This window comes from Sodalis sp. (in: enterobacteria), from assembly GCF_051710625.1.
Lineage (GTDB): Bacteria > Pseudomonadota > Gammaproteobacteria > Enterobacterales > Enterobacteriaceae > JBPESN01.
Window position 1 is genome coordinate 1 of record NZ_JBPESN010000002.1, and the last position, 107136, is coordinate 107136.

General features: G+C 57.6%; 93 protein-coding genes, 45 pseudogenes and 1 other annotated feature. Of the genes and pseudogenes, 65 read left to right on the forward strand and 73 right to left on the reverse strand.

Going from position 1 to position 107136, the window contains the following annotated elements:
• Positions 1-431: pseudogene (locus ACTBDU_RS00905) on the forward strand (DDE-type integrase/transposase/recombinase); the annotation flags it as partial.
• Between the two features lie 7 nt (positions 432-438).
• Here the strand turns inward: ACTBDU_RS00905 and ACTBDU_RS00910 are convergent.
• A pseudogene (locus ACTBDU_RS00910) lies at positions 439-1208 on the reverse strand (PEP/pyruvate-binding domain-containing protein); the annotation flags it as partial.
• 164 nt (positions 1209-1372) lie between these two features.
• On the opposite strand from ACTBDU_RS00910, the pseudogene ppsR reads away from it, so the two are divergent.
• The 4 genes and pseudogenes from ppsR to ACTBDU_RS00930 all read left to right on the forward strand — a co-directional run bounded on the left by ppsR (position 1373) and on the right by ACTBDU_RS00930 (position 4594).
• A pseudogene (gene ppsR, locus ACTBDU_RS00915) lies at positions 1373-2192 on the forward strand (posphoenolpyruvate synthetase regulatory kinase/phosphorylase PpsR).
• Positions 2193-2297: 105 nt separating this feature from the next.
• Positions 2298-3344 carry a 3-deoxy-7-phosphoheptulonate synthase gene (locus tag ACTBDU_RS00920; protein WP_438805225.1) on the forward strand — a complete coding sequence of 349 codons (1047 nt, stop codon included), beginning with the start codon at positions 2298-2300 and terminating at the stop codon, positions 3342-3344.
• 687 nt (positions 3345-4031) lie between these two features.
• Complete coding sequence (locus tag ACTBDU_RS00925; RefSeq protein WP_438805226.1) at positions 4032-4211, forward strand: hypothetical protein; 180 nt, start codon at positions 4032-4034, stop codon at positions 4209-4211.
• Entirely contained in the window at positions 4208-4594 is a 387-nt protein-coding gene (locus ACTBDU_RS00930; protein ID WP_438805227.1) for a hypothetical protein, read from the forward strand. Before ACTBDU_RS00925 ends, ACTBDU_RS00930 begins: the two co-directional genes overlap by 4 nt.
• Before the next feature lie 90 nt (positions 4595-4684).
• Here ACTBDU_RS00930 and ACTBDU_RS00935 read toward each other — a convergent pair.
• The 15 genes and pseudogenes from ACTBDU_RS00935 to ACTBDU_RS01005 form a co-directional block, all read right to left on the reverse strand.
• Positions 4685-6143 (reverse strand): annotated as a pseudogene (locus tag ACTBDU_RS00935) (protein adenylyltransferase SelO).
• A gap of 94 nt (positions 6144-6237) precedes the next feature.
• Positions 6238-7265 (reverse strand): annotated as a pseudogene (locus ACTBDU_RS00940) (lipoate--protein ligase).
• A gap of 22 nt (positions 7266-7287) precedes the next feature.
• Positions 7288-7755, reverse strand: a pseudogene (locus ACTBDU_RS00945) (C40 family peptidase).
• Positions 7752-8267, reverse strand: a complete 516-nt coding sequence (locus ACTBDU_RS00950; protein WP_438805228.1) for a hypothetical protein — start codon at positions 8265-8267, stop codon at positions 7752-7754. The pseudogene ACTBDU_RS00945 and the gene ACTBDU_RS00950 overlap by 4 nt, the downstream one beginning before the upstream one ends.
• A 3-nt stretch (positions 8268-8270) precedes the next feature.
• Positions 8271-8824, reverse strand: a pseudogene (gene btuE / locus ACTBDU_RS00955) (glutathione peroxidase).
• Between the two features lie 43 nt (positions 8825-8867).
• Positions 8868-9458 (reverse strand): annotated as a pseudogene (locus ACTBDU_RS00960) (iron chelate uptake ABC transporter family permease subunit); the annotation flags it as partial.
• Positions 9459-10405: 947 nt separating this feature from the next.
• Positions 10406-10702 carry an integration host factor subunit alpha gene (gene ihfA / locus ACTBDU_RS00965; protein WP_438805229.1) on the reverse strand — a complete coding sequence of 99 codons (297 nt, stop codon included), beginning with the start codon at positions 10700-10702 and terminating at the stop codon, positions 10406-10408.
• Positions 10703-10706: 4 nt separating this feature from the next.
• Entirely contained in the window at positions 10707-13094 is a 2388-nt protein-coding gene (gene pheT / locus ACTBDU_RS00970; protein ID WP_438805230.1) for a phenylalanine--tRNA ligase subunit beta, read from the reverse strand.
• A gap of 15 nt (positions 13095-13109) precedes the next feature.
• The gene (pheS, locus tag ACTBDU_RS00975; RefSeq protein WP_438805231.1) at positions 13110-14093 is read right to left on the reverse strand and encodes a phenylalanine--tRNA ligase subunit alpha; all 984 of its coding nucleotides are present in this window, start codon (positions 14091-14093) and stop codon (positions 13110-13112) included.
• Positions 14094-14188: 95 nt separating this feature from the next.
• Positions 14189-14312: a sequence feature (Phe leader region), on the reverse strand.
• Positions 14242-14307 carry a pheST operon leader peptide PheM gene (gene pheM, locus ACTBDU_RS00980; RefSeq protein WP_174249733.1) on the reverse strand — a complete coding sequence of 22 codons (66 nt, stop codon included), beginning with the start codon at positions 14305-14307 and terminating at the stop codon, positions 14242-14244. Its footprint overlaps the feature before it by 66 nt.
• Before the next feature lie 97 nt (positions 14313-14409).
• Positions 14410-14766, reverse strand: coding sequence for a 50S ribosomal protein L20 (gene rplT / locus ACTBDU_RS00985; protein WP_438805232.1), 357 nt, complete (start codon positions 14764-14766; stop codon positions 14410-14412).
• Positions 14767-14810: 44 nt separating this feature from the next.
• On the reverse strand, positions 14811-15008 hold the full coding sequence (gene rpmI / locus ACTBDU_RS00990; protein ID WP_011411240.1) for a 50S ribosomal protein L35: 198 nt from the start codon (positions 15006-15008) through the stop codon (positions 14811-14813).
• An 83-nt stretch (positions 15009-15091) separates the two neighbouring features.
• Entirely contained in the window at positions 15092-15634 is a 543-nt protein-coding gene (gene infC / locus ACTBDU_RS00995; RefSeq protein ID WP_438805309.1) for a translation initiation factor IF-3, read from the reverse strand.
• 3 nt (positions 15635-15637) lie between these two features.
• The gene (thrS, locus tag ACTBDU_RS01000) at positions 15638-17566 is read right to left on the reverse strand and encodes a threonine--tRNA ligase (protein ID WP_438805233.1); all 1929 of its coding nucleotides are present in this window, start codon (positions 17564-17566) and stop codon (positions 15638-15640) included.
• Between the two features lie 1208 nt (positions 17567-18774).
• On the reverse strand, positions 18775-18900 hold the full coding sequence (locus ACTBDU_RS01005; RefSeq protein WP_438805234.1) for an NAD-dependent epimerase/dehydratase family protein: 126 nt from the start codon (positions 18898-18900) through the stop codon (positions 18775-18777).
• A gap of 102 nt (positions 18901-19002) precedes the next feature.
• Between ACTBDU_RS01005 and ACTBDU_RS01010 the strand changes: the two genes are divergently transcribed.
• The 3 genes and pseudogenes from ACTBDU_RS01010 to ACTBDU_RS01020 form a co-directional block, all read left to right on the forward strand.
• Complete coding sequence (locus ACTBDU_RS01010) at positions 19003-19218, forward strand: helix-turn-helix domain-containing protein (protein WP_438805235.1); 216 nt, start codon at positions 19003-19005, stop codon at positions 19216-19218.
• A 3-nt stretch (positions 19219-19221) separates the two neighbouring features.
• Positions 19222-19482 (forward strand): hypothetical protein, encoded by a 261-nt coding sequence (locus ACTBDU_RS01015; protein WP_438805236.1) that lies wholly within the window; start codon positions 19222-19224, stop codon positions 19480-19482.
• A pseudogene (locus ACTBDU_RS01020) lies at positions 19472-19675 on the forward strand (MmyB family transcriptional regulator); the annotation flags it as partial. The gene ACTBDU_RS01015 and the pseudogene ACTBDU_RS01020, both read left to right, overlap by 11 nt.
• 31 nt (positions 19676-19706) lie before the next feature.
• On the opposite strand, the gene ACTBDU_RS01025 reads toward ACTBDU_RS01020, so the two are convergent.
• The 7 genes and pseudogenes from ACTBDU_RS01025 to ACTBDU_RS01055 all read right to left on the reverse strand — a co-directional run.
• Positions 19707-20282: a hypothetical protein gene (locus ACTBDU_RS01025; RefSeq protein WP_438805237.1), complete on the reverse strand. Its 576-nt coding sequence runs from the start codon at positions 20280-20282 to the stop codon at positions 19707-19709.
• The gene (locus tag ACTBDU_RS01030; protein WP_438805238.1) at positions 20279-20515 is read right to left on the reverse strand and encodes a hypothetical protein; all 237 of its coding nucleotides are present in this window, start codon (positions 20513-20515) and stop codon (positions 20279-20281) included. The genes ACTBDU_RS01025 and ACTBDU_RS01030 overlap by 4 nt, the downstream gene beginning before the upstream one ends.
• Positions 20512-20757 (reverse strand): hypothetical protein, encoded by a 246-nt coding sequence (locus ACTBDU_RS01035; RefSeq protein ID WP_438805239.1) that lies wholly within the window; start codon positions 20755-20757, stop codon positions 20512-20514. Before ACTBDU_RS01035 ends, ACTBDU_RS01030 begins: the two co-directional genes overlap by 4 nt.
• Before the next feature lie 156 nt (positions 20758-20913).
• The gene (locus ACTBDU_RS01040; RefSeq protein ID WP_438805240.1) at positions 20914-21156 is read right to left on the reverse strand and encodes a hypothetical protein; all 243 of its coding nucleotides are present in this window, start codon (positions 21154-21156) and stop codon (positions 20914-20916) included.
• A 512-nt stretch (positions 21157-21668) separates the two neighbouring features.
• A pseudogene (locus ACTBDU_RS01045) lies at positions 21669-22322 on the reverse strand (filamentous hemagglutinin N-terminal domain-containing protein).
• 486 nt (positions 22323-22808) lie between these two features.
• On the reverse strand, positions 22809-23519 hold the full coding sequence (locus ACTBDU_RS01050) for a ShlB/FhaC/HecB family hemolysin secretion/activation protein (RefSeq protein WP_438805241.1): 711 nt from the start codon (positions 23517-23519) through the stop codon (positions 22809-22811).
• A 49-nt stretch (positions 23520-23568) separates the two neighbouring features.
• Positions 23569-23619, reverse strand: a pseudogene (locus ACTBDU_RS01055) (hypothetical protein); the annotation flags it as partial.
• Between the two features lie 752 nt (positions 23620-24371).
• Between ACTBDU_RS01055 and ACTBDU_RS01060 the strand changes: the two are divergent.
• Positions 24372-25142 (forward strand): annotated as a pseudogene (locus ACTBDU_RS01060) (fructosamine kinase family protein).
• Here the strand turns inward: ACTBDU_RS01060 and ACTBDU_RS01065 are convergent.
• Positions 25139-25614: pseudogene (locus tag ACTBDU_RS01065) on the reverse strand (YniB family protein). The pseudogenes ACTBDU_RS01060 and ACTBDU_RS01065 sit on opposite strands and share 4 nt — an antisense overlap.
• Before the next feature lie 236 nt (positions 25615-25850).
• Between ACTBDU_RS01065 and hxpB the strand changes: the two are divergent.
• A pseudogene (gene hxpB, locus ACTBDU_RS01070) lies at positions 25851-26412 on the forward strand (hexitol phosphatase HxpB); the annotation flags it as partial.
• A 98-nt stretch (positions 26413-26510) separates the two neighbouring features.
• Here the strand turns inward: hxpB and ACTBDU_RS01075 are convergent.
• Positions 26511-26829, reverse strand: a pseudogene (locus tag ACTBDU_RS01075) (cupin domain-containing protein).
• A 291-nt stretch (positions 26830-27120) separates the two neighbouring features.
• Between ACTBDU_RS01075 and kduI the strand changes: the two are divergent.
• The 5 genes and pseudogenes from kduI to ACTBDU_RS01100 all read left to right on the forward strand — a co-directional run bounded on the left by kduI (position 27121) and on the right by ACTBDU_RS01100 (position 32644).
• A pseudogene (gene kduI / locus ACTBDU_RS01080) lies at positions 27121-27957 on the forward strand (5-dehydro-4-deoxy-D-glucuronate isomerase).
• A gap of 120 nt (positions 27958-28077) precedes the next feature.
• A pseudogene (kduD, locus tag ACTBDU_RS01085) lies at positions 28078-28807 on the forward strand (2-dehydro-3-deoxy-D-gluconate 5-dehydrogenase KduD).
• A gap of 93 nt (positions 28808-28900) precedes the next feature.
• Positions 28901-29391 (forward strand): annotated as a pseudogene (locus ACTBDU_RS01090) (metal-dependent hydrolase); the annotation flags it as partial.
• A 478-nt stretch (positions 29392-29869) separates the two neighbouring features.
• Positions 29870-31999, forward strand: a pseudogene (gene katE / locus ACTBDU_RS01095) (catalase HPII); the annotation flags it as partial.
• 219 nt (positions 32000-32218) lie between these two features.
• A complete protein-coding gene (locus tag ACTBDU_RS01100) occupies positions 32219-32644 on the forward strand; it encodes a TetR/AcrR family transcriptional regulator (RefSeq protein WP_438805242.1) in 426 nt (141 codons plus the stop codon).
• 153 nt (positions 32645-32797) lie between these two features.
• On the opposite strand, the gene ACTBDU_RS01105 is transcribed toward ACTBDU_RS01100, so the two are convergent.
• The 5 genes and pseudogenes from ACTBDU_RS01105 to osmE all read right to left on the reverse strand — a co-directional run bounded on the left by ACTBDU_RS01105 (position 32798) and on the right by osmE (position 39508).
• A complete protein-coding gene (locus ACTBDU_RS01105) occupies positions 32798-33124 on the reverse strand; it encodes a TetR/AcrR family transcriptional regulator (protein ID WP_438805243.1) in 327 nt (108 codons plus the stop codon).
• A gap of 167 nt (positions 33125-33291) precedes the next feature.
• Positions 33292-34698: pseudogene (locus ACTBDU_RS01110) on the reverse strand (efflux transporter outer membrane subunit).
• Between the two features lie 113 nt (positions 34699-34811).
• Positions 34812-37542 (reverse strand): annotated as a pseudogene (locus ACTBDU_RS01115) (efflux RND transporter permease subunit); the annotation flags it as partial.
• Position 37543: 1 nt separating this feature from the next.
• Positions 37544-38420, reverse strand: a pseudogene (locus ACTBDU_RS01120) (efflux RND transporter periplasmic adaptor subunit).
• A gap of 749 nt (positions 38421-39169) precedes the next feature.
• On the reverse strand, positions 39170-39508 hold the full coding sequence (gene osmE / locus ACTBDU_RS01125; protein ID WP_438805310.1) for an osmotically-inducible lipoprotein OsmE: 339 nt from the start codon (positions 39506-39508) through the stop codon (positions 39170-39172).
• A 235-nt stretch (positions 39509-39743) separates the two neighbouring features.
• Between osmE and nadE the strand changes: the two genes are divergently transcribed.
• Positions 39744-40568 carry an ammonia-dependent NAD(+) synthetase gene (nadE, locus tag ACTBDU_RS01130; protein ID WP_438805244.1) on the forward strand — a complete coding sequence of 275 codons (825 nt, stop codon included), beginning with the start codon at positions 39744-39746 and terminating at the stop codon, positions 40566-40568.
• Between the two features lie 58 nt (positions 40569-40626).
• On the opposite strand, the gene ACTBDU_RS01135 is transcribed toward nadE, so the two are convergent.
• The 5 genes and pseudogenes from ACTBDU_RS01135 to ACTBDU_RS01155 all read right to left on the reverse strand — a co-directional run bounded on the left by ACTBDU_RS01135 (position 40627) and on the right by ACTBDU_RS01155 (position 44094).
• On the reverse strand, positions 40627-41580 hold the full coding sequence (locus tag ACTBDU_RS01135) for a LysR substrate-binding domain-containing protein (protein ID WP_438805245.1): 954 nt from the start codon (positions 41578-41580) through the stop codon (positions 40627-40629).
• A 199-nt stretch (positions 41581-41779) separates the two neighbouring features.
• Positions 41780-42247 (reverse strand): ATP-independent periplasmic protein-refolding chaperone Spy, encoded by a 468-nt coding sequence (spy, locus tag ACTBDU_RS01140; RefSeq protein ID WP_438805246.1) that lies wholly within the window; start codon positions 42245-42247, stop codon positions 41780-41782.
• A gap of 530 nt (positions 42248-42777) precedes the next feature.
• Positions 42778-43080, reverse strand: coding sequence for a hypothetical protein (locus tag ACTBDU_RS01145; RefSeq protein WP_438805247.1), 303 nt, complete (start codon positions 43078-43080; stop codon positions 42778-42780).
• A gap of 37 nt (positions 43081-43117) precedes the next feature.
• Positions 43118-43707, reverse strand: a pseudogene (locus ACTBDU_RS01150) (inverse autotransporter beta domain-containing protein).
• A 150-nt stretch (positions 43708-43857) separates the two neighbouring features.
• The gene (locus ACTBDU_RS01155) at positions 43858-44094 is read right to left on the reverse strand and encodes a hypothetical protein (protein ID WP_438805248.1); all 237 of its coding nucleotides are present in this window, start codon (positions 44092-44094) and stop codon (positions 43858-43860) included.
• A gap of 226 nt (positions 44095-44320) precedes the next feature.
• Between ACTBDU_RS01155 and ACTBDU_RS01160 the strand changes: the two genes are divergently transcribed.
• From ACTBDU_RS01160 to ACTBDU_RS01170, 3 genes are read left to right on the forward strand one after another with little or no spacing between them, the layout of a single operon-like run.
• Positions 44321-44791 (forward strand): acyltransferase family protein, encoded by a 471-nt coding sequence (locus ACTBDU_RS01160; RefSeq protein WP_438805249.1) that lies wholly within the window; start codon positions 44321-44323, stop codon positions 44789-44791.
• Entirely contained in the window at positions 44686-45192 is a 507-nt protein-coding gene (locus ACTBDU_RS01165) for an acyltransferase family protein (RefSeq protein ID WP_438805250.1), read from the forward strand. The genes ACTBDU_RS01160 and ACTBDU_RS01165 overlap by 106 nt, the downstream gene beginning before the upstream one ends.
• 42 nt (positions 45193-45234) lie before the next feature.
• Positions 45235-45450, forward strand: a complete 216-nt coding sequence (locus tag ACTBDU_RS01170) for a hypothetical protein (protein ID WP_438805251.1) — start codon at positions 45235-45237, stop codon at positions 45448-45450.
• A 319-nt stretch (positions 45451-45769) separates the two neighbouring features.
• On the opposite strand, the pseudogene ACTBDU_RS01175 reads toward ACTBDU_RS01170, so the two are convergent.
• Positions 45770-46428, reverse strand: a pseudogene (locus ACTBDU_RS01175) (gamma-glutamylcyclotransferase).
• Positions 46429-46914: 486 nt separating this feature from the next.
• Positions 46915-47166, reverse strand: a complete 252-nt coding sequence (gene chaB / locus ACTBDU_RS01180) for a putative cation transport regulator ChaB (protein ID WP_438805252.1) — start codon at positions 47164-47166, stop codon at positions 46915-46917.
• Between the two features lie 532 nt (positions 47167-47698).
• Here chaB and chaA point away from each other — a divergent pair.
• The 3 genes and pseudogenes from chaA to ACTBDU_RS01195 all read left to right on the forward strand — a co-directional run bounded on the left by chaA (position 47699) and on the right by ACTBDU_RS01195 (position 49864).
• A pseudogene (chaA, locus tag ACTBDU_RS01185) lies at positions 47699-48747 on the forward strand (sodium-potassium/proton antiporter ChaA).
• 174 nt (positions 48748-48921) lie between these two features.
• Positions 48922-49587, forward strand: a pseudogene (locus ACTBDU_RS01190) (SulP family inorganic anion transporter); the annotation flags it as partial.
• A gap of 28 nt (positions 49588-49615) precedes the next feature.
• The gene (locus ACTBDU_RS01195; RefSeq protein WP_438805253.1) at positions 49616-49864 is read left to right on the forward strand and encodes an STAS domain-containing protein; all 249 of its coding nucleotides are present in this window, start codon (positions 49616-49618) and stop codon (positions 49862-49864) included.
• A 194-nt stretch (positions 49865-50058) separates the two neighbouring features.
• Here ACTBDU_RS01195 and kdsA read toward each other — a convergent pair whose 3' ends face one another.
• The 5 genes and pseudogenes from kdsA to hemA all read right to left on the reverse strand — a co-directional run bounded on the left by kdsA (position 50059) and on the right by hemA (position 55199).
• On the reverse strand, positions 50059-50913 hold the full coding sequence (kdsA, locus tag ACTBDU_RS01200) for a 3-deoxy-8-phosphooctulonate synthase (protein ID WP_438805254.1): 855 nt from the start codon (positions 50911-50913) through the stop codon (positions 50059-50061).
• A gap of 94 nt (positions 50914-51007) precedes the next feature.
• Positions 51008-51780 (reverse strand): annotated as a pseudogene (gene sirB1 / locus ACTBDU_RS01205) (invasion regulator SirB1).
• 204 nt (positions 51781-51984) lie between these two features.
• A complete protein-coding gene (gene prmC, locus ACTBDU_RS01210; RefSeq protein WP_438805255.1) occupies positions 51985-52833 on the reverse strand; it encodes a peptide chain release factor N(5)-glutamine methyltransferase in 849 nt (282 codons plus the stop codon).
• A complete protein-coding gene (prfA, locus tag ACTBDU_RS01215; RefSeq protein WP_438805256.1) occupies positions 52833-53912 on the reverse strand; it encodes a peptide chain release factor 1 in 1080 nt (359 codons plus the stop codon). The genes prmC and prfA overlap by 1 nt, the downstream gene beginning before the upstream one ends.
• Positions 53913-53936: 24 nt before the next feature.
• Complete coding sequence (gene hemA, locus ACTBDU_RS01220) at positions 53937-55199, reverse strand: glutamyl-tRNA reductase (RefSeq protein ID WP_438805257.1); 1263 nt, start codon at positions 55197-55199, stop codon at positions 53937-53939.
• Positions 55200-55422: 223 nt separating this feature from the next.
• On the opposite strand from hemA, the pseudogene lolB reads away from it, so the two are divergent.
• From lolB to ACTBDU_RS01235, 3 genes and pseudogenes are all read left to right on the forward strand, one after another.
• A pseudogene (gene lolB, locus ACTBDU_RS01225) lies at positions 55423-56043 on the forward strand (lipoprotein insertase outer membrane protein LolB).
• Positions 56043-56900: a 4-(cytidine 5'-diphospho)-2-C-methyl-D-erythritol kinase gene (gene ispE, locus ACTBDU_RS01230; protein WP_438805258.1), complete on the forward strand. Its 858-nt coding sequence runs from the start codon at positions 56043-56045 to the stop codon at positions 56898-56900. Before lolB ends, ispE begins: the two are co-directional and overlap by 1 nt.
• A 120-nt stretch (positions 56901-57020) precedes the next feature.
• Positions 57021-57968 (forward strand): ribose-phosphate pyrophosphokinase, encoded by a 948-nt coding sequence (locus tag ACTBDU_RS01235; protein ID WP_438805259.1) that lies wholly within the window; start codon positions 57021-57023, stop codon positions 57966-57968.
• Between the two features lie 144 nt (positions 57969-58112).
• Here ACTBDU_RS01235 and ychH read toward each other — a convergent pair whose 3' ends face one another.
• Positions 58113-58394 carry a stress-induced protein YchH gene (gene ychH / locus ACTBDU_RS01240; protein WP_438805260.1) on the reverse strand — a complete coding sequence of 94 codons (282 nt, stop codon included), beginning with the start codon at positions 58392-58394 and terminating at the stop codon, positions 58113-58115.
• A gap of 224 nt (positions 58395-58618) precedes the next feature.
• On the opposite strand from ychH, the gene pth reads away from it, so the two are divergent.
• Both pth and ychF read left to right on the forward strand, forming a co-directional pair.
• On the forward strand, positions 58619-59200 hold the full coding sequence (pth, locus tag ACTBDU_RS01245) for an aminoacyl-tRNA hydrolase (protein WP_438805261.1): 582 nt from the start codon (positions 58619-58621) through the stop codon (positions 59198-59200).
• Positions 59201-59313: 113 nt separating this feature from the next.
• Positions 59314-60405: a redox-regulated ATPase YchF gene (gene ychF, locus ACTBDU_RS01250; RefSeq protein ID WP_438805262.1), complete on the forward strand. Its 1092-nt coding sequence runs from the start codon at positions 59314-59316 to the stop codon at positions 60403-60405.
• A 424-nt stretch (positions 60406-60829) separates the two neighbouring features.
• On the opposite strand, the pseudogene ACTBDU_RS01255 reads toward ychF, so the two are convergent.
• The 8 genes and pseudogenes from ACTBDU_RS01255 to ACTBDU_RS01290 all read right to left on the reverse strand — a co-directional run bounded on the left by ACTBDU_RS01255 (position 60830) and on the right by ACTBDU_RS01290 (position 65642).
• Positions 60830-61998, reverse strand: a pseudogene (locus tag ACTBDU_RS01255) (IS3 family transposase).
• A gap of 56 nt (positions 61999-62054) precedes the next feature.
• Positions 62055-62540, reverse strand: a complete 486-nt coding sequence (locus ACTBDU_RS01260) for an alkaline phosphatase family protein (RefSeq protein ID WP_438805263.1) — start codon at positions 62538-62540, stop codon at positions 62055-62057.
• Between the two features lie 101 nt (positions 62541-62641).
• Complete coding sequence (locus tag ACTBDU_RS01265) at positions 62642-63121, reverse strand: hypothetical protein (RefSeq protein ID WP_438805264.1); 480 nt, start codon at positions 63119-63121, stop codon at positions 62642-62644.
• 4 nt (positions 63122-63125) lie between these two features.
• The gene (locus ACTBDU_RS01270) at positions 63126-63335 is read right to left on the reverse strand and encodes a hypothetical protein (protein ID WP_438805265.1); all 210 of its coding nucleotides are present in this window, start codon (positions 63333-63335) and stop codon (positions 63126-63128) included.
• 369 nt (positions 63336-63704) lie between these two features.
• Positions 63705-63830, reverse strand: coding sequence for a hypothetical protein (locus ACTBDU_RS01275; RefSeq protein ID WP_438805266.1), 126 nt, complete (start codon positions 63828-63830; stop codon positions 63705-63707).
• Positions 63827-64015 (reverse strand): FCD domain-containing protein, encoded by a 189-nt coding sequence (locus ACTBDU_RS01280; RefSeq protein ID WP_438805267.1) that lies wholly within the window; start codon positions 64013-64015, stop codon positions 63827-63829. The genes ACTBDU_RS01275 and ACTBDU_RS01280 overlap by 4 nt, the downstream gene beginning before the upstream one ends.
• Entirely contained in the window at positions 63963-64217 is a 255-nt protein-coding gene (locus tag ACTBDU_RS01285; RefSeq protein ID WP_438805268.1) for a GntR family transcriptional regulator, read from the reverse strand. Before ACTBDU_RS01285 ends, ACTBDU_RS01280 begins: the two co-directional genes overlap by 53 nt.
• 60 nt (positions 64218-64277) lie before the next feature.
• Complete coding sequence (locus ACTBDU_RS01290) at positions 64278-65642, reverse strand: MFS transporter (RefSeq protein WP_438805269.1); 1365 nt, start codon at positions 65640-65642, stop codon at positions 64278-64280.
• 561 nt (positions 65643-66203) lie between these two features.
• Here ACTBDU_RS01290 and ACTBDU_RS01295 point away from each other — a divergent pair.
• From ACTBDU_RS01295 to ACTBDU_RS01375, 17 genes and pseudogenes are all read left to right on the forward strand, one after another.
• Positions 66204-66602: pseudogene (locus ACTBDU_RS01295) on the forward strand (YfaZ family outer membrane protein); the annotation flags it as partial.
• 208 nt (positions 66603-66810) lie between these two features.
• Positions 66811-67572, forward strand: a complete 762-nt coding sequence (locus tag ACTBDU_RS01300; RefSeq protein ID WP_438805270.1) for an AI-2E family transporter — start codon at positions 66811-66813, stop codon at positions 67570-67572.
• Positions 67478-67834 carry an AI-2E family transporter gene (locus ACTBDU_RS01305; RefSeq protein ID WP_438805311.1) on the forward strand — a complete coding sequence of 119 codons (357 nt, stop codon included), beginning with the start codon at positions 67478-67480 and terminating at the stop codon, positions 67832-67834. The genes ACTBDU_RS01300 and ACTBDU_RS01305 overlap by 95 nt, the downstream gene beginning before the upstream one ends.
• Before the next feature lie 149 nt (positions 67835-67983).
• A complete protein-coding gene (ahpC, locus tag ACTBDU_RS01310; protein ID WP_438805271.1) occupies positions 67984-68547 on the forward strand; it encodes an alkyl hydroperoxide reductase subunit C in 564 nt (187 codons plus the stop codon).
• Positions 68548-68626: 79 nt separating this feature from the next.
• Positions 68627-70194 (forward strand): annotated as a pseudogene (gene ahpF, locus ACTBDU_RS01315) (alkyl hydroperoxide reductase subunit F).
• A 211-nt stretch (positions 70195-70405) separates the two neighbouring features.
• Positions 70406-70750: a TetR/AcrR family transcriptional regulator gene (locus tag ACTBDU_RS01320; RefSeq protein WP_438805272.1), complete on the forward strand. Its 345-nt coding sequence runs from the start codon at positions 70406-70408 to the stop codon at positions 70748-70750.
• Positions 70751-70826: 76 nt separating this feature from the next.
• Entirely contained in the window at positions 70827-71018 is a 192-nt protein-coding gene (locus ACTBDU_RS01325) for a TetR/AcrR family transcriptional regulator C-terminal domain-containing protein (RefSeq protein WP_438805273.1), read from the forward strand.
• Between the two features lie 487 nt (positions 71019-71505).
• Positions 71506-72174 (forward strand): annotated as a pseudogene (locus ACTBDU_RS01330) (DUF3313 domain-containing protein).
• A 634-nt stretch (positions 72175-72808) separates the two neighbouring features.
• Complete coding sequence (gene otnK / locus ACTBDU_RS01335; protein WP_438805274.1) at positions 72809-73675, forward strand: 3-oxo-tetronate kinase; 867 nt, start codon at positions 72809-72811, stop codon at positions 73673-73675.
• Between the two features lie 55 nt (positions 73676-73730).
• A complete protein-coding gene (gene otnC / locus ACTBDU_RS01340; protein ID WP_438805275.1) occupies positions 73731-74444 on the forward strand; it encodes a 3-oxo-tetronate 4-phosphate decarboxylase in 714 nt (237 codons plus the stop codon).
• A gap of 23 nt (positions 74445-74467) precedes the next feature.
• Complete coding sequence (locus tag ACTBDU_RS01345) at positions 74468-75058, forward strand: DeoR/GlpR family DNA-binding transcription regulator (RefSeq protein ID WP_438805276.1); 591 nt, start codon at positions 74468-74470, stop codon at positions 75056-75058.
• 185 nt (positions 75059-75243) lie between these two features.
• Positions 75244-75657: a GntT/GntP/DsdX family permease gene (locus ACTBDU_RS01350; RefSeq protein ID WP_438805277.1), complete on the forward strand. Its 414-nt coding sequence runs from the start codon at positions 75244-75246 to the stop codon at positions 75655-75657.
• A complete protein-coding gene (locus ACTBDU_RS01355) occupies positions 75617-76162 on the forward strand; it encodes a GntT/GntP/DsdX family permease (RefSeq protein WP_438805312.1) in 546 nt (181 codons plus the stop codon). Before ACTBDU_RS01350 ends, ACTBDU_RS01355 begins: the two co-directional genes overlap by 41 nt.
• Positions 76163-76185: 23 nt before the next feature.
• Entirely contained in the window at positions 76186-76503 is a 318-nt protein-coding gene (locus tag ACTBDU_RS01360; protein ID WP_438805278.1) for a GntT/GntP/DsdX family permease, read from the forward strand.
• A 15-nt stretch (positions 76504-76518) separates the two neighbouring features.
• A complete protein-coding gene (locus ACTBDU_RS01365; RefSeq protein WP_438805279.1) occupies positions 76519-76851 on the forward strand; it encodes a hypothetical protein in 333 nt (110 codons plus the stop codon).
• Positions 76852-76865: 14 nt separating this feature from the next.
• Positions 76866-77072: a hypothetical protein gene (locus tag ACTBDU_RS01370; RefSeq protein ID WP_438805280.1), complete on the forward strand. Its 207-nt coding sequence runs from the start codon at positions 76866-76868 to the stop codon at positions 77070-77072.
• Between the two features lie 63 nt (positions 77073-77135).
• A complete protein-coding gene (locus ACTBDU_RS01375; protein WP_438805281.1) occupies positions 77136-77891 on the forward strand; it encodes a hypothetical protein in 756 nt (251 codons plus the stop codon).
• Positions 77892-77930: 39 nt separating this feature from the next.
• On the opposite strand, the pseudogene ACTBDU_RS01380 reads toward ACTBDU_RS01375, so the two are convergent.
• The 4 genes and pseudogenes from ACTBDU_RS01380 to ACTBDU_RS01395 form a co-directional block, all read right to left on the reverse strand.
• Positions 77931-78498 (reverse strand): annotated as a pseudogene (locus tag ACTBDU_RS01380) (dienelactone hydrolase family protein); the annotation flags it as partial.
• Positions 78499-79264: 766 nt separating this feature from the next.
• A complete protein-coding gene (locus tag ACTBDU_RS01385; RefSeq protein WP_438805282.1) occupies positions 79265-79432 on the reverse strand; it encodes a hypothetical protein in 168 nt (55 codons plus the stop codon).
• Positions 79433-79439: 7 nt separating this feature from the next.
• Positions 79440-80090: pseudogene (alkB, locus tag ACTBDU_RS01390) on the reverse strand (DNA oxidative demethylase AlkB).
• A 166-nt stretch (positions 80091-80256) separates the two neighbouring features.
• Positions 80257-81216, reverse strand: a complete 960-nt coding sequence (locus ACTBDU_RS01395; RefSeq protein WP_438805283.1) for an aliphatic sulfonate ABC transporter substrate-binding protein — start codon at positions 81214-81216, stop codon at positions 80257-80259.
• 571 nt (positions 81217-81787) lie between these two features.
• On the opposite strand from ACTBDU_RS01395, the pseudogene ACTBDU_RS01400 reads away from it, so the two are divergent.
• The 9 genes and pseudogenes from ACTBDU_RS01400 to ACTBDU_RS01440 all read left to right on the forward strand — a co-directional run bounded on the left by ACTBDU_RS01400 (position 81788) and on the right by ACTBDU_RS01440 (position 94351).
• A pseudogene (locus ACTBDU_RS01400) lies at positions 81788-82243 on the forward strand (FCD domain-containing protein).
• Positions 82244-82253: 10 nt separating this feature from the next.
• A pseudogene (lldD, locus tag ACTBDU_RS01405) lies at positions 82254-83467 on the forward strand (FMN-dependent L-lactate dehydrogenase LldD).
• A gap of 279 nt (positions 83468-83746) precedes the next feature.
• A pseudogene (gene cycA / locus ACTBDU_RS01410) lies at positions 83747-85180 on the forward strand (D-serine/D-alanine/glycine transporter).
• A gap of 48 nt (positions 85181-85228) precedes the next feature.
• Positions 85229-86953, forward strand: a pseudogene (dld, locus tag ACTBDU_RS01415) (D-lactate dehydrogenase).
• 298 nt (positions 86954-87251) lie between these two features.
• Positions 87252-89230 (forward strand): annotated as a pseudogene (locus tag ACTBDU_RS01420) (TonB-dependent receptor domain-containing protein); the annotation flags it as partial.
• Between the two features lie 704 nt (positions 89231-89934).
• Positions 89935-90027, forward strand: a pseudogene (locus ACTBDU_RS01425) (hypothetical protein); the annotation flags it as partial.
• 50 nt (positions 90028-90077) lie between these two features.
• Positions 90078-91308 (forward strand): annotated as a pseudogene (locus tag ACTBDU_RS01430) (hypothetical protein); the annotation flags it as partial.
• A 293-nt stretch (positions 91309-91601) separates the two neighbouring features.
• Positions 91602-92783: a M20 aminoacylase family protein gene (locus ACTBDU_RS01435; protein ID WP_438805284.1), complete on the forward strand. Its 1182-nt coding sequence runs from the start codon at positions 91602-91604 to the stop codon at positions 92781-92783.
• Between the two features lie 110 nt (positions 92784-92893).
• Positions 92894-94351, forward strand: a complete 1458-nt coding sequence (locus ACTBDU_RS01440) for an AMP nucleosidase (protein WP_438805285.1) — start codon at positions 92894-92896, stop codon at positions 94349-94351.
• A gap of 44 nt (positions 94352-94395) precedes the next feature.
• Here ACTBDU_RS01440 and ACTBDU_RS01445 read toward each other — a convergent pair whose 3' ends face one another.
• The 3 genes from ACTBDU_RS01445 to ACTBDU_RS01455 form a co-directional block, all read right to left on the reverse strand.
• Entirely contained in the window at positions 94396-94629 is a 234-nt protein-coding gene (locus tag ACTBDU_RS01445) for a LysR substrate-binding domain-containing protein (protein WP_438805286.1), read from the reverse strand.
• A 73-nt stretch (positions 94630-94702) separates the two neighbouring features.
• Positions 94703-94849 (reverse strand): hypothetical protein, encoded by a 147-nt coding sequence (locus ACTBDU_RS01450; protein ID WP_438805287.1) that lies wholly within the window; start codon positions 94847-94849, stop codon positions 94703-94705.
• Entirely contained in the window at positions 94850-95218 is a 369-nt protein-coding gene (locus ACTBDU_RS01455; RefSeq protein ID WP_438805288.1) for a LysR family transcriptional regulator, read from the reverse strand.
• A 166-nt stretch (positions 95219-95384) separates the two neighbouring features.
• Here ACTBDU_RS01455 and ACTBDU_RS01460 point away from each other — a divergent pair.
• The 10 genes and pseudogenes from ACTBDU_RS01460 to ACTBDU_RS01505 all read left to right on the forward strand — a co-directional run bounded on the left by ACTBDU_RS01460 (position 95385) and on the right by ACTBDU_RS01505 (position 99432).
• A pseudogene (locus tag ACTBDU_RS01460) lies at positions 95385-96120 on the forward strand (zinc-binding dehydrogenase).
• A gap of 475 nt (positions 96121-96595) precedes the next feature.
• On the forward strand, positions 96596-96955 hold the full coding sequence (locus ACTBDU_RS01465) for a helix-turn-helix domain-containing protein (protein WP_438805289.1): 360 nt from the start codon (positions 96596-96598) through the stop codon (positions 96953-96955).
• Entirely contained in the window at positions 96901-97332 is a 432-nt protein-coding gene (locus ACTBDU_RS01470; protein ID WP_438805313.1) for an IclR family transcriptional regulator domain-containing protein, read from the forward strand. Before ACTBDU_RS01465 ends, ACTBDU_RS01470 begins: the two co-directional genes overlap by 55 nt.
• Entirely contained in the window at positions 97325-97594 is a 270-nt protein-coding gene (locus ACTBDU_RS01475) for a hypothetical protein (RefSeq protein ID WP_438805290.1), read from the forward strand. Before ACTBDU_RS01470 ends, ACTBDU_RS01475 begins: the two co-directional genes overlap by 8 nt.
• Before the next feature lie 60 nt (positions 97595-97654).
• The gene (locus ACTBDU_RS01480) at positions 97655-97834 is read left to right on the forward strand and encodes a hypothetical protein (protein ID WP_438805291.1); all 180 of its coding nucleotides are present in this window, start codon (positions 97655-97657) and stop codon (positions 97832-97834) included.
• A 286-nt stretch (positions 97835-98120) separates the two neighbouring features.
• Complete coding sequence (locus ACTBDU_RS01485) at positions 98121-98264, forward strand: hypothetical protein (RefSeq protein ID WP_438805292.1); 144 nt, start codon at positions 98121-98123, stop codon at positions 98262-98264.
• A complete protein-coding gene (locus tag ACTBDU_RS01490; protein ID WP_438805293.1) occupies positions 98261-98398 on the forward strand; it encodes a hypothetical protein in 138 nt (45 codons plus the stop codon). The genes ACTBDU_RS01485 and ACTBDU_RS01490 overlap by 4 nt, the downstream gene beginning before the upstream one ends.
• The gene (locus tag ACTBDU_RS01495) at positions 98398-98754 is read left to right on the forward strand and encodes an MFS transporter (RefSeq protein ID WP_438805314.1); all 357 of its coding nucleotides are present in this window, start codon (positions 98398-98400) and stop codon (positions 98752-98754) included. Before ACTBDU_RS01490 ends, ACTBDU_RS01495 begins: the two co-directional genes overlap by 1 nt.
• Before the next feature lie 60 nt (positions 98755-98814).
• Positions 98815-98985, forward strand: coding sequence for a hypothetical protein (locus tag ACTBDU_RS01500; protein WP_438805294.1), 171 nt, complete (start codon positions 98815-98817; stop codon positions 98983-98985).
• Positions 98986-99111: 126 nt separating this feature from the next.
• Positions 99112-99432, forward strand: coding sequence for a hypothetical protein (locus tag ACTBDU_RS01505; RefSeq protein ID WP_438805295.1), 321 nt, complete (start codon positions 99112-99114; stop codon positions 99430-99432).
• A gap of 34 nt (positions 99433-99466) precedes the next feature.
• Here the strand turns inward: ACTBDU_RS01505 and ACTBDU_RS01510 are convergent, their stop codons facing one another.
• The 3 genes and pseudogenes from ACTBDU_RS01510 to ssuC all read right to left on the reverse strand — a co-directional run.
• Complete coding sequence (locus ACTBDU_RS01510; protein WP_438805315.1) at positions 99467-99820, reverse strand: hypothetical protein; 354 nt, start codon at positions 99818-99820, stop codon at positions 99467-99469.
• Positions 99821-100252, reverse strand: a pseudogene (locus ACTBDU_RS01515) (ATP-binding cassette domain-containing protein); the annotation flags it as partial. It lies immediately after the preceding gene.
• A 24-nt stretch (positions 100253-100276) separates the two neighbouring features.
• Positions 100277-101015, reverse strand: a pseudogene (gene ssuC, locus ACTBDU_RS01520) (aliphatic sulfonate ABC transporter permease SsuC); the annotation flags it as partial.
• A gap of 519 nt (positions 101016-101534) precedes the next feature.
• Here ssuC and ACTBDU_RS01525 point away from each other — a divergent pair.
• Positions 101535-101732: pseudogene (locus ACTBDU_RS01525) on the forward strand (siderophore-interacting protein); the annotation flags it as partial.
• A 29-nt stretch (positions 101733-101761) separates the two neighbouring features.
• Complete coding sequence (locus ACTBDU_RS01530; protein ID WP_438805296.1) at positions 101762-102178, forward strand: siderophore-interacting protein; 417 nt, start codon at positions 101762-101764, stop codon at positions 102176-102178.
• A 71-nt stretch (positions 102179-102249) separates the two neighbouring features.
• Here the strand turns inward: ACTBDU_RS01530 and ACTBDU_RS01535 are convergent, their stop codons facing one another.
• The 12 genes from ACTBDU_RS01535 to ACTBDU_RS01590 all read right to left on the reverse strand — a co-directional run bounded on the left by ACTBDU_RS01535 (position 102250) and on the right by ACTBDU_RS01590 (position 107010).
• Positions 102250-102675 carry a hypothetical protein gene (locus ACTBDU_RS01535; RefSeq protein ID WP_438805297.1) on the reverse strand — a complete coding sequence of 142 codons (426 nt, stop codon included), beginning with the start codon at positions 102673-102675 and terminating at the stop codon, positions 102250-102252.
• Between the two features lie 31 nt (positions 102676-102706).
• Positions 102707-103099 carry a hypothetical protein gene (locus tag ACTBDU_RS01540; RefSeq protein WP_438805298.1) on the reverse strand — a complete coding sequence of 131 codons (393 nt, stop codon included), beginning with the start codon at positions 103097-103099 and terminating at the stop codon, positions 102707-102709.
• A 237-nt stretch (positions 103100-103336) separates the two neighbouring features.
• Entirely contained in the window at positions 103337-103537 is a 201-nt protein-coding gene (locus ACTBDU_RS01545; RefSeq protein WP_438805299.1) for a hypothetical protein, read from the reverse strand.
• A 14-nt stretch (positions 103538-103551) separates the two neighbouring features.
• Positions 103552-103938 carry a hypothetical protein gene (locus tag ACTBDU_RS01550; RefSeq protein ID WP_438805300.1) on the reverse strand — a complete coding sequence of 129 codons (387 nt, stop codon included), beginning with the start codon at positions 103936-103938 and terminating at the stop codon, positions 103552-103554.
• Positions 103939-104095: 157 nt separating this feature from the next.
• Positions 104096-104296, reverse strand: a complete 201-nt coding sequence (locus tag ACTBDU_RS01555) for a hypothetical protein (protein ID WP_438805301.1) — start codon at positions 104294-104296, stop codon at positions 104096-104098.
• Entirely contained in the window at positions 104259-104579 is a 321-nt protein-coding gene (locus ACTBDU_RS01560; RefSeq protein ID WP_438805302.1) for a FimD/PapC C-terminal domain-containing protein, read from the reverse strand. Before ACTBDU_RS01560 ends, ACTBDU_RS01555 begins: the two co-directional genes overlap by 38 nt.
• 45 nt (positions 104580-104624) lie before the next feature.
• Positions 104625-104795: a hypothetical protein gene (locus tag ACTBDU_RS01565; protein ID WP_438805303.1), complete on the reverse strand. Its 171-nt coding sequence runs from the start codon at positions 104793-104795 to the stop codon at positions 104625-104627.
• Positions 104792-105115 (reverse strand): hypothetical protein, encoded by a 324-nt coding sequence (locus ACTBDU_RS01570; protein WP_438805304.1) that lies wholly within the window; start codon positions 105113-105115, stop codon positions 104792-104794. The genes ACTBDU_RS01565 and ACTBDU_RS01570 overlap by 4 nt, the downstream gene beginning before the upstream one ends.
• Positions 105105-105395, reverse strand: a complete 291-nt coding sequence (locus ACTBDU_RS01575) for a hypothetical protein (protein WP_438805305.1) — start codon at positions 105393-105395, stop codon at positions 105105-105107. The genes ACTBDU_RS01570 and ACTBDU_RS01575 overlap by 11 nt, the downstream gene beginning before the upstream one ends.
• 201 nt (positions 105396-105596) lie before the next feature.
• Entirely contained in the window at positions 105597-106208 is a 612-nt protein-coding gene (locus tag ACTBDU_RS01580; protein ID WP_438805306.1) for a fimbria/pilus outer membrane usher protein, read from the reverse strand.
• On the reverse strand, positions 106181-106702 hold the full coding sequence (locus ACTBDU_RS01585; protein WP_438805307.1) for a hypothetical protein: 522 nt from the start codon (positions 106700-106702) through the stop codon (positions 106181-106183). Before ACTBDU_RS01585 ends, ACTBDU_RS01580 begins: the two co-directional genes overlap by 28 nt.
• 2 nt (positions 106703-106704) lie before the next feature.
• Entirely contained in the window at positions 106705-107010 is a 306-nt protein-coding gene (locus tag ACTBDU_RS01590) for a hypothetical protein (RefSeq protein WP_438805308.1), read from the reverse strand.
• Positions 107011-107136: the final 126 nt, after the last annotated feature.

Sequence of the window (107136 nt, forward strand, 5' to 3'; positions counted from 1 at the left end):
TCGCGAGGAAACCGGTGGGCTGGGCTATATCGTTCTCCCCGGACAGCAGACTGACCATCAAAGCACTGGAAATGGCATGGGAAACGCGTGGTAAACCAGCCGGAGTGATGTTCCACAGCGATCAGGGCAGCCACTATACGAGCAGGCAGTTCCGACAGTTGCTGTGGCGTTACCAGATCAAACAAAGCATGAGTCGGCGTGGTAACTGCTGGGATAACAGTCCGATGGAGCGCTTCTTCAGAAGTCTGAAAAACGAGTGGATACCGGTAACGGGCTAAATAAGCTTCAGCGAAGCAGCTCATGAAATTACCGACTATATCGTGGGATATTACAACGCACTCAGGCCGCATGAATATAACGGTGGGTTGCCACTAAACAAATCAGAAAATAGATACTGGAAAAACGCTAACGCGGTGGCTAGTTTTAGTTGACCACTACAATATTGCGCCGCACCACGGCAGGTCGGCCGCTGGCCAACGTCGGTTTGTAGACGTAAAACTCATCGGGATTGACCGCGCCCTGCACTACCATTTCGCCAAGCCCGTAGGCGGCCGTGATAAAGACCACCTGATGCCTGATTCAGTGAACATGACGCCCGAGGCGGCCTCGTCGGCGCGGACCATGCGCTGCACGCCCGCTGAGAGGGCCACGCCGCGGTGATCGTAGCCTTGATGCGCACGATAGGAAATGGCCCGGTCGTTGAACAGCGAGGCATAAACATGCTTGATAGCGATCATTACCGCATCAATGCCCTGCACATTGAGGAAGGTTTCCTGCTGACCGGCAAAGGACGCGTCGGGCATATCCTCCGCGGTGGCCGACGAACGTACGGCAAACGAGGCATCGGCATCATCGGCGGACAATTATTGGTAGCAGGCGGTAATGTCGGCTTCCAGGCCGGGCTGGAACGGGGTATCGATAATCCATTGGCGGATCTGGCTGCCGGCCTTACTGAGGGCAGCGACGTCATCAATATCGGTCTGGTCCAGCAGTTGGTAAATCCGTTGATTGATCCTACTTTGATTGAGAAATTCGTTGAATGCCTGGGCAGTAGTAGCAAAACCATTGGGCACCGACACGCCCACGGCGGACAAATGGGTAATCATCTCACCGAGCGAGGCGTTTTTCCCGCCTACCCGGTCCACATCATGCATACCAAGCTGGTTATACCACAGTACATTTTCGGCAACATTGTCATTTTGCGGCATCTGGGTCATCCTTTTTAAACATGGGCACGGACATCGTGTCGCTGTGGTGACGACAGGCAAAAAGCCTACTTTGACGTTAGCATAATCCTCTATGCGCTCGCCCAATATGAATCGTGCCAGCGCCCAAATTAAGACTAAGCCGTATTCCGGCAAAGGAGTCGTCGATGGAAAGATGCGTATTTTTTATTTCTGATGGTACCCCCATCACCGCCGAGGTGGTGGGGCACTCGGTTTTGTCGCAATTCTCACTCACGACCGCCCTGTACTCTCTGCCATTCGTCGAGAGTGAAACCCGCACGCGCGGTACGGGAGCAGATTAATGCGCTTTATCAACAAAGCGGCGTCCGGCCGCTGGTGTTTTATTCGATTGTCAGCCCGGCGGTCCAGCACATTATCGAGGAGAGCGCCGGCTTTTGTCAGGATGTGGTACAAGCGCTGGTGGGGCCGCTCCAGCAGGAATTGGGCATCGCGCCAGATCCGGTGGCGCACCGGACCCACGGTCTTACCGCCACTAATTTAAGCAAGTACGATGCGCGTATCGCCGCTATTAATTATACCCTCGCCCACGACGACGGTATTTCGCTGCGCAATTTGGATCAGGCGCAAATTATTTTGCTCGGCGTGTCGCGCTGCGGTAAGAAGCCCACCAGTTTGTATTTAGCGATGCAATACGGTATCCGCGCCGCCAATTACCCTTTCATCGCTGACGATATGGATAATCTTTCGCTGCCCGCGGCGCTGAAAGCCCATCAACTTAAACTGTTTGGTCTGACCATCGACCCCGAGCGCCTGGCTGCTATCCGCGACGAGCGCCTGAGCGACAGCCGCTACGCCTCGCTGCGCCAGTGCCGGATGGCAATTAATGAAGTGAAATCGCTATTTCGCAATAATAACATCCGCTATCTCAACTCCACCAATCACTCCGTGGAGAAAATCGCGGCGAAAATTATGGATGTGTTGGGGATGAGGCGGCGCATGTATTAGCAAATTTTGCCGGGCAAGGTTGAATTCAGCGCCGGTTGGGGTATCGTGAGCAGCATCGATTCCCGGTAACTCTACCGCGGTGAGTCCCCCATTTTAGAGATAAGCATGCAAAAGACAGATGAATTGCGCACGCGGCGCATCGACCGATTAGTTGCTCCCGCCGCGCTGGCCGCCGCCTTGCCGCTAAGCGCGGCGATGGCCGATAATGTATTGCGGGTGCGCCAGCGTATTGAACGTATTTTACACGGCGATGACCCCCGTTTGCTGGTGATAATCGGCCCCTGCTCCATCCACGATACCGATGCGGCGCTGGATTATGCGCGCCGGCTTAATCCGCGGCGCGTCAAGTACCAGGACCGACTGGAAATTGTCATGCGCACCTATTTTGAAAAGCCGCGCACCGTGGTGGGTTGGAAAGGGTTGATTGCCGATCCGGGGCTAGACGGCAGTTTTCGCGTGAATGACGGTTTGGAGATCGCCCGGCGGCTCTTGCTGGCTGTCAACGAATCGGGCCTACCGACCGCAACGGAATTCCTAGATATGGTCACCGGCCAATATATTGCCGATCTGATTAGCTGGGGCGCTATCGGCGCGCGCACGACCGAAAGCCAGATCCATCGCGAGATGGCCTCCGCGCTCTCCTGCCCGGTCGGCTTCAAGAACGGCACGGACGGCAATATCCAAATCGCCATTGACGCCATTCGCGCCACCCGCGCGTCCCATCTCTTTCTCTCCCCGGACAAACAAGGTCAGATGACGATATATCAGACCGGCGGCAATCCCTATGGGCATATTATTATGCGCGGCGGCAAATTGCCTAATTATCAGCCGCAGGCGATCGCCGATGCCTGTGCGCAGTTGGCATCGTTCGGGCTGCCGGCGCATTTGCTGGTGGATTTCAGCCACGGCAACAGCCAGAAACAGTATCGCCGTCAATGGGACGTCGCGCATTCTGTTGCTCAACAATTGCGTGACGGCAGCCGGCAGGTGGTAGGGGTAATGGTTGAAAGTAATCTGGTAGCGGGTAATCAGATCCTGCGTGCCGCCACGCCGTTGACCTACGGTCAATCCATTACCGATGCCTGTCTTGACTGGGAAGACAGCGAGCGCCTGCTGGCGCTGCTGAACGACGCAGTGGATTGCCGCTTCTAGTCGGCTATGGCGGCCCGGCCGGATAGGGTATAGCCTGCTGGTCTGCAGCCTCATTGTTGCCGCGACGGCGTCCGCCGTTTCATGTCTGGCCCTGGCCTCGGGTTTACCAAATTGCTGTACCACAACATTGTTTTATGGCACAAACGCCTGATTAGGCGGTGGCTCGCTGACCCGATTGTCCGTCCCCCCGCGCGCCCGTGTGCAGGCGACCATCACGCCCTCATTTCAGCACGGATAACCCCTTTTTTTAAAGGGTAAACACGCGTAGACTTTAATGTCGACCCATCAACAGGCTTTCTCACCGGCGTACCCGGGCAAACGTTTTCGCTTCTATTCCGCGAGGTTTATCCATGCAAACCAGCCTTTCCTATGGCGTTTCGCTGAACGCGCTGACGTTCCCCTTCTGCCGCCGTTACCGTCTTCATCTACGGCGCTGGCGCAACGGCTGAAGGCCGTGCAAACGCTAACGGCAGTACAGACGCTACCGCTGGTGCTTCCACCCACGGGTCTGCCGCGGTATCATCCCGCCCGCTACCGGCAAACATCTTAAGACCGTTACACTGGGCATCAGCGGCATCCCGGGCCGGGATTGTACACTATTTTTGAGTTGACATTGTCCAGCAAAGCTATCCGTCCGAGGATTGTATCAACCACTGCCTGTATCAGCTTAAGCAGCGTCGTTTGCTGATGTATACCCAAATCGCCAGCGCCCGGGAAAGAACCAACCTGCTATGCCTATATGCCAGTAATGACGGCGGATCCCGCGCGATGCTGTCGGCGAAAAAAATTACCCGCCGCAAACTCATTCTACCTATCGGCTGGATTGTGCGCTTTCCTTTCGCGGTGACGTCACTTTCTTTGCCGTGATGTACAAAAACAGCGACGGTCTCCGCCAGCCGCTATTCACCCTTACGCGCACCGCCGATAACACACTCGTCGCCTATGCCCCGGGGCAACACTCCGCAGAGTCGGCTATTATTGCCCATCGAGTGAGTCTGGCCGCATTGGGCTTATTGAAGCATCATTTCCCGCTGCTGATTGTTACGTTGGTGGGCGATACCCGCCATACGGCGGTTTTTGTGCAATGGCAAGCGGATCAACGCCGTCAGGACCTGTTTTGCCTGCCGCTGCTGCCGGGGCTAGACGGGTCCCGCTACGAATTACGTTTCAGCATTATGGATTTGACCGGCGCTGCCGGCAGCGACGCCTGGATAGTTATTCGCCACTATAGCGAAAAACACCGTCGCTGAAGTGAACGGCGGGCGCCGCCATCGTGCCGCCGTGAGAGGGACGGCCGCGTGATGCCCCTGAGGCGAAGCGGGAGTGATAATAAGACGCGCTCAACTGGAGCAGGAGATGGCCAGATGACGTCCCCAGTCGGGTGGCGGCGCGGCGAAATCATCCTGGCCGAGGCCGTCGCGGCAGGGGTCACGCAGAGCCTGATGCAGCCGCGCCAGTTCGCCTGTTTCCCCTTTTTCCGCCTCGCTAATCGCCTGCTGGGCCCAGGTAGTTACGCAGCACAACAATGCGCGGGTTGACCGCCAGCATCGCCTAGCGCCGCACGTCATCAGCGCGCCCCTCTTGCGCCAACCGCCGCCGGTAGCGGCTGAACCAATCGTCAAACGCCGCCCGATCGACGAAATCGTCCCGTAGCGGCGTGTGCGGATCCTGCCATTCTGTCAGGGGGAGCGCGCGAAAAGTCCGGGTATAATCGACCCCCTCCCGCGCCATCAGCTGTAATAAATCCGTCAACAGCGCATTATCCTGCGTGTCTGCTTGGGTTAACCCCAGTTTGGCGCGCATCTGTTCGCCAAAAGCCGCCATCAGCGCCGGTTCGTACTCTGCCAGCGCGGCCTGCAAGTCCGCCACCGGCATCAGGCCCGCAAGCGCCTGCGCCAGCCGGTTAAGATTCCAGAGTGCCACCGCCGGCTGATTATCAAACGCGTAGCGCCCCTGATAATCAGAGTGATTGCAGATAAAGTTTAGCTGCTAGGCATCGAGAAAACCATAAGGGCCATAATCGATCGTCAGAAGGAGGATCGACATATTGTCGGTGTTCATCACGCCGTGGGCAAAGCCGCAGGCCTGCCAGCGGGCGATCATCCGCGCGGTGCGCGTCACCACATCAGATAACCACAACAGCCGATAACGGCCGTCGACGCCGACCAACGCGGGCCAATGCCGTTTGATGACGTAATCCGCTAATCGGGTGACGTTGTCCTGCTGGCGCAGGTAATAAAAATGCTCAAAATAGCCAAAGCGCACATGGCTGTCGGCAATACGCATCATCATTGCGCCCGGCTCAGGCTGCTCGCGCCACACTGGCTCCTCGCTGGTAACGATGGTGAGCGCGCGGGTGGTAGCGATACCGAGATGGTGCAGCGCTTCCGAGGCGAGAAATTCGCGTACCACCGCGCGCAGTACCGCGCGACCGTCGCCCATGCACGAATAGGTCGTCAGTCCAGCCCCCTTCAAATGCCAGTCGACGCTTTTGCCCACCGCCAACGTCTGCTCGCCGAGTAGAATGCCGCGGCCATCCCCCAGTCGGCCGGCCCAGACGCCAAATTGATGCCCGCTGTACACTTGCGCCAGCGGCTGCATACCCGGCAGCAGGCGCTCGCCGGCCCAAACGCCAGCCTCCTGGCCGGTAAACAGCGCCGGATCGAGCGCCATTTCCTGCGCCAGCTCGGCATTGTGGTAAAGCAGCCGCGCGCCGGTGAGCGGCGTGGGCGCCAGTTCACTGTAAAAGCCGGGCAGGCAACGATGATAACTGCTGCTAAATTGGGGATAATGTGGTATGGGCCCTCCTGCCCTCAGTATAGCCGGGGCCTCAAGCGGCCGGTTTTCCGCCTCCGGCCGCCAAGGTTCAACGCCGGACGGCAAAGCCACGCGTTCAACGCAGGCTGGCCGCGAGCCGGTCTGCCACCGCCGTCAGCGACGCCTGCTCTTCCGGCCACAGCGCAGTCAATTGCCTGCAACACGCCGCAATAGCCGCCGGCCGGTAGCAGTCCACGCCCGGCAGCCGTTTCGCCAGAGCTTCCACAGCCGCGCGGGATTCAGACTGTCGGTAAAAATCCGGCGGCGGCTTATGGCGCCGCGCTCGACGTCAAAATGTATTCCCCCCCTCCCCAGGCAAAACGGGTGTCAAGCAGGTGACTGAAAGCCGGCGCGGCGCCAAAATTCCATTCCCAGCTGCTTTGTCGGCGAAACTGCTCGGCAAACCCGGGCAAATCAGGGATCTGCTGCGGTGAGATACGCTCCGGCACCGCCGACTCGCCATCGATGGGCAAAAAACGCCTGCTGTACGCTATGACACAGCCGCGCATGATCGATGCCCGGCACCCGTTCGGCCACGTTCGCCACCCGCGAGCGCACCGAGGTAATCCCCTTCGCCTGTAATTTTTTCAATCGGGATTCAGGTAGTGCGCCAGGCGGCTCAGATCGGCATGCAGCAATACCGTGCCACGATGAAAACCACGATCGGCGGTCTGGTGGTAGGCGAAACCGCTGATTTTGCGTTCGCCGTCGGGCGTCGCTATCACCAAATCATTGCGCCCCGAGGCGCGGGCTTCAATCCCAAGCCGCCGCAGACCGTCCAACATGATGGCGCTGGAAATGCTTCTGTCATAGCCCGGCCTGCCGGCCATAAAGGTGAAACACGTGTTGCCCAAGTCATGAAACACTGATCCGGCCACCGCCACGGCTGCTGCGACGGGCCAGACGGATGCCATCGCGTTCCATACGCCAGGTATTGCACTCTTTCCAGGGGTTTTGCGCGCGACCGATCACCACGGTTTGTGCGTTGCGCCAGAGAAACAGTACCCGCTGACTGGCCGGCATTCGACGGAAAATGCACTTTTCCAGCGCCAGATGGAACCAGGGATCGTGGGAATCCGATAACAGTAATCGCAATGAAGACATGTTTTCTCCCGGCACGGTGCCGTCAGATACGCCGCGCCTGCCAATAGGCTTTACGCCAATAGCTGTTTTCCAAGGACGAGCGGATCACCCCGCGGCTGGTGGAGGCGTGAATAAAGGTGTTGTCGGTATCATAAATACCGACATGCAGGCCATAGCAACCGCTGCCGGTTTTGAAAAACACCAGATCGCCAGGCAGCCGCTCATCGCGATCCGCCAGGCTACCGATATCGGTCTACGCCTCGGTCGTGCGCGGCAGCATAATAGCGAAACGGTCGCGGAAGGTGAGGTAGACGAAACCGGAGCAGTCAAGCCCGCTCGGGCTCAGGCCGCCGTAACGATAAGGTGTGCCGTACCATTGCTTCGGCTGGTCGTTAAGCTTGGCGATGACCATGATCGAGTCGGACAAACGCGGATCCGGCGGTGGCGCATGGTGGCTACAGCCGGTCAACAACAGCACCAGCCCCAACAGTAGAACAGCGATCCTTTTCATTGTTGTTTCACTCTCTGACGCGACACCAGCCAGCGGCGGTCGCCGGCCGACACCAGGCTGAACGCGACGTTGAACACGTTTGTCAAGTGTTCGGGCGTCATCACCTCGGCGGCGGCAGGGGCCGCCGCCAGTTCACCCTGCGCCATCAGCCAGACCTCGTCGGCATGCGCCAGGGTATGATTAAGATCGTGCGCGCACATCAGCACCTTCAGTCCCGCCGTAGTCAACAGGGCAATCAGTTGACCCAGCGCAACCTGCTGCGCGATATCCAGGCTGTCCGCAGGTTCATCCAGCAACAACAGGCGGGCGTCGGTATTGAGCGTCGGCCAGACCTGCAGCATGACCGCCGCCAGCCGTACCCGCTGCCACTCGCCGCGAAAGGGCTGCAGAGCGGCCAGACAAGCGAGCAGCGTGCTTTTCCCCGCGCTGTTGGGACAGCGATCGCAAACGCTCCGGGGCCGCGATGTCGCGGGCGCAGAGCAACCAGCGGGACGAGGGGCCGTCAACGCCATTATCTATTGCGCCAGCGCCCGTTGCAGCGCGTCCTGCAAAAGCACGTCTTCCAGCGTCACGTCAGGTGCAAATCGGGCCAGCACGCCCCCGTCGCGGCCGACGAGAAACTTCTCAAAGTTCCACAACACATCGTACTTACTAAGTCGGCGTTAATCCTTTTGTGGTTAACCGCGCATAAAGTGTCCCCTGTGGCGCCGGCCTGGTCTCAGGACAGGCCGCGATCATCTCGCGGTACAAGAGGTGGCGGCGCTTGCCGTTAACGTGAATTTTACTGAACATGGGAAATTGCACCCCGAAGTTCCCGCAACAAAAGGCCAGGATGTCCTCATCGCTACCCGGCTCTTGACCAGCAAATTCGTTCGACGGGAACCCCAACACCTCGAACCCCTGATGTCGCCAGGTTTGGTAAAGGCGTTCCAACCCCGTATACTGGTCGGTAAGACCACATTGGGAGGCGACATTGACCACCAACAACACCGAACCGCGGTAGGTTTCCAGCGTGGTGATATCCCCCCGCCAGCGACTTCAGCGGCAACGTATGAAGTGTTTTGTGCATCATTCCTCTCCTTGCTGTCGCGTCGTGTTACGCAGCCGGCGTCGGCCAGCGCGACGCTGATCCCGACCATCCAGCCGAACGCCAGCCAGCACAAAGCCGGGACGCCAGAAATAGACCGGCAATCCCAATTGCCGTGCGGCCACGTCGCCCAGCGCCAGCAGATTTATGACCCGACCGCAGGTGCACAGCCAGGCCAGAAAGGGCAGCAGCGGCAACATCAGCCATTTATCGCGCCAGTCCACCCCGCTGAATCCCAACATCCACACCGGCAACCGGCCGCCGCCTAACAGCACCGCCAGCGTTAATGTCATACCGTCGTTATTGGCGACGCAGAGCAGCCCCGGCGCCGCCAGCGGATTGTCGAAAATGCCCTGCATAACCGCCCCCGCCAGCGCCAGCGCCGCGCCGCGCCGACGACCAGAACGGCCAGCGTGCGCGGCAAGCGCAACTGCCAGATAAACAGCCGTGCCTCATCGCTCAGCCAACGATCAGGCTACAGCCAGATTTCGCCGGCGCTGAGACTAAAGGCCAACGCCACCAACAGCAGCAGCACGAGCAGGCTTACCCGGCGCCGGTCCAACCGCTGTTGCCTTTTCAGCAAACGGGGGTAGCCCGGATCGCCTGAGGCGGTCATTATACCATCACTCCTTGTCCTGATAATTACCCCGGCGCAGCATAGAACCGGCCCATTATGCACCTATCCTAACGTTATCTTATTAAAAGTGACAGCACTGTAAGCGCCCAGGGGCACGGTCCGGTTAGCGGACATAAAAAACCCGCGTGGTTCGGCCCGGGTAGCAGACATAAAAAAACCGGGCGGTGCGGCCCGGATTGGAAAGCATGGCGGAAAGCCTGTGTTGCAGTCTTAATGCGGCGGCGGTTTGCGCGGGCCGGCGGGAATAATGAACGGGCGGCGGACGGTAAAAATGTGGCGGCGGCGGTCCCGGTCTCCGACGTGCAACACCATGCCGGGGGGGGGGGATGATTTCCACGGCGACCCCCGCCAGCGCGCTCCCCGCCGGTAGCATCAGCGCCAGCATTAACAGCCGTGTTTTTTGATTCATATGAGGACCTTTCAGGACGACATTGAGGCGGTTATAACAATGGCGTGAGGCGCTCACTATCAGACAGTGTCTGATTTGCACAGCGCTTACCGTTTCTTTACCCAATTCTGACATTGTTGGCTAACCGTTGCCCGCCCTGCGGGGATTGCCGCCGCCCTAAGGCCACACCATTTTGGGGAATTCCGCTGGCGCACATGAGTAAGTTTGCCGCGACGATCCCGGCGCCGCTGGGCTGGGAGACCTTGCAATAGCGAGGGGGAAAGGGGTTCAACTGTGGGCATTGCGCTTACGGGCGCACGAGACAGGACCGCCTATGGCGGCTCGCGCCGCTATATCGACCAGCGCAAACGGAAGCAATATGCCTGCTGGTCATCGACAAGGCGATGACAAGCTGAATCCAGTCAGTCAGTCAGAATGAAATCAAAGTCCCGGCCATAAAGCCAGGACTCTGTCAGCACGCTGCTCGCCAAAGCGAGGTAGCGAAAGGAGCAGCACCCGCGCCCTTCCTGCGTCTGCCTCACTCTTTTGGTGAGGCATTCTCGACACGGCTTTTCAGCTTCTGTCCCGGGCGGAACGTCACCACCCGGCGGGCGGTAATGGGAATATCTTTGCCCGTTTTTGGATTGCGTCCTGGCCGCTGATTTTTGTCGCGCAAATCAAAATTACCGAAGCCTGATAATTTTACCTGCTCGCCATTTTCCAACGCCCGGCGCACTTCTTCAAAAAACAGTTCCACAATTTCTTTGGCATCCCGTTTGCTCAGCCCAAGCTTTTCAAACAGATATTCTGACATTTCAGCTTTAGTAAGCGCCATAAGTTTAATCCCTCAAGGATGCTTGGAATCGCTGCTTTAGTGCCGCCACGCATTTCGCAACGGTCGCGGCAATCTCCTCTTCTTCTAGTGTACGGGTGGTATCCTGTAAGATCAGGCTGATAGCCAGACTCTTAAAACCTTCCGCTACGCCCCTACCCCGGTACACGTCAAACAAGGTTACGCCAACTAACTGATTTGCGCCAACTTTTTTACACTCCGCGATAATATCTGCTGCGGCGACGCCATCAGCCACCACCACGGCGATGTCGCGGCGATTAGCGGGAAAGCGGGAAATGTCATTTACTTCAGGCACTTTACGCTCGGCAACCTTCTCCCAGAGTAGTTCAAACACCAGCGTACGGCCATTTAAATTCAGTTTCGCTTCAAGCTCGGGATAAATAACGCCAATGAATCCAATGGCTTCATTGTTAAGATAAATTGCGGCGCTCTGCCCCGGATGCAGCGCGGGATGCCGTTGTGCTCTGAACTCAATATCGTTTAATTTGCCGGTAAGCTCAAGTATTGCCTCAAGATCGCCTTTGGCGTCGTAAAAATCTACCGGCTGGCGAGGCTGATCCCAATGTTCATCGGACCGCGGACCGGCAATAACTCCGGCCAGCATAAGATCCTGACGAATTCCCAGGTCGGCTGCGTTATCAGGAACAAAGCGCAAACCGCTCTCAAACAGGCGGACTCGCTGCTGCTGTCGATTCTGATTATAGACCACGGCGCCAAGAAGTCCGGTCCAGAGTGACAAACGCATCGCGGACATATCCTGAGAAATCGGGCTGGGCAGCACCAGCGGCGCCTGCTGAGGATGCAGCAGCGCCTGGGTTTTGGGGTCGACAAAACTATAGGTGATCGCTTCTTGATAGCCGCGGTCCACCAGCAACGTTTTGACCCGCGCCAGCGGCAGCGCCGCTTCGCGGTGGTGCGGCATCACCAGATTGGCGCGCACCGGCACATTGGGAATCGCGTCGTAGCCGTACACCCGCGCGATCTCTTCTATCAAATCTTCTTCGATAGCCATATCAAAACGCCAGCTCGGCGCCACGGCCTGCCAGCCCTCCGCTGTACGGATGACCTGGCAGCCCAGACGGGTCAGAATATCGCTCACGTCCTCGTCCGAGATAACATGGCCAATCAAACGATCCAGGGTTTTGCGACGCAGCGTGATCGTGGCTGGCTGCGGTAGAGCGGATGCGGAGGTCACACCGATAACCGGGCCCGGCTGGCCGCCGCAGATGGTTACCAGCAGCGCGGTCGCCCGCTCCATGGCGCGCGGCTGCAGCGCCGGATCCACGCCGCGTTCATAGCGGTGCGATGCATCGGTGTGCAGCCCGTAGCGGCGGGCGCGGCCGGTGATGGCCAACGGATTGAAAAAGGCGCATTCCAGCACTACGTCGCGGGTGGTCAGGCTGATACCGGACGCGGCGCCGCCGAAAATCCCCGCCATTGCCAGCGCCCGGCCATGGTCGGCAATCACCAGCGTATCGGGCGAAAGCGTCACCTCGCTGCAGTCGAGCAGGGTCAACCTCTCATCCTGCCTGGCATGACGCACCACGATACCCCCTTCGATGCGCGCGCGATCGAAAGCATGCATCGGCTGCCCCAGCTCCAGCAGCACAAAGTTGGTAATATCCACCACGGCGTCCACCGAGCGCAGTCCACAGCGGCGCAGTTTCTCCTTCATCCATAGCGGCGTCGCCGCGCCGATATTGATATTTTTCACCACCCGGCCCAAATACCGCGTGCAGGCCTCGACCGCATCAACGCGGATAGGCAGCGTATCGCTAATTTTCGGCGCCACCCTCTCGATGGCCGGCATGTGCAGCGGCAGGCGATTGCGCACCGCCACATCGCGGGCGATCCCCAGTAACCCCAGGCAATCGGCGCGGTTCGGCGTCACGCTGATATCGATGGTGTTATCGTCGAGCTGCAAATAACCGCGGATATCCTGGCCGATAGGCGCGTCGACAGGCAGTTCAATGATGCCGTCATGGTCGCCGGTAATGCCTAATTCGGAGAACGAGCACAGCATGCCTTCCGACGGCTCGCCGCGCAATTTGGCGGCTTTGATTTTGAAGTCGCCCGGCAGCACAGCACCGAGCATGGCCACCGCCACCCGCAGATCGGCGAAGCAATTGGGGGCGCCGCAGACGATATCCAGCAGCCGCTCGCCGCCGACATCCACCTTGGTAATGCGCAATTTGTCGGCGTTGGGATGCTGACGGCACTCTACCACCCGACCGACCACCACGCCGGTAAACCGGCCTGCGACCGGTTCCACATCGTCCACTTCCAGGCCGGACATGGTGATCTGATCCGCCAGCGCCTTGCTGTCAATGGCCGGATTCACCCATTCACGCAGCCAAAGTTCACTGAATTTCATGTGTTAATCTCGCCCTTATTTAAATTGTTTAAGAAAACGCAGATCGTTTTCAAAGAATGCGCGCAAATCCGTGACACCGTAATGAAGCATCGTCAACCGCTCCATGCCCATGCCGAAAGCGAAGCCGGAGTAAATTTCCGGATCGATGCCGACATTGCGCAGGACATTCGGATGCACCATGCCGCAGCCCAGCACTTCCAGCCAACGACCGTTTTTCCCCATCACGTCCACTTCAGCGGAGGGTTCGGTAAACGGAAAATAAGACGGGCGGAAACGGACCTGCAGGTCTTCTTCAAAAAAATTGTGCAGAAAATCATGCAGCGTGCCCTTCAGGTTGGTAAAACTGATATCGGTATCGATAATCAGCCCCTCCATCTGATGGAACATCGGCGTATGGGTCTGGTCATAATCGTTGCGGTACACCCGCCCCGGCGCAATAATGCGAATCGGCGGCTGCTGCGCCTTCATGGTACGGATCTGTACGCCGGAGGTCTGGGTGCGCAAAAGCCGGGTGGCGTCAAACCAGAAGGTATCGTGATCGGCACGTGCAGGGTGATGGGCGGGGATATTTAGGGCGTCGAAATTATGGTAATCATCTTCGATTTCCGGCCCGGTGGCCACCGAAAAGCCCAACTCGCCGAAGAAATGTTCAATACGCGCGATGGTACGGGATACCGGATGCAGACCGCCGTTTTCCATGCGGCGCCCCGGCAGCGAGACGTCCAGCGTTTCAGCCGCCAGCAGCGCCTCCAGCGCCGCGCCCCCCAGCGTCGCTTTGCGCGCGGCCAGCGCCTGCTGCACGTCCTGTTTGGCCTGATTGATTACCGCACCCGCCGCAGGCCGCGCGTCCGGAGCCAGATCCCGCAGCGCCGTCATTTGCTGGGTAAAATGCCCTTTTTTGCCTAAATATTCGACGCGGACCAACTCCAACGCCTTTATATCCTGGGACCGTTCGATATCTGCTTTGGCCTGCACAACCAAATCTGCGAGATGTGGCATTGCTTTCCTCTTCTTCCTGCCGTAGATGGCTTAACCGTAAATGAGCGAGAGGTCTGATGACCGTATAAAACGGGCAGAGCGCCCCGCTTAGCAGCAATAAAAAAGCCTCCACTCCGGGAGGCTTTAGCGCTATTTTTCGTTTCTTGACTTACGCGCAAGCCCCCGGGATACAGGTGCTAAAGTAAAAAAAGAAACGAAAAATAGCAGCATTCATGCTTGCATTACCTTGTTGGCGCTGTGTTTTGACAACTTAAAATCCTGCCCGACGTTGATGCGAAAAAAAAGAGGGCGACCGGCTCCCTCTTCTTTAACCGGCTTACGCCAGGGTGCCTTTCGCTTTATCGGCCAGAGCGGCGAAAGCCACTTTGTCGAATACAGCGATATCCGCCAGGATTTTACGGTCGATCTCAATGGAAGCCTTTTTCAGGCCATCGATGAACCGGCTGTAAGAAATACTGTTCTGACGGGCCGCGGCGTTGATACGCGCGATCCACAGTTGACGGAACTGCCGTTTTTTCTGACGACGGTCACGGTAAGCGTACTGACCTGCTTTGATAACCGCCTGGAAGGCAACACGGTAAACGCGCGAACGGGCACCGTAGTAACCTTTCGCTTGTTTCAAGATTTTTTTGTGACGTGCATGCGCTACCACACCACGTTTTACGCGAGCCATATGCTTTCTCCTAAAGTCTTATTCAAGCCGATTAAAAATGACGCTTACGCGTAGGGCAGACAACGAACGACCAAACCCAGATCCCCTTTGGAAACCATGGATTTCGGGCGCAGGTGACGCTTACGCTTAGTGGATTTTTTGGTCAGAATATGACGCAGGTTAGCATGCTTACGCTTGAAACCGCCCGAAGCCGTTTTCTTGAAGCGCTTTGCAGCACCGCGTACTGTCTTGATTTTTGGCATGAGTTTATCTCTACTCCGCATTGTTAATAATATGAATCAGTGAGGCGAAGGCGCCGCTTCGGCGGCGCCTTACTTGTCAGGCCTTACTGTTTCTTCTTGGGTGCGAGCACCATGATCATCTGGCGGCCTTCAATTTTGAAGGGGAAAGATTCCACTACCGCCAGTTCACTCAGATCGTCGCGAACGCGATTAAGCACTTCGATGCCGATCTGCTGGTGCGCCATTTCACGTCCGCGGAACCGCAGGGTGATTTTGGCTTTATCGCCGTCTTCCAGAAAACGAACCAGGTTGCGTAGTTTTACCTGATAGTCGCCTTCATCGGTGCCAGGCCGGAATTTGATTTCTTTAACCTGAATAACTTTCTGCTTTTTCTTCTGTTCTTTGGTGGATTTGCTCTTCTCATAGAGGAACTTGCCGTAATCCATGATTCGGCAAACCGGCGGCTCGGCATTGGGGCTGATTTCGACTAAATCAACGCCCGCTTTCTCAGCTTTTTCAAGCGCTTCATCCAGGCTGACAATACCAATCTGCTCGCCGTCGATACCCGTCAGACGAACCTCTGCGGCGTGAATTTCTTGGTTAAGACGATTGGGACGCGCCGGTTGAACTCGTTTTCCGCCTTTAATACTTTATTCCTCCAGTTGATGAAGATTACGGCTGCGGATTTCGTGCTGCAGCTTGGTAATAATCTCGTTAACGTCGACGCTGCCCAAATCTTTACCGCGGCGTGTACGCACAGCGACCTTGCCTGCTTCCACTTCTTTATCTCCGCAGAGCAGCATGTAAGGCACCCGCCGCAAAGTATGTTCGCGGATTTTAAAGCCTATTTTTTCATTTCTCAAGTCTGCTTTCACCCGAATCCCTGCCGCTGACAGTTTTTCCGTCAGTTTTGCGACATATTCCGACTGATTATCGGTAATGTTCATCACGACGACCTGTGTCGGCGCCAGCCAGGTCGGGTAGAAACCCGCATACTCTTCCGTCAGGATGCCAATGAAGCGTTCCATTGACCCCAGAATAGCACGGTGGATCATGACCGGCACCACCCGTTTGTTATTTTCCCCGACATAGAAGGCATTTAAACGACCGGGTAGCGAGAAGTCGAGCTGCACCGTACCACATTGCCAGGCACGATCCAGGCAATCAAGAAGTGTAAATTCAATTTTGGGACCGTAAAAAGCCCCCTCGCCTGCCTGGTATTCAAAGGTAATACCGTTTTCCGTCAGCGCGGCGGCTAGATCCTGTTCCGCCCGGCCCCAGGCGTCATCGCTGCCGATACGCTTTTCCGGACAGGTAGACAGTTTGACCAGGATTTTCTCGAAGCCAAACGTGCCGTACATATCATACACCATTTTGATGCAATTGTTTACTTCATCACGCACCTGGTCTTCGGTACAAAAGATATGGGCATCGTCCTGGGTAAAGCCGCGCACCCGCATGAGTCCATGCAGCGAACCCGACGGCTCACTGCGGTGGCAACTGCCGAATTCGGCCATCCGCAGCGGCAGATCGCGATACGACTTCAGACCTTGATTGAAAATCTGCACGTGGCCCGGGCAATTCATCGGTTTAATACAGTATTCCCGGTTTTCTGACGACGTGGTGAACATGTGCTCGGCGTAATTGTCCCAGTGTCCGGTCTTTTCCCACAAGACGCGGTCCATCATGAACGGCCCTTTCACTTCCTGGTACTGATAAGCTTTGAGCTTCATACGCACAAAGGTTTCCAGTTCGCGGAAAAGGGTCCAACCGTCGTTGTGCCAAAACACCATACCCGGTGCTTCTTCCTGCATGTGATACAAATCAAGCTGCTTACCGATTTTACGATGATCGTGCTTTGCCGCTTCTTCCAGATGCTGCAGGTAGGTGTTGAGCTGCTTTTTATCGCCCCAGGCGGTACCGTAAATGCGCTGCAGCATTCTGTTCTTGCTGTCGCCGCGCCAGTAAGCGCCGGAGGTTTTTTGCAGGGTGAAGTGATGGCAGAAACGCATGTTGGGGACGTGCGGGCCGCGGCACATGTCGACATATTCTTCATGATGATAAAGCCCGGGACGATCATCGCGGCGGATATTTTCGTCGAGAATAGCGACTTTATAATCCTCGCCCCGCGCCACAAACGCATCGCGGGCCTGCTGCCAGCTGACTTTTTCTTTGATAACGTCGTAATCTTTTTCAGCCAGTTTGTGCATCCGCTTTTCCAGCAGGTCGAGATCGTCCTGCGTCAAGGTATGATCGAGATCGACATCATAATAGAAGCCTTTATCGATAACCGGACCGATAGCCATTTTCGTTTGCGGCCACAGTTGTTTAATGGCGTGTCCGAGCAAGTGCGCACAGGAATGGCGAATAATTTCCAGCCCCGCCTCATCTTTGGCGGTAATGATCGCAAGCTGGGCATCGTGCTCAATGACATCAACGGCATCAACCAATTCCCCGTTAACGCGGCCGGCAATGCAGGCTTTGGCCAGACCAGGATCGATATCGCGGGCAACATCAAGGGGAGAGACGGGATGGTCAAACTGACGCTGACTGCCATCAAGGAGAGTTATAACGGGCATGCGGGTTTCCTTAAATTGCAGTGGTGATCCATACGCAAGATCACTGACGTTTCATCTTTCTTGTACATGGCTTTTGATGCCGCTGCCAACTAACCAACAATCGCTAGTTTGGTACGCAACCAGATTCACTCCTCACTCACCGCAGAGACGGTAGGCCGCTTACGGCGCTATGGTATCACTTATCCGGCAAGACCACATCCTTGTGTCGCCACGCCCGCTTAATTAACCGGCGTCGCCGACAGACAAGATATTCTCCAACGCCACGATGACAGGGTTAACTACCCAAGGGGGTACGAGAGGCTTAGCAACGGGAGGGCAGATCGTGAGTGGAGCATCAGGGCTGGAATACGGGTGTTACAGGTCAGCTGGAGAAAAGGGATACTACAGGCGCTCGGCACCGTAAAGGAAAACGGCGGCACAAACGCCGTTTCCCTCCGGCATGGGTCCTGATGCCGATCCCGGGTCCGTTTTAGCCCGTGAAGTAATGCCCCTGACGCAGATCCGTTAACAAATCCGGACCGGTAGGGGTCCAGCCCAGTGCCGCACGCGTGTGTGCGCTGGATGCCGGCATATCCGCGCCGAGGAAATTGGCTAGCCAGCCGAAATGCTCAGGTTCGCGCTAGGCGACCGGCAGACCCAGCTGTTCGCCAATCAACGCCGGCGAGGGTTTTGCAGGTGATGCTTTCATCGCCCACCGCATGGTAAAGCAGCTCGGGCCGGGCTTGCTCCAGTACCTGTCGATACAGGGGCGTGGCGTCCGAACGGTGGACGGCGGCCCAGCGGTTCTGGCCGTCGCCAAGATAAGCGGATACCCCCCTTCTCGCGCGCCAGATGGATCAAAGCGGCAATGAAGCCATGATCGCCGCTACCGTGAACCGACGCCGCCAGCCGCACAATGCATGCCCGCACCCCCTGCTCCGCCAATGCAATCGCGGCGGCCTCAAATTGGCGCGGGTAGCGGGGGTCGGTGGGGGCTGCGTCTTGTTTCGTGGAAATTCGCCCCGGCGTGAGATGCGCTCCAGCCCGGCGGTCACCAACAGCGGGCGCCTCGACCCTTTCAATGCGCTACCCAGAGCCTCGATCGCCACACGGTCTTGCTACGAACTCTCAGCGAAGCGGGAAAAATCATGATTGAACGCGGTATGGATTACCGCGTCCGCCTCTTGAGCCGCGTGGCACAAATAGTGCGAGATCATCGAGCGTGCCGGTCAATGCCAGGGCGCAGCCTTGTCGCTCGAACGAACCAGTCCCGTTACCTCATGTCCCGAGTTGAGTAACTCAGCGACTACCGCTGAGCTGACCCAGCCGGTCGCCCCCGTAATAAATACTTTCATGCGTCATCTCCGCCATTACTGTCGTGAACGCATTGTAGCCAGCGTGATTATCCTGTTAAAGTAGTGACTTTATACGGGTATAATCAATAACAGGAAGCGACCATGCCCCAGGGTAATGTGCTTGGCGCCTATCTCCGCCAGCGACACACCAAACTTGATCCCGCCGCCTTCAGTTTTGACGCCGGCCGCCGGCGTAGGTTAGGGCTGCGCCGCGAAGAGATAGCGCAGCTCGCCCATATCAGTGCCACCTGGTACACTTGGCTGGAACAAGGGCGCGGCGAAAAACCCTCGGCGGCGGTGCTAGACAGGCTCGCGTAGGCGTTGCGACTGACGGAAGCGGAGCGTGAACATCTGTTTTTGCTCGGCCTCGGTCACCTGCCTGAGGTGCGCTATCGCGCTTGCGATGCCATCACGCCGCGCCTGCAGCACGTGCTGGACGTCCTTACCGACAAGCCCGGCCATCGTACGCACCGCCACCTGGGACGTCATCGCCTGAAATCAGGCCGCCGCCCCGTGGCGTTTACCGATTATGACCAACTGGCCCCCCGCCGCGCGCAATATATTGCGTTTGATGTTTTGTGAACCGCGCTTGCGCACGGTGCAAGGAGATTGGCAATCCGTGGCCCGTCTGGTAGTGGCCTCATTTCGCCTGGACGCGTCCCGTGCCGGTGCAGATGCCAAAGTAGAGCATCTGGTGGCAGAATTAAGCCAGTCCAGTCCGGAATTTGCCGCCATGTGGCGCGATGAAGACGTGCAGACAGACGGCAACGGTGTGAAACATTTGCGCCATCCGCAACTGGGGGCTCTTACCCTGGAGTTTTCCTTTTTTGCGGTGGGTGTACGCCTTGACTCGGCTCGTTGGCGCCCCCACCCGGTCTGCCGCTTGTGGGGTTCAACGAGGGCAACAGCAGAACCAGGCCCGGGCCGGAAATAAATCTGCCATCGAGATTGTTAAGCACGGCGCTGCTGACCCGGGTTTCGCCGGCAGCGGCCATAAGACCGGACGTGTTGTCTATCTCCCCCGCATTCAGCCATAAATTGCCGCCGCTCAGAATGCCCGCGTTACGGCTGTGCGCGTTGTTTAACCTCTGGCCATGAGCATTCAATTGCAGGTGATCCCCCGACTGCAGGCGTCCGCCGGCATTGAGCAGCGCGCCGCTGTTCACGCGGCACTCCCCTGCGGCGCTGATGTGACCCGCCACGTTGTTAATGTCACCGGCGTTAAGCGTCAAATTCCCCCCGGACAAAATGTCGGCGTAACTGTTATAGATATTGGTCAACCGCTGGTCGTTGGTATCGATATGCAGATCCCCGTCTGTCTGCAGGCAGCAGCCGCTATTGTTAAATTCCCGGCTGTCGATTCGGGCCATTCCCGCGGTCATGATACGACCGGTGGCATTATCCACTGCGCCGGTATTGACCAATAACAATGCGCCGGCGTGCACATTCCCCCCCCCCGATTGTCCGCTTCGCCGCTGACGAGCATCTTTATTTCACCCGTGCCGGGTTGCCACATAATGCCTTTTTGGCGCACTAAATAAATGGCCGTCAGCGAGAGCGATTGCGCGCGGGTAACGCTTTGCGACAGTTCGAGCTGTTCACCCGCAGGCGTCATAGCGCCGGCAGACCATAAGATGCCCTGATAGCCGTTAACCGCTCCGCGACCACTGTCATTTTCCCGCTCCCCAGCAACTTTATCGTACCATCTTGATTGTCCAGTATCTTGGTTTGCAGCGACAAATTGGCGCCGGGGACGATAATCCTTCCTGCACGGTTCTCAAGCCAGGCTGCCTTGATGCGCGTATCGCCGTTGTTGAGCACCAGCCCTTGATGGTTATTTATCTGCTGGACCTTCAACTGCAGCAGATGCTCCCCGCTGCTGCAGGGGTGCCTAGCCGGTTGAATATTTCATGCGCCGTCAGCGTTAACGCATTAGCGCTTAACCTGCCGTTGTTGTTAGACAAGAATGTCGCGACGTGCGCGGTAATTTTGCCGCCGCTTATCTCAGCACCTTCAGTCATGATGGCGCCCCGATTTGCCGATAACATAATATCGGTGCCAGAGGTACGGCTGCCGGCCAGATCCACCTCGCTTCCCCAGACCATCAAAGCGCCTGTCGCCTGATTGGCCCCCTGCGCTAGCAATGCTCCTTGGCTGGTCATCATCCAGATTGCCCGGACGGGTCAGTTGGACTTGTGCGTCACTGCCGGCCACCAGCAGGCTGTCGCCCGTCATGTCGATGCGTTTGGCGGTCAACGTAACGTCGCCCCCGCGCGCACGGTGCCGCTGTTAAAAAGGGTCCCGGCGGCGGAAAGCACGGCGTTGCTGCGCGTGATGAGGCGGCCTGCATTGATGACTCCCCCTCGCCGGCGAGCGCCAGGGTATCATAACTTTGCAGGCTGCCGCAGTTCTCCAGTCGCCCGGCGACGCTAAGTCTCAGCTCGCCGGCGCTGGCGCCCCATTTGCCGGCATTGCGTACGCCAACCCCTTGTTCAGTCCCCACCATGACGATTTTATGCGCATGCATCCCCCCCACAGGGCCGCCGCGTCCAGTGCATAAGCCAGCTTTTCGCTCTGCGCAGCGGCGAAAGTGCCCGTCACGTCGCCCGCGAGATTCACTCGATTGCGCCCGCTGACAATGTTAAGCGATTGGCTATGTAATCTGGCGTTGACCGCCACCGCATGGGCAATAAGCCGAGGCGCATCCGTCGTCGCTGCATGCATTCCCTTACCGGCGATATCGATCCCCCCCCGTAAACGGTAAAACCTTACAGTTGGCCCTCTTCGCTGTGGGGATGACCGGTGGTGAGCGTACCGGCACGGACATTGATGAAGCTGCAGCCGCTGCAGCTTATCCCCGCCGAATTGGCGATAATGACGTCGGCGCGCTGGCCTGCCACTTCTATGAATCAGTCCAGCAGACTGGGATGCGGTTGGGTAACTTCTTTGATAATCAACGTCGCCTCCCGCGTTAATTGCGGGTTGGCGTCTGCGTGACCGGCGAGTTCGGTCTGGCTCACCGTTCGCGCGTTATTCAGAATGACGCCACGTGCGTCGACATCGAAATAATGAAATTGATTGTAAGAAATCCCGGTCCGATCAGGGGTGCAAATATTGACCAGCGGTAGCGCGTTGGCTGTGGTAAGCACTTCCGGCTGGTGATGAGGGGGAGCGCCGCCATCAGCGATGATACCGCCGTAGAGCGGCGGCGCTAGCAGCAACCAAGCAAAACCGAGAAATCGTCGGACCGGTGGCCATCGTGGGCTAAGCCGATGGGCGGCTGGGTATGCAGGCCGTTTGAGAGCAAATCTTGCAGGCGCGGGCCGGTCAGCGTATCGCACCGCTTCAGTCTGTTCATCGATCGGTTGAGCGCGATACGCGCGCGATGCCAACGCGCCCAGAGGTTCACTCGTTTTTTGCATAGCGTGTTCCGTCCCGGTTAACTACCCCATTTGCGAGGCGATATATCGCTCAATAATGCCAAACCAGGCGAAAGCTTAGAAAGACCGGCGTCGCGCATGCCGCCGATGTCGAAAGCGGCAAGCCAGCGAAAACGTCATAGCTCAGGTTGGCCCGTGGTAACTGGCCGCGCCCCCACGGCGGCGCCAGCGAGGCTTACCGGTATCAGCACCGTCACGCATCTCGCCGTAGTCCAAGGACAGATATAAATCTTGCGCCGGCGCTGCGCGCCGCCAGGCCAGCGTATGATGCAGCATCCACCCGCGTCGGGCGAAAAGCGCTATGCCGGCATCCACGCCGCGCAGCGCCTACTCCCCGTCGGCGGCTAAGGTCTCATTGACGGACTGCGACGCGGCGCTGGTCTGATATCGGTAATCGGCAGTGAGGGTAAATGCCTGACGGGCGAAGGCAAACGCGCTGCGAGCGCTGGCGCTCAGCGCCAGCCTATCCTATCTGGCCCCTCGCCCCCACTCTCTAGCACCGTGGCGGACGTTAGCCCGGCCGTCGGCGCATTTCCTCGTCTTGCCGGCAAACCGGGGCATTCTCTGGTCCGCGGCGCCAGCGCTGCCCCAGCGGGTACCCCGCCGATAATTAACGGCCACTTCCAGCGCACCACCAGGGAGGATGCGGCGATGGGTGATCCCCAGCCGCCAGGTGTGGGTCCGGTGCGATTGCGGACGCAAAGGCCTCTGATTGAGGCGGGTGTCGCTGTCGCTTACCCACCAATCGCCGGAGACGGTGGTTTTGGCTTGGCCATCGCGATGTATAAGCCCACTCCATGAACGCTGATGGCCGCTGTAACGGTAATGCCGCCGCTGACAGGCGATCCATTGGTGGGAACGATCGTCCCGGGCGCTGAGCCCCAAAAGCCAATACCCGATGGGCACCGAGTAGTGCCCCATGATAGCGCCGGCCTGCAGCCTGTCGCGCAGACCAACCTCGTGGCTAAGCGTCACTAACAGGCGATCGCTCAGCTCGGCGAGCTTTCCCAGCGCCAGTTGCAGCACGCGGCGATAACGGCCGGCGTGGTGACTGCCCGCATTGTCAAACCAGACGCCGCATTGCCAGACGCGAGCCTGATGGCGGTAGATGAGGATGTCGCTTTCTCCCGGCGCCGGCCCCAGGCGCCAGCAGTAGCTGCCGCACGCGCCCGGGAACAAGGCGTAGCGTTAATATCCCCTGGCGCAGATCTTGTGGCGGCGCCACTACCCGCATTGTCACCCAGCCATGGCGGATGATCCTGTTTTGCAATCGCGCCATTAATCTCGTGATAGCGCGCTCATCCACACACTAACCGACGACCTCGTCCGCTAGCCGCTGCAGCGGTACCCAGGACGGCAAGGACATCGCGGCCGGCCGGCCTCACGCGCGCCAGGGTTACACAAGGGGCTTCGCGGAGCCTGGTCATGCTATCATCGGTCCCCACGTCCAACATTAGGTGGCAGTGGGGATGCGCAGAGGAGCGGCTGGTGTTGCGCATGCGCTTCTGACGGGAAATAACGTGAGGGGCCGCGCGGGGGATGAAGCCTGGATATCGTACGAGGTTATGGCGGCCAATTTAACCCGCCAATGTAGCGGCATGACCCTTTTCTGCTTTCCTTGCATAACTTATCTCCCTTTCGTTCACGCGCCAAGCCGCGCGCGGCGGACGCGGCTTGGCGCGTTGCTTGATGCCTTAGGTCAGGGGAAAATCAGGGCCTGGGAGAAAGTTTCATTACAGTGTCAAAAAATACTTGACATGTCAAGTAAAAATATTGTGTCGAACGCCAAGGACAGCAAACCCGTCGAGACAAGTTTGCGTGAAATTGGGAACTGCCGGCGAAAGAATTAGAGCATCGCGCTGATGACCGCAACCCAGAAAGCCATACTAACTAGTATGATACTTGGCAGCGTCCATTTGTAGAAGCCTTCCATAATTACCTCACATTAGATTTGCATTTTTAAGAAAAATCTTACACCTATTTCACTTCAAAGAATAGGGTCTAGATCTCCATTTGCCTTTCTCTTCGTTGGTGACTTCTAACCTGCATCACATTTTTGTCAAAAGCGACGCTCACGAACTCCTGCAAAAGTTTGCCGATGAGGCGGATCAGCTCGCGCTACTGGCGCGCAGTAACACCGTTCACGTGCCGCAGGTCTATGGCGTCGGCAGCGCCCGGGATCAGAGCTTCCTGCTGCTGGAACATTTACCGCCCCGCCCGTTTGATGCCCACGGCGCCTGGCGTTTCGGGCAACAGCTGGCCCGTTTGCACCAATGGAGCGAACAACCGCAATTTGGGCTGGATTTTGACAACGATCTTTCCACGCTGCTGTAACCCAACGCCTGGCAGCGCCGCTGGTCGCGTTTTTTTGCCGAACAGCGCATCCGGTTGGCAATTGCAGTTGGCGGCGGAAAAGGGCTGGTGTTTGGCGATATTGACACGCTAATCGACCGGGTCGAACAGCGGCTGCACGATCATCAGCCCCAACCTTTCTTGCTCCATGGCGACCTCTGGCCGGATAACTGCGCCAATAGCGATCAGGGCGGTTTTCTTTTTGATCCCGCCAGCTACTGGGGCGATCGTGAATGTGATTTGGCCACGCTGCCGTTATTTAGCCAGATGCCGCCGCAGATTTACGACGATTATCAAAGCGTGTGGCCGCTGGATAAAGGCTTCGTGCGTCGCCAACCGGTTTATCAACTTTATTACCGCTTGAAAGACGCCATTTTATTCGGTGGCGAGCATATCCCGAGGGCGGCAGCGGCGCTCGACAGCGTGCTCGTCCCCGGCGCCGGCGATTAAAGCATGCCGAGGAGTTTAAAGGCGAAATAACCCACTACTACAATAATCACTGGCAAAATGTACAGCGGGAAAATCTGCAGAAAAATAGTATGCCGCGGCATAACAATGCGCTGTTCAAGCTGGGGGGGCTGATGCCGCTGTCGCCCCGGGCCTGCTCCAGCACCATCTGATCTTCGACACCTTCGTGAATATGTTTTACCTGCCGCGACATACGCGCACCGGACGTCTGCAGCGCCAGGCCAATAAAAACCAATATACAAATCCCCCAAAACACTATATTGGGACTGGCAAAAAGACCGCGGCTGAAATCCGGCTGCGGCGAATTATGCCAAAAGGCATTCAGAAATAGCGTATTAAAGTGCATCATATCGATAATGACATGAAAAAAGTCGCTTACGACCGCATTGATGCCTTGATTAGGACTGCTATGTTGCTCAATGAATTTCAACACCGAAATAAAGGCCGAAATCACTGCCGGTATAAAGATTACCCACCCGGCAATCCGCTTAATCACCGCTAGGCGGCCGGCTTGCTGATACGTCATGTGCTCCCCTTGATAAAACGACGCAGCTCCGATTTGCTTAAGTTTATCTATAATTTAATTTTTTTGCTTTACTGTTTTCTTAAAAAGCCTTTTATACCGCCGCAATGCCGCGCCTGCGTGTAGTGACACGCCCGCTTATCGTTAGCCACAGGAAACGTTTTGTTATGGCAACGCCCCCCAAACAGCACGCCGTGATCTTTGACATAAATGGACTGATTATTGACTCCGAGCCTTTGTGGCATCAGGCGGAGCTGATGGTCTTCGCCGAATTAGGCAAAGCGAGCAGCATCGCCGCCACTCTGCCCGATACGTTGGGATCACGGATTAATGAGGTTGGGTATCAGGCATCCCCCTAGCAGGGCCCGTCGCGGCGAGAGATCAGCGAGCGCATCACTGACTGAGCGCTGGGGAAGATAGAGCAGCAGCGGCCGCTGCTGCCCGGCGTAGAGCAGGCGCTGGCAGCGGACTGCGGATTAAAAATCGGTCTGGCTTCGGCCTCGCCGCGCTTCATGCTGGAACGGGTATTGGAGATGTTCTCGCTGCGTCCGTATTTCCAAGTCATTGTCTCGGCAGAACATATTCCCTACAGCAAACCGCATCCGGAAGTGTATTTACAGGCCGCCGCCGAACTGGACGTTGCGCCGATGCGGTGCTCTACCCATGGAAGGTTCCTTCCATGGCATGATTGCGACCCGGGCGCCGCGCATGCGCTTGATTGTCGCGCCGTAAGCCAGCCTGCGCGACGACCCGCGCTGGCGTCTGGCCCAGAGGTGCAGCTCCCGTCGCTGCTGGCTCTGGAGGCAACTTATATTCTGCAAAGGCCGTCAGGACAGAAAATCGTCGCGCTTGGGACTAAAGGTATCGATAAAGACGCTGTTGTCTTCCAGCGCGACGACCCCGTGAAGCTGTTCTTTTACCGCCGGTAGGCATAGCCGACCCCGAGAGTGCACGTTTCGCCGTCGATGGTGACTCCAAAACGGCCCGCCGCTACATAGGCAATCTGATCGTGAATTTCATGCTTATGCGGCGTGCCTACCGCGCATTTGGCGAAATGCACGCAGACCATCTTCAGCTCATCACTGAAGGTCATCACCTTGCGTTTAACGCCCCGCCCAGAGCTCCCCAAGGCGTTTCATTATCCAGAAAAAGTTTTCATCAAGCTCCTCATCATTATTCTGTTACGTCACGCCCGATACAGAGAGTAGTCGGTCCAGTGTAAACCGAACGCGGCGCGTTCCCTAACCGATTTGCCAGATCCATGACCGCCATCATAAAAATAAAACATTATTTTAATATTATTGAATTGGCGTGCCGTCAGTTTTATGATGATGTTACACCCGTGGCAGAGAAAACTAACGGCGAGTCGCGCCGATGGTTCTGTCTGCGGCCGCGCTCACCGGGCTAATGCCCGCAGATTGCTATGAGCGGCTTACCATGCAGGTTCGTCAAAGTATTTACAGCGACCATGCCAAATAGCTTGACACCGAAGGGCTGCGCCGCGAATTCCTTATTGAGCGGATTTTCACCGACGATCAATACACCATGACCTATAGCCATATTGGCCGCATCATCGTCGGCGGCATCAAGCCGGTGACGCAGGCGGTGACCATCGGCGATGAGGTTGGCATACAGTTGGGCGTCAGTTATTTCCTTGAGCGGCGCGGATTGGGGATTATTAATATCGGCGGTCCCGGTGTCATCAATGTCGACGGCACACGCTATGAAATAGGCCATCAAGAAGCACTGTATATCGGCCAGGGCGCGCGCCATCTCCACTTCGAGAGCCACAGCGCCGACCAGCCCGCGTTGTGTTATTACAACAGCGCGCCGGCGCATACCGCCTACCCCAACCGTAAAATCACGCTGGCCGAGGCGACGTCGCAAACGATAGGTGACAACGTCACTAGCAATCGCCACATTATCCATAAGGTTATCGTGCCGGATGTCCTTCCCACCTGCCAGCTTAGGATGGGATTAACCCAACTGGCGGGAGGCAATCTATGGAATACCATGCCCTGTCATATCCATGAACGGCGGATGGAAGCGTACTTCTATTTCAATATGGACCCCGAAACGGCCGTTTTCCACATGATGGGCCAACCGCAGGAAACGCGCCACCTGGTGGTGCGGAATCAGCAGGCGGTCATCTCCCCCAGCTGGTCTATCCATGCCGGCGTCGGCACCAAAAATTACACCTTTATTTGGGAAATGGTCGGCGAAAACCAAGTGTTTGACGATATGGACCATCTGCGCGTCAGCGAATTACGCTAATTACCCTGCGGCCGGGCCGGCTGCAGCGACATTAACACCGGCGGCCGCCTCCGGCCGTCAACATTAAGGTGGCATTATGATTCTGGAGAGCTCTTTGCATTAGAGGGGAAAGTCGCGGTCATTACCGCGGGTGTGATACCGGACTCGGCCAAGGTATGGCTATCGGGTTGGCGGAGGCGGGCTGTGACATCGTCGGCGTCAATATCGTGGAGCCGGACGACACCGCGCGGCAGGTAGAGACGCGCGGCCGCCGTTTTCTGTCGATTAAGGTCGATTTAAGCGATACCGCGGTGACCCCCGCGGTTATCGCCCAGGCGGTGGCGGCATTTGGTCATGTAGATATTCTGGCCAATAACGCCGGTATTATTCGCCGCCAGGATGCTATCGAGTTCAGCGAGAAGAACTGGGATGATGTGATGGATCTCAATATCAAGTCGCTATTCTTTATTGCTCAGACGGCGGCCCGTCAATTTATTCAACAGGGCCGCGGCGGGAAAATTATCAATATCGCCTCGATGCTTTCCTATCAATGCGGGATTCGCGTTCCCTCTTACTACCGCCTCAAAAAGTACCATGATGGGCGTAATAACGCGTCTGATGGCCAACGAATGGGCGCAGCATGGCATTAATGTTAACGCGATGGCGCCGGGGTAAGTATGGCGACCAATAAATACCCAGCAACTGCACGAGGATGCGGCACGAAGCCAGGCGATCCTCGAGCGCATACCCGCGGGTCGCTGGGGGTTGCCCGCCGATTTGATGGGGCCGGCGGTCTTCCTGGCCTTGGCGGCGTCGGATTATGTTAACGTCTACACCCTTGGCGGTAGACGGCGGCGGGCGGGCGAGCTAACGGGCAGAAAAAAGTTACAAGGTAACCTATTCCTGACGGCACGGGATTGCTCTATGCTGGACAAATGACCAGCCATTTTGCCCCGTGCCGCCTATGACCGCCGAAGGGCATTTCATTTTTGCCTTGGTTAGCACCATTTTGGCCAAAAAAATGGCCCTCAGACCCGCCGCTTGCCGAGGGCGACTGGTGGCATATTGTCGCCGCCGGCTTGCTTACCTGTCTGCTGCCGGATATCGATCACCCCAAATCGGTACTGGGGCAGCGGTTAACCTGGCTGTCCGTCCCTATCGCCCGTCTTTGCGGCCATCGCGGCTTCACCCACAGCCTGCTGACGATCATAACCGGTATCCTGCTATTTACCCTGCGTTTTCCGCCGCAAAGCATCATCCCGCTTGATGTGTTTCACGCCATGATAATCGGTCATTTAAGCCATATCGCCGCCGACATACTGACACCCGCCGGTGTGCCGCTGCTGTGGCCCTTGTCGCTGGCGCTTCCGCGTGCCGCTTTTGCGCCCCGCAAAGGACAATCAGCTGGAGCGTTTGGTATGTATCGCAGCGTTGATTTTCGCGCTACAGCATCCGGCCGGCACGCCGCTGGTACGCCATCTGGCCGTCCCCGAGTCCGTTCAGTCGCTATGGCAGCGGGTTGCGCGCCAGCCTGTTGCCTGCCCCCTGACACCGGGCGCAGGCCCTTTTAACGGCGCTGGTTATCGTAACGATAGAGAAAGCGCTAGTTGGCCCTTAAGCCCGGACCCGGTGCGGACGGGTGCGGCTATTTCCTCTTGGTTCACCCCGTTATCAGCGCGCTGGGCGAAGGTCTTTAACCCGTCGGCCGCCCTCGTTTTTCGCGCTAACCCACGGTTTCTACTGAATAACAGGGTTTAGAGCCGACAAAAGCCCACGCCATTGTTCTTACAACGGCTAGGGAAATCTGTTCTATAGTTGATCCAACCGATCCCAAAAGGCCGTGGTAAACCGCTACTTACCCGGTTGTAAATAGTGAGAAGAGCAACTAAGCCATGTCGACACACCCAAGGATCCTTCCCGGGCCCAGCAAAGCCTGTCACATCTTGCCCCGGCGCCGGACGGCCGGTCATCCCAACCTGGTCTTGGCCATTTGGTCCCCGATGACGGTAGTCATCAGGCGCAGTTCGGCCCTTCCGAACCGGGTCAACAGCCCACGGCGTCCGGTTCTGGCAAGTTTCCCCAGACCACGAACGCCAAATTGACGGCGCTGGAGCCACACCGTAAGAACGCTGAAAAACAGCCCCTGACGACCAATCAAGGCACCAAAATTGCCGATGATCAAAATTCATTGCGTGCCGGCAAGCGGGGACCCACGCTGCTGGAAGATTTCATCATGCGTGAGAAGATCACCCATTTTGACCATGAACGCATACCGGAGCGTATCGTGCATGCCCGCGGCTCTGCCGCGCACGGCGTTTTTGAGGTGTATCGCCCGCTCACCGATATTACCAAGGCCGCTTTTCTGCGCGATCCCGCGGTGAAAACGCCGGTCTATGTGCGTTTTTCCACGGTACAAGGTTCACGCGGCTCCGCCGATACGGTGCGCGACATTCGCGGTTTTGCGGTGAAATTTTATACGGAGGAAGGCAATTTTCCCCTGGTTGGTAATAATACGCCGGTGTTTTTTATTCAGGATGCCCATAAATTCCCTGATTTTGTCCATGCGCTAAAATCAGAACCCCATAATGAAATGCCCCAGGGGGGAACCGCCCACGACAGCTTCTGGGACTATGTCTCCCTACAGCCGGAAACCCTGCATAACATGTTCTGGGCAATGTTGGACCGCGGCATACCGCGCAAGCCTGCGTACGATGGAAGGCTTTGGCATCCATACCTTCCGCCTGGTGAATGCCGCAGGTAACAGCACCTTTGTTCGTTTTCATTGGAAACCGTTGGCCGGAAAGGCGGCGCTGGTCTGGGATGAGGCGCAAAAAATCTCGGGGAAAGATCCGGATTTTCACCGCCGCGATCTCTGGGAAGGCGTTGAGGCGGGTGATCACCCGGAGTGGGAATTAAGTCTGCAGCTCATTCCCGAGGAAGACGAAGAGAAATTCGACTTCGATTTGCTTGCCCCCACCAAACTCATTCCCGAGGCGCTGGTACCTGTTGAGATCGTGGGCAAATTAACCCTCAACCGTAATCCGGATAATTTCTTCACCAAAACGGAGCAGGTCGCGTTTTATCCGGGCCATATCGTACCGGGCATTGATTTCAGCAACGATCCCTTGCTGCAGGGCTGGCTGTTTTCCTATACGGACACGCAAATCAGCCGCCGGGGCGGGCCTAATTTCCATGAAATTCCCATCAACCGCCCCGTCTGCCCCTATCATAATTTCCAGCGCGATAGCACGCACCGTCAGGATATTGATACCAACCCTGCCGCCTATGAGCCCAACTCGCTCAACGATAACTGGCCGCGTGAAACTGCGCTGGCGGCGGAAAACGGCGGTTTTGAACCCTATCATGAACGGGGTGGACGGCGAGAAAATCCGTCAGCGCAGCGAATTGTTCAATGAATATTTTGCCCATCCGCGTTTATTCTGGCTCAGCCAAATCCCAACCGAGCAGCAGCACATTATCGATGCGTTCAGCTTCGAGTTAGGTAAAGTCGCCCGTCATTTATATCCGCGAAAATGTGATAGATTTGCTTACCCGCGTCTATGTCAATTTGGCCACGCAGGTCGCCGCACGCCTCGGCTATCGCCTGTCCGACGAAGCGCAAAAAACCGCGCCGCTGCCGCCGGTAAACGGTATAACCCGCGAACCCACGCTCAGCCTGTATGCGACCTGCCCTGGGCCGCTCAAGGGCCGACAGGTGGCGCTTCTGGTCAGCGACGGGGTCGAAGCCGCCGATGTGCTGGCCGCGCTGCAGGCGCTGAAAGCAGAAGGTATCCATGCCAAGCTGATGGCATCGCACATAGGCAATCTGCAGGCGAGCGACGGCTCCACCCTGCCCATCGACGGCACCATTGAGGGCAATCCGTCTATCACGGTGGACGGCATCGTGGTGCCGAACGGTAACCTGGACGCGCTCTTGCTGGACCGGGCGTCGCGCCATTACAATCCTCGAAGCCTATAGCATCTCAAGCCGATAGCCCTCGGCGGCGACGCACGGCGCTTTAAACAGCAGTTGGGGCTGAAAGATGGCGATACTGAAGCGGGGTGCCCGCCTGACAGGCGATCGTTGTCGGGATTACAGGCGGTAAGCGCCTTTGACGCTTACCGTTTTTTTGCCCCCCGAAGACCAAGCCCGTCACCGCCATCGGTCAGACGACGGGCGATGATGGTGCCAAAAATGAATTGTTAGGCCTGCACTGCGCCCCATGTTAAACTGGGCCAGGGCCGCATACCTGTGAACCTTGCAGGTGAACAGGGCTAAACGATGAAAATAAATCGTGCCGAACAAACACTCTCTGCCACAGAAAAATGCGTCATGCAAAAAGGGTTTCACAACACCACCGTGCAAGAAATCGCGAGTATGGCGGCTATCAGTACCGGCCTGATTTACCGTTATTTTACCGGTAAAAGCGAGATAATCGCGGCGCTGGTAAGCAACGTTGTCGAGCGGCTACAGCAGAAAATACAAGCCGATAATATCCTGGAGGACGATAGCCCCCGGCTCACGCTCTTTGCCCGCGATAAAGTCAATGACGATGCATGGGACAGTATCGCTCTCATGCTGGCTATCTCGGCGGAATCCAGCCGCAACGGCCATATCCAGCATATCATTAGCCACGCTCATCTGACGTTACAGGACTATGCCTTCAGCCATTTTAGAGCGCTTAACACCAACGCCCGTGACAGCTAAATCCGCACGCGTCTGTACATTTTTCCCTTGCTCATTGACGGCTTGATCATGCGCGAAAATGTGAATATCGCGTAGCATAATGCCGCCTTCAGACCCTTGCTTGACGAGTTGATCCGGCAAATGACGCCGGGCGTAAACTCAGCCCGCACCCCCTCAGCCTGAATGGCGCCCGGACCACACCATACCCGCCACCGCTTCACCGCCGGGCGTTGCGGGCCTGGCCGCGAAATCCTCCAGGGCGGTTAATTTTTCCGTTAACAGACTATACCATTGCCGGGCGACCAGCCGCACAACCGCATCAATCAGCGCCTCTTTACTGGCAAAGTAGCGATAAAGCTGCCCCGCACTGAGGCCGGATTGTTGACCCAGTTCGACCATGGAGGCGCCGTGGAAACCAGATTGCGCAAACCGCGCTTGCGCGGCCTCGGTAATCTGCGCGCGGCGTTGCGCATGGAAATCCTCGCCAGCCCTTTTCCTCACCACTTTCCCCTTGTGACCAATGCTAACCCCTGTAAAAGGCCCTATGTTACCTTGCAGACTGCCGGAGAGAAACCGTCTGGCGCAAGAAATGGCCGCGTGGGCGAATACTGCCCGGCCGGCATGACAAGCGCCACCCTCAGCCGGGGTTAGGGCATCCTCGCGTGGTATTAAAGCGACAAGCTTGATTCCGCCAGCGCCGTCCCGCCCCCCATGATTTTATCAGGCGTGATTAAGTTTTGATAATATTCCAACTGCGTGCTCACCAATTGCGTTCTGGCGCTGTACAGTTCCCGTTGCGCATCCAGCGCATTTAAACAGGTATCGACGCCGTTTTGATAACGCAGAACGGCCAAATGATAGTAACGCCCGGCTGCGTCAACATAGTGCGTATGTCCCGCCGGTTGCGCGCCAAGGGTACCTCGCCGCGCCAGCGCATCGGTTACTTCCTGAAACGTTGTTTGCACCGCTTTTTCATAGGTGACGACGTAAAGTTCTTTCTGCGCGTGGGTATAATTCAACTGGGCAAGATTATAGCCGCCGGTAAACAACGACAGCGAGACGCTGGGGGCAAAGGACCACACGCCCGCCCCATGTTTGAACAATGACGATAGCGCGGCGCTGCCCACCCCGGCCGACGTCGTCAGAGAAATGGACGGGAAGAAATTGGCCCGCGCTGCGCCGATGCTGGCGTTAGCCGCCTTAAGATTGTGCTCCACCTGGAGCACATCCGGTCGGTTTAGCAGCACCTGCGATGAGATGGCGGCGGGAATGTCACTTAAGGCGCCGGCCAGCTGTTCGATTCCCGCAGGCAGCCAGGCGGCCGGCACGCTTTTGCCCTACCACCAGATCCAACGCATTTTTATCCTGCGCCACGCTGGTTTGGTAGCTGGCGATATTGGCCATCGCGGATTGGTAGGTTGTTTCGGCCGAGGCCACATCCACTCCGGAGACAATGCCGTGCTCTAATTTCTTCTGCGTCACCGCAAGGGTTTGCTGCGCGCTTTGCGCCGTTTGCTGCGCAATCGCCAAATTGCTTCTGCCGGCAGCCAGCACCAGCCAGTAGTAGACCGTATTGTACAGCACGGTTACCCGGGTACTGCGCAGGTTTCATATTGCTCCCGGGTCAAACTCTGGTTTTCGCCAAACAAATCAAGTTCAAAAGCGCTGACGCTGGCATTGGCTTCAGCGCTGTGGCTGATGGCCGTTTGATTGCCTTCACCGGTGAGCGCGCGGGAACGGCTCTGGGTCAGTTCCGCATTGATGGTGGGGAACAGATCCGATCGCTGTTCGCCATATTGCGCCCTGGCCGCTTTGACGTCGGCGACGGCCTCGTGCAGATCCCGGCTGCTGTCCAGCGCCAGTGCTACCGTCTGGCGCAGTTGGGCGTCCAGAATATAGCCCCACCAGCCAATGTCCCGGTAATTGCTGCCCGGCCCGTGGCCGAGCGAGGCATAGGCGCCGCCTTCTGCCAAGCTCGCGGGCACTAGCGCCGCCGGACGCGTATAGTGAGGATCCAGCGACAGGCAGCCGGCCAGCAAAAAGGGTACCACCATGACAATGTGCCTTGCTAACATATTCATGCCCCCCTGTTCACATCGGTGGCGTTGACGGCGGGATGCGCGGGCGGGATGCCCGGGAAAATCCTCCTGACGATGACAAAGAACAGCGGCACCAGGAATATCGCCAGCAGCGTGACGGCCAGCAGCGATCCTACCACGCCAAGCGGCACGACCATCATCACCGCAAAGGGCACCGACCAGCTTTCATACAGTGCCGCCAGACACAAGAACACCACCAGCAGCGAAATGGCGTAGAGCGACATCGCCTGATTGCCCGACAGACGTTCCTAGTACGACAACGCCGACCAGACATGGGTACTGCCCGCGGGTAAGTGCGTGGCCAGTGCTTCCAGTTGGTTCATCGCGGCGCCCGAGCTGCTGCCGGCGGGCCGCCTCACCCTGAATTTCATACGACGCCAGACCGTTGTAGCGGGATAAGGTATCCGCACCATAGAGCCAATGGGAGGTGGAGAAGGAGGAAAACGGTACCATGGTGTCATTACCGTCGCTGTCCGAACCTTTCACAAACCAGCGATTGATGTCCTCGGGTTTACCTCGAAGATCGGCATCGCCTTGTATATACACTTTTTTAACCCGTCCGCGGTCGGAAAAGTCGTTCACATATATAGGCCCCCCAGCGCACTGCCGAGGGCAGCGTTAATATTGCTGACCGATAATCCCAGCGGTTCGGCCTTATTATCATCGATATTGACCTGTAACTGGGGCAAATCCGGCAGCGTATTGGCGCGCACCCTGGCAAGCGTGGCGTCTTTGGCTGCGTTGGCGATAAGCTGGTCGCGCAGGGTCAAGAGTTAACTGCGATCGGTGCCGGCGCGGGCCTGAAGTTCAAAAGTAAAACCATTGGATTGACCCAGGCCGGAAATAGCAGGCGGCGTTAAGACATACACTTGTGCGTCGCGCGGGCTGGCAAATTGTTTCATCGCCCGCTGGGCGATGGCGTCCGCCGCGTTTGCCGATCCCTGACGATCGCTCCAATTTTTCAGGGCAATAAAACCCACCCCGGCGTGCTGACCGCTGCCGGCAAAGCTAAAACCGTTCACCAACATGCCAACGTTGATGTTGTCTTTTTCTTTGGTCAGGAAGTATTGCTGGATCTCGCGGCGCACCTGTTGCGTTCGCTATCCGTCGCGCCGGACGGCAGTTGGTATTGCACTATGATATACCCTTGATCCTCCGTCGGTAGAAAGCCGGCGGGCAAACGCAGATACATCACGGCGCGGGCCAAAAGCAAAACCGCATACAACAGCAAATAACAGACCGGGCCGTAAATGACATGCCCGACGCGATTTTCGTAGCGTGCTTGCAGCGCGTTATAGTAACGGTCAAACTCGTTGAAAAACCCCTTTTTGCTATGCTCGTTATCATGCGGCTTGAGAAAGCTGGCGCACAGTGCGGGCGTCAGGGTCAGCGCCGCCACCACCGACAGGATCATGGAAGACACAATGGTGATGGAAAACTGGCGGTAAATGACCCCGGTCGACCCGCTGAAAAACAACATGGGCAAGAATATTGCCGACAGGACCAAGGCGATACCGATAAGCGCGCCGGTAATTTCCCCCATGGATTTCGCCGTCGCGTGCCGGGGCGAGAGTTTTTCCTCACGCATCACCCGTTCGACGTTTTCTACCGCCACAATGGCATCGTCCAGCAGCAGACCGATAGCCAGGACCATGCCGAACATCTTCAGCGTGTTGATGGAACAGCCAAACAGCGCCAGCACGGCAATAGCGGGGATAAGGGTAGTGCGCCAGTTTTGTAAAAAGACGAACATGACCACAACCACCAGCGCAATGGCCTCTCCCAGCGTCTTCACCACCTCTTCTATAGACACTTTGATGAACTCGGTACTGTCCAGCGGATAGGCCACGGTATATCCCGACGGCATACCCTGTTGCAGCTCGCTGATGGTGCTTTTCACCTTCTCCGCCGTGGACAGCGCATTGGCGCCAGGCGCCAGTTTCACCGCCATAGCGGCGGCGGAGTGGCCGTTGGCCAGTACATTGATACTGTAGTCCTCATCGCCCATCTCAACGCGGTCCACATCGGACAAGCGCACAATGTAACCCCCGCTGTTGGTTTTCAACACGATGCGGCGAAATTGCTCCGACGTCTGCAGGCGCGAACGGGAGCGTACCGTTGCCACCAGTTGTTGTTCTTTACCGGCGGGCTGCCCCGATTTGCCCCGAGGAGACCTGAGTATCTTGGTTTCCAAACGCGGTTTCCACATCGGACGGCATGAGGGAATACGCCGCCAGTTTCGCCGGGTCAAGCCAGATGCGCATCGCATATTCAGAGCCGAATACCTGCACATCCCCGACCCGCTGCACGCGCGCCAGGGTGTCTTGCATGTTGCTTATCAGGTAATCCGCCACGTCCGAGGAGGTGCTTTTGTTGGCGTTATCATAAAGCGTCATAATAAGCAGAAAGTCGGACTACGCTTTCGCCACCGTGACCCCCTGCGCCGTGACCGAATCCGGCAGCCGGCTTTCCGCCTGCTGTACTTTATTTTGCACCTGGACCTGCGCAATATCCGAATCGGATGCCCTGTTCAAAGGTGACGGTAATTTTAGACTGGCCGGTGGAGGCCGTGCTGGTGGATGAAAAATACAACAGCCCGTCAAGGCCGGTAAGTTGCTGCTCGATAACCTGCGTAACACTGCTTTCCAGCGTCTCTGCCGAGGCGCCGGTATAGGCCGCTTCAATGGTAATTTGCGGCGGCGCCATGTCCGGATATTGGGTCACCGACAGGGTGTTGATGCTTAACAGACCAAACAGCACGATAATAATGGCAATCACCCAGGCAAAAACCGGGCGGCGGATGAAAAAACCAGCTAACATGTCACTCTCCTCCGCGATCGTCGGTCGCTTGCGCGGCGCTAGACGACGTGTCCGTTTCAACCGCCTTTACCGTCATCTCGACCTGGACTTTACTGGTATTTTCCACGATCATTCGATCGCCCGCCTGCAATCTCGCACTAACCAGCCAGCGGCTGCCGATAACCCGATCGACGGTCACTTGACGGCTGGCCACTTTGTTATCGTTGCCGACCACCAGCGCGGTCGCATTGCCTTTGGCATCGCGGGTTATGCCCTGCTGAGGCGCTAGAATAGCCTGGGCCTTCACGCCCTGACTGACGTTGGCGCGGACATACATCCCCGGCAACAGGTCATGCTGAGGATTAGGTACAATAGCGCGCAGCGTGACGGTGCCCGTTGCCTCATCCACTGCCACCTCGGTCAATTCCAGTTTACCGGTATGCGGGTAGCGCGAGCCGTCTTCCAGCGTGACCGTCACCGGTACCGTGTCGCCCCTGCTTCAGCGACGCCTGCTGGCGGCGCAGTTGCAACAACTGACTGCTGGACTGGGTAAGATCGACATGGATAGGATCCAGCGCGCGGATCGTGGCCAGCGCCTCATCATAGCTGGCCTGGTAGCTGGCGGGGCCGATTTGATACAGCGCCTGCCCTTCCTTGACCTCATCGCCTTCGGTAAATAGCCGCTTTTGAATGATACCGTCCACTTGTTGGGGGCGAACCTCGGAGACCAGCCTGTCTTTTACCCGACCGGTCAAGTCGCTGGTCAACGTAACCGGCTGAGCCTGCAACATTTTCACACCCACCTCGGTTACCACATCGTCGGGACTGGCTTCCGGTTGCCGATCGCAGGCCACGACGAAAAATATCAGACCTACCGCCAAAAATCTTAAGAGAGACATCACACTTAATCCTATAATGAATGTTCATTTTTATTATACCTACGGGCGCTAACGTGCCGAGAGGGCCGATTAAAAAAAACGAAAATACCTGTTACGTTGACATGTTTCTTAACATCCCGGCCAACGTCGAGGGGGGAACGCCATGCGCGTCTGTCCGCGGTGGCGGCCTTGCGATACAAGAGACTACGGAAGATGTTGATAACGACGCGCTCAGCGTGAAGCGATGGCGCTCGCCGATGACGACCAGGAATCAGCGTGGGAGTAACGGCTACTGCCAAGGGCCGTTAACCGTCGTTCAGGTGCGAAAGTAGTTAACCGTCGCAAGAGAGTGATAAACCGTCGCGAGGGAGTGGTTAATCGTCGAAGGCGTTAAGGTGATAGCGCGTCCCGCCGCTGAGCGACGAAACGTACCCTGATTGCCACGGGGCAGCTCCGCGTTTGGATCTTGCCGGGGATAATGCGCTAACGCGTACAGTGCGGGTGTGCGGGTGCAGCGCCCACCCCCCCCCGGGGGCACGGACTAAATCCCCTGTTGCAAGACGTCGACCCGATCCAGCAGCCAACGTTATCGTTATGCGTGAGTACGTCAGTACGTCAGTACGTCCGCGTTACAGCTTCAGTTAAATTAATCCATTCTCAATTAAATTACCCCGTCGCTGTTACGCCGCCTCGGGGCAAAGCGGAAGATAGCTCTGCGCACTCAGATCCGTCAGGACGTCAGCCGATCATCCCTGCTACAGTGGGCAGGCTTATTGGCCCTGCTGAGGATTGGTGTCGTATTCCTGGCAGCTCTGGAGCCCTTTATTCAGGACTTTACCGGTTTTATCATAGCTGACGAAATAATTAATGAGTTTGCCGTTACGGTTGCCCCGTACGTAAGAATCACAGGTCCCACGCGCGTTAATCATAGTCGAAGACGTCGCCGGCACACCACCGATGGCCCGCGCCTGCTCTTTGGTCATGCCTTTTTTTACATCGCTGACGACAGGCTTATTCACATAGCTGTCGGCGCGATCGTAAGCGGTACAGCCGGAAAGGAAAAAAATCGCCGCAGCGGCGGAAAAAGCCAGAACCATTTTATTATTTATCAAGGTCACCTCATTCATTGTGTGTATCAGTAAGCCTAGATGCCAAAACGCATTTTTACAAATAGGCCGTTCATTTTTGGTGCTTGTTTTTGATAAAGGCCAAGGGTGGGAACGGATAATGTCATCGTAGACGGGTAACGCTTTCTCTTCTAAGCGTTAGGCTTTACACTTTTGGCATCACCCTCATCATGACGTTTGCGATATCCGCAGCTTTACGTTTCAGGAGACAAAGCCAATGGCAATACAGCAAGAAATAATAGCGGCGCTGGGCGTGAAACCCACGATTGACCCGGCGGCCGAATTTCGGGTCAGCGTGGAGTTTCTCAAAGCTTACCTAAAAAAGCATACTTTTGTGCGCACCCTGGTGCTGGGCATCAGCGGCGGCCAGGATTCGACGCTGACCGGCAAGATCTGTCAACAGGCCATTAGCGAACTGCGTCAGGAAACCGGCGTTGCCGATTACCAATTCATCGCCGTTCGCCTGCCCCACGGCGAGCAGAAGGACGAAGCGGACTGCCAGGACGCGATTGCGTTTATCGAGCCTGACCGGGTGATCACGGTCAATATCAAAAGCGCCATTCAGGCCAGCGAAGCGCTCCTGCGCGAGGCGGGTATCGTATTAAGCGATTATGTCAAAGGGAATGAAAAAGCCCGCGAACGCATGAAAGCGCAATACAGCATTGCCGGCATGACCGCCGGTCTGGTGGTGGGTACCGATCATGCCGCGGAGGCAGTGACCGGTTTTTTCACCAAGTACGGTGATGGCGGTACCGATATTAACCCCCTCTTTCGGCTGAATAAACGGCAGGGTCGCGCCCTATTGCAGAACCTCGGCTGCCCTGAGCATCTTTATCTGAAAGCACCGACTGCCGATCTGGAGGAGGAGCGCCCCGCGCTGCCGGATGAAACGGCGCAGGGCGTCACTTACGAAATGGTCGATGATTATCTGGAAGGCAAAACCATCAATGCTGCCGCAGCGCGGGTGATTGAAAATTGGTATCTGCGCACCGAGCACAAGCGCCACCCGCCGGTGACGGTCTTTGACGATTTCTGGAAATAGCCCGCAGCCGCGCGCCGGCACATTGCCGCGATACCTTGCCTGTGCCTCATGCCGGGCCTTACCTCCTCCGGGAAGGCTGCAACCAGTCTGCTCTTATGTCCCGTGTCCGAGCGCAATGTGACGTATCACGCCACGGTTCTCGCTGCCGGCAAATGATGCTGCGCATCAGCAACACCGCCGGTTCGGCGGCCTGAGACGCGGTTGTCAGCCACTGCACCTTAAACGGCAGCGCCTCCTGGATTGCGACCACCTGCAACTGCGCGGCGTAGCAGCTGGCGATAAACGTATCGACAATCCCCACACCGCTGACGGTCAGCACCATATCGGCAATGACGGAATAGGTCTTGATTTGCAGCGTGCCGCGAGAGCGCAGGCCCTGTGCCTGCAGCGCCCGGTATACTACCCGGCCCAAAGGATCCTGCGGCTGCATCATTAGCAAATAATGTTCACATATCTGGGCCAGGCTTACTGGCGTCGCGACCGTCAGCGACGACGGAATCAGCGCCACCATATCGGCACGATAAAGCACTTCCGTCGTCAGTCCTGGCGCCACCGATTGACCAAACGCCAGCGCTAGATCCAGCCGATCAGCCAACAGATCCTGGCATAGGGTATCCTGGTGGCCGGTCACCAATTTTACCTCTGCCGACAGCGGCGGCGCCAGACGACGGTAGTCCATCAGTACCTGCACCATGAAAACTTGACCCATCGCATGCGCGGCGCCGATGCGCAACTGCTGCGTCTGCGTTTCGCGCAAACGCTGAGCAAGCTGGTCGATGCGCTGCAAATGCAGATAAAGCTGGTCGATTTCCGGCATTAGCCGCGGTGCCCGCGGCGTGGGCGGCACAGGCCGGAAGGCCGCCTGTCGAACAAGGCGAAACCGAGTTGCTGTTCGGCATGGGCGAGCACGCGGCTGATGTTGGGCTGCGAGGCGCTTAAGCCGGCGCGCCGCGCCGCTAATACTGCCGGACGCCATGATGGCGTGAATGATTTCGATATGACGTAACCGCATGGTGGGCGCTCCGGGCCGACGGTCTGAGACCAATGCCGGTATCGATTTTCTCTCCCGCATCTTAAGAAAATTTATGGCCCTTGAACAGTGCCCCCGTAGGACTACCGCCAGAAACATATCCGTTGGGCCAGCACCCAGGATTTTCAGGTAAAAAAATCGCAGCCTGAGGCTGCGATGGAACAACGACACCTTAGCGGAACTAGTTATTTCCGTGTTCCGCCATCTTTTCTTGACGTTCTTCAAATTTCTTATTGAATTCCTGTTTCTGCGTCGGCGTCAGGACATTATACATTTTATTCTGCATTTCCAGACGGGCCAGCATTCTCTCATTTTGCGCCTGCGTCATGCTGGTGACCAGTGCCTGCGCTTTACTACTGTCAAAATCATCGGCAGCGATCACACCATGGAGCTGTTTATGTTCATCCGCCGACGGCTTCTTCATATTTTTCATTGCATCACGTGCGATATCACGCATCTGTTCCCGCTGTGCGGTCGTCAAATCCAAGCCTTTGAACATTTGTTCCATCATCGGTCCGTGCTTAAAATGATGATGCATTTTTGCGCTCTCCGATGCGGCCGGCGCCGCGGCTGTATCGGCGCCGGAAGCAAGCTGAACGGTACCTAACATCATTGTAGTGGCCAGAGCGAAAGCGGTTAATTTACACATAATATCTCCTCATTATTTTTAACTGTATCCCTCGGCAAGAATCAAACACCGTGGCGTGCATTACAAGAATAACTTTACGCGAGTTAACTTCAAACAGTACGAGCCTAAGTAAATATGTTAAAGTTTATCACTCAATTCATGCACAATAATGGTGAAAAAATGGAGAATAGGCGAGAAAACCGTTGTGATATTTAATGAAGCGCTTCGCATTGTGCCTTGAGATAAAATAGCGCTATTTTCAGACGTCGCCAACAATATTCAGTTCTCCTGCCGTTTCGTCCGTGTTATTTCACCACCGCGAGGAAAGGAATAGGCGCCATCGCCTTTTACCCCAACCGCTATTTCTCACGCCAGTAGCAACGCTCGCCTGCATGCTATAGCGACGATGCCGAAGGGTGCATTAACTCATGTCGCGTCTCCGGCAGGAAACGTTAACACCTCGTCAGGATGAGCGGCCGCCTGCAGTGGTGCGCTAAATTTTAACACTATCCAGTTGGAGGTGGCCCGTTGTTGCTTCTCATCTTCCACCGTCACCGATAGGCGGTACTCGTTATGTGCGTCTGGCGCATCCTCCCAGGGCGCAGAATAATGGACCAGACGTCGGGCTGACGACTATCCGCCGGCAGCGTCAGGCTTAACGCCCGGGTATCACCCTGCCAGCTCACCACGGTCAGACGGTAACGTGCCGAAACCTGGACTTCGAGCGCCAATGAGCTTCCCGGCTGTAGCGACCAGGGCGGCGTCGCCAGAAATACCGACAGGGTTTTGCGCTGTTTAAATTCCAGCACCGGCACCGCAGTGCGCGGCGCCAGGTCATAGCGGTTTCCCCGCAACGAGTGCGCCTCTGCGACGTAATCCGCCGACAGTTACCTACGGGTAATTGAGGGTGAGTTGATACTGTTCCGCGCTTTCGCCGGCGTCCCTCAACTTATGTTTAGCGGACAACGTCATGAGCGGCGCGGGGGTATAGCTTACGCCGAGCTCCACCGCGGCCGGATTTGCGCGATAATTACCGCTATCGAAAAAATCTACCCGCTGGCCGAAATAGTGTTCGTATTTTACCGACGCGCCCAGCTGGCGATAAAACGGCAGATATCCCTGGGTGGTGATAGCGTAGCCGCTGGTCATGCGTAGGAGCTCATCGTCGTCGTCATTGGCGACGTGCATACCGAACAGAGGGTAATAACAGTTGGAGGACAGCGTCAGATAATCGCTGCGCGCTTCCGTACCGATGCTGCCGCAACGCAACCCATCCTGGCTAAGGTATTGATCATAAAATACGTTGTAGCCCAGTAGCCAGCGCACGGCGTTCCAGCGTTGGCCGAGGCCCATATTGCCGACAACGCCGTCATCGACGCCCTGCAACCCAATTGTCTGTAGGTCAGACCGCGCGTTTTCTGATCGACCAGCGGCAGCAATAACTGACCAGAACTGCCAGTAAAGCGACCGCGTTCATCCACGTCCAGGGTGACGGTCGTGTAGCCCAGAGGGGACAGCAACGCTTCGCTCTTCTGCTGCAATCAGTCCAGCACGCGTTCCTTCGCCTCCCCCAGCAGATAACTGCGCCAGGTCTGATCGGTATTTTCATACTGGTTGACTTCCGCCATTTGTCACGCGAACGTCGCCAACTTCTTTTTCGTACCGCTTTCGTTTACACTTGCGCTCCCGAGATTGGGCAGCGATTGCTGCTGGCTTAGCAACGCAGCGTCATTGTCCGGCTGGGTTACCCACGCGGCGGCGGGGAGCGAATAGAAGTAGGCATTACCCGCCAGGGTGCCTAAGAAAACTCTCATAATGACAGGGGACATGACGGCGCGAAGCCGCCGGTTTGGTATAAAGACGTTCATGGCCCTCTCTGTTCGCCGCTGTGCCGCTGCGGCCGTTGCTTTGATAACCGGCAAGTTGCCGGACTGCCCACAAAGTAACCCGAGAACGCTTACTCTAACACATTTGAAATGGGCATAGACAGCAAGATGACTTACCATTATAAACTATAATAAATATACTGCTAAATATCTATATGTTTAGCCTGTCCGTTACCGTGTCTGATGCTTACAGCCCGGAGAAGGAAAAATGACGCAACTGGAAAAGGAACGGTTTATCGGCCTGGAGTGGCTGCGCTTCCTGTTTGGCTGTTACGTTATGATTTATCATACCGCCCATCACTATCCGCAATTCAAGGCGGTGTTCGGGCTGAGCGGGCTGACCAATATAGGCTTTTTCGCCACCAACGCCTTTTTTGCCCTGTCCGGCTTTTTATTGGCTCACCTGTATGTACGCGGCCGCGGACTGCGCGAACCGGCCAGCAATTTCTGGCGTAAACGGTTGTTCAATCTTTATCCCATTCACATTGTGGCGCTGCTGTCGTTCATGCTGGTCGTCACCCTCATGAATGGCTGGCAATACCGCCCGAAGGCCCCGGTGCGACAATCTGATTTATGGTTTATGACACCAATGAAGTGCTGGGCCAGACCCACCCGGAACTGTTACGCCATTACATGGATAATGTCCAGTTGGCGTTCAACAGCGTGCTGCAGCTCTTGATGCTGCAGGCGTGGAATCCCTATTTTCTGACGTTCAATGCGCCGCTTTGGTCGCTGTCGGCGCTATTTTTCTTTTACTTATTGTTCCCCTGGGCCGCGCCGCGGCTGATGAATGTGCGTAACCCCTGGCTCGGGATCTGCATGCTGGCCTATCTGCTGCCGCCGGTGTGGGTTATATCTGGCAGCAACAGTATGGCGTGCCGTATAACCGGACTGCTGCAGCGCCTGCCGCTGTTTCGCGTGCCGGAGTTTTTCGGCGGCATCCTGGCTTACGTTGTCTTTAAACGGGCACATCAGGCAGGGCAAATGCTATTGGCTAACGCGCGCCGTGCCATGGTTCTGTTTATCGTGGCGTGTTTCCTGACGGCCACCGTGCTGTTTACCCACGTACCCAAATATTAATACTTCCTGTTGCATAACGGTCTGTTGCTGCCGTCGCAGTTCATGCTTCTCTATCTGTGCGCGCTGGCACGTAACCCGGACAGTGCCTGGCTGCGCCACTGGTCACCCCGTCTTGGCGCGGCCTCGTTGTCCATGTTCGCCCTGCATGTGCCGCTGTACAATTTGTTCATGACAGTGAAACAGTTGGTGCGGGGCGCTCCCGGACAGTGCCTTAACCAGTGGAGCGACTGCGTGGCGACCGCCGCCGCCAATGTGTAGCTGTCGTTGACCGGCTATGCCTTGTTTGACTGTGTGTGTGCTGTTTTAGCAGCAATTTGTGGTGCGGGTCAGAAAACAGTTGGTGGCCCGCTTTATCACCCCCGCTACGGCGCCAGCCGGCAAAACAGCGATAAAAATCAGCGGATCCTGATTGCGCACGCAAAGACGCCCAATGGCAGCCCGAGAACCCTACCGGAAGCAGAGGACGCGCGAGGGCGGCGGCGAAGACACGGCAGGGTCGCACGACAATGTCTGCGTTTGCGGCATGGACACCTGGGGCCGCTGCCCTGTGCGGCGGCATCTCTTATTTGGCGCGGAGCTATACCGCCAGCGGCGGTTCCTCTCGCGGCGTTTGGTTCACCGCAGCCCGCCCCTGAATCAGCTGGTGCACCTGCTTAACCAATTCCACCATACACTCATCCTGCATGCTGTAATTGTTAAGCTCTTGCTCCAGAGCGAAGAGATATTGGGCGTTGGTGCCAGGGGGGCCGCTGGCGCAGGCAATGAGCGGCGCGATAATCTGCGAGCGGGTATCCGCCTCGAAAAAGGGGTGGCAAGGATCTATGACGAAGACCAGTGCAGTGACACTGTCACCACTATCGAGCGTTAATTCACTCCAGGTGGGAATATATAGCAGCTGGTCAGCATTTCCCGCTTCCACAACAGCTCCAGCTCTTCATGCAGCCGCGCTTCGGGCAGCCGAAACGCCAGTCCCGTGGTCTGACCGCCCTCTTTTAACGCTAACATGCGTCCCGGCTGCGCCGTAGTACCGCGACCGGAGATAAGACGCAAACAGAATGCGCGATGCCAGCCCGCGAGCCTGGCCTGACGCACTTCCTCCGCTTCAAAGATGGGGTTCCACATCAGCGACCCGTAGCCGAAAACCCACACCGGGCTATTATCCGGCCGACGCCTCAGCGTACACGCCAACGATGCCCGCCGTTGTTCCGGCGTCAACAGCAGCGATTCATCGATAATGCCGAAGGCCGTTTTACAATCCGCTTTCTGTAAAAAGTCTCGCGTTAATACTCGCTTACTTTCTCCTGTCCACCACTCTCAAACGCGGCGGCAAAGTTTTGCCGCCAATGCGCAACGATATTCTTAAGTTCTATTGCTTATAATTAAATCACCAACAATATGACCATATGCGTTTCTAGCGCCGCAATCAAGTTTGAAGCGAGTCACATTTAGAATAAAAATCGATAATGGCGCCCTTGTTGCCGCTGAGGACAGCCTAACAACGCCAACAGGAGCGAATAGCGCTGTCGCGCCAGGGGATCATCGCGCAGGCGGCTCATCCTGATGGCCCTAAGCGGTCGTCGTGGGCGGGCGGGTAAGCCATTTTCTTGCGGCTTGCTCATACCGCCGAGGCCTAAGACCGGGGCAAAACCACGGTCAGCCGCGGGATGTCGTAAGCGACAATTTGCGAGAGCTGGCCAAGCCCCTCTCCGCAGAGTCTATGCGTTATTGTTTCGCCCCTGAAGCGGCTTTTTTGGGGTGCCAGCGATCGTCATCCCCTTTCTGGTATTTATGTTTCACGGCCGCCCAGGCCACTTTGTGCGCTGCTTCCTCGCGCGATTCGTGGCCGCAGCGCTCGGCGGCGTCCTTATACTGATCCCAGGAGCTGTTGAAGGCTTCGCGATAAATATCTTGCGCGTGCTTGGGCAAGACACCGGGAACGCTGTCCGGCAAAGACGAATTGGATTGATAGGGCATACAGCCTCCTTGATATACATTGGCATCATTCAGTATAGGCGCCGAGTCTCCGTTTGTCGGCGGGTACAACGCTATTGATGCCTCAGTCAGTGCTCCCTCATTGACGCCCTGCGCTGTCGCCGAGCAGTGCATTGCGCGTTTTGCCCCGCAAGCAAATTTTTTTAATTGCCCCACCTTTATTTCATTTATCAGATGTTAAAACGCGTCTTATCTGGCGAGATAGTGCCAGTATTTATCACTAATAAAGAAAAAATTGGAAAATCACCTTGCAATCAATGGTATGCCAACGGCTATTCTTTTATAATAAAAGTTATGGCCATCTTACGCATTTTATGAGTCTAAACGTTAATTTATGCAAATATCACTCTGACCCGATTGGCTTTATGTTAAACTTATTGCGGCCGGTAATGGTCACCGGTACGCGCTCGTGGCGGCATCGCGGGCAGGACAACCCGCGTTTTATCCAGGAGAGAGCGTCAACCATGACGTCTGCCAACTCCCGCGGTTAAGAACCCGCCATAAAGAATATAGCCTGCTTTTTCCTCTGGCCGCGCGCGGCGTGCTCAGCCTCTGGGGCACCGCTACAGGATTAGGTGCACTGGTGGTGGTCAATCTGCTGGCGTTGCTCGGTATTCTGATCAGCACCTTCAACGTGGTGCACCACGCCGACGTGCTGGCGCATCGCCTGGGCAAACCCCTCGTTTCGTTGATACTTACCCTGTCCGTGGTCATTCTAGAGTCAGCCTCATCTCGGTGCTGATGGCCACCGGCACTGCCGCGCCGGCGCTGACGCGCGACACGCTGTATTCGGTCATCATGATCGTGACGAAGGGCCTGGTGAGTTTCTCGTTGCTGCTGGGCGGCAGTAAATTTGCTACCCAGTCGCTCAATCTGGCGGGTATCAAACAATATCTGATGGCGATCATGCCGCTGGCGGTTATCGTGCTGGTTTTTCCCGCCGCGCTGCCGGGGGGGGGGGGGATTTTACCGTCGCGCAAATGTTAATTGCTGACGCTGTCTCCGCCGCCATGTACTGAGTTTTTTTGCTGATCCAGACGCGCACGCACCAGAAATGGTTTATCTATGAGCATGAGGACGAAGACGGTGAGGATCCGCACGGCAAACCCTCTGCCCATGGGTCGTTGTGGCACGACGCGTGGCTCATCATTCACCTTATCGCGGTGGTCGCGCTAATCAAAGTTAATGCCGCTCCGCTCGATCATTTGCTGACCGCTATCAATGCGCCGAAGCAGGTGACTGGCTTCCTGGTAACGCTGCTGATCCTGTCTCCCGAAGGCCTGGGCACCATTCGCGCCGTGTTGGCCAATCAGGTCCAGCGGGCGATGAATCTATTTTTTGGTTCGATTCTGGCGACCATTTCCCTGACGGTGCCGACGGTGACGCTTATCGCCATTTTCACCGGCAATCAGCTGACGTTCGGTTTGTCGCTGCCGCAAATCGTGGTCATGTTAAGCGCGCTGATAGTGTGCCAGGTCTCTCTCCACTGGCCGCACCAATGTGCTGAACGGTGCCGCCCATCTGGCGCTGTTTGTCGCTTATTTGATGACCATTATGCTGTAAGCCACGCTCACCGCCCTCGTTTGCGACGCTTTCAGCGTCGCCCTAATGCGGTGCTGGTTTACTTTTCTCCTCTTGCTTTGATTTGGCGCTGGTTTTTTTACTGCCGCTCGGGGTATGGTAGGAGTTCATCTCAACGGCCGGCCGCCGTTTTTCCTGCTTTGGTTTAGTGAGTTAATGAGGACGCATTTTTTCTCCGGCGTACGCCCTTTCAGCGCGCTTGATGCGTGCTGGAAGCAGCGATACACCTCGCAACGCCTGCTCAAAGATATCATCGCCGGCATCACCGTCGGCATTATCGCCATCCCGCTGGCAATCGCCAGTGCCATCGCCAGCGGGATGGCGCCGCAATACGGTCTGTATACCTCCGCCGGCGCGGGGATCGCGATCGCACTTTGCGGCGGCTCGCGGTTCAGCGGGTCGGGTCCGACCGCTGCTTTTGTGGTAATCCTCTACCCGGTATCGCAGCAATTCAGGTTGGCGGGGCTGCTGATTGCCACACTCATGTCCGGATTACTGCTGATTATCATGGGGCTGGCGCGTCTTAACCGCTTGATTGAATTTATTCCGCTGCCGGTCACGCTGGGCTTTGCCTCAGGTATCGCCATTACTATCGGCACCATGCAGATCAAAGATTTCTTTGATCTGCATACCGCCCCGCTGCCGGAACATTATCTTGGCAAAGTGGCGGGCCTCCTCTCGGCGCTGCCCACGTTTACTGTTGCCGATACGCTGGTGGGTATTGTGACGCTTGGGGTACTGATTTACTGGCCGCGGCTGGGCATCCGCCTGCCGCCGCATTTGCCGGCATTGCTGGCGGGCGTTGCGGTGATGGGCGTACTGTGGGGCGCTGGGTTTGCCGGCGACGCGGGTGGTACGCGTCAACGGGCCGCTGTTCTTTGCTGCCGCCGAGCGTATCTTTGCCGAGCTCAGTGCGCTAACGCCCGAGGATAAATACCTCATCTTGCAATGGGATGCAGTGCCGATGCTGGATGCCGGCGGACTGCAGGCCTTTATGCAGTTCTGCGACAGGCTGCTCGCGGGCCAGCATGTGCTGGTGACCGATATTCCGTTTCAGCCGTTAAAAACGCTGGCTGCCCGGCTCGGCAAGGGCCAATAATGCCGCCCTTAGACGGGCACGGGGGTAAAGGAGGGCATCACGTGGGACTCACACGCCATAGTGGACGCGGGATTAAAGAAGGCAGCCGCAATGCACGCGCCCTAACGGGCGCGTGCATTGAGCGGCTGCGTACGGAGGTTTTACTGGCCCGATGACCGGCAGGGGACTTTCCCTGCCGATGCGTTCTGCCGGCGTTAGTGGCCGGTATCAAGTTCGGGGAAGGATTTCACCAATTCATCAATCGCTTTCATCTGGCGCAAGAACGGCTCCAGTTTGGCAAGCGGCAAGGCCGCAGGGCCATCGCATTTGGCATTCGCCGGGTCCGGATGCGCTTCAATGAACAGGCCGGCGATACCGACCGCCATACCGGCGCGGGCCAATTCGCTCACCTGTGCGCGGCGCCCGCCGGAGGCGGCGCCAAACGGGTCACGAGTCTGCAGGGAATGCGTCACATCAAAAATCACCGGACAGCCGCTGGAAACCTGTTTCATCACATTAAAGCCGAGCATGTCCACGACCAGATTGTCATAGCCGAAATTGCTGCCGCGATCGCATAAGATCACCTGATGGTTGCCGGCTTCCCGGAACTTGTCGACGATATTACCGACCTGCCCCGGGCTGATGAACTGCGGTTTTTTTACGTTGATCACCGCGCCGGTGCGGGCCATGGCCTCCACCAGATCGGTCTGGCGGGCAAGGAATGCCGGCAATTGAATCACATCCACCACGTTCGCCACGCTTTGCGCCTCGTCGGCTTCGTGCACATCGGTTATTACCTTCACGCCAAACTGCGCTTTCAGCTCGGCGAAGATCTTCATCCCCTCGTCCAGACCCGGTCCACGATAGGAATGGATAGAGGAACGGTTGGCTTTATCAAACGAGGCCTTGAACACGTAGGGAATGCCCAGTTTCTCCGTCACGGTGACATAGTGTTCGCAGATGCGCATCGCCAAATCGCGCGACTCCAACACATTCATGCCGCCAAACAGCACGAAGGGCAGATCGTTCGCTACCTGGATGTCGCCAATATTGACCACCAAATGTCTCATGCTTCACCTTTTTGATTAAAATTGTCCGGCAACCGGCGGCAAACACCGCCGCCGGTCAATGTAGGGTAACCGATTTTTGCTCGATGGAGCGAATCTAAACCTTAATCATTTCGCTGACCGGATCTTCCGGGCATTGCTCGACAAAGTAATTTAAATCGTTGAGCGCCACGTGGTCCCACTCCAGCTCGACATAAATCAGGCCGCGATCGCGGATTTCGTAGGGATGCGCAGGGTCAAATTCCAGCATAGCCGCGCTGGCGCGCAACGCCAGCTCCATTTGCTTTTCGGCCATCAGCGCGCCTTTCAGGGTATCGAGCAATTTGCGCACCACGGTATTATTATCCGCTTCTTCCAGATCGTCTTCAGCAAGCTGCACCCCCTCGCCGACATTACCCCGCAGTCAGATATCCATTGTATGCGCATTTAGCGGGTCACCATTGATGGGATTTATCAGCCACATATCGCCGTCCAGCCAGTCGGCTCGCAGGATCATCTGCGTCGGGAAAATCACCGGCATCAAGGGGATCCCCAGCACCTGGGCGATATGCAGCAAAATAATCCCCAGTGATGCGAGCAGCCCCTGACGGCGGTCCAATACCGTATCCAGCCAAAGTGCATCCGGACAGACGGTAAACGCCGCCGACGCCGTTAAAGCCCCCAGGTGCGGTAAAACAGCTCGATCAGCAGGTCGAGCTGATCATCCTGCGCCAGGTCGGCGGGAATACGGCGCCGTGCTTCTTCCGTCAGGCTTTGTAACCGGGCGCGGACGCTTTCGACGGCAAAATTGGGCCGAATGGCCTGGGTAACGCGCGGCATTCCCTCGCTTAACGGATGCTGGTTATATTCAAAATCGGCAATCGTACTCATAATGGTCCTGTTAACAGGGTGAGTCTGATAAGCGCCGGCGATGCAGCCGGCGTGACAAACAAATGGCACCCGGGAACAAGCTGCGGTAAAACATGGCCCGGACGGGCAGACCGCGGGGAAACTGCTGGCAGATGCGACCATTCCTGGTCCTCAATCATCCCGTTGTCGCTCATCGCGCACGCATTTCCTCTCCCTTGACGTCGGTCACGTTTGCGCGGGCGACCATTGTCCGTGGCTGACGCGCTCATTGTCGCCATAATCGCGCAGCGTGGCTATCTGACCAAAACCGGCATCCGCGAGCAGGCCGCGCACGGCTGCCCCCTGGCGCCAGCCGTGCTCTAACACCAGCCAACCGCCAGGTTCCAAATAGGCCTGCGCCCCGCGGCACATTGCCGCCAGATCCTGGAGCCCATCCTCCCCCGCCACCAGGGCGCTGCGTGGCTCGAAGCGTACGTCGCCCTGCGTGAGATGGGGATCATCCGCCTCAATATAAGGCGGATTACTCACAATAAGACGATAGCGTTGCGCCTGCAATGGTTTAAACCAGGCACCTTCGAGGAACTGCACATTTTCCAGCCCTAGGCGCGCGGCGTTAGCGCGGGCGAGCGCCACGGCGCCGGGCAGGCGATCGATACCGGTTATCCGCCACTCGGGCCGCTCCGAGGCTAGCGCCAGCGCGATGGCGCCGCTGCCGGTACCCAAATCCAGCACCTCGGCGTGGCAGGGCGACAGCAGACCCAGGGCGCGCTGAACCAGACATTCGGTGTCGGGGCGCGGAATCAGCGTGTCAGCCGACACGCGCAGCGGCAAAGACCAGAACTCACGCTCGCCGGTCAAATAGGCCACGGGTTCGCCCCGTTCCCGCCGCACTAATAGCGCCTCAAGCGTAGCCTGCTGCGCATCCGTCAGCGGGGTCTCCCCGAAAGCTAGCAGACGGGTGCGCGGCGCGCCGGTCACCTGCGCCAGCAGAATTTCGGCATCGCGCCTGGCGCTGGGACTCAGAGCCGCGCGCAGCCGGGACACGGCCTGAGCCAGCCATTGCTGCCAGGTCATCAGGGCGTCTCGGACAACGCGGCGAGCTGATCGGCCTGATACTCCTGCATAATGGGCTGGATCAGCATGTCGAGCTTGCCTTCGATAACTTCATCCAGCCTGTAAAGCGTCAGGCCGATACGGTGATCAGTCACCCTCCCCTGGGGAAAATTGTAGGTGCGGATGCGATCGGTCCGATCGCCGCTGCCCAGGAGATTACGGCGCGTGGAGGACTCTTCCTGTTGCCGGCGCTGGACTTCGGCGGCGCGCAGACGCGCGCCCAATACCGCCAGGGCCTTGGCTTTATTCTTGTGCTGGGAGCGTTCGTCCTGGCATTCCACCACCAGTCCGGTGGGCAGATGGGTAATGCGGATAGCCGAGTCAGTGGTATTGACATGCTGGCCGCCCGCGCCGGAAGAGCGGAAAGTGTCGACGCATAGATCGCCGGCGTTGATTTCCGGCAGCTCTGCCTCCGGGATTTCCGGCATCACCGCCACGGTGCAGGCAGAGGTATGGATACGGCCCTGGGATTCGGTTTCCGGTACGCGCTGCACGCGATGGCCGCCGGATTCAAATTTCAGTAGTCCGTAGGCGCCCTCATGGGACACCTTGGCGATGACCTCTTTGAAGCCACCGTGCTCGCCGTCGCTAGCGCTGACGATTTCCACCTTCCAGCGCCGGGTCTCGGCGTAACGGCTGTACATGCGAAATAGGTCGCCCGCGAACAGGGCCGCCTCATCGCCGCCGGTGCCGGCACGCACTTCCAGGAAACAGCCGCGTTCGTCATCAGGATCCCGCGGCAGCAGCACCTGCAATTGCTGCTCAAGCTGTTTCAGACTGGCGCGGGACGCCAGCAGCTCCTCCTGCGCCATGTCGCGCATTTTCGGATCCTGCAGCAGGTGCTCCGCGGTGTGGATATCTTCTTGTACCTGCCGCCAATGCTGAAAACAGCGTGTGACATCGGACAGCTGCGCGTACTCCTTCGACAGGGCGCGAAAACGAACCTGATCGGATATGACGCCGGGATCGCCGAGCAGAACTTCCACTTCTTCACGGCGCTCTTGCAACGCCTCCAATTTGGCGACTATCGAGGACTTCATGCGTGCTGGTTTACCTTATGTGTATCAGTGCGTGTCCAGTCCGAGACCGTCGCGCAAAATTTGTAGTCGCTCGGCGTCGCCTTCGCGGGCGGCCTGCTGCAGTGATTTGGTCGGCGTATGGATAAGACAGTTGGTCAGCTTGTACGCCATGTCTTTCACCACCTGTTCCGGGTCGGCGCCAAGGCGCAGTGCGGCCAGCGCGCGGGCTTCAAACTCCCCCCGCAGGCTATCGGCCTGCGTGCGGTAATCGCGAATCGCCTCCACTGCCGACTGGCTGCGCAGCCAACCCATAAAATCCATACTTTCCTGCGCAACGATGGTTTCCGCCAGTACCGCGGCATGTTTACGCTGCGCCAGATTTTTTTCAATGATGGCCTGGAGATCGTCCACCGTATACAGATAGGCATCTGCCAACTTTGCCACCTCCGGTTCGATATCGCGCGGTACGGCGATATCCACCAATAACATGGGCTGATAACGGCGCTGTTTCAGCGATCGCTCCACCATCCCTTTACCGATAATCGGCAGCGTGCTGGCGGTAGAGGTGATAATAATGTCGGCCTCACCCAATTGGTTATCAATTTCCGCCAGATTGATGACATCAGCGCCAACGTCTTCCGCCAGCCGCTGCGCCCGCTCGCGGGTGCGGTTAGCGATGAGCAGGCGCTTGACTCTATGCTCGCGCAGGTGGCGCGCCACCAGCTCAATCGTTTCGCCGGCGCCCACTAGCAGCACCGTCACGTCGGCCAGGGATTCAAATATCTGCCGCGCCAGCGTGCAGGCGGCGAACGCCACCGACATCGCGTGGGAGCCGATCTCGGTTTCGGTGCGGACCCGTTTGGCAACCGAAAAGGATTTCTGAAACAATCGCTCCAGGTCCACCGACAGGCCGTGCCCCCGGCGGGATTCAGCGAAGGCTTTTTTTACCTGTCCCAAAATTTGCGGCTCGCCGAGCACCAAAGAGTCCAGGCCGCTGGCAACGCGCATCAAATGGCTGACGGCTTCGTCGCCCAGATACCAGTAAAGACTCTGGCGCACCTCGTTTGGCTCCAGCTGGTGATAATCGCACAGCCAGCGTACCAGCGCCTCTTGCAAACCAGCCTGTTGCTCAACACTCAAATACAGCTCGGTGCGGTTACAGGTAGACAGCACGACGCCGCCCTGCACCAGCGGTTGCGCAAGCAAGCTGCCCAGCGCCTGGTCGAGGGTCTCGGGTGAGAACGCCACCCTTTCGCGCAAAGCGACCAACGCTGTTTTGTGATTGATACCGAGTGCGAGCAATGTCATGGATTAAGGTTACAGAGTAGTACAAGCGTTAGTATGGTTATCGTCTGCGCGCATTCTACTTGATGCACAGGTGCAAGAAAAGCCGCACCGCATTTTCCTCCCCTTAAGGTGTACAACTTATAAGAGTATAAAATCAAACTATTAAAACCATTGACGCCAACGATGCCCTCCGCTAGCGTGAAAGAAAGCCAATCATCCCGCGATATTGAAGGAAGTTGAAGTCATGCCTGAGCGTAATTACGCCGTTTCCCGTTTGCTGCCGCTGGCCAGTCTGCTGCTGGCCGCCTGTAGTGTCCATACGCCTTCCGGCCTGGCCAAAAGCCAGACATCGCCGGAATGGCGCGCCCACCAGCAGTCCGTCTCCGCGCTCAGCCGTTACCAGACCCGCGGCGCCTTCGCCTATCTTTCCAGCCAGCAGAAAGTTTACACCCGCTTCAATTGGCAGCAGACCAGCGCCGATCGCTACCGGCTGATTCTGACCAACCCGCTCGGCAGCACCGAGATGGATCTAAATGTTCAGCCGGGCGTGGCCCAGCTTGTCAATAATCAGGGCAAACGCTATGTCAGCGATGATCCCGAGGTGATGATCTAGAAGCTGGCCGGCATGTCTATCCCGCTCAACGAGCTGCGGCAGTGGATGCTCGGCCTGCCCGGCGACGCCACCGATTTTACCCTGGATTCCCGCGGCTATCTGCATACCCTGAACTATAGCCACAACGGGCAGCGCTGGACTGTGACCTATCAAGGCTATCGCGACGATACCGTCCCGGCGCTGCCGTCGAATCTGGAGTTGCGCCAGGGCGACAATCGTATCAAATTGAAAATGGATAGCTGGAGCCTGTAATGACACGCCAGTGGCCGGCCCCGGCCAAGCTTAATCTGTTTTTATATATCACCGGCCGCCGCGCCGATGGCTATCATTTGCTGCAAACGCTTTTCCAGTTTCTGGATTATGGCGACAGGCTGACCATTACGCCCACCGCCGACGGCCGCATTCGCCTGCTGAACCCGATAGCGGGCGTAGCGGAACAGGACAACCTTATCGTGCGCACCGCAAGTCTGTTGCAGCGCCATTGCTGGGCAGCGGGTGACTCCGCGGCGCCGGGAGCGGATATTCAGTTGGAGAAAGTCCTGCCGATGGGCGGGGGGCTCGGCGGAGGATCTTCCGACGCCGCCACCGTGCTGGTAGCGCTTAATGCCCAGTGGCGCTGCGGGCTGGATGTGGCCACTCTGGCGCAGTTAGGACTGTCGCTCGGCGCCGATGTACCGGTATTTGTGCGCGGCGATGCGGCGTTTGCCGAAGGCATCGGCGAGCGCCTCACGCCGGCTGCCCCGGCGGAAAAATGGTATCTGGTCGCCGTGCCGCCGGGCAGTATTGCCACGCCACGCATTTTCGGCGATCCTGAGCTTAAAAGAGACACGCCGCGGCGCTCGCTCGCCCAGCTCATGACCGTGCCTTTTCATAATGATTGTGAGCCGATCGCAAGAAAACGTTTTTCCGCGGTTGAACAGCATCTTTCATGGCTGTTAGAATACGCGCCGTCGCGACTAACTGGCACAGGCGCTTGTGTATTTGCCGAATTCGATACCGAGGCCGCCGCCCGTCAGGTTTTATCGCAGGCCCCGGCATGGATGCTCGGTTTTGTAGCCCGAGGCGTTAACGTTTCCCCTCTGCACTGCGCGTTGTCAGGGGCACAATGAGCCGCCTGACGGTGGCCATGATGCATTACCCGCATGGCATTGCCCCGTATGGCGCCGCCGCCTTCCCTGGCGTCATGCAGGCGCAATACCTTCTCTGGACGCAAACCTAAGGTTCTTCTCGTGCCCGATATGAAGCTTTTTGCTGGAAACGCCACCCCGGAACTGGCGAAACGTATTGCCAACCGTTTATATACCAGTCTCGGCAATGCCACCGTCGGCCGTTTCAGCGACGGCGAAGTCAGTGTGCAAATCAATGAAAACGTTCGCGGTGGCGATATTTTCATTATCCAATCCACCTGCGCGCCCACCAATGACAACCTGATGGAACTGGTGGTCATGGTTGATGCGCTGCGCCGGGCTTCCGCCGGTCGTATCACCGCCGTTATCCCCTACTTTGGCTATGCGCGTCAGGATCGCCGCGTCCGTTCCGCCCGCGTTCCGATTACCGCCAAAATCGTGGCCGATTTTCTGTCAAGCGTCGGCGTCGACCGCGTGCTGACGGTCGACCTGCATGCTGAACAGATTCAGGGCTTCTTCGACGTGCCAGTGGACAACGTGTTTGGCAGCCCGATCCTGCTGGAAGATATGCTGCAACAAGATTTGGAGAATCCGATCGTCGTTTCCCCCGATATCGGCGGCGTCGTGCGGGCGCGCGCAATAGCCAAGCTGCTTAACGATACCGACATGGCGATTATCGACAAGCGCCGCCCGCGCGCCAACGTGTCACAGGTTATGCATATTATCGGCGACGTGGCGGGTCGCGACTGCGTGCTGGTGGATGATATGATCGATACCGGCGGTACCTTGTGCAAAGCCGCCGAAGCGCTGAAGAAGCGCGGCGCCGAGCGGGTATTTGCCTACGCCACGCACCCGATCTTTTCGGGCAAAGCCTATGAAAACATCGAGAATTCGGTCATAGATGAGGTGATCGTCTGCGATACCATTCCGCTGGATCCGGACATCAAGGCGCTCCACAACGTGCGTACGCTGACGCTGTCCGGGATGCTGGCGGAGGCGATTCGCCGCATTAGCAACGAAGAATCCATCTCGGCCATGTTTGAGCACTGATCACACATGGGTCGCCCGGCAATGTCACCGTGGTTGGCCCAAAAAGCACAGTCTGTTTATCTCTCATTGTGGGTTCCTTTCCCCGCTCGCCGCACGTCTTATGTCAGCCTCGTATTGCCCGGCTGGGCGGGATCGGGCTACGCGTTAAAAACGGTAGCGGGCGTTCTGGTTTTTCTGGCAACGCGCGTCAAAACGGCGATGCCACCAGTAGCGATCCGAGATTTCCTCGTGACCGCTCATACGTGCGCCCGCGAGCCGCAACAGTGCGCCGACAAAAATGCCCATAATACCGGTGTTGGCCATCAGAGCAGGCATAGCGATCTGGGGCAACTGGTTCAGTACCAATACGGCGATACTGGCAACCATCAGTACCATGCCTGCGCTCATGAGGCCATTGCCGACCAGCATTGCTGATTTACGTTTCATGCTACATTTCCTGAATGTTTCTTCTGACGCCCTGCCCGGCGGCACTCCTTTTACTGCTTAAAGTATGGCCAGAGTAAGTTTGTCACCTTGTGGTGACGATCACAGACCTTTCAATAAATCACACAAATCGGCGCAAAGCGCACCGACACGGCTCTGCCGTGGATTTGAATTGTTTTGCCCGGGCAGAGTAAACTAACGCGCAAACCGTCCGATGAGAGTAAGACGTGACGATCAAATTAATTGTAGGCCTGGCCAATCCCAGCGCTGAGTACGCCGCCACCCGCCACAACGCCGGCGCCTGGTACGTTGAGTTACTGGCGGAGCGCTACCGCCAGACGCTGAAAGAAGAAAGCAAATTCTACGGCTACACCGGCCGGCTGGCCCTCGGCGCCCAGGATGTCCGCCTATTGGTGCCCACCACCTTTATGAATCTTAGCGGGAAAGCGGTGGCGGCCATGGCCACCTTTTACCGCATCGCGCCGGAGAACATTCTGGTCGCGCACGATGAACTGGATCTGTTGCTCGGCAGCGCCCGGCTGAAGCTGGGGGGCGGCCATGGCGGCCATAACGGTCTGAAAGACATCATCAGCCGCCTAGGCAATCCCCAGTTTTACCGCCTGCGTATCGGCATCGGCCATCCTGGGGACAAAAATCACGTCGTGGGCTTTGTGCTTGGCAAACCGCCCACAGCAGAACGCCAGCTGATAGATGGCGCCATTGACGAAGCGGTACGCTGCACGGAGATCCTCGTGACCCAGGATGCCGTGAAGGCCATGAATCGCCTGCACGCCTATCGCCTCGGTTAACACTGGGCGTCGAGTAATGGACGGATTCTGTGTATAATGAATGTTTAGAATGACCCCATGCCGGCAATGGCAATTAACCGGCTGATAATATAGCTATTTAAGGTGAAATTACCATGGGTTTCAAATGCGGTATTATCGGGTTGCCTAACGTGGGCAAATCCACTTTGTTTAATGCGCTGACCAAGGCGGGCATCGAAGCAGCCAACTTCCCGTTTTGTACCATTAAGCCGAATACCGGCGTGGTGCCTATGCCCGACGCGCGCATGGATCAATTGGCGGAGATCGTCAAGCCGCAGCGTACCGTGCCGACGACCATGAAGTTTGTCGATATCGCCGGACTGGTGAAAGGTGCGTCTAAAGGGGAAGGTCTGGGCAACCAGTTCCTGACCAACATCCGTGAGAGCGAGGCCATCGGCCATGTCGTGCGCTGCTTTGAAAACGACAATATCATTCATGTGGCGGGGAAAGTCTGTCCGGCAGAAGACATTGATGTCATCAATACCGAGCTGGCCTTGTCCGACCTGGAGGCGTGCGAGCGCGCCATCCACCAGGTGCAAAAACGGGCCAAGGATGGCGATAAGGATGCCAAACTGGAGCTGTCGGCGCTGGAAAAATGCCTGTTTCACCTGGGCAATGCCGGCATGCTGCGCACGCTTGACTTGTCTGTCGAAGAGAAAAGCGCCATTCACTATCTGCGCTTCTTGACACTGAAACCCACGATGTACATCGCCAACGTCAACGAAGACGGTTTCGTCAATAATCCTTATCTGGATGAGGTGCGCGCCATTGCCGCGGCTGAAGGGTCGGTGGTGGTCGCGGTCTGTGCCGCGGTGGAATCCGATATCGTCGAGCTCGATGAAGAAGAGCGCGAAGAATTCATGGCGGAGCTGGGGCTTGAAGAGCCGGGCCTGAATCGCGTCATTTGCGCCGGCTATCAGCTTCTCAATTTGCAGACCTATTTTACCGCCGGGATCAAAGAAGTGTGCGCCTGGACCATACCGGTCGGCGCCACCGCGCCGCAGGCGGCCGGGAAAATCCACACCGACTTTGAAAAAGGATTTATCCGCGTCCAGACCATTTCCTTTGCCGATTTCATTACCTATAAAGGGGAGCAAGGCGCGAAAGAGGCCGGCAAAATGCGTTCCGCAGGAAAAGAGTATGTGGTGAAAGACGGTGACGTGATGAATTTCCTGTTCAACGTTTAAATCAACTTTACTATTTCACGAAGTTGGATGCCGTCTCATGAAAACCACTAAAATCCACGCTCTGGCGTGGATTTTTTTGTCCCATTCGGCTAACGCATTAGAGACACTTACTCATCTATTCACTCACCTGTCTATTCATTTGCTCAGTTACTCACTTAATTATTCAATTGTTCAATTGTTCAACCCATGCCGCACGCCCCATCCCCCCCCCCATGGCGAACTTACCCCCATGGGCGATTTGTGGCAGTCTGCTGCTGATGCTTACCCTCTAACTTGTCGGCGCAAACAAGGCGCAACGGCATAAAGCAAAGGGATGGGTGTTCATGGGTTTAGTTGGCCCACAGTGCGTTGATTACAACGTGTCAGTTATTCGACTCACGCCCCGAAAACTATTCCCCGCCTGCTTGCCAACGAGGTGTAGTGGTCAACTAAAACTGGCCACCGCGTTAGCGTTTTTCCAGTATCTATTTTCTGATTCGTTTGGTGGCAAACCCACCGTTATATTCGTGCGGCCTGAGTGCGCTGTAATATCCCACGATATAGTCGGTAATTTCATGAGCTGCTTCGCTGAAGCTTATGTAACCCGTTACCGGCATCTACTCATTTTTCAAACTTTTAAAGAAGCGCTCCATCGGACTGTTATCCCAATAGTTACCACGCCGACTCGTGCTTTGTTTGATCCGGTAACGCCACAGCAACTGTCGGAACTGCCTGCTCGTATAGTGGCTACCCCAATCGCTGTGGAACATCACTCCGGCTGGTTTACCACGCGTTTCCCATGTTATTTCCAGTGCTTTGATGGTCAGCCTGCTGTCCGGGGAGAACGACATAGCCCAGCCCACCGCTTTCCTCGCGAACAGATCAAGAACAACCGCAAGGTATGCCCAGAGTTTCCCGGTCCAGATATACGTTACATCGCCGCACCATACCTGGTTTGGCTCCGTTACAGCGAACTGGCGCTCAAGATAATTCGGGATCGCAACATGCTCCTGACCGCCACGCTTATACCTGTGCGTCGGCTGCTGACAACTGACCAGCCCCGGCTCTTTCATGAGCCTGCCTGCGAGCCAGCGCCCTATCCGGAAGCCTCTCTGGGTTGCCATGGTGGCGATACTTCTCACGCCGGCTGCACCATGGCTGATACTGTGTAGTTCATGAACCTGACTGCGCAATACCGTTCGCCTGCCGTCTGGCCTGTCAGGCCGACTTTTCCAGTATTTGTAACTGCTGCGATGAACCCTGAACACGTGGCAGAGTGTGGCCACAGGATAATGCGCTCTGAGTTTCCCGATTAACGAGAACTGTTCAGGGAGTTTGACATCAAGAGCGCTGTAGCCTTTTTTAATATTTCGTTTTCATTTCAATGCGTTATACCTTCTTCTTGAGCTCACGTATTTTGATTTGTTCCGGGGTTATGGGAGAGGCTTTTGGCGTTTTCCCCTGTCGCTCATCACGCAGTTGTTTTACCCATTTCGTCATCGTAAAAAGGCTGACGTCTATGGCTTTTGCTGCTGGCGCGGCGGTGTAATTTTGGTCGACAACCAGTTGGGCGGATTCGCGTTTGAATTCAGGACTAAAATTTTTTCTTTTCATTGGTGCACTCGTGTTGTTCTGAGATGAGCATATCACCTCTATTCAGGTGGCCAAATTCAGTGTGCCACTACATTCAGCAAGGCGAGGCTGACCGCGTTGCGCAACTCACCCTCTTCCAGTACGTGCCAGCTGCCGAGTGCGTGCAGCGTTTTGGCGCACACGGCATCGTAATCGCTTTGCGGCACAATTCCGGTCGCCTCACGCCCCGCCAGATTGACGTAAATTTCCAGGCCGCCGCGCTCATCTTTGAGATAGACCTGGCTTTGCGTCATATCCGGTTTCTGGTGCTCGTCCAGAACGACCAGGTCATACCTGGCCAAATAGCGGTAAATATCGCACACATAGGCATTGGGCACGGCGCCATGATCGGAGGCCAGCATCAGCACCGTCTTATCGTCCATCTGCGCCATCAGTTTACCCATGGTCTTATCGAGAATCTGATAGCAGTCACGCATCACGGCGTCATAACGCGCCGCCTGCGCCGGATCATAGAACGGCGAGGCCGGCTCGCGCTGGCCCGAGGCAGTTGTGGTGCACCTCATCGACCAACCGATGCACCGTTGCCCACATGCTGGGTTAACGTTAGCACCGTATCGGCAAGCTACAGAGACTGTTCATCCCCTTCCTGATAAGTCGCCTGCGGTTAATCTTCCTGCGGCGACGCTTTGACGACCCATTTACTGAAGAACGGGCCGGCCTGGTCCAGCAACGCTCTGGCCTGCTCAGACTGTCCACACAAGACGTCCGGATTGGTGACCTGACTTTGCAGAATTTCAATCTTATCATCTAAAGGCCGATAGCATCCGAGATAAAAACGCACACTGCCGCTTACATTGAGGGTGCGCAGTGAGCACCAGGGGCTCCATTCACCTTCCGTCAACGCCACTGTCTGCTCGCCAATCCGCAACGCCGGTTTCCCTTCCTGCTCGCCCAACGTCAGCGTCAACGTATCGCTCTTGTTACTTTGTAACGCCAGTACGTAGCGGCCGTCAGCGCTTTTTCCCAGCGGCTGCCAGGCGCCTTTATCATGGTAGGCCAGCGTGCCATTGGGCGGCCAGCCGAGCTTTTGCTGCTTGACGCGCTTATCGCCGGTGCACACCTGATAGCGTGTGGTATGGCCCATGGATTTAAAGCTCTCGGCGGCCCAGGGCGTGCTTCTTCCCCAATACGGCGCAAAACTGAAATGCGCGCCGTCCGGCGGCGATACTTTCGGGGAAGTGCACCAAGGCCGCTTTCAGGCCTTGACGCGCCATTTGAGAAAGCAAGTTACCGGTCTGCTGATTATCGGCAGGCATCCCCTGCCCGCGCCAGGCGGTGCCGAGACCCTGACCCGACATGAACGCCACCCAGTTGACGTCACCCCAAGCGGAAATATAGGGCAACAGTTCAGTAGCCGCCCCTCCTGCAGCATCCGGGCGATATTCGGCAGCGCACCCTGTGCCGCATAGCGTTGAAGTAGCCGCATCGATAAGCCATCTACGCCAAAAACGATAATTTTTCGCATATTCTCTCCTGAGAGTCACTTTCCGGCCGGCCCGATGGCGATTGGCGCCAGGCCTCCCTCGCGTTACAGCGCGTTGAAGGTCTGGTTTTTTCACAGCAGATCCTGTAGCAGGCTGTCGAGACTGCTGCGTATGTGCTGGCGTATGGTTTGCTCGACGCGATCTTCGTCGCGCGCTTTTAGCGCATACAAAATCTCCCGCTGTTCACGCCAGTGATTGTAATTTCCTGCCCGGTAAGTTGCTTACGATAACATGAAACATACGCAGCCGCTCCAGATGAATCGCCATCAGATTATTGATGAGCTGATTGTCGGCGTAGGAAAAAATCAAATCGTGCAGCGTATCGCCCCGGGGTCGACGACCGCTTCTTCGTTTTCCAGCAAAGGCGCTTCCAGCGAGTCGAGATAAGCCTCCATTTTCATTAACGCCTCATCGCTGATACGCGCCGTCGCGTGCCGGGCGCTAATCCCCTCCAGGGCCTCGCGGATAACAAACAGCTCTTGGATATCGCGCAATTTGATTTCGCTGACATACCAGCCTTATATGACGGGCCAACTCCACGAATCGCTCCTGCTGTAGCCGGTACAATGCTTCGCGAATCGGCGTGCGGCTCATGTCCAGTTTGCCGATAAGCCACATTTCGGTCAGCGCGCTACTGGGCTGAAGTTCCATATTCAGGATCATTGCTTTGATTTTCTCGTAGGCAATGAAACTCAACGATTGTTTGATTCTGGGCGTTTCTGCTGTCGATATCCTATAACTCCTTACTTCGACGGGTTATGGCGTATCCGTGAGAACAAAACGTTTAATTTTCCCGACTACGAAGAGGTAACAGATCATCACGACTACCGCATGAGCAATAACAAACCACAGCACCGCATGGAATGACCCGGTCATTTGCAAAATGTATCCCGTAATAACGGGAGTAGTGATACTGGATGAATTACTGAAGGTATTTAAAACGCTACCAGATAAACCGGCAATTTCCTTCGGCGCGGTGTCGGCGTTAACCGTCCAGCCCATACCGCCGATGCCTTTCCCCAAAAAGGACAGCGCCATGATGAAGATGACCGCCGATTCAGAGTCGGTGTAATTGCACAGCACCATAATGCAGCACAGCACCATCCCGCCGACAATGGGGATTTTACGCGCTAACGACAGCGAAATCCCTCGCCGGATCAGCATATCGGACACAAAACCGCTTATTATCCCGCCGATAAAGCCACAAACCGCCGGAATGGCCGCCACCATGCCCGCTTTCATGATCGACATGTGCTTTTCTTGCACCAGGTACACCGGGAACCAGGTAATAAAGAAAAAGCCGATGGCGTTCAGGCAATATTGGGCAAAATAGATCCCCAGCAGCATCCGGCTGGAAAGCAACTGTTTCAGGTAACTCAGACGCGGCCCTTGATGTGCAGCGCGGTCTTTTTTATCGGGGTCGATATTCACCAGCGCCCCGCCCTGCTCCATATACGCCAGCTCGGCCGCGTTGACCATGGTATGACGATTCGGGCTATGCACCAGTTTGCGAAATACCGGCAGGAAGGCAATACCGATCAAACCCAGCACCGTGAAGACCGAATGCCAGCCGTAGGTATGGGCCAACCAGCCCATTAGCGGCGCAAAAAACACCGTAGAACCATATTGCGCCGAGTTGAAAATGGCTGCCGCCGTACCACGCTCCGAGGCCGGAAACCAGGAAGCGACGATGCGGCTATTGGCCGGAAAGGACGGAGACTCCGCCGCCCCCACCAGAAAGCGCAGAATAAAAACCACCATCATCGCCGTTGCGCCGGTGACAAAGCCCGCCAACCCGGTCATTAACGTAAATAACGACCAGAAAAAAATGCTCAGGCTGTAGATCATCTTTGAGCCGAAGCGGTCAAGCAACCAACCGCCGGGTAATTGAAAAATCACGTAAGCCCAGCCGAACGCGGAGAAAATAAACCCCATGTCCACCACGCTTAAACCCAGCTCTTTGGCCATGCCAGGCCCCGCCAGCGAAATGGAGGCGCGATCGGCATAATTAATCAAGGTGACAAAAAACAATACCGCCACGACCATCCAGCGGACATTGGTTTTTTTGGCCCCGGTCGCGGCGCTGGCCGGCGCAACCGTTTCTTTATTTTCCCATTGCATAGCGAACCTCTTTGGTTGACATCAGTCGATGCGTGAACACCTTGTACCGCTTTTCATGACCGTTTTATTCGTCTCCGTTTAGCACGTGGTACTGCGGGTTAGCCTGCCCACCATCGGGATGAAAGGGGATCACTTCACTAAGTATTCATACTATATACAATACAAATACAAATACAATCTCTCCCTGACCGCGCTGCAAGCGTTCATGAAGCGGTTTACCTAAATTATTTGCGTTTTGTGTGAAGGATCACATAACGTCAGCCGAGTACCTCCCCGGCTGCGCCGAAAAAGTGGTCAGTTTTATCAAAAGGATAATGATGAATAATTAAAAAAATACAGAACTAAAAACTATATATTTTGAATTTACATAATTTAATTGCCCATGTTTCTTATCTGGGATTTCCTAATTATCAGGCAAGCCGCCGCGATTGTCGCGACCTGCCCATGATTTGCATATTACAGAGGTAATGAACAATGCGTGTAACAACGAAAATGCTTCCTGCCATCATCGGCGGAGCCATGATGGCAGGAAGCATTCCCGCCGTTCAGGCAATGGACGGCATGGTGAGCGCCGGTACCGATTTCACCGATGTCAACATCGGCATGGGTCAGCAATCCACCGGACTTTATATCAATAGCGGTTGGGTCAAAAATAATAACAACGGCCGCGAAGTGGCCGACGCCGAAACCGGTATCAACCTCGCCGTCGGACCGGCCATGGTCAATCTTGGCGTTCAGGCCAATTATATCAAGGGCGCCACCGGCGCCGGTGAAGGTGTGGTCTTCCCGATCGGCGGCGGCGTCAAGTTGCCCCTCGGCCACGGTGTGGGCATCTACGCCAGCGCCTATAGCGCCTCACGTCAGTTAAGCAATAGCGCCAAGAATTATCTTGATGTGGATGGCGGGCTTAGCTGGACGCCGGTCGAGCTTATGACCTTGAAAGCCGGTTATCGTTATATCAGCATGGACGGGAAAAACAACCACCCGAACGAACGCTTGGTGGATGGGGCCCTACGTGGGCGCCCAACTGGATTTCTAAGCGTGGTGTATTCCCCTTTCGCGATGCGCCGCACCGGCGCATCGTTATCTGCCGCTCACCCTGCGCTACGCCCTGCACGCTTTGCGCACCGTGCCGTTGCGAGGCGCCGTCAGGCTTTCACGGTGTTCCATGGAAAAATCAGCCCTCTCGCCCTATCACGCTTTCACCCACCTTGCCTGTGCCACTCTGTTAACCCTCGGCATCTACCTCGCCTCGCCGGTGTTGATCCCCTTGCTGGTGGCGCTGTGTTTGGCGCTGGTGCTGATGCGTCCTATCAACCGGCTGGCACGCCTCAGGGTACCGCGGAGATTGGCTGTCATCGCCGTCACCGGCAGTATTCTCCTGGCGCTGCTGGTCACGCTGGGCATTATCATGGCGGCGTTGCCGGAACTGCGACAGATGAGCGCCTACATTCCGCTGCTCTTGACCGATAAATTGCAGGCGGTCCCCGCTTTTGTGCAAAGCGCCGGAATGACATTAACGGTCGAGTCGTTGTGGGCGACTATCGATCCCGCGCAACTGGTTACGATTGCGACCCGCACCGTCGGCCGGATAACAGGGATGCTCACGGCCATTGCGATGGTCTTTATGCTGGTGGTGTTTATGTTGCTGGAAGCGCCGGCGCTGTCGGTCAAATGCCGAATCCTGCTCCAGGAGCCATCGCCACAGTGGACGGCGTTACAACAAAGCCTGGATTGCGTGACGCGTTATCTGGCGCTGAAGACGGTCATCAGCCTGTTTATCGGTCTGGCGGTGTTGGGGCGCGCTGATGCTGCTAAAAATCAAATTCGCCTTTATCTGGGGCGTATTGGCTTTCGTACTGAATTTTATACCGCTGGTGGGATCGCTCGTCGCCGCCATCCCGCCCCTGCTGATGGCTTTTCTTTTTAATGGGCTTGCCACTGGACTGTGGTTACTGGCGGCGCTGTTATTAATAAATCTGGTTTTCAGCTTTCTGTGGGAGCCTGTTTTGATGAGCCGCTGTCTGGATCCGTCGCTGTGCACCGTCTTTTTGGCGCTGCTGGTCTGGCAAAGCCTGCTGGGGCTTACCGGCGCGCTGCTGGCGGTGCCGCTCACCCTGGCGGTCAAATTGGCGCTGGAATTGACGCCCTGCGGGCGTAAATTGGCGCTGTTAATTAGTGCAAAAAGTTAATCGTCAGTCCTTATCCCCACGCCGGCGCCCCGGGATAGTTGCCGCAGCGCCGAACAAAGGAATCACTGATTGAATCGATAACATCTACATATTGGATTGGCAGAGCATGATTTGTTAATTTTTGCCCATCAATCAAACGGAGGTAGGAAATGTCTTTAATTAACACCAAGATCAAACCTTTTAGCAACCAAGCGTTCAAAAACGGTAACTTTGTACAGGTCACCGACAAAGATGTAGAAGGGAAATGGAGCGTCTTTTTCTTTTATCCGGCCGATTTTACTTTTGTTTGCCCGACTGAACTGGGTGATGTTGCCGATTATTATGATGAATTCCAGAAATTGGGCGTCGACATTTACTCGGTCTCGACAAACACCCATTTCACCCATAAAGCCTGGCACAGCAGCTCTGAAAGCATTGCCAAAATCAAATATGCAATGATCGGCAACCCGACCGGGACATTGACCCGCAATTTCGACAACCTGCGTGAAGACGAAGGTTTGGCTGATCGCGGCACCTCCATTATCAATCCGCAGGGCATCATTCAGGCCATTGAAGTGACGGCGGAAGGTATCGGCCGCGACGCCCGCGATCTGCTGCGTAAAGTTAAAGCCGCGCAATACGTTGCCAGCCATCCCGGCGAAGTCTGCCCGGCCAAATGGCAAGAAGGCGGCGCAACGCTTGCCCCTTCGCTGGATCTGGTTGGCAAAATCTAACTTCGCCCCTTTTGACTTTTTGACGTTATTTGCCTTAGTGGGTGCGCCGCGCCCGTTTTAGACTGCCCGGGAGAGACCCATGCTTGACACGACGATGAAAACCCAACTCAAGGCCTATCTTGAGAAATTGACCAAGCCGGTTGAGTTGGTTGCCACGCTGGACGACGGCGCCAAATCCTCTGAAATCCGCGGGCTGCTAACGGATATCGCCGAATTGTCGGACAAGGTAACTTGGCGCGAAGACAATCACCTACCGGTGCACAAGCCGTCTTTCCGCGTCGCCAATCCCGCTAGTGAGCATAAACCTCGCTTCGCCGGTTCACCGCTGGGCCATGAATTTACCTCGCTAGTGCTGGCGCTGCTACAGACCGGCGGCCACCCTTCACGGGAAGCGCAGTCACTGCTGGATCAAATCTGCCAGCTCGACGGCGAATTTTATTTTGAAACCTATTACTCGCTGACCTGCCACAATTGTCCGGACGTGGTTCAGGCCCTCAACCTGATGGCGATTTTGAATCCGCGCATCCATCACACCGCGATTGACGGCAGCGCTTTTCAAAACGAGATTCAGGAACGCAACATTATGGGCGTTCCAGCCGTGTTCATGAACGACGCAGCGTTTGGCCAGAGGCGGATGACGCTGAGCTAAATCGTCAATAAGATCGACACCGACGCGGAACAGCGCGCGGCGCAGACGCTTAACCAACGCGAGCTGTATGATGTACTGATCATCGGCAGCGGCCCGGCGGGCGCGGCGGCGGTTTGCTCGGCCCGGAAAGGGACCCGCACCGTTCTGTTGGGCGAGCGCTTTGGCGGTCAAGTGCTGGATATTGTCGACATCGAAAACTATATTTCGGTGCCGAAAACCGAAGGCGCCAGACTAACCACCTCACTCAAAGCCCATGCGGATGAGTATGATGTCGATGTCATTAAAGTGCAAAGCGCCAGCAGGCTTATTCCCGCTGCCGCGCCAGGCGAGCCGCACCAGGTGGAAACCGCCTCCGGGGCCCGGCTGAAAACGCGCAGTCTCATCATCGCCACCGGCGCGCGCTGGCGGAATATGAACGTGCCTGGCGAAGGAGCTGTATCGCACCCGTGGCGTCACCTACTGTCCACGCTGTGACGACCCCTCTGTTCAAGGGCAAATGGGTGGCCGTTATCGGCGGCGGCAATTCCGGCGTGGAAGCGGCCATTGATTTGGCCGGCCTGGTCAAGCATGTCACTCTGCTGGAATTTGCGTCGGCGATGCGCGCCGATGCCGTATTGCAGACGAAATTGCGCAGCTTGCGCAACGTGGATATTTTGCTCAATGCCCAGACCCTGGAAGTGGTGGGCGATGGCAGCAAGCTCACCGGCTTACGCTATAAAGATCGCGGCGGCGCCGCTGAACATCCGCTGTCGGTCGCGGGTATTTTTGTGCAAATCGGCCTGCTGCCCAACACCCAGTGGCTGGAAGGGACGGTGGAGCGCAATCAGACGGGCGAAATCCTCATTGACGCGAAATGTGAAACCAGCTTGAAAGGGATCTACGCCGCCGGCGACTGTACCAGCGTGCCTTACAAGCAGTTCATCATCGCGGCGGGTGAAAGCGCCAAAGCCTCCCTTAGCGCTTTCGATTATTTGACCCACAACACCCCCGTGGTGTAACCCCACCCGGCGGATAAACAGGCGACCCCCACGGTCGCCTTTTTTTGTTTCCCCGCACTGCCGCCGCGTTTCGTGGCACCTGTAGGCCCCCTTCCGCCCGATGCTGTAGAGCCGTTGAGGGTGTCGGCGATGAGGCCACGCCCGCACTCATTGTCTTTAATGAACCAGACGGTTTTGTTAATGTACCTGCGTCGACCAAGGGAGATGAGATATGAGCACGCTCACAGAACAAAAACGCACGGACATTCTTAACGCCGCTTCAGCCGTTTTTCTCGAACACGGTTATCAACGGGCGTCGATGAATGAGGTGGCAAAGCGGGCGGGAGGCCCAAAAGCCACGTTGTATAACTATTATGACTCCAAAGAAAGCCTGTTCGATGCGGTCGTTCGGGCCTACGGTACCCTTTTTCTTATCCGTGCCGCAAAGGAGCTGAGCAGCGCCGAACAGGAAAAGCTGACGCTCGTGGAAAAGCTGCAGCGCTTCGGCGAGAATATGCTGGGGGAGATGACGTCCGACTGGAAGGCCATGCAGCTTTATCGCATGGTCGCATGCTAAGCCGCTTATTCCGATATCGGCGAGCTATTCTATGAATCCGGCGTACGCGAAAGCATGAGCGCGCTTGAGGGATTTAATGCAACGGCATATGGACTGCGGCGATCTCGCGCCGGGCAGTCCTGTTTTGCGGGCGAAACAGTTCTCCGCGCTGGTCAAGGCGGAAGCCGATGAGCTGTTCCTTAAACGTGACCTACCGGTTTATTCCGCAAAGCAGGTTGCTGCAATGGTGGAAAGGGCCGTCCCCCTGTTTATAAAGGGGGCCCGCTAGGCCCCGCCCCTGCCGCAAGCCCCTTGCTTGCGCCGTTAATCTCTCTGACCCTATTGACAGATCGCAAGCAATAAATGTACCGAGCCGTACAGCACATTTATAAGCGAGGAGAGCGTCATGCTGTACCTGTCTTTGTGGCTGACAGGGGTTTTGTTAGGTTCGCATCTGCTTAGCGGATGCGTATCGTTATTTTGAGGAGAAATCGTGCGCTTATTGTTTAGCCTGTGCACAGGCAGTACGCTCCTCATGCTAACCGGCTGCCTTTCCGTTGGCAGCCACCTCTAACAGACGTCCGCCCGCCGTCAGGCGGGCCGTGGCGCAAAGGGGACTTCTTTGTGATGCGCCCGTTGTTTCCCGCTTTGGGCGAGGGGAATAATCACCGCCGCTGGCCCCTGAATCCTCTGCTTAACACCAAGAGCAGAACGTTTGCTAACTAAACCGTACAGTACGGTTATTACATGTTTAACACGCATTGGAGAAAAAGGAAATGTATCATTCATGCCGTGCTTTAGGCCGTACCTCCCTGTTTATCGCCGTTGTCGCCGCGGCGGGCTGCTCCTCGACCTCGCCGCTGAAATATGCCGGCATTGAATCCTCATCGCGTCTGACGCCTAATACCGCCGCGGACAGCGACCGAATTCTCTTCAAACTACGCAGCCCCCGTTAACTGAAGTAAATATCGCAGCATCGAGGTGGAGCCGGTGACGATATACGGCGGCAGCGACGCGCAATTCAACGATTTGACGCCGGATGAGCGCCGTAAGCTGGCGGACTACATGCAAAAAACATTTAGCGCGACGCTGGCGCAACGTTTTGCTGTCACCGCCCCTGCCGACGCCACGCCCGCACTCCGGCTGAAACTGACCTTGACCGACGCAGATACCACGCCCCAGGTGATAGGGACCTTTACGAAATTCGACCTGGCGGGCGGCCCTTACAATATTGTCCAGTCCCTACGAGGCGGACGCGGCCTGATGAGCGGTCACGTTATATGCCGTGGAGGTGGAGGATGCCGGCACCCACGAACTGCTGCTCGCCTACGTCGCTGAACAGTATCCCAACGCCATGAACATCGGCGCCACCTTCGGATCGTTGAGCGCGGTGCAAACCCGGCATCGACAAGGGCGCCGAACAGCTTTTGGCGCAACTTCGTTGAACGGGTCACTAGCGCCGCAGCGCTATGCCGGTAAGGCCGCGGCCACGCTTAGCAGTTTTTTCTCCCGCATGGCTGTCGCATAGGCTGCTCTCCGTCAGACCGGCCCCTAAAGGCCTTAATTCGGATTTTAAGGCCAGCGCCAGACTGCCAGATTCTGCCCCAGCGCGGAGAAATAAGATGGTAAAGGAAACAACGGGGTTATGCGTAACCGCTGCCCTGCTGCTGACCGTGTAGAGCGGGGTAGCATGTGTAACCGCTGCCCTGCTGCTGAGCCCTGCACATCTTTCGTCGCCGGAGCGAAATGATGTTTCTCTGTCCGCCCTTTTTCTCGTTTGCTCTGCGGAGTTTCCCTCTTTTGCGCACCGTCTTTTGCATTTTGGCACCTGCCTGCCGACGGGCGCCGGCGCTGAGCGCACGCGATTGCGTCAAGTCAATCATCCCTTTCTGATGGCAATATCATATTTTCACACGCGGATGTGAAAATAATCCTTTTTTAAAATCCATCACAATCAATAAGTGGCTAGCAAAAAGGCTGTATAAGGCGAGTGATTTTTCGTGAATAAGCATCATGGCAATGTGAAAGTACATCTCACATAATTTAACGTATTTTTACATCAGCAAGGAAACAGCAAACATGCCCATCAGGCTAGGCGTTATCGCCGACGATTTTACCGGGGCGACGGATATCGCCAGTTTCATCGCCGCAGCCGGCTGGCGGGTTGTTCAATTGAATGGCATGCCGACGCCGCCGTTGTCGACCTCGGCCGATGCGGTCGTCATCTCGCTGAAAACCCGCTCTTGTCCGGCGCCGGAGGCGGTTTCACTGTCGCTGCAAAGCGCGCGTTGGCTGCACGAAGAGGGCTGTGACCAGCTTTATTTTAAATATTGTTCTACCTTTGATTCTACTGCGCACGGCAACATTGCTCCGGTGACGGATGCGCAGTTGGCGGAAACCGGCCAACCCTTGGCCGCCCTGTGCCCTGCGCTGCCGGTCAATGGCCGGATGGTAGTGCACGGCTATCTCTTCGTTTTTGACCAGTTGCTGAGTGAATCCAGCCTGCGCCATCATCGCGTTACGCCGATGACCGACGCCAATTTGCTGCGGCTGATGGATGCCCAATCTGCGGGGCGCCTTGGCCTGTTGCCGCTCGCCTGTATCCGTCAGGGGCAAGCGGCCATTCGCCAGCATCTGGAAACACTGCAACAGCAAGGGTGCCGCTATGTGCTGGCCGACACGCTCGACTGCCAAGATTTGGCGGCGCTCGCCGCCGCGCTGCTTGCGTCGGTACTGCTGACCGGCGGCTCAGGGCTGGGAGGCGCCATTGCCGCCCACGCCACCAGCCAGCGCGCCGCGGCGCAAACCCGGGAGACACCGCCCCGCGCGGGCCGTGGCGTCGTCCTGTCCGGCAGCTGCTCGCAGATGATCAATCAGCAGGTGGTCCGCTACCGGCGACGGGCCCCGGCGCAGGCGCTGGATATCGACCGCTGTGGCTGGCGCTGAAATCAGGCAATTTTGGCGATCCCGATTTTTTTCAGTAAAGCACAGGGACTTTATCATGACTGAAGCCGAATTACGTGAGCAGATGGCCTCCCTGGCCCATTCGCTGTTTATCCGCGGTTATAGCAGCGGTGGCGGCGGAAATATCAGTTGTCATCTGCCCGACGGGGGCTTTCTGGTTACACCGACCAACTCCAGTTTCGGCGCGCTCGACGCACAACGCCTGAGTAAATTGGATGAACAGGGAGAGTGGGTCGCGGGCGATAAACCGTCCAAGGAAGCAATCATGCCCCGGGCGTTCTACAAACAGCGCCCGCAAACCGGCGGCGTAGTGCATCTGTATTCGCCCTCGGTGACCGCGCTGTCTTGCTTGCCGGGGCTAGATGCCGCCAATTGTCTGCCGCCGATCACGCCTTACTACGTAAAGCACGTCGGGGCGGTGGCGATGGTGCCCTACTTCCGCCCGGGAGACCCTGCGCTGACTGAGGGCATCGGCGCGCTGGCGCCCCGCCATAACGCCATGCTGCTGGCCAATCACGGCCCGGTGGTCAGCGGCGGCAGCCTGCGGGAAGCGGTGTTCAATGCTGAGGAGTTGGAAGATACCGCGCGATTATATTTTACCCTGCTACCCCACGGTATGGTGACGCTGACGCCGGAGCAGATCCACGAGTTGGCGGTGACGTTTAAACGCCCTGCGCAAGAGAAATCGACATGCTGCCAGAAGAGCGATAGAGTTTTATTTACAGCTATCTTTATCAGCACGTTTATGTGACCTTTTCAGCGCTGGCACAATTATTGAATGTCTCGCATATGGCCATTCGTCGCAATATTCAAATGCTGGAAAAAGACGGCAAAGCCACCATTATTAGCAGTGGCGCAAAATTAAACGAGGTGCTCAAGCAAGAATTACCTTGGCAAGAAAAAGCGCAATTACATCATCAGAACAAGCGTAATATCGCGCGAGTGGCGGAAAAACTGGTGGAATCCGGTCATGTTATTTATTTGGATGCCGGCACCATTACCTATGAAATCACACGCAGTATCGCAGATCAATTAAAAAAAGTGACGACAGTGACCAACGATTTCACGATTGGCGACTATCTGATGGAGCGTCAGCATATCACGTTCTTTCATACCGGTGGACAGGTGGATCGCCGCAACCAATCGTGTATCGGTAACAGCGCGGCAGACTTTATCCGCGGGCTAAATCTGGATATTGCGTTTATCAGCAGCAGTTCATGGGATATCGAACACAGTTTGTCTACCCCCGATGAGGGGAAATCGCTGGTGAAACAGGCGGCGTTGGCCAATTCATGCCGTAGCGTGCTGGTGTCCGACAGCAGCAAATACGGCATGTTTCATACTTTGTCCGATGCAGGTGTTTGACGACATTATTCACGATAATTTATTGTCAGAGGATATACAGGAAAAAATCAAACAACTTGCTATTAACCTGCATGTGGTAAAGAGCTGAACCACAACACAGTGGAATCCTAATAACAAGCGCACGCGACGGCGCCGAATAAATTCATTCATTATCATGGCCTGTACCCTGCGGGTCAGGAGGACATATGCATTTTGCTTATACACAATTTCTGTGGTTAATATGCTCTATAGCGGTATTAATCATCCTGATAACCCGCTTTAAGTTTCATCCGTTTCTGGCGTTAATTATCGCGGCGGGATTTCTGTGCATCGCTGCCGGTCTGTCCCCGGTTACCACGATTAAAAGCTTTGAAAAAGGGTTTGGCGGCGTGTTGGCCTCGACGGGTCTGGTAATCGACCTAGGCAGCATGCTCGGCGACGTGCTGCTGGAAACCGGCGACGCTGATAAAATAGCCAATACGTTCATCCGTCTGGGGCCGACCCGGACGATCCCTGCCACCATTTGCGTGGCGGCGCTGATAATCGGCCTGCTCACATCTGTTCGATGTGAGTTTCGTGATGTTGGTTCCGCTGGTATATGCCATCGCCCGGTGCACTAAAACCCCGCTGATGCGCGTCGGTATCCCGATGGCGGCCGGGCTGTATGTCGCCCACGGTCTGCTGCTGCCGCACCCGGCACCGACGCTGGCGATGACCACTTATCATGCCGACGTGGGCATGGCGATGTTTTACGGCCTGATTGTCGCGATATCGATGGCCATTCTGTCCGGGCCGGTCTTTACCCATCTGGCGATGAAATATTTCCCTGAGCTCAGCCATACAGGCACCGACGAACAGCCTATCGCGCCGCCGACCGCCCACACCGAAGGCAAACGCGAGCCGTCGTTCGCCCTGTCGATGTTTACCATCCTGCTGCCGCCGCTGTTGATGATGACCCGTACGCTGCTGGGCCACGCTATCGCGCCGGAAAATCCGTTGGCACAGCTGATTAATGCCGTTGGCGATCGGATTGTCTCTTTGCTGGTGGCGGTGCTGTTCTCCCTGTACGCCCTCGGCGTACGCTCCGGCTACAGGTATGCAGTAGTTGCAGAAAATTCTCGGTAAAAGCCTGGGGGCAGGCAGCGGCGGTGATCCTGCTTCTGGCCTGGTTGGTCGCGGCCCTTATCCGTATCGCCATCGGCGCAGCCACGGTTGCGGTCGTCACCACCGCCGGTATCGTCGCGCCGCTGGCTGCGAATAGCGGCGTGAATCTGGAATTATTGGTGTTAGTCACCAGCACCGGCGGCTTGATGCTGTCGCACGTTAACGATTTCGGCTTCTGCCTGTTCAAAAAATATTTCCGCCTTACCGTAAGCCAGACGCTAAAAAGCTGTACGCTGCTGGTGTTCTTCCAGTCGCTGCTGGGTCTGCTGCTGGTGTTGCTACTGAATTTACTGATTGCCTAATAACGAGGTATTACCATGAATTACCATTTATTGTTTGAGGCGCTGCGTACCCGCCGGATCCGCATCGCCGTGACCGGCGCCAGCGGCGGATTCGCCCGCTCACTGCTGGCGCAATGTCGCGCTATCCCGGCGATAGATATTGTCGCGCTGTGCGACCTGAATACCGACGGTGCCCGTGCGTTATTAAGCGCCCTGCGCTACCGCGACCAGGATAACTGCGTCTGCGCCGCGGAGCAGGACGTGCGCCGCTGCCAGCAGGACGGTGAGCTGGCCATCATCAGCGACTATCGCCTGTTGTTGGCGCTGGAATTCGATATGGTGGTGAGGCCACCGGCAAGCCCGAGGTAAGCATCGACATCGCCGTGACGGCGCTTAAGGGCGGTATCCATGTCGGCATGGTCAGCAAAGAAACCGACTCGGTGGCCGGCCCTTGGCTGAATCGTCTTGCGGCACAGCATAATGCCATTTACACCACGGTAGACGGCGATCAGCCCAGCAATTTGATTGGCCTGTACACCTGGGCGAAAGTGTTGGGCCTGGAGGTCATCGCCGCCGGTAAATCCAGCTAATATGACTATATCTACCATCATCAGGACAACGGCCGGCTGGACTATACCGATAAAATCGTCGAGGTGCCGCAACTGTCCGCGTTGTGGTCCCTGCCGGCGCAGGATGTGGCGTATTCGCTCCGTCTGCGCAGCGAAGCGCTGGCGATGCTACCGCAAAGCGCCACGCCCGATTATTGTGAAATGAATGTGGTGGCCAACTCTCTCGGCTTTGTTTTGGCCACCCCGATGCTGAATTACCCGCTTTGCCATATCCATGAGCTGGCAAACGTCTTTATCCCGCGCGAGGACGGCGGCATTCTGACCCAAACCGGCGTAGTGGATGTGTTTAACTGTCTGCTTCGCCACGACGAAGCCAGCTTCGGCGGCGACGTATTTATCGTGGTGCACTGCGACGACGAAGAAACCTGGAAGATGCTGGCGGAAAAAGGCCACGTGGTCAGCTGCAACCGGCGCTATGCCGCGCTGTATCTGCCTTACCACATCATGGGGCTGGAATCGCCCATCAGTCTTTTCTCCGCCGTGCTGCACCATCATCCCTCCGGCGCCCACGATCAGCAGGTGCATGCGGTTATGGTTGGCTTCGCGGAGCGCCCGCTGCCCAAAGGGGAAACGCTGGCGATGGGAGGTCACCACCATATTATCGACCACGTAAGCGCACGGCTGCTGGCGAAAGCCGACGCCCAGGGCATTGCGCCCTTTTACCTGCTGGCCAACAAAACCCTGACACAGGATCTCCCGGCGGGAGAACTCATTCTGCTATCGGCCCTGGCGCTTGAAGATTCCCTACTGTATACCGCCTGGCGCGAAACGGCGCTGTAACCAATCCAGCGTCCGCTGCCAGGCGAGCTCCGCCGCCGCGCCATAGCAAAACCCGGTAATACCCACCTTGCCGCTGCCGGCCGGATGCGCCTTTAAAAAGTCTATCGCGGCGAAAAAATCATTCATCAGCTTCACCAGATCCACCTGGGCCTGCAATTCCCGTCCTTTCTCATCGTTGCCTGGATAGCCGCTCACAGAACTTAGACCGTCTGGGGGGTCAGCGCGATAAACCCCGCTTTGGCCAGACGTCGCGCGACGTCCTCGATATAAGGGTTTAGTCCGCGGTTCTCGTGAACTACGACCACCGCGCCGGTCGGACCGGCTGCCTTTGCCGGGCGGACATAATAGCCGCGTACCTGCCCATGGCCTTGCGGCGAAGGATAGGTGTGATAATCCGCGCCACAATTGCCGGGTCGGTAAATTCCACCTGCTCGGCGAGGGCGTAATTCGGACTCATCAGCGACAGAATAGACGCCGCCGTCAGGCCACCCACGGCGTATTTTGCCGCCTTGGACAGAAATTCGCGTTTGGTTATCTTATCGTAGGCGTAATAGCCATACAGCTCAAGCAGGTTGGGATGAAGATCTTTCGCCGTCAAATAAGCCATGATTACTCTCCTCTACGCGGTGGGGGTCAGCTGTAATGTTAGCGAATTTTTGCCGCCGGCGCAGCAGATGCCTCCCGGGGCGCTGTCGGTCGCGTTATGTAGGTCGCCGTCCGCCTTGCTGCGCGCGTTTGAGGGCGCAGGCGTATCATGCCCCACGGCGGCGCACGCCAAAGCGGCCCCTTCCCGATGCCACATTCGCTATCTATTGACATTGACCCTCTTGGGAGAGGGGGGCATCTTTTGCGGCGTCAAGCACTAAATTGGCCGTACCCCGGCAATGATATTACCGGCAGCGGCAGCGCGCCAACCACCTTGTTTTACCTGCGACGGTTACGGCGAGGCGAAAGCGCGCATGAGGGTGTCATGACCGCGGCGAGGCGCACATATGGCGGATGCTCCAAACTCTGTCGCCCGACAAACTCCCCCAGGTCGCCCACGTCAAGGACAGCATAACGACCCGAGACACATCGCCATGCCTGGGGGCAACTACACCGGCATTGTGCTGCCTGCAATCCGCTTTAATCAGGGCGGCCGGTGCCAAGACGCCTTTCGAGTTCATTGGCGTGGCGGTGGGCGACTATCAAGTCACAGTCGACCAGTAACAGCGCGTGGTGGGACAGCACGACATGGCGCCGCCCTTCCCGGGCATCGGGACCCGGCACAGTACGCCAATACTGTGGGCGGTACCGGCAATTTTGCGCGCCAGCGCCCTGTCGCCGCAGGCAAGGTTAAACCGCCCGTCTCAGAAAGAGCCTTCCACCGCCTGCTAATGGGTAGCAATTCCCCATTGCGTCAACGCGTCGCGCAAGATACCGCACAAATGGCGATACACGTCCTCCCTGGCGTCGCCAAACGCGCGCGCGTTTGGGTATGCCAGACTGAGATTGACGATGCCCGACCCTTGCGGCACCAGCACGGCGCCTGGATACGCCAACTGGCCCTTACAGCGCTTTACGTAGCGTGATATTAATACGATGCGGCCCGACGAGGTAATGGTAGTTTTTTTAATCGGCAAAATACCGTGGAAACGAAGCCGCGCAAAACCGCCTTATACCACCACGTCGCCATAAGCCAGCGGTATCCGTTGCGCGGGATCGCCTCGCTGCAGACCGCCAAACTGAAACACCGCAGGCAGACCCAGAGATACCGATACGATCGGCGCGCCAAAGTCATGCTCGTCTTTATCCTGGTGCAAAGAGAGTTTACCGCCGACATCGTAACGGCTCATCAAGCAGGCATCGGGTACAAAGCGGGCAAAACCCACCTGCAGAGCAGCCTCCTCCGCCAGCGCCATCAGAATGGCCGGGATCGGCGGCCATGCCTGGCCGTTGCGCGGATTACGCTCCGTATAGCGATAACCATGATTGTCGCTGTTCCAGCCGTGGCCGCACCAGCTCATCGCCAGCGACATGGTGTAGCCCCCGGCGTGCTCATATGTCGCTATGGCACCTCGGCCACGACAGACTGCACAGCCGCCAGCAGAGCGGCGCCGTGTTCGCGCACGAAACCGTGCAGCACAACCGCCCCCCCGGCGCGACCGTTTCCCGCCAGGGCGGTGGCGGTAGCGCGTCTTCAAAAAGATCTAATGTCATGGCCAAACCCTGTACAAATACCCAGTACTCAGTTTAGCCTTTTGCGCGCCATTGTCCAATCTGCGTTGCCGACCACCTCAGCCGGCAGGGCCGCCGCTTGCGTGCGCAATTCGTCTGGCATGCCACGGTGCTAAAAGTCGGCGCGCACAGCGGTCCGCCTGACGCTTTAGGACGCCGGCGGTTGCCAGACGGACACCGCCTGCGCATCAATGCGTTTGGGCAACAACTCCGCCTGCGTGAAGGCATCGGCAATACGCTGCTGCTCCGCAAGACTGTCGCGGGTTACCGGCACCACGCGGTAGCTGCGATGCGCGTTCGCCTGCTCTACCGTGGCAGCGTCAAGATTGCCCCACAGCGGGCTAAGCAGCTGCGCCGCCTCAGCGGGATGGGCGGTTACCCAGGCGCAGGCCTGCGTCAGTTGGCGGTAAATCAACGCCAGCACCTCGGGATGTTGTTTGGCAAAGGCGCTGGAGGACAGATAATAACGCTGGTAGCTGGCGAGTCCCTGACCGCCGGCCAGCACGCGGGTGTTTTGCCGGCGTTCGGCGCTGGAAACAAAGGGTTCCCAGGTCACCCAGGCATCCACCTTGCCGGTCTGGAACGCCGCCAGCCCATCCGCCGGGGTCAGATAGGCCGGCGTAATGGCTTTAAAGGTCAAATGCGCCTTTTCCAGCGCGGTGCTAAGGAGATAATGGCTGCCGTCCGCCTTGGTCACCGCGATGCGTTTCCCTTTCAAGTCCGCCAACGTCTTAAGCGGCGAATCCTGGGCGACCAGAATGGCCTGTGCGTCCGGCGAAGACTCCTCGCGGGCGAAATAGGTCAGGTCCGCCTCCGCCGCCTGGGCGAAGACCGGAATGGTGTCGGCCACATCGGCGGAAATATCCACATGGCCAATATTCAGCGCTTCCAGTAACGGCAAACTGCTTGGGAATTCATACCAGCTGATTTTGACGCCCTGCTGCGCCAGGCGCTGTTCCAGGGTGCCCTGCAGTTTCAGTATTGACATTAAGGTGGAAGATTTTTGATGGTCGATACGGAGCGTGATTTCCGCCCGCGTGGCGGCATGTATTCCCATTCCCAACATAAATAGCAGCGCGCCGTGACGGCCAAAGGTAACGTGAAACATAGTGATTCCCTGAAAAGTGAGGTGATATTAAGCTCCGGCAGTTGCTTTGCGCTGTCAAAGGACAAAAACAGCTTACTAAAGTCATCCACCGGCAAAAGGTGCTCAATACCGGCTGGCGTCACGCTGGCTTGGGGTTTGGGGTTTGGGGTTTGGTCCGACCAAAAACAGAAAAAATGTGATTTGCATCGTGAACAAACGCATTTTGTCTCCTGTGACGTCGCCTTTTGTTAAATAAAGATTATTTTTATGTAACCGATATGGCAATTACACCATTTGGTCCGACTACATCAATGGCCTTCTGCCGGTTTTGACCACGTTGCGGAGCGAGAGCCCGCCCTACAGAATCCTGCGGTCACACGGAAAGGCCGCCCGGACGGTGCAGGGGTGAAGCAAATGCCGCGATCGCCGATGGCATGCTGTCGCTGCCTCAGCCAAACGGCGCTAGAAATCTGGAGCAAAACGCGGCAACCGCCGCGCGACCATTACGCTTACCACGGCGCGACGGCGTCAGCGCCTTAAGCAGGCGCCGGTGCCATAAAAGGAAAGTGATGGAGAGGAAAAACCTTGACCACTGACACGCCATTGCGCCTGGCGGATCGTATTGCGCGCGACAGAGGAAGATAAAGCGCGGCTCCAGGCCTGTTTTGACGCGACACGCCGCGTACGCGACCAGGATAACCCCGAGCAGGCGGCGCAGGCCGATGTCCGGTTTCACCTGGCCATTGCCGAAGCGTTGCATAATCTGATGCTGCTGCAAACGATGCGCGGCTTATTTGCCTTGCTGCAAACCTCGGTGCAGCAAAGCCGCCAGCGGATGTATACACGCCCGGTTCATTTCACCCGTCTGACGGAGCAGCACTAGGCGCTATTGGACGCCATCTTCGCCGGCGATGCTCCCGCAGCGCGTCAGGCGGCAGTAGTCCATTTGGACAGCGTGCATCAGACGCTAAAGTCTTTACAGGAAGACGACGCGCGCCTGGCCCGTCTTGGCCGTTTTTCCCCCTCCTCCTCCTCCAGCGAAACATAATGAGACAGTTATGATCATTTCAGCAGCGAACGACTATCGCACCGCGGCCGAACGTAAACTGCCGCCTTTTTTGCTCCATTAGCTGGACGGCGGCGCTTACGCGGAATACACCCTGCGTCGCAATGTGGAATATCTTTCGAGCATTGCGCTGCGCCAGCGGGTACTTTGCAATATAGCCGAGCTCAGTCTCGAAACGCAGCTGTTCAAGCAAACGCTAGCGCTGGCGCCGGTAGGGCTGTGCGGTATGTACGCCCGCCGCGGTGAGGTACAGGCGGCACGCGCCGCCGATGATAAAGGCATTCCCTTCACGCTATCGACCGTCTCGGTCGGCACGATTGAGGAGATCTCCTTGGCGATAAACCGTCCCATGTGGTTCCAGTTGTATGTCCTCAAGGATCGGGGATTTATGCGCAACGTCCTGGAGCGCGCCAAGGCAGCCGGCTGCGCGACGCTGGTGTTTACCGTTGATATGCCGGTGTACGGCGCCCGCTACCGGGACGTCCATTCCGGCATGAGCGGGCCGAACGCCGCCCTGCGCCGCTATTGGCAGGCGATAACCCACCCCGGCTGGGTCTGGGATGTCAGCGTACGCGGCTGGCCGCACGATTTGGGCAATATTTTCGCCTATTTGGGAACGCCTACCGGGCTTGAAGATTATATCGGCTGGCTGGGCAACAATTTCGATCCGTCGATTTCCTGGCGGGATCTCGAGTGGATCCGCGATTTCTGGCAGGGTCCCATGGTTATCACAAGGGCATTCTCGATGCGGAGGATGCGCGGGATGCGGTACGTTTCGGCGCGGACGGCATTGTCGTGTCCAACCACGGCGGACGGCAGCTTGACGGCGTGCTCTCTTCTGCCCGGGCGCTGCCCGCCACCGCCGATGCGGTGAATGGCGACATTGCCATTCTGGCCGATGGCGGTGTACGCAACGGGCTTGATGTGGTGCGGATGTTGGCTCTCGGCGCCGATACGCTGCTGCTGGGCCGCGCCTATATTTACGCCCTGGCGACGGCGGGTCAGGCCGGCGTGGCGCATCTGCTGGCGCTGATTGAAAAAGAGATGCGGGTGGCGATGACGCTGACCGGCGCCAAAACCATCGGCGATATCTCCCGTGATTCGCTGGCGAAAGAAAGTCTGGCGCCGGCCACAAGCCCCCCACGCGCTGCCCGGCTAAGCCCCAACTCGCGCAGGCGGTACGGGTTATCACCGCCGCAACGCTAGAAGGAGGGATTGTGTCAAGGAGAGAATGAAATTAATCAGCAAGCCTGGTCATCATTATTCAGTACATACTGGCTTTTGGCATAATAAAAAAACATTAACGCTCTTGAGTATTAATACACCATCTTATGGCCGCTTATGCGGTTTGTCCCCTGAGGGCCTGGCGACACGCCCCATGCCCGGCCGGCCGCCGGCGCGGTCTGCGCGCGCTCCCGCGGGCCGCACGTACACAGGAATTCAGTTTTAACGCCGACACAACATCACCGACAGGAACTAGTCACGATGGCTGTTGAAACAAAACATGCACCCCTCCCCGCCCGGCCGCCCGAAAAGCTGCGGCGCACGCTCACCAACCGATATATTCAGCTCATGGCAATTGGCGGCACCATCGGTACCGGCCTGTTTATGGACTCGGGAAAAACGCTCAGTCTGGCGGGGCCGTCAATCGCCTTTGTCTATATGATCATCGGCTTTATGCTGTTCTTCGTCATGCGTGCAATGGGAGAGCTGCTGCTTTCCGACCTCAGTTACAAATCCTTCAGCAATTTTGCCACCGAGCTGCTTGGGCCCTGGGCCGGGTATTTTACCGGCTGGACCTATTGGTTTTGCTGGGTCGTCACCGGTATCGCCGATATGGTCGCCATCAGCGTTTATTTTCAATTCTGGTTTCCCGGGTTTTTCATCTGGATGAGCGCCATGCTCTGTGTGACGGTTTTTGTCACCTTAAACATTGCCACGGTGAAAACGTTTGGCGAAATGGAATTTCGGTTCGCTATTATCAAAATTGTCGCCATTGTGGCGCTCATTATCGCTGGCGCGGCGCTTGCGGCGATGCACTGTCCCAGTTCTGCCACCGATCATGCGGGGCTTGACAATATCTGGCGGTGCGGTGGGTTGTTTCCCCATGGCATGAGCGGTTTCTTCGCCGGCTTTCAAATTGCCATTTTCGCCTTTGTTGGTATCGAACTGGTCAGCACCGCGGCCGCCGAAACCGCGGATCCAGAGCAGGTACTGCCCGGGGCCATCAACGCCATTCCGCTGTGGGTAATTATGTTTTATGTACTGGCGCTGCTGGCGATTATGGTCGTGACACCCTGGAATGTAGTGTCGGCGGACCGCAGCCCGTTTGTCGCCATGTTCACCCTGACCGGATTGCCGGCGGCGGCCGGCATCGTCAATTTCGTGGTGCTGACCTCGGCGGCGTCTTCCGCCAATAGCGGTATTTTTTCTACCAACCGGATTCTGTTCGGGCTGGCGGAGCAAGGCGTGGCCCACCCGGCGATTTGCCCTGCTCTCGCGGCGCGCGGTGCCATTGAACGGCCTGCTGTTTTCATGTCTGTGTCTGCCTGGTGGGTGTGGCGTTAATCTACCTTATTCCCAACGTCATGACCGTGTTTACGCTGGTCACTACCGTCGCCGCCATCCTGTTTATGTTTGTGTGGTCGATTATTCTGCGTTCTTATCTGGTCTATCGCCGCAAACATCCAACGCGTCACCGGCATTCCCCCTTCAAAATGCCGCTTGGTAGGGGGATAAGCTGGGACCTGTCTGGGGTTTTTCCTGTTTGTGCTGGTGCTACTGGCGTTGCAAAATGATACTCGCGATGCGCTGTTGGTGACCCCACTCTGGTTTATGGCCCTGGCCGCCGGCTGCCAATGGCAGCGGCGCAAGACGCACAAGCGGCCAAACGGCGCCGACGCGCGTAACCACGGCTGACCGCGGCCTGACCGCCCCCCGGCGCGCCGTTAAACCAAGGAGCGAACGATGTCAGAGTCAGCCAAAGAAGAAACCGCATCGGACACCCCCCTGACGGCAACCGCGCGCGCCGGCCCTATCCGCCGGTTGATTGCCCTGGTCGGCGCTGGCCACGTTCTTACCGGCGAGTGGGAAACGCGACGCTACCGTACCGGCTTTCGTTTCGGCAGCAGCAAAGCGCTGGCGCTGGTCAGAGCCGGCTCACTGGTGGAACAATGACGCGTACTGCGCGCCTGCGTCGATGCCGGCGCGATCGTTATCCCCCAAGGCCGCCAATACCGCCCTGACCGGCGGTTCGACCCCGGATGGCGATGCTTATGATCGCGATATTGTCATCCTCAGCACTACCCGGATGAACAAAATCAGGCTTACCAACGACGGCAAGCAGGTGATTTGCCTGCCTGGCGCGACACTCGACCAGTTGGAGCGCCAGCTTGCCCCGCTGGGCCGCGAGCCGCATTCGGTTATAGGCTCCAGTAATTCCGGCGGCACCTTGGTGCACCGCTGGCTGGCCTATACGCAATTATCCGTGTTTGCCCGCGTCGATGCCGAGGGCAAGCTGGCGCTGATAAATCACTTGGGCGTCGCCCTGGCGGGGGACGAAGAAACTCTGCTGGCCCGCCTGGATCGGGACGATTACGGCGAGCAGGACATTCGCTATGATACCGACGACGGCTCCGACAAAGGTTATGCCGACCATGTCCGCCAGATTGATGAGCCTACCCCCGCCCGTTTCAATGCCGATCCCGGCAGGCTGTTTGAGGCTTCGGGGTCTACCGGCAAAGTGATGGTCTTTGCCGTACGGCTGGATACCTTTCCCATGGCCCGCGGTGCGCGGGTGTTTTATATCGGCACCAACCAGACCTCGGTACTGACCGCTATCCGGCGCCATATCTTAAGCCGGTTTACCCATCTGCCCCTCTCCGGCGAGTATCTGCACCGCGACGCTTATGATATTGCCGCTCGCTACGGCAAAGATACCTTTTTGCTGATCCACTGGTTGGGTACGGCGCGCCTGCCGGCGTTGTTTGCGCTGAAAAACCGCTTCGATTTACTGGCGGAACGGCTGCCTCTTTTACCGCCGCATTGCGGTAATCGTCTGTTGCAGTTCTTCAGCCGCCTGCTGCCTAATCCCCCCTGCCGGCGCGCATGCAGGCGTATCGGGACCGTTATGAACATCATTTGTTGCTCAAAGTCAGCGCGGAGGGAGTGGCGGAGGCGCAGGCTTTCCTCAGCAACTATTTCGCCGGGCATGAGGGCGCGTTCTTCGCCTGCACCGAGGAGAAAGGCAAAAAAGCGTTTCTTCATCGCTTTGCCGCGGCTGGCTCGGCGGTCCGCTACCGCGCCTTCCACTCCCGCGCGGTGGAAGATATCGTCGCATTGGACATCGCTTTGCGGCGCAATGATGAAGACTGGTTTGAGCATTTACCGCCGGCGCTGGACCAGCAGATGGTGCATAAACTATATTATGGTCATTTCCTATGGCATGTTTTTCATCAGGATTACATCATCAAAAAAGGCCAGGATTGCCTGGCACTGGAGCACCGTCTATAGCAACGGCTGGACGCACGTGGCGCACAGTATCCCGTCGAGCACAACGTCGGTCATCTTTACCCCGCGCCGCCGCCGCTGCGGCGCTTCTATCAACAGCTCGATCCGTGTAATGGTTTTAATCCCGGCATCGGTCAGATGTCGAAGTGTAAAGACTATGGCGAGGCGGGCGGCAAAGAATAAGCTACCGGTCGGGCTCCGCATCGCCGCCCGCGCCGCCTGCAATAACGACGGCGGGCGCATTGTCGGACAACATCAGGCCCTCCCGAGCGGCCGGAAAAACGTCAGCGCGCCGCCCCTGATCGGTGGTTAATAGCCGCCCCAGAAGAAGGTTAATGTCATTTATGCTTTTCAATAATGTGGTGGGCGTATTACTATTCGTTAAAATGGATTTAACAGGTACCTGGCCTGCCGGCCGAATCATAATGACAAACCAAGTAATAAACGCCTCACCCCGTTTCTGGTCATCTTCTACGTTGGTCTGCTTTTCCTTAACCTTACCGGGGCCGCCGCGACGCCGGCGACGACACCGCCGGGAAAGACCCACGACGCACCCTCGCAGACGCTGATCGTCACCGCCACCCCGCGGACTGGCTTAGCCGAGCTGACCACGCACGCCGCCCTTAGCGTGCTTACGGGCGAGGATTTCCGCCAGGCCAAGCTGCAAGTCAATTTATCGAAAAGTATGTGCAGCGTACCGGGCCTGAAAATTCAGAACCGGCAAAATTATGCCCAGGACCTGCAACTGTCGGTGCGCGGGTTTGGTGCCCGCTCGATGTATGGCGTGCGCGGCGTGCGTATCTACGTCGACGGCATTCCGGTGACCATGCCGGATGGCCAGGGCCAGACGTCGAATATCGATCTTAGCGGCGTCGTTAACGTGGAGACCGTCACCGGCAGCCAGCCGGACAAAATAGAAGCGGGCCTGTATACCGACAGCTACGGCAGTTGGCGCTATGGCGTGAAGGCCACCGGTGCCGTCGGCGATGGCTCACAGGCCGGCGATGTCAACTACGCTGTCTCGACCACCCGCTTTATCACCCACGGCTATCGCGATCTCAGCGATGCGCGCAAAAACCTTGCAACGCCCAGCTCGGGGTACGTATTGACGATGTCAGCACCCTGACCCTCTTGTTTAACGCCGTGTATATTACCGCCAACGATCCCGGCGGTTTGACCGAGGATCAGTGGCATGACAATCCCCGTCAGGCCACCCGCGCCGAACAGTTCAATACCCGCAAAACCCTGACCCAGACGCAGGCCGGCCTGCATTATCAGCGGCAGATGAGCGATGATGACGACCTGAGCGTAATGATGTATGCCGGCGAACGCGACACCACCCAATATCAGGCGATACCGGCCGCAACTCAGGCCAACCCGCTGGACGCACCGCGGGGCGCTCGGCGCCGTGCCGCTCACGCTGACCGGCGGCCTGGATTACGGAAACGATGACCGAGCAGCGAAAAGGCTATGAAAACTATACCCTGAACAATGGCGTCACCGAGCTCGGTACCCAGGGCAATCTGCGGCGCAATGAACGTAACCTGATGTGGAATCTCGACCCCTATTTGCAGAGCGCCTGGTCGCTGACCTCGCGGCTGACGCTGAATGCCGGGGTGCGTTTCAGCCACGTCCAGTTCGACTCCGACGATTGCTAACATTACCGCCGCCAACGGCGATGATAGCGGTAACGCCCGCTATCATCGCTGGCTGCCGGTAGGATCATTAAGTTACGCCGTCACCGATGGCTAGAATGCGTATCTGTCCGCCGGCCGGGGGGTTTGAAACCCCCACACCATAAACGAACTCTCCTACCGGCCCGACGGCCAGCCGGGCCTGAACTACGCGCTAAAACCCTCCACCAGCAATACCATAGAGGTCGGCAGTAAAGCGCGCATCGGCAGTGGGCTGGCAGCCGTCGCGTTATTCCAGACCGACACCGAGAATGAAATTGTGGTCGCGGATAGCAGCAACGGCCGCACCAGCTATACCAATGCCGGCAAAACCCGCCGGCGTGGTCTGGAACTCTCGCTGGATCAGCAGTTTGCCGACGATATCCAACTGCGTCTAACGTGGACGTTGCTGGATGCGACCTACCGCACCCGCGCCTGCAGCAGCAGCGACTGCAGCGAGGGCCATGTAATCGTCGCCGGTAATCGCCTGCCCGGCATCGCCCGCAACATGGGTTACGCCTCGCTGGCCTGGTCCCCTCCCGAAGGCTGGTATGCGTTACATGAGCGATATTGAAGTCGATGATGAAAATAGCCAGCAGCAAAAGCCTATACCGTCACCACGCTGGATACCGGTTACCGTTACGTATTGGGCAACTGGCTGATGAACGTGTACGGCCGGGTGGATAACCTGTTTGACCGCCGCTATGCGGGGTCAGTCATCGTCAATGAAAGCAATGGCCGCTATTTTGAACCGGGGGCGGGCAGAAACTGGGGCGGCGGCGTTTCGCGCTCGCTTATACATTCCAATAATACCCATCGGGCGTGCCCCGCCATTGGTCTGAACCACGGGGCACGTCCGGAACGCCTTCCCCGGCGCCTGTGACTGTTTATCTTTGCGACACCTGAACTGGGCGCACCGTTGACGGCGGTATTGCGTTAACGATCCTTTTCCCTGCCGTTGGCCCCGCTTTTCTGGCGGGCATCGACATTGATAAGCAGGAACAGTCTATGACAAAGATAACGGGCAAACGGCCGGGCGCCGTCTATTTCGTGCGGCCTCTGGGAAGACTGATAGCGTTAATCGGTCTCACCCTGACGGCGGCGGGAGGCTATCTAGCCACGCAGGGTGGCAGTCGGTATTTTTTCTGTTTATGGGGCTGATGCTGACGGTGGCCGCGGATCTCCTAATCGGTTTGCAGCCGGCGGGTGCCTGGGTCTATGCGCTGGCGTTCCTGCTGACGCTGTGCTGGGCCGTCTGGGAGGCGGGTCTAAGTTTTTGGCCGCTGTTCTCGCGGCTTTATATGTTCGGCGTATTGGCTCTGCCGGTAACACTGGCTTACCCGCCACTCAAAGCCCGCCAGGGCGACACCGGTTCCCATCGCGCCTGTTATGGTCTGGGGGCGCTGCTGGCGCTCTGCCTAACTGCCAGTCTGGGGTACCCTGGTACCGACACCGATAGTCAGCCTGCGGCAGGCGGTACCGGTCTACTCCGTGCCACCGAGCGCCGAGCAGAAAAATTGCCTGCATTGGGGCAACACCAGCGCCGGCGATCGTTTCGCCGCGCTGGACCAGATTACCAAAGCCAACGTGAAACACCTGCACGTGGCGTGGGTAGCGCATACCCGGCGACATCCCCCCTTAGCAATGGCGCCGGCGCGGAAGACCAGAACACCCCGCTGCAGGTGGGTGATACGCTGTATGTCTGCACCGCCTACGGTAAGGTACTGGTCCTGGCGGCTGACAGCGGTAAAACGCGTTGGCGTTTCGATCCGTTGGCCAGCGCGCCCAATTGGCAGCGCAGCCGTGGTCTTGGTTATTACGCCAACGACGCGGCGGCTGCGCAGGCGGCACCCGACGCTACAGCCACCGCCGCAATGCCCCGTCGTGGCCCCGACGCCCGCGGCTACGGCGGGCCGCCAACGCCCGGCGCAGCGTCAGCGGTCTGCGCGCGCCGTTTGTTTCTGCCGACTAATGACGCACGTCTTATCGCGCTGGATGCCGAAACCGGCCGGCCCTGCGCCGACTTTGGCAACGACAGCATCGTGGATCTGACCATCGGCATGGGCGAAATTAAACCCGGCTATTACCAGCAAACCTCCGCTCCGCTGGAGGTGGGCGATCGGGTGGCGAAGGTGGAAGAGCGCGCCGTGCCCGGTGGGCAACACGCCGGACGAGCGTTACGCCCCCACGCAACCCTTTTCCGTCGGCATGGCGAATACTGGTAACCAGACCTTGACTGAAGCGGACATGTGGGGCGCCACGCCCCTCGACCAGCTGCTGTACCACATCGCCTTTAGAGGCATGCGCCATCAGGGCGTGTACACCCCGCCAGGACGCGATCGCGCGTTGCAGTTCCCCGGCTCGCTGGGCGGCATGAACTGGGGCAGAGTCGCGCTGGATCCGCATAATGCGCTCACCTTCGTCAACGATATGCGCCTGGGGCTGGCGAACGCCCTGGTCGAACGCGACAAGGTACCCCAGGGGACTAGCGTGATCGAAATGGGGCTGGTGCCGCAGGCGGGCACGCCCTATGGCGCGGTGCGTGAGCGTTTTCTGTCGTTGCTCGGTATCAAAATGCACCTGCCGATGGCGGTGGGATTGCCGACGCTAGGCCCCAACCTGGTCACCCAGTCCGGCCTGCTGTTCTTTGCCGGTACGCAGGATTATTATCTGCGCGCGTTTGATACCACGACCGGCAAGGTGGTGTGGCGCGCCCGTTTGCCGGTGGGCAGCCAGGCCGGCCCGATAACCTATGTGTCGCCGACGACCGGCAGGCAATATATCGTCATTTCCGCCGGCGGTGCGCGTCAGTCGCCGGATCGTGGTGATTACGTCATCGCCTATGCGTTGCCCGATAATCCTTGATCGCGACGAGGGTGTTACCTGATACCCCTTCATCGCGACGAAGGCGTTATCGCCCGGGCGTTGCCCGATAACCCTTCAAAGGCAGGCAAGCGCCCGGGCTGGCAAAGGGTCGGCCCCCTTTCTCCCGGACCGGCTCAGGTGCAGCGCCGCAGCGAACGCTGGCGGGGGCGTATCGGAGTGGGCATGGCGCCGGTGGCGGGAAAGTCACGCGCTTGCCTGCACTTAGTGATGTGTTCCCCCGAAGGAAAATGGTAAACTCAGAACACCTTATCGCCTGCCAAACACCTATCGTAATGAATAACAAGTTGAAATTAACTGAAGTCGCCGAGCTGGCCCCGCTGCATGAAACCATGACCACGCTGCGCCGTCATTTGCACCAACATCCGGAGCTGTCCAATGAAGAGCAAGCCACTGCGGCGCTGGTGGCGGAAAAACTTCATGTCTGGGGTTATCAGGTGACCACCGGCATCGGCGGCCACAGCGTGGTGGGCACGCTGCGCGTGGGCAGCGGTCAACGCGCGATCGGTCTACGCGCCGACATGGATGCACTGCCGATTGAAGAAACCAGCGGCGTGCCCTACGCCAGTCAGACGCCGGGCAAAATGCACGCCTGCGGCCACGATGGTCATACCGCGATGCTGTTGGGAGCCGCTTGCCATCTGGCGCAAACGCGCAACTTCTCGGGCACCTTGAATCTTATCTTCCAACCCGCCGAGGAAATCGGTTTCAACAGCGGCGCCGAGCGCATGATTGAGGACGGCCTGTTCGCGCGTTTTCCCTGCGATGCGGTCTTCGGCATGCACAATCATCCCGGTTATCCCAGCGGCACTCTGATGTTCCGCGACGGTCCTTTTATGGCCGCCTGCGATACGGCGTACATCACCGTACACGGGAAAGGGGGTCATGCGGCACGCCCGCAGATGGCGGTGGATCCGATTGTGGCGGCCAGCAGTCTGGTCATGGCGCTGCAAACGCTGGTGGCGCGCAATACCGATCCCTTTGCCGCCGCGGTGGTCACCATCGGCGCATTCAACGCAGGCCAGGCGCCGAACGTCATCCCGCATAGCGCCCGGCTAGCGCTCAGCGTACGTACGTTCGACGCCGATGTGCGTCGCGCGCTCGAAGCGCGCATTCTCAGCCTGGTGGAACAGCATGTGGCGGGATTCGGCGCACTCGCGGAAATCGAGTACATCCCGGGATACCCGGTGCTGATTAACCAGCCTGAGCAAACCAAATTCGCCTGTCAGGTGGCGCGTGACCTGCTGGGAGACGCCCAGGTCATCACGCCGTTACCTGCCATTGCCGGTAGCGAAGATTTTGCCTATTTCCTGCAACAATGTCCCGGCTGTTTTCTGCGTATCGGCAACGGCGACAGTGCAATGCTGCACCAGGCCGCCTATGATTTTAACGATGAGAATCTGGTGGTCGGCGCCGCATATTGGTCGCGGCTGACGGAGCGGTATTTGCAGGAATAATCCATCGCAAGATGCCGCTTTTGCGGCGCATGCGGGCACCGCATGCATAACCCGAGGTCCGGCACGGCTTACGGTACCCGCCTCTTTTTTTTGCTGCCCTAGGAGGCGTGATGTCTGTCACTCCCGGAATTCATCTCACCGCCAACCAGGCGCTGGACAAACTGGAACGGCTGCACCTGGAGGCGGTCAGCGCCCTGCGCACCGCCATCCAGCGCTTTATCGAGGACGGTACGCTGCCTGACCGGGAAGCGCGCGCCCGTGGCCTATTCGTCTACCCCCAACTGCGCGTGCATTGGGACGGCGTGGCGCACGCGCAGGCCAAAACCCGCGCCTACGGCCGCTTTACCCGCCCCGGCAGTTATCTCACCACCATCACACGGCCTCAGCTGTTCCGCGCCTATCTGGCTGAGCAATTGGCGATGCTGGAAGGCGAATATGACGCCACGATAGAAGTGACAGCGTCACGACAGGAAATTCCTTTCCCCTATGTCATCGACGGCGCCAATCTGGCCCTCGACCGTTCTATGAGCGCCGGCATCGCGCAGTATTTTCCGACCACCGAATTGGCGAAAATTGGCGATGAAACCGCCGATGGACTGTTTCAAACCGGCAACCGTTTCCCGCTATCCCACTTCGATGCGCTGCGCACCGATTTTTCGCTGGTGCGGCTGCGGCATTATACTGGCACGCCGGCAGAACATTTTCAGCCCTACGTCCTGTTCACCAATTACACCCGCTATGTGGACGAATTTGTCCGCTGGGCCCGCCAGCAGATAGACGACCCGGACAGCCCGTATGTCGCCCTGTCGTGCGCCGGCGGCAATCTGTTAACCGGCGACGCCGGGCCGGTGGAAGATGAAGTGTCGGATCTGGCCTGGAAAAACCATCAAATGCCCGCTTATCATCTGATCGACCGCCACGGTCAGGGCATTACGATGGTCAATATTGGCGTCGGCCCCTCCAACGCCAAAACGATTTGCGATCATCTCGCGGTACTGCGCCCGCATGCCTGGCTGATGATCGGGCATTGCGGCGGGCTGCGCGAAAGTCAGACCATCGGCGACTACGTGCTGGCGCACGCCTACCTGCGCGATGATCATGTGCTGGATGCCGTGTTGCCGCCGGATATCCCGATTCCTAGTATTGCCGAAGTCCAGCGTGCGTTGTTTGACGCCACCAAAACGGTCAGCGGCATGGCCGGCGAAGAGGTGAAGCTACGGCTGCGTACCGGCACCGTGGTCACCACCGACGATCGCAATTGGGAACTGCGCTACTCCGCCTCAGCACTGCGTTTCAATCTCAGCCGCGCGGTGGCGGTAGATATGGAAAGCGCCACAATTGCGGCACAGGGTTATCGTTTCCGCGTGCCCTACGGCACGCTGTTGTGCGTTTCCGATAAGCCGCTGCACGGGGAAATCAAATTACCCGGACAGGCTAATCGGTTTTACGAAGGCGCCATTTCTGAGCATTTGCAGATAGGCATTTGCGCCATCGGCCAGCTGCGCGAAGAGGGTGACAAACTGCATTCACGCAAGTTGCGCACCTTTAACGAGCCGCCGTTCCGCTGATAGCCCCGTCCTTGCCGTCAGTCGGCCAGCAGCGCCGCCGACCGCTAACGCAGAAAAACCAGTAAGTGTTGTACCGTCGGCGTCAACAGCGAGCGATGCGCGCACACCAGCTGCAGAGGTGCAGGCTCGCAGGCGGCAGGAAAGATTTCGCGCAGCCGCCCGGCGCGGATGTCCGCCAGCAGGTCAAGGCGGGATTTATAGACTATGCCCTGCCCCGCCACCGCCCAGCGCCGGACCAGATCGGCATCGTCGCTGGTGCGATCGCCCTTGACGACCACGGTCTGAATCCCGTGTGGTAAATGAAACTGCCAGCGTTCGTAAGTAATATCGCCCCAAAAATAGCGCGGGCAATTAAATTATGTTGACTGAGCGCCTGAGACGCCGCAGGTCCGCCACCAGCGGCAGAGCCAGCAGCGAAGAATCCATCAGCGCGCCGTAGCGGATGGCCGCATCCAGCGGCTCACACACCAGCTCCGCGGCCCGATCGCTAATGCTCAACTACACGCTCACCCGCGGATAGCGTTGCTGAAATTCATCTAGCCAGAGCAGCAACATCCGGCGGCTAAAATCTGACGGGGCCGAAAGGCGCAGCGGCCCTGCAATCTCATCCTGTCTTAGGGCCAGCGCCTGCTGGCCCTGGGCCATGGCATCCAGCGCCGCACGCGCGTGCGGCAAATAGCGCTCGCCCGCTTCCGATAGCCGTAGGTGCCGGGCGTTACGCACAAACAACCGCGTCCCGATCGCCCGCTCAAGACGCATCACGGCACCGCTGGCGTAGGCCGGGGTGATATCCAGCTGGCGCGCGGCCAGTGAGAAACTGCCGGCAGCGGCGGTTTGCACAAAAACGCGCAGATCATCAAGACACATGATTTTCGTCATTTTTGGGAAAGTCTTTGGCAATATACCCCTGTTTTTTCCTATTGCTATCGGGCAGTCTAGGTTGAGTTATCGTTAATGCCGCCCCTTAGACGCGGCGGATGAACCCCCGTCTTAGGAGAAATGCCTTATGCACTCCTTTGATTTTTATTAACCGCTGCCGATAACCGCCCCTGACGCGCTGGTTGAGCTGGACCTGCCCAAACCCACACTGGGCGACCATGACCTGCTGGTGGAGGTGAAAGCGATTGCCGTTAATTCGGTGGATGTGAAAGTTCGCGACGGCAGTACGCCGCCACAAGGCGTGACGCGCGTTCCCGGCTTGGGATGCGGCCGGGATCGTAATCGGCGCCGCCGGCGGCGCCGGCTCTATCTTGCTGCAACTGGCCCGCGCTCTCACGGGGCTTACCCTGGTTGCCACCGCCTCACGGGCCGAAATGCGCCGCTTGGGTACGGGATCAAGGAGGGCATGCGGTCATTGATTATAGCCAACCCTAAGCACCGCAGCTTACGCAACAGGGCATCACCCATGTCAGCAATGTCATTGGTCTGAATCACACCGCAAGCTATATTCCGCAGATTATCGAGGCGCTGGCGCCGGAGGGGCAGCTGGCCCTGATTGACGATCCGCAGCAATTTGATATTGTCCCGTCCAAAAGCAAATTCCTTAGCGTGCACTGGGACCTGATGTTTACCCGTTCCCTGTATCATATACTGCGACGCAGGAACGGCAACATACTCTGCTGCGACGGGTAGCCGAGCTGGTGGATCAGGGCGTGATACGCACCACCCTGACCCGCCGCTTTGACGGTGTCAATCTGGATAACCTGCGCCGGGCGCATACGCTGCTGGAACAGGGCGCCACCCGCGGCAAGATCGTGCTGGTGCGGTGAGTAGACCGCCGTCGGCCATAGCGCTCGTCAGCGCTGACGGCGCTACGGCCAACCGGCGACTAGCGGCCTGCGGGATAAGCGCCCGGGGCGTCGCGTTGCTCAAGACCGGCGGCGCGCCGACGCACCTGTAGCGGCGGGAAAGATGTTTCGCCGCACCGCAAGCGTGCCGCAGCCAACGCCCTAAATCACCGCCGCGAACTCGCTCTCCTGCGCGGCGAATTTCCCTTAACCTCTTTTCTGGCTCTCCTTCAACCTTATCCGATGCTTCATCGCCTGCGTCACATTCCCTTTTGCGTCGCGGCGGATGTCCCGTACCGCCGCTCGCTTTACCGTCCCGGCGCAATGCGGCAAACATCATAAATTTGAATGCAAATAATTACATTATAATGACTTTCACGCAACACAACAGTTACAAACGTCACATGGACAGTAAAATAGAAACAGCGTTCCTTATGGCGGGACAGTGGGGAAACACATGAAATCATTGCGCAATGCGTTACGTATACTCGACGCGTTCAGTCTTGAGCGGCCGGTCTGGGGAGTACGCGAACTGAGTCAGTACAGCGGGCTGTCTCCTTCCGTGGTGCAGCGGGCGCTAACAACCTTCCGCGACGGCGGTTTTTTGCAACAATGTCCGCATAGCAAGCGTTACGAGCCGGGGGCACGGTTTTGGGAATACGGCCAGATTTTCCGCTCACGGCGGCGCCTGGACGATATTATCGCCCGCGAACTCCGTGCGTTGGCGGACGTGTCAGCGGCGAAATCGCCTAGTTTACTGTACTGGATAATGAACAGGCGCTGCGCGTGCAGGTGGCACAGAGCGCCCGCGCCGTGATTATTGCCATCCGCAGCGGTGAACGCAGCACCCCGCTGTCGCTCGGTTCGCGCAGTAAAATCATGCTGGCTTTCTTGGCGCAGGCGCAGCGTGCGCGCTTGGTTGAACAGTCCACGCCGTCCGCCGCCCAACCGCGGCGGCGTGGCGCCCTGGACTTTATTCGACGCGAGGGGTGGTGGCTGTCGCGCGGCGAACGCCTGGAAAACGTAACCGGTCTGAGCGTCCCGCCGTTTAACGCCGGGGGAGAGGTCTTTGCCTCATTGACGCTCGGTGGCCCGACCGACCGCCTGCCGGAAGACGTGACAACGTCATACCTTCCCCACCTACTTACCGCCCGCCGCGCCATTGCCGCGGGCTGGCACACTCTCAATGGATGATATGACAGACAAGATGACGTTATCGGCCGCCTATACCCTGCGGGAAATGAAATCGTTTTATCTTGGCGCACCGCCGCACACCGTCGCGGGCGCCGATGTCAGCGACTGTGTGCTGGCGCCCGGCGGCGTACCGGTCAGTATCGACCCTAACGGTACCACAAACGTGGGCCAGGCCTGGCTGCAGTATTTCCTGCCGGCCGCGGCGGAACGCAGCCTGCCGTTAAGCTTTTGGCAGGGCAGATCACTCACCGACGCGATGTGAGAAACCACTCCGGACGGCCGCGAAGGCTGGCTGCATTATTTTCTGCGCCACGGCTGGGCAGTGTATAACGTCGACGCCGTCGAGCGCGGCCGGGCCGGTTGGGAGCCGCGCGATCCGCATTTCGCCTCGTCGGCGATTTTGCGCACCGCCGAGGACATCTTCTACCAGTTTCGCATCGGTTCCCGCGTACAGGGCGTGACGCCCGATGCCCTCCAGGCCGCCGCCGATCCCCATTGCTAATTCCTGCTCGCCGCTTTCGAGCACTCTCTATGTGCCAAGTGGTGCCGCGCTGGGCCACGACAAATGATCTGATCCTCGCCGCCTATTGCCGGCTGCTGGACCGGATAGGTCCCCAGATCATCATCGCCCATTCCCAGGGCGCCGTATTCGTGCTGCGCGCCGCAGCCCGCCGGCCCCCCGGACAGGGTCAAGGCCATTGTCGCCATCGAACCCGCGCAGGGTGGCGTGGTGAGGAGGCGTTGGCTGATGGACATTCCCGGCGCAAGCCGCCCCGATGATGGAAACAATGACGATGGAAAATGTGAACGAACTTGAAACTGCTACCCTGCGAAAAGCCGCGCTGCGGCTAATGCCCTTATTGACCCTGGGTCATTTTCTGGCGTCGCTGGATCGCGTAAATGTGGGCTTTGCCCGCCCTGCATGCAAATGAACGACGATGTCGGTCTGTCCGCGGCGGCCTTCGGTCTCGGCGCCGGACTCTTTTTTGTTGCCTACTGCTTTCTCGCCGTGCCCTGCAACGTGATGATGGTTAAGGGGGCGCCCGTCGCTGGTTATCGCTGGTGATGGTAGCCTGGGGCGTGATTTCCAGCGGGATGGCGCTGGTGCAGGGGCCCTGGTCGTTCTACATTCTGCGTTTTTTACTGGGGATCGCTGAAGCGGAGTTCCTTCCCGGCGTTATTTACTTTTTTACCCTGTGGTTTCCCAAGACCGTGCGCGGACGGATGGTCGCTGTCCTGATGACGGCGCTGCCGCTGAGCAGTGTACTCGGCTCGCCCGTCTCCGCCGCCCTGCTGTTAACCAATGGCATTCTGCACCTGCGCGGCTGGCACTGGCTGTTTATTATCGAAGGGTTGCCGGCGGTGGCGCTCGGCCTGCTGGCACTGCTGATTTTGCAGCGCGATATGCAATCCGCCCGCTAGCTGACGGCGGCGCAACGCGACTGGCTGACCCGGGAACTGACTAAGCCCGGCGCGCTGGCGGTGGCAGATGTACCTCAGGTGCCGCTATGGCGTCAGCTGTTCAATAAGCACGTGTTGCTGTTGACGCTGGTGTATATGGGGGGAACCGCGGTGGCCAACGGCCTGTCGCTGCGGCAGCCGCAAATGATTAAGAGCTTTCATATGTCCACCATGCAAATCGGGCTTGCTTAACGCTATCCCGTTCGCCATCGCAAGTGTTGCGATGTATTGGTGGAACGCCCATTCGGATAAGCATCGTGAACGGACCTGGCATACCTGCCTGGCGCTGCTGTTGGGCGCCGCCGTCTGGCGGGCACGATGTGGGTGACCACCCTTGGTCCGACCATAGCGGTGTTGTGCGTGGCGATCATCGCCGCCTCAATGATCAAAGGGCCGTTTTGGGCCATGGCCACCGAGCAGTTACCGGCCCATAGCGCGGCCGTGGCGATAAGCCAAATTAACGCTTTAAATAATCTGGGGGTCTTTGCCGGCACCTGGCTTATTGGCACGATTCGCACCGCGACCGGCAGTTTTACCTACGTGCTGGCGCCGCTGGTGGCGCTGTCGCTGGCGGCCAGTCTGGTGGCCTGGCATCTGAGCCGGCACCGTCCCGTCACGCTACCGGTCAACGCCAAATAACCGCTACCGGCCGCCGCCTGGGGCGGCAGGGCCTCTACACGCCCTGGGCGTACCGCACGACGGGCGGCTGGCCGGCGGGGTGCAATATCGGCCCGAGGACTTCCGCCTCCAGCTCCGCCAACCGGGCATTACCGCGCCGCCGCGGACGCGGGACGTCCACCATGAAATCCAGCGCAATGCGCCCCTCTTCAATCAACACCACGCGATCCGCCAACGCTACCGCCTCGCTGACATCGTGGGTCACCAGCAAGACGGTAAAATTGTGCTGACGCCATAGCGATTTGATTAACGCCTGCATCTCGATGCGCGTGAGCGCATCCAACGCACCTAAGGGCTCATCCAGCAGCAGTAGCGACGGCCTGTGAATCAACGCCCGTGCTAACGCCACCCGCTGCTTTTGACCGCCGGACAGCGAGCGCCGCCGGCCACTCGGAACCGCGGCGATTTAGCCCGACCGCCGCCAGCGCCTTATCAGCCTCCCGGCGCCAGTCGCCCTTAAGCCCCACAATCCCACGTTATCGCGCACCGTTTTCCAGGGCAGCAGCGGGCGCGCATCCTGGAACATCAGACGGGTCGAGTCCCGCAGAACGTCGAGGTTGGCATTACCGGCCCGCAGCGTGCCACCATCCGGCTGTTCCAATCCGGCCAGCAGGCGCAGCAGCGTACTCTTGCCGCAGCGGCTGCGGCCCACGACCGCCACAAATTGGCCGTCGGAAATGGCGAGGTCGATCTGCCTAAGCACCTGGCGCTGGCCGTAATGCTTTTCCAACTGATTGATTTGTAGTAGCGTACCGCCGGTCATGTTTGCCGCAGAGATCATTGCTTTGTCTCCTTCTCCTGATAGGGCCGGGTGCCAACGCAGCCATACGCGCTCCAACAACAAGGTGCAAACATCGGCCAACTATGCCCAGCAGGGCATAGAGGATAATCGCCACCACCACATCAGTTTGCAAAAACTCCCGGGCGTTCATGGGCAGATAGTTAATACCCGAACTGGCGGAGATGGTTTCCACGACGATAAGCGTCAGACACATCAGCCCCAGGGAGAACCGCATCCCGACCATGATCGACGGCAGCGCGCCGGGCAAAATGACCTGACGGAACAAAGAGAAGCCGGACAACCCATAACTGCGCGCCATCTCCAGCAGGCCGCGGTCGATATTGTGTATGCCGTGGTAGGTATTCAGGTACAGAGGGAACAACGTACCGAGAGCCACCAGAAATATTTTGGCGGTTTCATCGATTCCGAACCACAGGATCACCAGCGGGATCAGCGCCAGATGGGGTACATTGCGCAGCATTTGTACCGAGGTATCCAAAAGCTGCTCGCCGGTGCGCGACAGACCGGTAATGAAACCTAGCGCCAACCCGATACCGCCGCCGATGGCAAAACCGGTAAAAGCGCGGGAGCTGCTGATGGCCAGGTTGGCCGCCAGCTCACCACTGGAGGTCAAACGCCAGAAGGTTTTGGCGATATCTACCGGTGCCGGCAAGATCTGGCTGGATAATCAGCCGGCCTGAGCCGCCCCCTGCCAGATAAGGATCAGGAAGACCGGCAGCGCCCAGGGCGCTAGAGCGTGCACGAAGCGTCCGGGTTTGGCGCGACGTGGCTGACCGGCGTGTTTTTTGCGGTGTCGAGTGGGATAATTGCCATGTTGTTTTTTACTTACCACGGTGTCCTGTCGCGCGCCTGAGCGCGGGCATACATGTTATATCCGGCGTCTTTGCCAGCGCCGCCGGGCCCGGATCACAGCAGCGGCGTGGCCGCGATTTCCCTGCCGCCGGCCCCGGCTTCGGGCCGCGGCGACAGTGATTCACTGGTATCATAGTGCGGGTGTTTAGGGGTGTGAAATTAAATTTTTCGCTAAAGTAAGCAAAAATACACTTAGCGTCTGGCCTGGCCAAGCTCGTGCATTTTCCTCTGTCGCACCGTGCGAACACCGGCCGCCGCTGCGCCGGGCGTGAGTGTTGAATGAAATCGCGAATTATTCCTATTAACTTTAAGAGATGATACAGTTGCGCGCAATCTGCAGGAGTACACGCCAGGCGAATGAAAGGAGCGACAGGTGTCATCAGGGCCATCCAGCTATAAGATTTTTGACGTGACGCTAAAAGAAAGTGTTGCGATCACCCCGTCACTGCAACGTTGTGTTTTTTACGGCGAAGACGTCGCAAACATGGCCCGCCATGCGCCCGATCAACGCATCAAGGTGGTGCTGCCGCTGGCCGGTGGCGAACCGCCCTGTCTGGTAAATAACGGCGAATGGTATCCCGCCTGGCTTGCCGAACGTCGCCCGCAGCGGCGCACCTACACCCCACCCTACGCAATGTGCGTCCCGCCCAGGGCGAGCTGGATATTGACTTTGTTCGGCACGGTGATAACGGTCCGGCTTCGCGCTGGGTCAACCACGCCTGCATCGGCGATCGCTTGCAACTTATCGCGCCCAATGCCGCCTTCGACGGCAATGGCGGCGGGTTTGAATGGTTGCCTCCGGACGGGGTGCGCCAGGTACTGCTGGTGGCGGATGAAACCGCGCTACCCGCGGCGCTGGGCATTTTGGAATTCTTGTCGGCGCAGGCATCGCCGCCGCAGGTTCAGGCTTTTTTTGAAGTGCCGCTCTGCGCCGATGTCCAAGCGCTCAATCATTATACCTTCGCCAAAATCCATCGGCTGCCGCGTGAAAAGCAGCTCCACCAGCCCCCCTATGGCCAGTCGTTGCTGATGGCGCTAGAGACCCGGCTTTAGATCCCCGACGATGCGCCGCGTACTCAGGATGAAGCGGCGCAGGGCATTCTGCGGCCTGCAGCGGGAAACCCTTAGCCTGATGGGCTATTGGTGCCACGGCCGTTGACCCCGCCGGCGGCGCTTAGCGCTACCGCCTTCCCGTCCCGACTTGCGCGGGCACGGGGTCGGTTATGTGCCAACTGCATAAACGGCGCCTCGATTTTGACGAACGTCAGGGCGCTGACGATGAAAACCTCCACAAAGACCGCAGCCAAGGCGATAACCGGCCCCCAATGGGGATATAACCAGCGGAAACTGATGGTCAACATTAGCCCGTGTAACAAATAGCTGCTGTAGCTTATGACGCCGGCGAAGAGCAACGACGGGCTGCGCAGCAGACCAAACAGGTCATTACTGCTGGCGGTGATAAGGGAAAAGACCGCAATCAGCAATACCGACAGGCCCGTGTAGGCAAAGTCAAACAGGTAAAAACTCAGACCGACGCTCGCCTGCGCCACCGCCGAGAGCCCCTGTTTCCAGACTGGCCTTCTAATGCAGCGCTGCCGTCTCGGCGTTAAAACCCCCGGGCAGGTGTGTAATGTGGCGGTCAGCATGCCGCCCACGAAGGCGTACAGAATACTGTACTGCACCGCCGTGATCGCCTGCGCCCAATGCAGCAATGCAACAGGATGACGACCGCCCCGAGCGCGACCAGTCCGCGCCGGCGTTGATGCGCCAATCCGAGTGCATAAATAAGTTGGTCATTAAAATTCCGTGATGAATAATCACGGTGGTCGCCGCCAGGTCGCGCAGGCCATTGATGATGACGAATTTGCCATCATCGGCCATTTCAGTGGCGAAGGGTTTACAGACCAGCGGGTAGAGCAACATAGAGGTGAGAAACGGGATGGCACACAGGGAGAGGTAAACGAAATCGGGCATAACAATCTCTAGCGGAAGCGAAAGCCCTTAAGCTTAGAACATGTCCGGCGTGAGCGGCAAGGCGTTCGCCGGCGCAGCATGCAATCCTCAGGCGATACACGCCGGCCCATCGGATTCCTGGGCCATCAACTGTCTGATTTAGCGCCATAAAGATAAATTTTTCAAGTTCTGTAAAGCCGTCGTTTCCGGGTGTTACCGCCCCACCGCTCTGGTTAAAAAGCCAGGTCGATCACCACGCTATCGGTGTAAATTCCCGTCGGCGGTGTCGTTTGCGTTTTGACGATTTTCGCCACGTAGTTGAACATCCGCGTCAAACCCATCGCCGGTCACGCTGACGGCGGCGGCGCTGGCCACGCGCTCTGCGCCGCTGCTACCCCAGCGCGTGTTGCCATTGGCCTGGTAGATTTCATAACTCAGCCGTTGGCGGCCGTTGGCCATGTTCCGTACATTGCCTACCGCATGAGCGCCGTTGCTAAAGCCCACCTACCGTGTAGCTGCTGCCTTTGGTACAGGTGACGAGGTGACGCTGCTGCCTTGGTGACATCGTTAAAACTGGCGACCAGCGGCGCACTGATGAAATTGAGGTTCGGCGCGGTAATGGCGATGCAATCGTTGGTGCCGATAAGCGTAACGCTTGTCGGCACCACTACCGTGCCGGCCTGCATGCTGGCAGGCAAACACGTCCCGCCGACACCGATGCTGGTGCAGATATTATATTGCGTCAGCACGTTCAATGTCCCGCTATAGGTGCCCGCCCTGACCGCGACGCCCGGCAACGTGCGCAGATACAGCGGCAAAGTAAAGTTGAGATTGCTCATGATGCCCACCAGATTGATCAACTCCTGCGATCCGTAGGTAACCGCCCCTGCCGCCCACGCTCAGCTCGGTTGCGCAATTCTCCGAGGTACAAAGCTGTACCGGCACGCCGTCGCCGCTGTTTTGCAGCACCGCGCTTCCGCCGGTGACCTGACTGGCGCCGGTCAATTGCAAACGGATCTAGTTGGACGAGAGCATCGAGGCGATACTGCCGGCGCCACAGTTAACGTGCACCTCGCCGGTCGTGGTGCTGGCCTGATTGTTAAGCACAAACGACGTCACGCTGCCGAGATTGGCGCTGCTGGCGGGCAGCGAGCAGGCAGCGTTCGCCGCGCCCCCATCATCAATGGCAAAAGCAACCAGAGTCGCAGGTCGAGTCATGGGGCGCTCCTGATGCAGGTTCAATCAGAGGGCAGCGCACGGGCCCGTAGGTTTTCAACGCATACACCACGCCGCACGGCAGCGGCAGCCGCGCCTGACAGCGCCCTCCATCCGGCGTTTGCGCCGTGATGAGGTTTTCGTCGCTAAGATTATCCAGCCAGGCCTGGCCATCCCAGCCGACAACTTCCGTCGGCTGGCCCCGTCGGGTCAATTGCGTGGCGACGGGCAGTGACTGGCCCTGACCGTCGTGCAGAATAACCAAGGCGGCGCGAAGCTTCTGCACGCCAAAATTAACGGTATAACCACTTTGTCGGCGAATGGTCAGACGCTATTCCACCCGGGAGGTGGTGATTTCCAGCGGTAAATCGAGCGTATTGATTGCATATTTCGCCGGATAATAAGCGCTAACGCCCGGCACCAGCAGATAGCCTTGGGCATTGGTGACCCCCGCCGACTGATTTTCATAACTCACTTCTACGTTGAGGTAACCGGTTTTCACCAGCGCGAAGCGCTATTATTTAACTGATTTGCGGCCAACCATTGCTCATCCATCAGCACCAGCGCACCGCTGAGATCGTTCCAGACGGTATTTTCTTCACCGTAGCCGTAAATACCGCCATCAATTTCCATCAGCGGATTGCGCCAGCCGATCATCCCCTGCCGATAATCCGCGGCGCGCCGTTGACGGGCGTAGGCGAAATCCCAACTGATACCGCCATCGGACGGCATGGCGCTGGAGAGGGTGAGCCGCTGCGCCATGCCGCCGCCAGGGGATCGCTCTACCCTAACGCTTGCATTGGACAGCGCACTAAACGGCACGATAACAGCCAGCGCCCCGCTCCATCCCCCGCCTGTACGGCGTATAGCTTCCGGAGACAAACAGGCTGGCGTCACCCCATAACGATTTACTCCACGACAGATTCCACAGTTGCGTCCGCTCCCCCTGGGCGCCGCGAATGGCAACATAGGCCGCGTCCAGGCTGCCGTAGCGGGCCAGCGACAACGTGGCGTTGTATTGTTCGCTGCGGCAGTTGAGAACTCTAGCGCGTATCGCGAAGCAAAGCGTTATCGCCGTTATCGTAAATCGCCAGATTGCCAAACCGGGCGCTACGCAGGATATGCTACGTACCAATGCTAAACATGCGATTGTTATAGCGATAGCCGAAGCCGTATTGATCCCCCTGCTCCCCCTGCTCCCCCTGCCACAGACTATGGTTCCAGGAGTGATTCACCCCCCCAGCGCGCTGAGACGCAGTTGGGTGCCCACGCCGCCCAGCGCTAGGCTGTCCGCGCCTTCCGCCTAGGTTTCCAGCGTAAGCCAGTCGGTAATGCCCCGGCGATAGCTGCCGCTGGCGACCACCTCACCGTAATAGGCACTCAGCGTGCCATATCCTTTGCGTAGCGCACCGGCGGAAAAGGAAAAATCCGCCAGTCCCGTTTCCAGCACCATGCTGGAAACGTAAAACGGCAGTGTGGTCACCACCTGCCGCCCGAGCGCGTCGGTGGTGACGATTACCGCATCGCCGGCGCCGTTGACGAACGGCAGATTATTCAGCGACCAGGGTCCGGGTTGTACCGACTCGCTATTGGTTTTAAAACCGTTAACGAACATATCGAGGGAGGTCGGCATCACCGCCGACCCGCTAAATGACGGCAGCGAGTAAGTGACCAGGTACGGTTGCAAGGCAAAATCCCGGGCGATCTGCACGCCGCCGCCCCTGATGCTGCTGCTCCAGGAGACCGACCCGGTGATCAGATCCCCCACGGTCCAGCTCAAGGCGTCATCTTCATTCTCATTGGACCAGGCGGTGTCGTAACGGATATAGCCGTTGCGGGTGCTGCTGGTGCCGCTCAGGCTGCGCTGCACGACGCCGTCATGGCTGATTATCCGAAGTCGCCAAATACGCGCCATTCGTTCCAGGCGAACGTGCGTAACGCACCGTTATAAAAACGGGTGGTATAGACATCGTAATTCAGCACCGTGCCGGTGCTGGTTCTGGCGGGATAGTGCGGCGCAGGCTGCTTGTGGGAAAACGCCTGCGCCGGCAGCCAGCCCGCCGGTACCCTCAGCTGCAACTGCTGTCGTTGTGTGTCCAAGTGCGTCTGCACGTCCGGCATGGCCGAGACATCGACCCAGTCGCCCGTCAACTTCTCCGCCGGCAAACCGGCCTGGCGCAGATCCTGAGCGCGCAGCAGATAATGCCCATGCGAAAAAGTGATCGGGACGATGAATCCGTTGTCCGCCTGATTGACAATAAGTCCTAAGGGGTATTGCTGACGCCGGCTGGCCTCGGCCGCGCTGGAGGACGGCGGCAGAACGTCCAGGGGCAGCGTGTCGGCGCCCGCGGCGCCAATGCCCGACGGCAGGATCAATAGCGGGAACAGGCCGGACCGGCAGCACCGCATCTTCACTGCGCTTGCTGTGCGCCGCTACGCCAGAGGCGATCGCGGTTGTCCAGCCGGAATTCCAACTGCTGGCCGCGAGCCAGGTTTCCCTTCAGCGGCCAACGATAGCTCGCGTGGGACAGGACATAGCCGAAGAGTTCGTCGCTTAAACGATGATGGTCGAATTGCGCCTGGCTGAGCCGCGCATGCACTGGTCCGCGGATGGTGACCTCTAAAAACGCCTTGCCGCCCTCCTCGATCACCCGCCAGCTTAACAACAATTCGCCGGCGGCGGGCGCGGCCCGCTCACCGTAAACGAACAGCGGCATGTAGTGGTCAACTAAAACTAGCCACCGCGTTAGACTGTATGTAGAACAGTCGCTCAGATTCGTTTGGAGTTAAGCCGCCGTTACACCAGTGAGGCCGGATAGCGCTGTAATACCTCGTGATGTAGC

Coding starts and splice junctions, on each gene's coding strand:
- ACTBDU_RS00920 (WP_438805225.1), top strand. CDS start 2,298: ATGCAAAAGACAGATGAATTGCGCACGCGGCGCATCGACCGATTAGTT.
- ACTBDU_RS00925 (WP_438805226.1), top strand. CDS start 4,032: ATGTATACCCAAATCGCCAGCGCCCGGGAAAGAACCAACCTGCTATGC.
- ACTBDU_RS00950 (WP_438805228.1), bottom strand. CDS start 8,267: ATGGCGTTGACGGCCCCTCGTCCCGCTGGTTGCTCTGCGCCCGCGACA.
- ihfA (WP_438805229.1), bottom strand. CDS start 10,702: ATGGCGCTTACTAAAGCTGAAATGTCAGAATATCTGTTTGAAAAGCTT.
- pheT (WP_438805230.1), bottom strand. CDS start 13,094: ATGAAATTCAGTGAACTTTGGCTGCGTGAATGGGTGAATCCGGCCATT.
- pheS (WP_438805231.1), bottom strand. CDS start 14,093: ATGCCACATCTCGCAGATTTGGTTGTGCAGGCCAAAGCAGATATCGAA.
- rplT (WP_438805232.1), bottom strand. CDS start 14,766: ATGGCTCGCGTAAAACGTGGTGTGGTAGCGCATGCACGTCACAAAAAA.
- rpmI (WP_011411240.1), bottom strand. CDS start 15,008: ATGCCAAAAATCAAGACAGTACGCGGTGCTGCAAAGCGCTTCAAGAAA.
- thrS (WP_438805233.1), bottom strand. CDS start 17,566: ATGCCCGTTATAACTCTCCTTGATGGCAGTCAGCGTCAGTTTGACCAT.
- ACTBDU_RS01005 (WP_438805234.1), bottom strand. CDS start 18,900: ATGAAAGTATTTATTACGGGGGCGACCGGCTGGGTCAGCTCAGCGGTA.
- ACTBDU_RS01010 (WP_438805235.1), top strand. CDS start 19,003: ATGCCCCAGGGTAATGTGCTTGGCGCCTATCTCCGCCAGCGACACACC.
- ACTBDU_RS01025 (WP_438805237.1), bottom strand. CDS start 20,282: ATGACCGCGGGAATGGCCCGAATCGACAGCCGGGAATTTAACAATAGC.
- ACTBDU_RS01030 (WP_438805238.1), bottom strand. CDS start 20,515: ATGACGCCTGCGGGTGAACAGCTCGAACTGTCGCAAAGCGTTACCCGC.
- ACTBDU_RS01100 (WP_438805242.1), top strand. CDS start 32,219: ATGAAAATAAATCGTGCCGAACAAACACTCTCTGCCACAGAAAAATGC.
- nadE (WP_438805244.1), top strand. CDS start 39,744: ATGGCAATACAGCAAGAAATAATAGCGGCGCTGGGCGTGAAACCCACG.
- ACTBDU_RS01135 (WP_438805245.1), bottom strand. CDS start 41,580: ATGCGGTTACGTCATATCGAAATCATTCACGCCATCATGGCGTCCGGC.
- spy (WP_438805246.1), bottom strand. CDS start 42,247: ATGTGTAAATTAACCGCTTTCGCTCTGGCCACTACAATGATGTTAGGT.
- ACTBDU_RS01155 (WP_438805248.1), bottom strand. CDS start 44,094: ATGAACGTCTTTATACCAAACCGGCGGCTTCGCGCCGTCATGTCCCCT.
- ACTBDU_RS01160 (WP_438805249.1), top strand. CDS start 44,321: ATGACGCAACTGGAAAAGGAACGGTTTATCGGCCTGGAGTGGCTGCGC.
- ACTBDU_RS01165 (WP_438805250.1), top strand. CDS start 44,686: ATGGTTTATGACACCAATGAAGTGCTGGGCCAGACCCACCCGGAACTG.
- ACTBDU_RS01170 (WP_438805251.1), top strand. CDS start 45,235: ATGCTTCTCTATCTGTGCGCGCTGGCACGTAACCCGGACAGTGCCTGG.
- chaB (WP_438805252.1), bottom strand. CDS start 47,166: ATGCCCTATCAATCCAATTCGTCTTTGCCGGACAGCGTTCCCGGTGTC.
- kdsA (WP_438805254.1), bottom strand. CDS start 50,913: ATGAGACATTTGGTGGTCAATATTGGCGACATCCAGGTAGCGAACGAT.
- prmC (WP_438805255.1), bottom strand. CDS start 52,833: ATGACCTGGCAGCAATGGCTGGCTCAGGCCGTGTCCCGGCTGCGCGCG.
- prfA (WP_438805256.1), bottom strand. CDS start 53,912: ATGAAGTCCTCGATAGTCGCCAAATTGGAGGCGTTGCAAGAGCGCCGT.
- hemA (WP_438805257.1), bottom strand. CDS start 55,199: ATGACATTGCTCGCACTCGGTATCAATCACAAAACAGCGTTGGTCGCT.
- ispE (WP_438805258.1), top strand. CDS start 56,043: ATGACACGCCAGTGGCCGGCCCCGGCCAAGCTTAATCTGTTTTTATAT.
- ychH (WP_438805260.1), bottom strand. CDS start 58,394: ATGAAACGTAAATCAGCAATGCTGGTCGGCAATGGCCTCATGAGCGCA.
- ychF (WP_438805262.1), top strand. CDS start 59,314: ATGGGTTTCAAATGCGGTATTATCGGGTTGCCTAACGTGGGCAAATCC.
- ACTBDU_RS01260 (WP_438805263.1), bottom strand. CDS start 62,540: ATGAGGTGCACCACAACTGCCTCGGGCCAGCGCGAGCCGGCCTCGCCG.
- ACTBDU_RS01265 (WP_438805264.1), bottom strand. CDS start 63,121: ATGGGCCATACCACACGCTATCAGGTGTGCACCGGCGATAAGCGCGTC.
- ACTBDU_RS01270 (WP_438805265.1), bottom strand. CDS start 63,335: ATGTCGGGTCAGGGTCTCGGCACCGCCTGGCGCGGGCAGGGGATGCCT.
- ACTBDU_RS01290 (WP_438805269.1), bottom strand. CDS start 65,642: ATGCAATGGGAAAATAAAGAAACGGTTGCGCCGGCCAGCGCCGCGACC.
- ACTBDU_RS01300 (WP_438805270.1), top strand. CDS start 66,811: ATGGAAAAATCAGCCCTCTCGCCCTATCACGCTTTCACCCACCTTGCC.
- ahpC (WP_438805271.1), top strand. CDS start 67,984: ATGTCTTTAATTAACACCAAGATCAAACCTTTTAGCAACCAAGCGTTC.
- ACTBDU_RS01320 (WP_438805272.1), top strand. CDS start 70,406: ATGAGCACGCTCACAGAACAAAAACGCACGGACATTCTTAACGCCGCT.
- ACTBDU_RS01325 (WP_438805273.1), top strand. CDS start 70,827: ATGCAACGGCATATGGACTGCGGCGATCTCGCGCCGGGCAGTCCTGTT.
- otnK (WP_438805274.1), top strand. CDS start 72,809: ATGCCCATCAGGCTAGGCGTTATCGCCGACGATTTTACCGGGGCGACG.
- otnC (WP_438805275.1), top strand. CDS start 73,731: ATGACTGAAGCCGAATTACGTGAGCAGATGGCCTCCCTGGCCCATTCG.
- ACTBDU_RS01350 (WP_438805277.1), top strand. CDS start 75,244: ATGCATTTTGCTTATACACAATTTCTGTGGTTAATATGCTCTATAGCG.
- ACTBDU_RS01355 (WP_438805312.1), top strand. CDS start 75,617: ATGTTGGTTCCGCTGGTATATGCCATCGCCCGGTGCACTAAAACCCCG.
- ACTBDU_RS01365 (WP_438805279.1), top strand. CDS start 76,519: ATGAATTACCATTTATTGTTTGAGGCGCTGCGTACCCGCCGGATCCGC.
- ACTBDU_RS01395 (WP_438805283.1), bottom strand. CDS start 81,216: ATGTTTCACGTTACCTTTGGCCGTCACGGCGCGCTGCTATTTATGTTG.
- ACTBDU_RS01435 (WP_438805284.1), top strand. CDS start 91,602: ATGAATAACAAGTTGAAATTAACTGAAGTCGCCGAGCTGGCCCCGCTG.
- ACTBDU_RS01440 (WP_438805285.1), top strand. CDS start 92,894: ATGTCTGTCACTCCCGGAATTCATCTCACCGCCAACCAGGCGCTGGAC.
- ACTBDU_RS01455 (WP_438805288.1), bottom strand. CDS start 95,218: ATGTGTCTTGATGATCTGCGCGTTTTTGTGCAAACCGCCGCTGCCGGC.
- ACTBDU_RS01465 (WP_438805289.1), top strand. CDS start 96,596: ATGAAATCATTGCGCAATGCGTTACGTATACTCGACGCGTTCAGTCTT.
- ACTBDU_RS01475 (WP_438805290.1), top strand. CDS start 97,325: ATGGATGATATGACAGACAAGATGACGTTATCGGCCGCCTATACCCTG.
- ACTBDU_RS01485 (WP_438805292.1), top strand. CDS start 98,121: ATGACGATGGAAAATGTGAACGAACTTGAAACTGCTACCCTGCGAAAA.
- ACTBDU_RS01490 (WP_438805293.1), top strand. CDS start 98,261: ATGAACGACGATGTCGGTCTGTCCGCGGCGGCCTTCGGTCTCGGCGCC.
- ACTBDU_RS01495 (WP_438805314.1), top strand. CDS start 98,398: ATGGTAGCCTGGGGCGTGATTTCCAGCGGGATGGCGCTGGTGCAGGGG.
- ACTBDU_RS01505 (WP_438805295.1), top strand. CDS start 99,112: ATGTGGGTGACCACCCTTGGTCCGACCATAGCGGTGTTGTGCGTGGCG.
- ACTBDU_RS01540 (WP_438805298.1), bottom strand. CDS start 103,099: ATGCCCGATTTCGTTTACCTCTCCCTGTGTGCCATCCCGTTTCTCACC.
- ACTBDU_RS01545 (WP_438805299.1), bottom strand. CDS start 103,537: ATGGCCAACGGCCGCCAACGGCTGAGTTATGAAATCTACCAGGCCAAT.
- ACTBDU_RS01555 (WP_438805301.1), bottom strand. CDS start 104,296: ATGACTCGACCTGCGACTCTGGTTGCTTTTGCCATTGATGATGGGGGC.
- ACTBDU_RS01580 (WP_438805306.1), bottom strand. CDS start 106,208: ATGGCGCGTATTTGGCGACTTCGGATAATCAGCCATGACGGCGTCGTG.
- ACTBDU_RS01585 (WP_438805307.1), bottom strand. CDS start 106,702: ATGCGGTGCTGCCGGTCCGGCCTGTTCCCGCTATTGATCCTGCCGTCG.
- ACTBDU_RS01590 (WP_438805308.1), bottom strand. CDS start 107,010: ATGCCGCTGTTCGTTTACGGTGAGCGGGCCGCGCCCGCCGCCGGCGAA.